This is a genomic window from Afipia sp. P52-10 (genome assembly GCF_000516555.1).
GTDB lineage: Bacteria > Pseudomonadota > Alphaproteobacteria > Rhizobiales > Xanthobacteraceae > P52-10.
The window spans coordinates 1-114,417 of the sequence record NZ_AZSJ01000001.1 but is presented as its reverse complement, the minus strand read 5'-3'; the positions used below and the strand labels follow the sequence as shown (position 1 = coordinate 114,417).

Genomic DNA, 114,417 nt, shown 5'->3' with positions numbered 1-114,417 from the left:
AGACGCGTCGAAAGTGTGGACCTTGCAGGGCAGCACGACGAGGTCGGCGCGCAACGCCGCCTGGACTAGGACCTCGCCATAGTAACCGGGCGTGTCGATGACGACGACGTCGTAGCCGGCGAGCCGCTCGACAGCCTGGGCCAACGCCGCCTCGTCAGGTGCGCGGACGAGGTCGACGCCCTGAGGGCTCAGCCCGCGCGCGACGGACGACGCGTGCCACTGGTAGGAGGACCCCTGCGGGTCGGCGTCGACGATCGCGGCGGAGTAGCCGTGTTTGGCGAACTCGCCGGCGAGAATGATCGCGACCGTGGTCTTACCACTGCCGCCCTTTGGGTTAGCCACTGCGAAAACGCTTGGCACGCCCACCTCCTGCTTCTCGTGGAATCGCTCATCTAACATACGATATAATAGATATTCGGCAATACCGCAGTTCGTCACTCCGGAAGTGCGTGACTGCGGTGTTGCGGTGGTCACGCGTTGCGGTGCTCGGGCAATGCGTCATTGCGGTATTTCGGCAATGTGTGAAGGCGGCAATGCGCGGATACAACAGCACGCTTTTATGGCATTCCGGTATTGGCGGCGTCGTTCATTGAGGTATTGCCGCATTAGTGGACTTCGTCATTGCTGACTTGCGGTGAGATTATCCGGAAGATCCGTGTCGGGAGATGGGCTGGCTTCCCTGGTCGTGAACGCCCTTCTTTGGGAGAGGTCTGACAGTCGATTTATTAGATGTTAGTTGACAAGATACCGGTTTGTGGGCCAAACCCGGGGACGACTGCTGAACGCAGTCGGACAGCGCTGACGCGCAATAGCGGCAGAGCCGCGCGAACGGGAAGGAAGGGAGCGCCGATGGTTCGCTCCGCGAGAGAACCGCGACGCAAGCCGAGGCTCCGGACCGAGTTGTCGGATGCCGACGAGGCGCGGCTTCAGGCGGCCGTTGTGCTGTTCGGCGTGCCGAAGGCCGAGGTGGTGCGGCGCCTGATCCGCGCGTCAGTGCAGGCGGGGCCAGCACTGTCGGCGGAGAATACACGCGCCGTCGTCGAGCTCGCCCAGCAGGTCCGGATGGTCGGCCGCAACCTCTCGCAGGTCCTGCGCGCCATCCACCGCGGCCAAGCGGTGCGCATCGAGGACACCGAGCCGGTGTGGCGCGGCCTGCACGAGGTGGTTGCCGCCATCAACGACGAATTGACCGAGATGACCGTGGCCTACGGTTCGAAACTGCGCCGGCAGGCCGGGCTTCCGCTGCCATCCGAGATCCCGACCGAGGAGGCGTGATGAACCGCGCAGCCCAGATCGCCTGGTGGGTCGCGCAGGTCGAGGCCGCACGGACAGCTGTCACCGCGGCCGCCGAGTCACGGCGCCGACCCCGAGCCTTTGGCGGCCTTGACGACGAGCCGAGACGGCGGGCGGCGCGGGTTGCGCCGCTTCCCAAAGTGCCACCTGCAGACCAGGTCATCCGCGGGCATACAATCACCGGCGGTCGCGACGAAGAGCGCTCGCGGTCGTTGCCACCGTCGTCGGCTGGGGGAGGTGGCGGTGGACCGCCCCCGGTTCGTCCTGCCGCGCGGGCGCCGATCCCCGGCGGCGCGGGCGGGGCAGGGCCGGGCGCCGTCGGCCGCGCGCGCCAGCTCGCCGCGGGCTACCAGCCTGCGGTCATCAAGGTGCTGTCCTGGGCGCACGGGACCGTCCGGGCCACCAAGACGGGGCAGTACGTGCAGCGCGAGGACGTGCCGCTCGAAACCCACGACGGCCGCATGTTGACGGACCGCGAGGCGGTCGCCGACGAGATCAAGGCGTGGTCGGTCAACTTCTCGAAGCGGGCCGAGAGCCAGGACGTCTCCGCAGTCCGCCTGATGCTGCGCGGCGTGAAGGATACTGAAGAGGGCCGCGAAACCTACGAGAAGGCGATCGCTGCCGGCTTCGCCGGGCACCGCTACGCGTACCGGCTCGACACGACGTCATCCGGCGACCTCGAGGCGCGCCTCGTCATCGCCTTGGCAGGGCCGGCGAAGGAGCGGTTCCGCGTCCGCGAGGAGCGGGTCGGAGACCACGAAAAGCAGTTCACGCGGAAGCGCTTCGACATGGCCTCGGAGGGAAAGATCGCGGATCGCATCCATGCCGCGACCGGGATTGGTACCCAGGCAATCGGCGTGTCGCCCGGAATGACCAACCACGGCCGCAACGGCGTGACCTATCGACTCAACAAGCTGGTCGAGCACGGCGCAGTGGTCGACGACAAGGGCAAGGCCATCGCCAACGTCGCCGACACACGGGTCGCGGCGCGCGAGTGGGGGCCGTCCCTTCGCTCGCAGTCGGTGCGCGACACGATGCACCTCATGCTGTCAGCGAAAGCGGGCACCAATGTCGAGGCCTTGAGACGGGCCGCGCGCTCCTTCCTGCAGGACCGCTTCGGTGACCACAAATTCATGTTCGGCATCCACGTCGATAAGGAGGCGGCCGGCCACATCCACGTCCACGCCGTGATCGCCGCGAAAGGCGAGTCCGGCCAGAAACTGCACCCGGGGCCCGAAACGTTCCGCGAATGGCGCACGGCATACGCCCAGCACGCCCAGGCGGAGGGGCTGCGCATCGTAGCAACCTCGGCGCGGGAGCGCGCGTCGTCGCAGAGCTACGGCCCGAAGGACAAGGCCATAGTCGAGACGGCGGAGCGGCCGCGAACCGCTCGCGAAGCAAGGGATCGCGCCTATGCCGCCGATCCGGCTAACCGGCGGTTGATCGACAATGCCCGGCAGCGGATCGCGACTGCGCGTGCAAATCCGATCAGCTTGCCGAAGTCGCCGCCGGCTCGCAAAGTTGTGAATGAAAGCGTGTTGGCCTGGCGAACGGTAGCGGCCGAACAGCCGGCCAATCCGATCGCCAAGGACATGCTCGAGCGTCTGTTGATGGCGCAGGCCATCGGGGGGATACTTCAAGCAATCGGACGTCGTGTCGAGCAGATCACAAAGGAAGATAGCGGCATGGCCATTTCATCTGAACAGATGGCGAAGGACCTTCGCGTGATGAACGAGGCGGTCTCGCGAACGAGCGACCTTCTCGTGGGAGAGACCAAGCAGCAGTTCCGCGAGACGTCTGCTCGCTATCTCGAAACTCTGGCCAACCGCATCGACCTTCAACGAGTCCAGGAGCGCGGCGTCGAACGACTCAGTCGCGGCGAGGTCGAGTCCATCGTGGGAACGAATGCAGACCGGCTTATCGAGCGAGCCCAAGAAATCCGCCTTAAGGAAGAACGCGAGGCCGCATCCGCGGAACAAATCGCTGCTCGCGCGGTCAATGCCGAGCGGAGACAAGAGGCCGGTGTTGCGTTGGATGCGACATCGCAGCGTGAGCTGCGAGCCGAACGAAGCATTGTGGCCGGATCGCAGCAGGCCGCGNCAAGAGAGGCGCGGGAGGCTGCCGCCGCCGCCGAGGCTGCGCGAGCGATTGCGGAACATCCCGGTCAGCCGATTCCCGCGGCGCTTGTGCAAACGGATGCGCTTGCGAAGCTCCGCGCGGAGCAAGAACAAGTTATCCGGGAGATCGAAGCGAGCGAGCGGGCGACGGCACAATCAACGAAAGGTCAGCGTCTAGTCTAGAGAGACGCCTTGTTTTTGAATATTCTTGCGGCGGCATTCTGGCTTCTTGGCGCTAAGCGGAATTAGAGTGGATAATCAGGTGCCAATGGCGTCGTCGCACGCGGACCGTCGGTCGCGCTGAGGTGGCGTTAGGGACGACGATCATTCCCTATCTTCCCTTAACGTGAGGCCTGTGGCATCCTAGTGCCTATGAGGGTTGGCATCTGGCTCCGCAGGTTGCTCCCGATCCTAGCGGTTTTGGGGCTCATTGCCGGACCGTTCGCTGTATCGGCGAGCGGTGCTGTCGTGCAGGCTGCCTCCGCCATGTCGATGTCCGACATGGCGGAGGACATGTCCTGTTGTCCGGTTGAGAAGCCAAACCTGCCAGATTGCCCGAAATCGTGCCCGTTGATGGCGCTTTGCATGGCCAAGTGCTCCTCGGTGTCGTCGACATTTTCGAGCCTCGTCGTCTTTTGGGATCAAACAGATACGCTCCTCCCGGCCAACGCCGTGTTCGGCGACGCGCTTGTGATAGAACCCCCAGCTCGACCTCCGCGAATCTAGAACATCGCCGGCGGCGTTAGCGCGCCGGATCGTGTCGCCCTAGCAAGGCTCGGGCGGCCGAGAGCGCGTGGCCCTAAGCCACGCCATGCCGGGCCATGTGCACGGTACGTCGATGCATCTAGGACTTTCAAACGATGACCACTTCTAAGAAGAGCGCCGCCTCGGGCGCGCTCGCAGTCGCACTCTGCGTGGCAGGCCTCTCGACGGCGCAAGCAGAGGTCACGGACTACGAATTCCAGCTCCTTCAGACCGACGTCAAGCAGGGCAACGCGGCCATCGTCGATGTCCGCCTCGTCGACAAGCGAACCGGTTCATCAGTCGCCGACGCCGTCATCTTTGCAACCCGGATCGACATGGCGCCAGACGGCATGGAAACGATGACAGCGCCGATCGAGGTTCTCCCCTCGACGGAGCCGGGAGTCTATCGTTTCAAGGCCAACCTGGTGATGGCCGGCGGATGGCGCCTTTCGCTCGGAGCGAAGATACAAGGTGAAACCGGCACGCTCGAAAGCAAGCTGGTCCTGAAGGCGACGCCGTGAGACGGATCTCTCTGCGGGTCCTCGCCCTCGCCGCTGTTCTGGCGGCGGGGATCGGAGGTTATTGGGCTGGCGTCCGGGGCTTACCCGTGGCCGGCCTCCGCGAATGGCTTGGTCGCGAGGGAACCCCTGTAACGGCTCAGCCCGAGGCCACGGGGGCGATCATCTATTATCAGGATCCTGACGGCAGGCCGGCTTATTCGACGACGCCGCGCCAGACCCGAGACGGCCGGGCTTTTCGCGCCGTTCGTGCCAGCGAGGATGTGAGCTTCGAGGAAAGGCCGCCGGCGACGGCCGATGCCACCCCGCGGCGCATTCTCTACTACCGCAATCCGATGGGGCTGCCTGACACCTCGCCGACGCCGAAAAAGGATTCGATGGGGATGGATTACATCCCCGTTTACGAGGGGGAAGATGATGGTAGCCCCGTCGTGCGGGTGCCGCTTGGCAAGCTGCAGCGGACTGGTGTGCGATCCGAGTTGGCGACGCGGCGTCCTGTGGGCAGATCAATGCGCGTACCTGGAATGGTTCAGCTCGACGAACGGCGCATTTCCGTGGTCGCAACCCGGAGCGATGCCTTCATCAACGAGGTCGCGAGCGTCACGACCGGGGATCGCGTGAAGAAAGGCCAGGTACTCCTCAGGCTCTATTCGCCAGACATTGCCGCCGCCGGCGCCCAGTTCCTCAGCGATCTTAATATCGGCGGTCGCGACAGTGCTGCCGGCGGTGCCCGACAGCGCCTGGAAAATCTGGGTGTACCGCCAGAGGCGATCGCGGAGATCGAGAGGACACGCAAGGTGCCGCTCTCGATGACGTGGCGCGCGCCGCGCGATGGCGTCGTGCTCGAACGCAATGTCGTCGACGGCATGAAGGCAGCGCCGGGCGACGTGCTATTCCGTCTCGCGGACATTTCGACCATCTGGGTACTGGCCGATGTGCCGGAGTTCGATCTTGAGGCCGTTCGGCTCGGTGCGCCCGTGGCGATCCACGTCCGAAGCCTACCGGGGCGCACCTTCGAAGGACGCGCTTCGCTGATTTATCCGCAGGTCGGTGAGGCGACCAGGGCAACGAGAGTGCGGATCGAGATCGCCAATCCCGGGGATGTTCTGCTCCCAAATATGTATGCGGAAGTGGAGATCGGCGCAGGCGATGCGGCGCCGGTGTTGGCGGTCCCCGAGAGTGCGGTGATCGATAGCGGCACGCGGCAGTTCGTTATCATTGATCGTGGAGAAGGGCAGTTCGAGCCGCGAAACGTGAAAATCGGCGCGCGGGGCGCGGGCTTCACCGAAATTCGCGAAGGGATTGCGGAGGGCGACCGTGTCGTGGTCGCTGCAAATTTCCTGATCGACGCCGAGAGCAATCTGAAGGCGGCGCTCCGCGGCCNGACTCCGCCGGAGCCACAACCATGATGATCTCTCGCTTCATCGACTGGTCGGCCCGCAATCTTGTGCTCGTCTTCGTCGGCACCATCTTCGCGGTCGCCGCCGGGCTCTACGCGCTTAATACCAACGGCCCTCACGTGTGACCGGTATGAGCCCAATTGCGCATTCCGATTGATGTGATGGTTTCGGGATTGGCGATGAGCCTTCGCCATGCGTCGCAGGCGGCTTCGATGATGTCTTGGTAGGTGTCGAAGACGCGGTTCGACAGGTAGTTGGCGCGCAGGAACTGCCAGACCTGCTCGACCGGATTGAGTTCCGGGGAGCGCGACGGCAGCAGGATCGGCGTGATGTTCTTCGGCCAGCGCAGTTTGTCGGTCGTGTGCCAGCCGGCGCGGTCGAGCAACAGGACGGCGTGGGCGCCCCTGGCGACGTGGAGGGCAATCTCGTCGATGTGGAGTTGCATCGCCTCGGTATCGGCGAAGGGCAAGGCCAGGCCGGCACCGACGCCGCGCGTCGGGCAGATCGCCCCGAACAGATAGGCGCTCTCGTAGCGCTGGTCGGCGGGCTGGATCGGCCGTGTGCCGCGCCGAGCCCATTGACGAACCAGACCGTTCTTCTGGCCGATGCGCGCCTCGTCCTGGAACCAGACCTCCATGGGCTTTCGACGAGCTATCGGGCCGACATGGGCATCGAGCGTGCGGGCGAAGTTTTTTTGAACGCCTCGATGGTCCGGCCATCCTGCATCGGATGACGCGGCCGCGCGCTGATATGGGAGAAGCCGAGCGCCTTGAGCAGCTTGCCGATGCTGCGCTCGTGATACGCGATCCCGAACCGTTCGCCGACGATGCGCTGAAGGTCCACGCGACGCCAGCGAACGACGCCATCGACCGCGCGGTCGGGTCCCGTCTCGACGATCTCCGACAGCTCCTCGAGTTGCGCCTGGGACAGCCGACGGGGGTTTCCCGGGCGGCGGTTGTCCTTCAAGCCGGCCGGGCCTTGCGCGTTGAAGCGATGCACCCAGTCGCGAAGTGTCTGGCGGTCCATGCCGCCAATCTTCGCCGCGTCCGCCCGGCTCATCCCCTCCAGGACCGCCGCGATCGACAATAGGCGACGGCTTTGGCTCGCGTCCTTCACCCGAGCCGCAAGACGGCGAAGCTCAGCAGCAGTATGGCTCGGCTTGATCTCCACGACCTTCGGCATGCTGCGCGTCCTCCACGCACCTTGAATCACGCCAAATGCATCACGAGAACCCCCATCGAGTCACATCAGCAGGCCGGTGGTATAAGACGCTCCCGCTCGACGCTATACCCGACCTCTCCGACGTGCAGGTGATCATCTATACGGATTATCCGGGCCAGGCGCCGCAGGTGGTCGAAGACCAAGTCACCTATCCGCTCACCACCTCGATGCTGACGGTACCAAGATCGAAGGTAGTGCGCGGTTTCTCCTTCTTCGGCGTCTCGTTCGTCTACGTCATCTTCGAAGACGGCACCGATCCCTATTGGGCGCGTTCGCGCGTGCTCGAATATCTCAACGCTGCCGGGCAGCGATTACCGACAGGGGTCACGCCGACCTTGGGGCCGGATGCAACTGGCGTTGGCTGGGTGTACCAATACGCGGTCGTCGCCAAGGAAATGACTCTTGCCGAGTTGCGCTCGCTGCAGGATTGGGTGATCCGCTTCGGCGCATCCAAGGCCGAGGGCGTTGCGGAGGTCGCCAGTGTTGGCGGGTTCGTGAAGCAATATTCGATCGTGGTTGATCCGAACCGGCTGCGGGCACTGGGTATTTCGCTCAATCGAGTGCGCGAGGCGGTCAAGGCCAGCAACGCCGATGTTGGCGGCCGCACCGTCGAGCTATCCGAATTCGAGTTCATGGTGCGCGGTCGCGGCTATATCCGAAGTGTCGCGGACATTGAGAACGTTGTGCTGAAGACCGACGGGGGCGTGTCGCTACGGGTCAAAGATGTTGCGCGTGTCGAAATCGGGCCGGACGAACGCCGCGGCATCACCGAACTCAACGGCGACGGTGAGGTCGCAAGCGGAATCGTGCTGCAACGGTTTGGTGCCAACGCGCTCACGGTGATCGAGAACGTCAAGGTGCGGCTGGCTGAGATTGCGACTAGCTTGCCCAAGGGCGCCGAGATTGTCCCAGTCTACGATAGGTCTGAACTGATCGACCGGGCGATCGAGACGCTGAAAGGGACGCTGATCGAGGAGAGCGTGATCGTTGCGCTAGTCTGCGTGGTGTTCCTGCTGCATCTGCGGAGCGCGCTCGTCGCCATCCTGATGCTCCCGGTCGGTATCCTGATCGCCTTTGCGGGGATGAGGTCGATAGGCCTCGGCTCGAACATTATGAGCTTAGGCGGCATCGCGATCGCCGTAGGCGCCATGATCGACGCCGCCATCGTAATGATCGAGAACGCGCACAAGCATTTGGAACGTGCGCCACCGGCCAAGCCGCGCACCGAGATCCTCATTGAGGCGGCCAGTCAGGTCGGCCCGGCGCTTTTCTTCAGCCTGCTCGTCATTACCGTCTCTTTCCTGCCAATTTTTACGCTGGAGTCGCAGGAGGGTCGGATGTTCGGCCCGCTCGCCTTCACCAAGACCTTCTCAATGGCGGCCGCCGCGTTGCTGTCGGTGACGTTGGTGCCGGCGCTCATGGTGGTCTTCGTGCGCGGCCGGATCATCCCGGAGCATCGGAACCCGATCAACCGCTTCTTGATTTGGGCCTACCGTCCAGTCATTCGTGGCGTCTTGAGGGCCAAGACGCTCACCCTCTTCGTCGCGCTCATTGCTCTCGGGGTGACAGTGTGGCCGGCGCGACAGATCGGCTCAGAGTTCATGCCGAATCTCGACGAGGGCACGTTGATGTACATGCCAACCACCTTGCCCAGCATTTCCGTGACCAAGGCGGCCGAGCTGCTCCAGATGCAGGACCGCATCATCAAGAGCTTCCCGGAGGTGGCTTCCGTCTATGGCAAGGCGGGACGTGCCCTCACAGCGACCGATCCGGCGCCGACCGAGATGTTCGAGACCATCATCAATCTGAAGCCGAAGAGCGACTGGCGCCCGGGCGTTACCATCGACAGCCTGAGGGCCGAGATGGACAAGGCATTGCAGTTCCCGGGGGTCTCCAATGCCTGGACTATGCCGATCCGTGCCCGCATTGACATGCTTGCCACCGGCATCCGCACGCCCGTCGGTGTGAAGGTCTTTGGCACCGATCTCGGTCAGATGGAGCAGAGCGCTCGCGAAGTCGAGCGGGTGCTGCGCAGTGTATCAGGCACATCGAGCGCCTATGCCGAGCGGGTGATCGGCGGCTATTATCTCGACATTGTGCCAGATCGTGACGCGCTCGGCCGTTATGGCTTGTCGATCGGGGACATCCAGAGCGTGATCGCGAGTGCGTTGGGCGCCGAGACGGTGACGACCACCGTCGAGGGGCGCGAGCGCTATGCCGTTACCATCCGCTATCCACGGGATTTCAGGAGCGACCCCCAGTCTATCGCGCGCGATGTGCAGGTGTCGTTGCCAACCGGCGGAATGGTGCCCCTCGGCGAGATCGCCAAGGTCAAGCTCACCCGCGGCGCGACGTCGATCCATACCGAGAACGGCCAACTTGCAGTCTACGTCTTCGTCGACATCGTCGGCCGCGATCTTGGCGGCTATGTCGCCGAGGCACAGCAGGCGGTCTCGAAAGAGATCAGACTCCCTGCCGGCACCTACCTTTCGTGGAGCGGCCAGTTTGAATATCTGCAACGCGCCGAAGCACGATTGAAGATTGTCGTCCCACTCACGCTGCTCGTCATATTCCTGTTGCTCTATCTCAACTTCCGGGCGCTGACGGAAACGGTCATCGTCATGCTGTCGCTGCCGTTCGCGCTCGTCGGTGGCATCTGGTTGATGTGGTGGCTCGGGTTCAATATGTCGGTGGCGGTGGCGGTCGGCTTTATCGCGCTTGCCGGCGTTGCCGCCGAGACTGGCGTCATAATGCTGATTTATCTGGAGCAGGCCATGGCGGACCTGCGGGCGACTCGGGACGCAGAGGGACGGCCCTTTACCCGCGATGACGTCTACGAGGCGATAATGCTGGGTGCCGTGGAGCGGGTACGGCCGAAGATGATGACGGTGATCGCGATTACGGCTGGCCTCGTCCCGATCTTGTGGAGCAACGGCACCGGCTCGGAGGTGATGCAGCGCATTGCTGTGCCGATGATCGGCGGCATGGTCTCCTCGACCGTCCTGACGCTGGTTGTGATCCCCGCTGTCTACGCACTGGTGAAATGCTGGCGGTTGCCGCGAACCAGCGAGCCGCCGCATGAGCACAGAACCGGCCATCGGAACCTGGATCCGACCAATGTCGAAAAAAGCTCAGCAATATCAACAAATTAGTTCCATAATTAAGGTTATGCGACAGGCGGGTTGCGCTAGCCAGGCGGGGTCGAAGCAGTGCTGCTACGTGTCGAATGTTCATGCCACGTTCTTTTCCCACATAGCCTCTTGCCAAGGGGGCTCCCGACTGTATGCTCGGACCGGCCATGCTCAGACGATTCCGCTCCTTTGTGATTCTTCTCGCGACGCTCGCCGTCTTGATGACGAACGCGACGTGGGCAATCACTACGTCCGCGATGGCTCATTCTCCGCTCAATGCGCATTCGCATTCATCTACCACGGCGGAGCATGCTGCGGGCCAGCATTCTTCCCACGAATCTAAGATGCGTTACCAAGCGGTGGTGGATTGCTCTAGCGCCTCCACATCGACTTGTGAGGGTGGGCATCAGTCGAAGGACCCAGCTCAATCCTGCTGCGGCACAATGGCTTGCCACGCCGCCATTGCGACAACGACATCCATGGTCACAGTGGTCGCTTTCGCGAGGATGATCAAGCCCTTCCCCTTAGAATACGGCCTCAAGCAGCAGCAGCTCGGTCGCCTCGATCGTCCTCCGAGAGCCGTCGGCGCATAAGTCGTCGGTAGGAGATTTGGCGATCTGAACCTTTGACGGACATTGTCCGTCTTAACGTCCCGTTCCCGGATATCAGCCGACGACCTTCGAAGCCGCGTACGCCGCCGCTTGCGAAGGATGCCGTCCCCACGCCGAGCATGCGTAACGCTCTCGGTCGACCTGGCTGATCTTCGAGGACCATAACCGTAATGAGATTTATCGTTGTAGTGGCGACGTCTGTCGCCCTTTCCGGCTGCGCAGAATTCCCTGTGCTTCAAGCGGGGGCCGATCCGGCTGATCCAGCCGCTCGAGTGCCCCCTACTCGGTATGTGCCCGTTTCGGCGGGAACCATCGACTATCGGCCCGTTGAGCCGAAATCCTGGATCGAGCAAAACCAGCGTGTCGCTCCCCGCATGGGGGGCAACAAATGAGCCCGGCCAACGCAATCTTCGCAATCTTTCGTGCACGCTCGTCTGCCAAGAAGCTTTCCCTCGTGGGCTCGTTTACGTTGGCCCTAGGCGGGTGTGCGACGTTTTCGCCTGATGGGGGAATGCAGCCCGTGGCCCAGCAAGTTGGTGCCACTATCGGCAAAGACACCATCAAGATCACGTCGCCGGCGGAGGCCAGTTATGCGCAGTCCCGCATCAAGGCACTTCTTGCCAAGCCGCTAACGCCCGATTCTGCCGTGCAGATTGCACTGTTGAACAATCGGGGATTGCAGGCGGAATACAACGCTCTCGGTCTTTCGGAAGTCGCGTTCGTTGAGGCGAGCTTGCCGCCCAATCCGACTGTCGCGGTCGGCCGCTCAGTCATCGACGGCACGCTCGACGTCGAACGGCGCATTATTGCCAACCTTCTGTCTCTTCTGACCCAGCCAACCCGGCGTGCCATCGGCGAGCTTCAGTTCGAGGCTGCAAGGTACCGCGCAATCGATGGCACCTTCAGAACGGCGGTAAACGCTCGTAAGGCCTACTACGCCGCTGTTGCCGCGCGTCAGAAGGCAAACTTCCTGGACCAGGCGCGTACAAGCGCTGATGCTGCCGCCGATCTCACGCGCCGCCTTGGCGAAACGGGAGCGGCGAAAAAGCTCGATCAGGCGCGCGCGGCCGCATTCTATGCGGAGGTTGCTAACGAACTGGCAGCAGCTCGGCTCGAGGTAGGAACGACCCGCGAGGCGCTGACGCGTAGCCTGGGGATCTGGGGCAGCGACCTCAGTTATAAGCTTCCGAGCGACTTGCCGCGTCTGCCACAGCGCTTGCCCACTCAACAGGCCGTCGAGGTCCAGGCGATCCGCAAGCGCGTCGACCTCATCGCATCTCGACTGGATCTCGATGCTCTCGCCACGTCTCTGCGCCTGGAACAGGCGACACGCTACATCTCGGCCTTCGAACTGGCCGGGATCTCGCAGTTCGAGCGCAGCAAGGTCGATGGCATTGTCGAAAAGTCGAGAGCCGCAGGCCACTCGCTCGATCTCGCAATCGAGATCCCGGTCTTCGATTTCGGTGAGACCACGCGGCGCCGTGCGGTCGAAACCTATTCGATGGCAGTCAATCGCTTCGCGGAGCAGGCGGTCAACATTCGCTCGGAAGCGCGGGGCGCATATCTAACCTATCGTGCTGCCTACGAGATTGCGCTCGCATATCGCAATAAGATTGTGCCGTTGCGCCGCACGGTGAACGAACAGTCATTGCTCGAATACAATGGCATGCTCATCGATCTCTTCGTGCTGCTCACAACCTTCCGCGAAGGTATCGACAGCAACGTCGCGGCTATTGATGCACAGCGAGACTATTTCACGGCCCGGGTCGATTTCGATGCAGCCATTCAAGGTGGCGGTTCGGGGCCAGGCGCGGCGACTCGTGTCGCCGACGGACAATAATCGGAGCCCAAAAAATGACTGTTTCACGTCGAAATTTCTTAAGCGCCGCTGGCGGCATCACGCTCGTCAGCGCGGGCGCGGTCTCTGGCCGCACGGCTTTCGCTTCGGTGCCGGAGGCGCCGACCATGAAGAGCCCTCTCATGCAGCCTCCCTTGGTGCCGCAAACGGGGCCGGACTACAATCCTGTGGTAACGCTTAACGGCTGGACGCTGCCGTGGCGCATGAACGGCGACTGGAAAGAATTCCATCTAGTCGCAGAGCCGGTCGTGCGTGAATTCTCGCCCGGCATGGTTGGGCACCTTTGGGGCTACAACGGCCAATCCCCCGGCCCGACTATCGAAGCGGTCGAGGGCGACAAGGTCCGGATCTTTGTCACCAACAAGCTGCCGGAGCACACCACGATCCATTGGCATGGCCAGCTGTTGCCCAATGGAATGGACGGCGTCGGCGGTCTTGTGCAGCCCCACATTCCCGTCGGGAAGACATTCGTCTACGAGTTTCAGCTGCAGAAGAGCGGTACGTTCATGTACCACCCGCATTCCGACGAGATGGTCCAGATGGCCATGGGGATGATGGGGTTCTTTGTCGTGCATCCGAGGGACCCAGCGTTTCGCCGGGTGGATCGGGACTTCGTCTTTCTCATGGCGTCTTACGATATCGAGCCCGGCACCTACGTGCCGCGCGTCGCCGAGATGACTGACTTCAACATGTGGACCTGGAACACCCGTGTGTTCCCAGGCATCGATCACATTGTGGCCGGCAAGGGAGACAAGGTGCGGATCCGCTTTGGCAATCTCACCATGACCAATCATCCCATTCACATGCACGGCTACGATTTCAAGGTGTCCTGCACCGACGGTGGTTGGGTCCCGGAGGCGGCCGCGTGGCCCGAGGTCACCGTCGATTGCGCAGTCGGTCAAATGCGCGCCTTTGACTTCGTGGCGGATAAACCTGGCGATTGGGCAATCCACTGCCACAAATCCCATCACACGATGAACGCGATGGGGCACGAACTCAGCACCTTCATTGGCGTGGATAAGCGCGAGATTGCCAAGAAGGTCAGAAAACTCGTTCCGGATTACATGCCTATGGGCACAGCGGGCATGGCCGACATGGGCGAAATGGAAATGCCGCTTCCTGACAACACCCTGCCGATGATGACCGGATGGGGTCAGTTTGGCTCTATCGAGATGGGGGGCATGTTCTCCGTCGTGAAGGTGCGCGAGGGCCTCGCCGCCCATGACTACAAGGATCCGGGATGGTTCAAGCACCCGGAAGGAACGGTGTCCTTCGAGTGGAAGGGCGAACCGAAGAAGGCGGAGCGCGCCCCCGCGTCGACGCCCGAAAGTAAAGCTGCCGCGTTCAACGTCGTAAAGCCCGGCAGAAAATCGTCCCACGGCAACCACTGAGTAGGAGCTTTCATGAAGACCCAGATAATCATTGCAGGGTTTGCAGCGCTGTTTCTCTCGACAAGCGCATTCGCGGACCCAGGCCATTCTCATGGCGACGATCGCGCCTATGGCGAGCCCGGAAACCCGAAACAGTCCGCCCGCATCGTTCAAGTCACCATGCGGGAGTCTGACGGAAAGATGGAGTTCATACCAAACCGAATTAATATTCGGCGGGGGGAGCAGGTCAAATTCCAGCTCCGTAACAACGGTGAGACAGATCACGAGCTCGTAATCGGCACCCTTGAGGAGAATCTCAAGCACGGGATCGAGATGCAGAAAAATCCCGATATGGAGCATGACGATCCGAACGCGAAAAGACTCGCCCCCAAGAAGACCGGGGAGATCCTTTGGAAGTTTACCAAGGCGGGAGAATTCGACTTCTCCTGCCTGATCCCGGGCCACCGGGAGTCCGGGATGTTCGGGACGATCATCGTCAATTAAGCGAACCAAAAACAGGAGATAATCTCATGCGCAAACTCTTACTCGGCCTTGCGGCCGCATCCCTTTCGACTGCGGTTTACGCGCAAGCTGTGCCCACCGACGGTCAAGTCACCAAGATCGACGCTCCGCAAAATAAGCTGACGCTGAAGCACGGTCCGATCAAGAACCTCGATATGGACGGCATGACCATGGTCTTCAACGTTGCAGATCCGGCGATGCTTAAGACAATTAAAGTCGGCGACAAGGTTAAGTTTGAAGCGGACCGTGTCAACGGTCGGCTCACGGTGACGAAGATCGAAAAGGCGAAATAGCGCCGTTTGACGCAGGGGGGCACAGTCGTGTCTCCCTGCATTGCTAGCGACGTAGGAAAACTACAGGAAGTGTCGCGAACTGCGGGTTATGTCATCGGCAACGCAAGCGATGCTTACGCCATCGTCACGGCACTGAGTTCAAACACCAGAATCAAGGAGAGTTCCCAACCAATAGGGATCCCTTTCTTAAATGGGCGAGGCCCGAATGAGCGACCGCTTTGAAAGAACCTTGTGCTTCATCGACGCCATTGAAAAAGCTCAATCCACAGAAGAGGCGGAACGCTGCCTGCTAGCGTTCGCCGCAGGATTGGGCTTCACGTCCATCTTCGGCGGGATCGTTCCTTTGAGGCCGATACCGCTGGCCGAGCTACCGTCCCGCATCATATTTCAGGCGCTTCCGAACCAATGGGCAGCGCGGTACAACGCCAGTGGCTACGTATTCCGCGATCCGGTGGTCACACATTTGCTTCACCAACGCACGCCCTTCACCTGGAAAGAGGCCTACGTGGCGTCACCTCAACCCGATGACGTCTACCTTATTGGCGGCGAAGCCTCGGAGTTTGGGCTGAAAGACGGCTACGTTGTTCCGATCTATACCCTCGAAGGGAGCCTGGCAGCAGTCTCGTTCGGCGGTCCGACTACCGTCACCGACGTGGCGGAATTGGCCTCACTGCATTTTGCAGCGAGCTACGCAGTCGGAAGTCATCTTCATCGGAAAGCTACCCGCAAACGCCTTACGCAGGCTCTCACTCCCCGCGAATACGACTGCCTGCTGTGGGCTGGTGAGGGAAAGACCGACTGGGAAATCTCAATGATCTTGGGAATCTCCCGATCGACCGTATTGAAACACGTCGCATCCGCGCGCCAGAAGCTCGGAGCCGTCAACAAGGCGCATGCCATAGCCACGGCTCTGCGTATCAAGCTCCTCGGGTAGCATGGGGCCACGCTAGCCGCGCGGCCGGCTCGCTTGCGAGATCGAGGGCACGGACGGGAGATAGCAAGTGCGGCGGCGTCACCTTTCGCTTTCTCCAAATGATCGATTGAGCGAACGAAGAGTGTCGAACGCTTCTTGCACCTCCGACCCCGGCGCCGCCCTTAATACATCAATCATAGAAACGAAGTCCTCGCTCTGGTCGGCCGCCGCCGCCGCCAATATCTCACGAACGTCACAGTTCTCGCCCACCGGCGCGGGCGGCTGCGCGCCAAGAGATAGTTCTTTGCGCTTTGGCTCTGCCGGATGGGTTGGAGCGCGGCGCGGTGTCAAAAGCAACGCCGGCTCGCCATCTGGCGGCGTCGCCTTTGCCTTGGAGGCCGGCTTCGATGGTGTCCGCCGCGACTTCGGCTTTGGCTTTAGCGTGCGCGCCGGCTCTACGGATGCGGGCTCACCATTGTCTTGGGCGGGTTCCGGAGCCGGATTGATTGCCCCCTGCAACGCCTCGTCGTGCCAAGCCGGCAATCGCGGCAACTCCGGCGGAGAGCCCTTGGCGCGTTCGAAGTATCGTCTATACGGCTTATCCAGATAGTGTCGGATCTTTGTGAGTTCGAAGGACGGTGAGTTCTTGACCATCAAGATCGAGAGGCGCGGGGACATTTCCCGCAATTCGAGAGGACTGCGTAGCGGCCGCGGCGTGTAATGCGGCGCCCAGACCCGGGGCGCAAAGATGCCCTGCCCCGGCCGCTGGATCGGCGTCTTATACACCTGTGTAGTCTCCCCCAGCATCTCCGACACGAACTCGGAAGTATCGAGATCGTTGATCTGGATGAACAGCTTGATCTGAGAGCCGGACACCGTGGTGATACGCGTGTTCCTGCCATAGAGCTCGTCCAACTGCGCGAGGTCCTGCATCACGATCGCCATCCGGAAGCCGTACCCGGCGCTGATCGTGATCTTTGAGATCAGCGAATCCATCCGGCCGACGTGGTAGAATTCGTCGAGCATCAGGAGAACCTGATACGGCTCGTCCTCCCCAGGGATCTTGACCATCAAGAGATCGTGGATCTGCTGGAACAAGATGCGAATGAGCGGCCGGAAGATTGAAAGCTCGGCGATCGTGCATCCGATGAAGATGGTCATCGGCGTGCGCCGCAGCTCCCGGATGTCGAAGTCCGAGGTTTCCGTCGCGGCCGAGATGAGACCGTTGTTCCAAAGGCTCATCGCCATGTTGACGTTGAAGACCGCGCTGTTGCGCGTCTCCGGCTCGAGCGCGATGTACTGGTTGAAGCTGTCGACCACCCAGGTCGGCAGGTGCTGCCGCTCGGTGCGGACGATCGCCCGCAACACCGTCGAGATGTCCTTGCCGGTGGTCGTCATCCGGGCCACCGTGCGCATATGCTGAGCGCCCTCGACGAGCGGCGAGGAGAGCACATAGCCGATCAGCGCGGAAAGCAGCAGCCGCCCGGCACCAGCCCAGGTATCGTCGGCTTTTTCCGGAATGACGAAGGAGGCAACGACAAGACAGTCGGTCGCCATGCGCTCGTCCCGGCGCACGAAATCAAGCGGATTGTAGCGATGTGTGTCGTTCGAGCCGGGCGAGAACATGAAGACCTTGTTGCCCATCGCCATGCGATGGTTGGCGAGGGCCTCGAAGTTCTCGCGCTTGGGATCGAAGAAGACCGCCGAGCCTTGCCACAAATAGCCGTTGGGCAGAACAAAGCCCGTTCCTTTTCCGGACCGCGATGGTCCGACCACGAGGATATGCGCAGGTTCGTCGGACCGGATGGTGGCGCCACTGAGCAATCCGAGCACGATGCCCCGCTTGGCGGTCAGGCCCTGCCTTGCGGCTTCCATCAGATGGCCGAAGCGAGCGGCACCATAGGGCATTTGTCTGCGATTGATGAAAGCGAAGAGTGCCCCCGCAAGACCTAGTGCGAGCACCGCGGCGGCGGCATAGCCGGCTCGGATAAACGCCTCGGTCCGCGTCGGAGGATAGAGCAGCCTGTCGTAGAAGTGACGCCAGGCCACCAGAAAGAAATCAGCCGAACGGTCGGCATTCTGCATCGCGAACAAGGCCCACCTGCTTGCGCCCTCGCTTGGAAACCGCTGTGGCGCCCAGCGGAGCGCGACCACGACCTCGTACGCCAGGCTCCACAACAACAAGAATGCCAGAAGGACGAGGAGCCCGACGCCGATCCGGAATGCGATGATGCGGCTCATCCGTCACCCCCCGTCGCCTGTTCACGCCGCCAGTCTGCCATCCGCGCGAAATAGATCTCCGATGTGCCCCGCCAGCCGCCAACCTTGGTCTGCTGAACGACGATTGGAAGGACTGATTTGATGTAGGCAATGATCTCGTCGCGGCGCAGACCAAGGCCTGCCTGCATGACCATCAGCGCCAGCTGTTCAAAGGCGCCGGCCGAGCTGTCGGCATGGACCGTCGTGATGCTGCCGGGATGTCCCGTGTTGATCGCTCTCAGAAACGAATAGGCCTCGGCGCCGCGGATCTCGCCGAGGAAAATGCGGTCCGGACGCAGGCGCATCGAGGCCTGCAGGAGCGTTTCGACCGTAACCCGCGCTTCGCCCTGGTCCCCCTTCGAGGCCACCAATGGAAGATAGTTCTTCTGGATCGGATTGACCTCGCGCGTGTCCTCGATCGTGATGATGCGCTCGTCCGCCGGTACTTCCTTAAGGATCGCGTTCAGAAACGTTGTCTTTCCGGAGCTTGTCCCTCCCGAAAGGAGGATCGAATATCGACTGACAACGGCCAGCTTTATGAAGTCCTCGATGCGACTGGCGTCGAGATGTTCGCACAAGCGGCGATCGACGTCGGACAAGGCCCCCTCTTCCGCCATCGCGACCTTGTCGAAGGATCCCATGCGGCGATAGTCGTCGAGCCGCATCTCCTTGATGACCTGCTTGCGGATGGCAAAGGCGCCTCCCGAGGTCGTGGCGGGTGGAATAACGCCCTGAAAGCGCTCGCCAGTCGGTAATGCTGCGGACAGGAGCGGATGCTCTTCATTGATGCTTTGCCCGGAATGACCCGCGACACGCTCGGCCAGGTGGCGGATCGCGTGCTCGGTCAACGCCGGCACGTCGTAACGCTCCATCGCCGACTGTCCGAACCGTTCGATCCAGACTTCGCCCGGCCCGTTGGCACAGATCTCTACGACCTGGTCGTCCTCGAGCCAAGGCCGGATCGGCTCCAGTGCACGATCAATGAAGACCGTCAGGCTTCGCGCCACTACGCTCACGCTTCAGCTCCCTGAGGGCTTCCCTGACCGGATCCGGATACAGCGCCGAGAAATCGAGATCGCGCCGCACGAACACGATGATGCGCGTGCCCTGGTCGAGGTAGATGGTCGGTGGAATGTTGATGGAGTTGCGCAGGGCCTCCTGGGCAATGTTGGTCAAGGTCTGAGAGATGTTCTGCGCGGCGATCTGACGGGCCTGCAACGAAAGCTGGTTCTGGTTCACACCAGTTTGGGTTTGCGTCACCACGCCCGTCACGGGATCGGGGGTGGTGATGACCGTGCCGTNGCCATAGCCGTCGGTGTTTTGCCCATAGGCGCTGAGGAACTGGGCTCCGCCGCCGACCAGCGACAACACGATCGCCGAGCCGAAGCGCTCGAGATAGTGATTGTCGACGAAACCAGCGTTGCCGGCCCGGCCGAGCTCGTCCGCGCCATTCGAGCCGAGTTGGACCGAGACGCCATCGGACCGCAGCATCCGGGTCCATACGATGAAGACGCGGGTCTGGCCCTGGGCGATGCCGGAGCGATACTCGCCGATTAAGCGGCTGCCGGAGGGGATAAGCACCCGCCGGCCGTCGAACGACCAGACGTTCTCGGTCACCACGGCGCGCACCATGCCGGGTAGGTCGCTTTGTACGGCCGTTTCCAGAACCCCGCGGATCAGTGTGCCTTGGGCCACGAGCGCGTCAATGCGGTTGTTCTTTGTGGCGCGGGCCACCTCGACGCCCGCAGCAGAGACGGAGGCAAGAAAACGCCGATTGGGATCGTCCTCGTTGCCTGCCGCGCCACGGGGCCCCTCCTCGCCGTTGGCAGCGGCGGCNGCCGAGGCGTTGTCTGCGATGACCTGCGGCGCTCGCAGCCGCTCCCAACGCCGCCGTTCCTCCTCCTGACGTTGCCGCTCGAGCTCCGCGAGCCGCCTCGCCTCGTCGTCGTTGGGCGGCGCCGCCGCAAGGGGCGGTTCCGGCGCCGGCGGGGGAGGCAAGGCGAGCGGCGGTGCGACTGGAGGTGCGGGTGGTGTGGCTTCGGGGGGCGCCGACGGCACGACGATCGTGCCTTGGTCGGTTTGCGGGCGGGGCGTCGAAAGCGACGGCGCGGGAAACTGCGTGGTGGTGAATTCTTCTTTGTCCGGCGTCGTCAACGTGGGGGTCCGGCGGGCCAGCGATCCGTAGATGAGCCAGGCAGCGATCACCACCGCGCCCAGCGGGATAACAATCTTCAAGAAACCGCCGAGAGCGGTGCGCCCCCTGGCGACAGAACTGGCGGCGGCCGCCTCGAGCTCCAGTGATCGATATTCGTCGGCCGTCGGCATGCGCGCTCAACCTCCCGAAGCGATGGCCGCGCCGACGCGTTGCGGCGCATAAGGCTCGAGGCCTGTCGGCTCACGCACATTGGTCAGGCGGCGGTTGAAGATGCAGGTCGATTCCTTGCCGTTGCGCAGGGTCCATTGCGGGGAAACCTTGTCGACAACGACATACGGTCCCTCGGTTCGGAAATTGACGAGGCTTTCATTGCGATCAGCATCGACGATGTAGATCGCCGGCGTTTCACCTTCGAACCGAAACCAGGTCTTTGTCCCGTCGTCGAAGACGGCGACCGGCTTGTTGGTTGATGATCCCTTATAGCCGTAGTTGCTGTTGGCATTCGCGATGTTCAGCGCTTTTAGATTCGGATTGGCCGCGCGCTCCTTGGCTTCGGCGAGGAGGCGGGCATTGACCTCGTCGTCGGGAAAACGGAAGCGCACGGCGTAGATCTGACTCGAGGGTGGGCGCGTGTTCGAACGCAGCAGGAAGGAGTAGACCCGCTTGTCGGTGACGACGTTGAGATTGGATTGGGCGTTCTTCTCCACAGGCTTGATGAAGATGATGTCGCCTTTTCGATTCGGCTCGACACGCCAGGCAATGGAATCGCCGAGCGCCAGCGTCNCGACCTTTTCGTCAGGCTGAAGCTGAATCATCGTCGACGTGCCATAAGTCGCGTCAATCGCGGTGACATTGTCGCGGCTGTAGACGACATCGCGCACGCGCGGGTCCAGCCGGCCCGGGCGTGGCGTCGATTCTGCGAACGCCACGCCCGCTGACAGCAACAGCGTGAGAAGGGCGGAAGCGTACGGCCGCATCATGGCTGCTGTCCTGCACTGCGCGGAGTCGGCGCCGATTCCTGGTCACGCCGATATTCCAGCACCTGGAAGCCGAGCGGATTGTCGAAGCGCCATTCGTTGCGCATTGGCACAGACGTATAACGAAAGCGCACCAGCGAAACCCAATGTCTGGTCACGATGTTGGTCGCGGACTTCTCGTCGGTCGAGAAGCGGACCAGCGCGGTGCGGTTGTTCGGGAAGGTCACCGACTTGATGGTGACGCTGACCTCGGTGTTGGTCCCATAGATCTTCACCGGGTTGTTGGGATTAGCCGGCGAGTAGATCTCCGTGAGCTCGCGGGCAGCGTCTCCGGCTGCGAGAAGCTGGGCGAGATCGAAATTGTCTTTCAGTGCCTTCGGATCGTAGGTCTCGCGTGCCTTGATGTAGCGGACGACATTGAACATCGTCACCGCCTCGTCCTGCGTCAGGGGTCCCTCCGCCGTCGGCCGCTTGACCTCGACGAACCCCGTGGTTTTGTCGACGACGACCATGTAGGGCTCGTAGGTCTTGAGCGGCACGAGGAGCGCCAGGACAGCCAGCGCGGTGACGGCGACTACAGTCATCACCGTGGCGACGATCCAGGCGAGGGCGCGCGAATTGCGATTGCGCCGGGCGATATCTTGCTCCCAGGTCGCGCCGTCGGCGTAGTAGCGCGGATCCACGCGGTCGGGCTCCGCGGCGGTCTCCGTCATGGCCGCCCTCCCCCGCTCTGCGCCGGCGGTGCGCCGGAGTTGCGGAGCTGGTCAGCAAGCCGACGAAACTCTGCGGATTGCGACCAGCGCGCAGAGCGGAGGCCGACACGCGCTCTCTGCCGGGAGGCCAATTCTTCGCGCCGTGATAGCGAGGCAGGGTTGAACGGGTTGCGAAGGGCGAGGCGCGCACGGTTGGCGGCCGCTCCCATCCGGTAACCCGAAGCGGTGGCCAGCACCGCGCCCAACCGGGGTGCGAAGATCGGAACGCCGCCAGCGATCGCAGCCGCCATGTTGTTGATCTGGCTCAGCAGCAGGATGCCGATGATGGCGAGCAGCACCACCGGGCCGATCGTCGCCCAGGTCGCCGACTTGCTGTTGGCAACGCCATTCAGCGTGTCGATCGATTGCTGGATCAGCGAGACATAGAAGGCGAGAAAGGCATAGACCAGCACCTGCACGAGGAAATACTGCACGAGCGAGCTCATCCAACCGCTGAAGAAACGCGACGTGACTCCGAACAGGAGCAGGATAATGAACAACGGTGCCAGCGCGAGCAGCAGCCACATGAACATCTTCGACAGAACGATCAAGAAGATGGCAAAACCGATCAAGATCGCCATGACCACATAGAACACGGCGGCGAAGATGTAGGGGCCCCAATTGGTGATGCCGGCATTCTGCAGAAATGCCTCCGTCGCGCTATTGGTAGTGTCCCACATATTCTGCAACGCCGACTGAACCGCGTTGACCGAGGTCAGATTCGCCGAAGTACCGGTGTTGTTGGCGGACGTGACCGCGCTGAGGAGCGCGTTGCCGATGGCCGAGGGGCCGTCATTCAAGACCGTATAGACGAAGGTCTGGAATTCGCCCCAGCGCGTCGCCAGGACATAAATCATCACCGCGCGAAACAGCCGGAAGGCGTGATCCGACGGGCCGCCACTGGCTGTGCCCTGCCAGATTCCAACACCCCAGAAGATCACGTATAGCGTCAGAAGCAGGCCGGCGACGCCGGTCGTCCCACCCGATGTCGCCGCGTTCGCGAGGGCCTGATAGGCCGTCGAAACGTAATTCTGGCCCAGCTGATCGACCGATTGCAGCAGCGAGGTGATATTGAAGTTGTTGGCCATCGGACTCCTCAGATCGGCCGCATCGGGCCGCAGGAATCGACGGCATGAATCGCGGCGCGAGCGGATGGCGCTGGGGGAAGTTGCGCATAGGCGAGTGGCGCGCCTCCCTCATCGGGCGAGCACGGCGCTTTCAAGGGCTTGTAAGCGCAGCCGCCGACCGCGAGCGCAAGCAGGAGACTGGTCGTGAGAGGGAGGATAATTCTCACCGCGTTGGCGCCTTGGGTTGGGTGAACGTCATGGCCCGTGACGCCGCTTCCGCGGCGCCGTCCTGCTTTGGCGTCGTCTCGGCCGCGCTCGTCGCGGCCGGCGTTGGTGCCTTCAGCGCGAAGCGCCCGATGGCAATGCCGGCGGCAAGGGCGACAACGGCTATCGCGATGACAATGGTCTTCGTCATCAGGGCCCCCAAATGTTGTGTTGCGCCATCCCGGAGCTTTCACGAGACGCCTCAGAGGCGAGACGCCCCTTACCTTACTGGGTGAACTTCATGGCGCGCGCCGCAGCCGACTCCGCCGCGATGCGATCGAGATTGGCCTGGTTCGCCGCGGCTGCTGCGTTGTTCGCAACACCGTTCAGCTCATTGATCGTCAAACCTGTTTGAACCTGGACCTGGGTGTTCTGATCGATGCTGCCTTTCAGATCCTGCGCCTGGCCGATCTGCTGGCCTCCCTGCTTGAAAGCGCTCGAACGCTGCTGCACCGCGCTCTGTGTCGAATTGATAAGGCCGGAGAGGGTAGCGGCGACGTTCACCGAACTCTTGTAAGCCGTGTCCACGGGATGGCTCTGCCCGCTGGTGAGACCGGTGATCGTCTGTACGAGCTGCAGGCCATTGATCAGCGTCGACACGATGTTCTGCGAATTCGAGCCCATGCCGGCGAAGGACAGCGCCCCGCCCGAGATCACCGATCCGAGGGAGGGCGCCTGCGCCATGGAGAAGCCGCCGCCGAGGGCCATTTGTGCGAGGGTTCCTTGCGCCTGGGACGAGCGATCGCCCGTCACCGCTTGCAGCGTCTTCTGGGTGAACTGCATGATCTGCTGATCGGCGGTCAGGATTTTCTGGGTGCTGGTTGCGATCTCCTGGGCCTTTTGCAGGTTGGCGTTGTCGATGACCGGGACTTGCGCCCACGCTGGCGACAATTGGGCGGTCACGATGACGGCGACGAGGGCAAGGATGGTGCGCATGAAAATCCTCCCTAGCGGGTGTCGTTGTTGATCGCGGCCAGCGCCGCGGCGACGTCGGCGACAGTCAAGCCCCCGGCCGACGCGCCGTTCGCCGGCGTGCTTTGCGCCTGTGCGAGGTAAAAGATGACGTTGCCCTCAGTGTCGACGTAGCGGGCGCTGACGCATCCAGGGTCGGGGTTCGTGCCTGGTGGCGTGGTCGAGCATCCCGTCGGCGTCCGGCAAGGGTCAGTCGGCGAGCCGGTCCCGATCATGCCCACGGGACAGACCGGACCGGAGGCGGGCCGTCCCCCCGTCGCCGCCCGCATGCCCCCGGCCGCCCGGCTCATGTCGCTCGTTCTGGCGAGGTTGAGCGCGTTCAGGGCGGTGACCCAAAGGTTCGTCGAATCAATGACGCCATTCCAGGCAAGGTTGTTCTGCAGCCGCGCCGCGCTGTTCATGTCCATCGCCGCCATCACGGTCGAGCCCGTGCCGACCTGCTGGCCCGCGACCTGAAACCCAGACTGCGCGGCGCCAAGCGTCGAGCGACTGGCATCGAGACCGGCAATCACATTGCCGCTCGACTGAAACAATGTCTGGCTGTTCAGCGCGCCGCCTTGCGCCCCAGGATCGGGAGCGGCGGGCATGTCCGGCGCATAGGAGCGAATGGCCTGGCTGCCGGCGCCCGCCTGCGGCTTCACGGTCGGATCGGTGACGTTGGCCTTCTTGCCCGTGGTCACCGCGCATTTGACGCCGCTATTGGCGTCCTTGCGCTGCGTCGTCACCGGTACGAGTTTGACCGTCGTGCTGGCTGTCAACGAATGTTGGCTAAGCTGTGCTGCGTCGTCGACCGGGATGGCCGCGTGCGCCTGGGTGGCCAAAGCCGCCGCGGCCGCCGCGAGAATGATCAGGATGGTCTTCATGAAGGGTCTCTCCCCAGGAAGATCGGCAGCCACACCGCTGGATCGTCGCCAACGCGCGCCCGCAGCGCGTCGAGCTCGGCCACGGTCTCGGTACGACCGGACAGCACCTTGATGAGGTCGGGCATGCTCGACAGGTTCAGCCGGGCCACGACGCTGTCCCGGCCGTGCTTGATCAGGAAGGACCGGCTTTCGGGCACGGTGCTGCGAATCCAGTCGACCTCGCGGCCCGAAAGGCGGAAAGCCTGACGATAGCTCTCGTCATCGGCTTTGGGATTCGGAAAGAAGATGTTCGTGCTGGTCTGCTCGATCAGCGTGTTGGACGCGCGTGAGCGGACGATATCGGCCGCAGATTGCGTGCCGAAGCCGATGATGCCGTTCTGCTTGCGGATCGTCTTCAGTTTATCGCGGATGAAGAAGGCAAAGACCTCGTCGTCGAGCAACCGCCAGCCTTCATCAAGAAAGATCATCACCGGATCGCCCGTGAGCAACTCCTCGGTGCGGTGGAAGATGTACATGAGCGCGGCGGTTCGGATGACAGGATCATCGAGAACCCGCGTCATGTCGAAACCGAAGATGCTCGAAATCGAGAACTGATCCTCATCATTGTTGAACAGCCATCCCCGCTGATCCGGACGCATCCAACTTTCCAAGCGTGCGAGGAGATCCCCCTCCCCCGCCCGGATGCGACCGCGCAGCAAGGTCGAAAAAGCCTTCAGCGTCCGCCCGTCCGGCCCGGCTGAAAGCGCTGCTCCGATTGCGTTTCGGATCACCTGCTCCTCGGACGCGCTGAGATCACCGCCCTTGGCCGGGCGCAGCATGAAAGCAAACAGTTGATACAGAAACTCACGGTTCGCAGCCGAGTCGGGCAACGACAGCGGATTGAATCCGGTGGGTTCGCCGGGGACGAGCGCTTCATACTGGCCACCGAGGGCGCGAATGAAGATCTCGGCGCCACGATCCTTGTCGACGAAGACGAGCTTGGGGCGTGGCTCGATGCGTTGCGTCTGCGCCGCGATGAACGACAGGAACACGGTCTTGCCCGACCCGGTCGGCCCAACCACGGTGAAATTGCCGATGTCACGGACGTGATGATTGTAATAGTACGCCGTCTGCGACGTGGTCTCGAAGACCGAGATTGCGGGCCCCCAGTGGTTGCCGTCGGGCCGCCCGCTCGGATAGTTGTGCAGCGAGGCGAAGCCGGCGAAGTTTTTCGACGAGATCACAGCCTTGCGGGCGATATAGGCGAAATTGCCCGGCAGCTGCGACCAGAACGCCGGCTCGCAGTTTAGGTCCTCGCGCACCCAGATCACCGACCGATCGGTCAGCGCGGCGCCGACCGCCGTCACCGCCGCGCCCACCTCGGCGAGATCGCGGCCGAGGCACATCACCGTCATATGGTGCTCGCCATAGATGGCCTCGGACGCCAGCAATTCGTCCCGGGCCTCGTCAAGGTGCTCGGCGACGATCGAACCGGCCTCGTCGGACATATCGACTTGCCGCGACACGCGGTCGATCTGTTTGGCGGCGACCGGTCGATCGACGATGGCGAAGGTCTGGGTGGCTATGAATTCGTGCGGAACCCGCAGGAGATTGTCGAACGAACCGGGACCGCTTTGCGCCGGATATTCCCGGATCGAGATCATCGCGCCGAACCGCGTGTCGTCACGGCTGGCGCCGCGGACCTCGATGGCGTTGCGGCCGAAGAAGAGGCGCTTCGTGGAGAGCGCGTCGGCGAGGTCCATCCGGGGCAGGTGCATCGGCCGCGGCAGGCCGCCGTTCAGGATCTGCACGAGGAATTCCAGCGGCTCGGAGAACCAGATGCCGCCCCGCCGCACGACGCCCAGTTGGCGCGCGCCGTAGGCGGACAGGTTCTCGCGAACGGCGGTCGCCGCGTCTCGCAACTCGTTGAGGGCGGTCTGAATGGCCACCGACTCGCCCGCCTCATCCTTGCGGCCGAGCGCCTTCGTCATCACGACGTCGAAGGTCCCGGCCTGGCCTTGGAGCGGACGGCGCACTATCGTGAGATAGATGTCGTTCACGAACATCCGGCGCTTCGACAGCGAGGCGTCGTAACGCTCGTCGATCTCGCGGCACAACGCATTGTCAAAGGTCGACGCGATCCGGGGTTGCACCTCGCGCCGGACGATGTGCGCCGCGAGCGCGAAGCGCGAGTTGGCGAGCGTGCGGACGATATCGTTGCGGCCGAGCAGACGGGCGTTGACCTCGCTCATGTCGGATGTCTCGAACGAATAGCCGTCGAGCTTCAGCACCGTGAGAACCAGGCCGTCACGCGTTTTCAGGATATGGTCGTCGACGTGCCGGGTATAGGGAACGTGCGACGCAACCGGCCGCTCGCGGCGGGAGTCGGCGCCGAAGGTCAGCTCGTCGAGAAGGGCGCGAGTGACCATGATCGCCTCACGGAGCGTAGCTATCAGCGCCCCAGAAGGAGCGTGCGCGTGGCGGGCATTTTGTCGAGCGGACGAACAGGATCTCGAAGATCCGATCGTCGCGGAGGGTCATCACATAGCCGAACAGATGCAGCGGGATCGCGACCAGCAGCATGAAGAGATTGTGGGTGACTAGGAAGCACACGCTCGAGACCACCCCGTTGAACATGAAATACATGTACGGCACGCCCATCAGCGTCGGCGCTCGGGTGAGCGCCTTGACCAGCGGCGTGATGAGGGGATCGTCGAGCTCGGCTTCCGTCATTGGCCGACCGCCGACTGGAAGAATTGGACGATCTGCGCCGAGCCGAACACCAGGACGATGCCGAAAATGACGCTGCCGGCGATGCCCCAGGTCAGACGACCGGACCAGGCGAACAATCCGCAGGCGATGACGGCAAGCGTCGCCAGCGCGGTGGCGATCGGGCCTGTCAAAGCCTGAACCAACTGCGTCAGCGTCGATTGCACCGGCTGCAGCGTGCCGCCGGACTGTGCAGCGGCGCCAACGGCGCTGAGCGCAAGCAAGCTGAGAGCGAGCGGAGCGCGCGAGATCCAGCGTATCATCAAGTTCTCCCTGTCAATCGACGTGCATGACGAAGCCATCATTCCACTGCCTTCCCGCGCGTTGGCGCCCCGCGTCGGCCCTAGGAGCCATCTCGACGACATCCGGCTGTGCTGACGCGCGCGGGTCGCCGCCAGGAGTCGGCCAGCTGTTGAAGTCGTTGATGACCTGGGCGACGAAGCGCACCGTCTCAGGATAGGGAGGAACGCCGCGACTCTTGGCGACGGCTTCTTCGCCGGCGTTGTAAGCGGCGAGAACAAAGAACAAATTCTTGTATTTGTCCTGGAGGCTGCGCAGGAAGCGAATGCCGCCACGCACGTTATCGGCGGGATCGCAGAGGTCGACTTTGAACCGATCCGCGGTCTGTGGAAGCAACTGCATCAGGCCGAAGGCGCCCTTTTCCGACAGCGCGATCGAGTTGTAGCGGCTTTCGTTTTTCGCCACCGATTGGACGAAGTCGGGCGAGAACTTCTCTTCCGTCGCGATGCGCGCCACCAGAGCTCGCGCTTCGTCTGGCGCCATCGCCTGTGCGTTAGCACATGCGGTGTGCCCAGGCGCGGCGGCATCGAGGCGGAAACGCGAGGGGTCGAGCGGAAGGACCCGGCCGGACGCATCGACGGTCGCGACCCGCGGCAAGGTCGCGGCATCCTGGGCGTTCGCCCCAGCGCAAGCCACCGCCATCCCCAATGCGATTACCGCGATTCGTCTCGCCATGCCTCCAGGCCCTCACTTTTCAATAGACAATATATTAGATGTTGTTACGTTGGCAACCGGTTAGTGAGCCACGTCCCCAGCTCCGATCCGGAGGGTTGGATGAACCGCTGCTTCGCCCTGCTCGCCCTTGTCGGCCTCGTTCCTGCGGTCGCCCCACCCGCCGTAGCGCAGGACGCCTCGTTCGGCTGCAAGGTGCTGCTCTGTGCGGCGGCCAGCAATCCGAGCTGGTCCGGCATTCCCTATTGCGTCCCGGTCATGCAGGAATTGTTTCGGCGGCTGGCACGCGGCGGCGGTTGGCCGTCCTGTTCTGAAGGGCACGCCAGCAACCCCGGCTATGAGCCCTACGAACCCTGTCCCTCCGGCCTGACGCCCGTCGCGGGATCGGCGGGCAGCGAAACCCCGCCGTCGCCCAACGGAGAGCTGTGCGCAGATCTCTCCAAGCCCGAGCGCACCTGCTCTGGAAGCGATGGCGGCTGTACCACCACATATCCGACGACGCCGCGCCAGCACCGGAAGGAGCCGTATTACGTCGACATCAGCTCGGCCAATGGCGTGCAGCGGTTCTACTTCTCGCTGCAGGGCTACTAGCATGGGCGGGGCATCGCTGTTCGCCGGGATTTTGGCCCTGCCACTCACCGCAACAGTGGTGACGGCTCAACCCGCGTCGTCCTGGTTTCCAGTTCCAGCGGACGCCATCTATCTGACAGGCGACAGCTGGTCGGACGGCGATCGGACCTACCGCCTTTATGGCGTCCAGGCCTGCCTGCGTGGCACGAGCTTCACGAATGGGCATGGCCTCAAGCGTGACTGCGGTGAGGCCTCGCTTGCCATGCTGGTCGCGCTGGTGCGCGATCTGAGACCGCAGTGCTATGATGCGGCCGAGTCGCCGCAACTGCGAACCGTTTTCGTGTTCTGCCTGGCCAGCCCGAACAAAGGGGCTGCAGCGGGTTCGCGCATCGATCTCGGCACCGCTTTGATCTCGACCGGATTTGCGTTCTCGGCATTGAAGCCGGACGGACAACCGGTCCATGCGCCGTACTTCGTGGCCCAACTCGTCGCGCAGCGATCCAAGGTTGGATTGTGGGCTTTTGCCGATGTTCCCGATCCGAACGCGATCATCCTGCGCGCCCTAAGGCAGCCCCTGGCCGCGCCCGGGACCGGGAGGTCCGACGGGAAAGAAGCGACGCCATAGGCATCAACATCCAGCACGAGGAGCGAGCATGCGAACCACAAATCTTTTCATCGTCCGCGGTTTTGTGGGACAGGCGCCGAAGGCGTTCAACAAGGCCGCCAAGGTCAATGTCGCGACCGATCGCGCTTGGACCGATACCAAGGGCGAACGACACGAAGAGACCGACTGGGTGACCGTCACCGTCCTCAATGAAAAGGCTGCGGCCTGGGTCATCGCCAACGTTGCGAAGGGCGATCCCGTCTATGCCGAATGTCGGATCGCCGACGGCTCCTATAAGAAGGACGGCGAGACGGTCTATACCACCGACATCATCGCCAACGTCTTCCACAAGCTCGACCTCGGTGCACGCGACGATGCGGCGGCATGACGGCTTGCTGCTCACGATCGCGCTCCTGGCAGTCGCTATAATGACCGCGGCTGATGCGCAGCCAGCCGATCGGAAGGACGGCGTCTATGCGCCGCAGGCGCCGCTTCAATCGCGGCCATTGCGGGTCGAAGTCATCGACGGTGTGCGTTTCCGCGATATTGAGACAGACGAAGTCTACCGACTCTACGGCATTGATACCTGCGCGCCCGGCCAAACCGCACGCCTGGGCAGACAGCCCTGGCCGTGCGGGACGATGGCTATCTCGTGGCTCGTTACGGCGACGCTGAATGCCTGGCTCGCCTGCAACACATTGCGGAAGGAGGCATCAGAACACCTGGTGCGTTGCGCCACGGCTGGCCATCCCGACATCGCCGCCGACATGCTCCGGGCCGGTGTTGCCGTGGCGCTTCCCGGCACGGAGCAGGATCCGCCCGTCCGGGTATACATCCGAGCCGAGCAGGATGCGCGGAAAGCCTTTCGCGGGCTTTGGTCGAGCACGTTCCAGATGCCGTGGGAGTGGCGTGCCAACCATCCGACGGCGCTGCCACTCGCACGCTCCGAGGCAACGCCATGAGCCGCGCCGCCGTTCTCATCATCCCCGTTCTGCTGCTGTCCTCCTGCGCTGCGCCGCAGCCATGGCCGGTCTCAGACTATGGGCCCCCCGCGCGTGAGACGCTCTACACGCCCGCCGTCGTCAAGCCCGGCCGTCTCGAATATGCTCCCGACCGTTCGACATTTGCGCCGATTTTGACCGAACGCTTTCCCTACCCGACCCAGCCGGAGGCCAATGCGGCTTATCAGAGGCTCCACGCTGGCGATGCCGCCGACGGCACCCCCTCGTCGGTATGGCTGTTCGGGTGCAAGCCAGGTGCGCTGGACGCGCAAACCGCCCGTGTGACCCGCTACCGCGGTCCCGTCGTTCACTGCGCTACGGATTTTCTGGACACCAGCGGTCGCCGTCTGCGCCGCGAGGCCGTGAATTTCTATTACCACGGCGACGTATGGAACATGCAGCCAATCGACCCGCCGCGCAGCGCGGTGCCCTGGCGCAACCGCGAGCGCTCGCCCACAGATTTCTGGAAGTGGTGGCCGGGGCGCGATCGCTACGAATAGCAGGCAGCACGATGCAGGCGGCAAACCGGTTGAGTCATTATATTAGATGTTATACGCAGCGCGTGTCGCCGGCTATTCGACCCGCTGCCGCTGTATTCCTGACGATGGAGCTCGCCGGGATGATGAACACTCCAACTTGGGCGCAAACGGTGACGCCGGACCCAGGGACGTGGCGGCCAATGGCCTATGCTGATCTACAGCGGCCCTCACGCGCGACCGCTACCTACACTGATATCTGGAAGGATGCGATCGAACGCAACAATGATGGCTATCGGCAACGCGGCGATCATCGCTTCGCGGGCGGTAACGCGCCCGTCACCGAAGCTCATTTCGTCATCTGGAGCCGCGGTCGTTCCGTTGTCCTAAGTATCCTCAACACGGCGATTGGATGCACGATCAAGACCGCGGTGCCGCAGGCGCGCGCGACGGTGAAGCTCTGCCCCATACGGATCGCGATTTACGAAGGGATTCAAGTCCACACGCTGGACGGCGGTTACGCTTGCTTTCTTGAGCTCGAGCCCGGCGCATCGCCCGATCCTACGGTGTCCGCCGCCTATGCGTCATATGACGTGCCGAAACGAACGCTGAAGACGGGCATGATCGTCAACCATAAGGCTGTCGATGGCTGCTCGCTGGATGTGCCGCTGGGCCGGCGCAATGCTGATTGAGGAGACACAAGGATGCGCTCTCACATGATTTGTCTGCTCGCCGTGGCGGGGCTGCTCGCCGCGGGGGCAGCGGCCGCGGCCGAAGTGGCTTTCACCTATAAGACCTCCTACCGGAACGTGAGCCAGGATCCCGACAAGATCTGGACCGGCGATGCGCTGGCAGCCGGCTCTTCCGGCACCGTGACCATTCACGAATATGAACTGCGCACCCCGCGCGGCGACTACTTGATCTCGCAGATATGGAACGACGACTGCGCGTCGGCGACCTGCCCCACGCGCCTCGTGCGCGTGGCACCGCACCAGCCGCCGGCCATCCTAGTCGACGACATGATGCATCAGATCGTCCCTCCCGATGATCCGCGCTTCGCCGGGCTGTCGAACTCGGGCCCGCAGGCCGCGTTTGCCGAGCATCCCTTTCTCCTTAGCGACGACGGCAAGACGCTGGTCAACGGAGACTTCAAGTTCGAGATCGGGTCGGTGAAGCCATGAGCCGCCCTCGCGCTGTCCAATCGGCTGTCTTCAACGCAGGCGTCGTACTTTGCCTGTCGGCGACGCTGGCGCTCGCGGGAGAATCCGCCGCGAGCCTGACCTCGGCCGGCATTCCGGCGAACTGCGCGAATTTTGCGGCCAAGGTCTCGAGCAGCGAGGGGAATTTCGGTTCTATCAACCAGGCGGGTTGCCTTGGGGCGTTCCAGTTCTGTCCGGGCACCTTCGAACGTTATTACAACGGCAATGCTCAAAGCTTTCTCAACGACCCCTCCGCGCAGGTCGCGGCCTGGACCCGATATCAGCAGGATGAGTGGTCAAAGGCGCAGAGCAACGGCATGACCTCGCTGATCGGGCAGCAGGTATGCTACGGCGGTCGCTGCGCCACGGTCGACCAGTCTGCGATCCTCATGGCCTGCCAGTTCGGCTGCGGCCCCCGCGGAAAGCTTGCAAACTATGCCGCGGGCGGCGACTGCAACGCCCGGAACGTCAAGGACGGCAATGGCGTCAGCGTCTGCAGTTATTTGATCCGTGGCGCCGGCTATGATGCCTCCTGTTTCACGGGAGACCAGTCGGCGGTTTGCCAACAAAGCCCGACTGGGCCGGGCGATTTCCCGACCTCCACCGGCATAGCCGCCAACCCGCCGACACCGTCGACAGCTTCAATCATCGTCAGCCCCACCGACGTCTAGATTGCCTGATGATCAATTCATCTCGGACGGATCGCGGATAATGAAGGGCGAGAAGAAATTAAGCTGATCTTCCGTCGACGTGCACAGATCGCCACCCCGATAATGGGCGTGAACCAGCGCCCAGAAGACGACTTCGTCGGATCTCCCGGCGAATAGCGCCTTCTGAAGCGTGCGCCCGATCAAAGTTACGGCGCGTAGATGATCGTAACGGGCATGCAGCTCGTGAGCAACGATCTTGGTATCGGCAGTTCGTATCACAAGCACTCCTCCATTTTATCTTCATCGCGTCACGCAGCCGACGGCCAGCACGCAGTTGGTAGAACCGGATCGGTGCACCCGCGTGCCGCTTGAATCGTCGTCAACGTTTCGCGATTGAATGACATGCGCAGCGCCACGACCTCGTCTCGGCCGACCCGTTTGGGAAACCCGAGCGGTCTCACAAAAAAGCGGAGCTGCATGGCGATCACCATAAGGCGCCAGTCGATCGCGACGGTGACGGTGTCGACCCGGTTCGCCGCCCCCCATTCGACGACGCCCTGCGCGAGCTCGAGGAAAGGACTATCGCCGCGCGGCCGCATTTCGCGGTGGCCTTGCGCCACACAAAAGCGCGTCCACTCGAAGATACGCGGGCCGCGGGGCGGTGCGCGCCGGCAAAGGTCCGTCAGCACGTTCGTCAGCAGGTGCGGACGGGTGGTCGGCAGCAGGCGCTGATAACCCACAATCTCTTCGCCGCGCAGGCAGATATGATGAACAGCATATGCGTCGTCGAACTGGTCACGCTCGCAACCATCGGGTTGACGCAGCTCCTACCAGCCCTTCTCCTCGACGAAGACGCCGTGACGGAATCGGTGGGCGCGGTTCATCAGGGCGGGGTGCCGACTGACGTCCGAACCGGGGATGACCATGAGCATGTTGAACTCCTCGGCAATGAGAACAAGGCCGAGTTGCGCATGCTATCTGCCCACATTGTATGGGTACAAAGCTCCATTGAAATCGCGATTGGAAGCTCGTGCGGGACGACCCAAGGTCAAAAGCGGGCGATATTTCGGAAGCAATGGCACAGATTATCTCGCCGCGTATGCAATGCCGTAGGCAGGAACGCGAGCGAGCTCAGGAACAGATCTTGATCTGGGTTAAAGACCTGGCGCCTTCTCCTGTCAGTCTGACCTGCGCGCCTCGCGCATCTTCGAGTCAAGGAATGTGAAGCATGGCGTCAAACAGCCACCAAGACGACATGCCAGCGTCCCGCGGTGTCGAGGATCATGAAGCTGCAAAGCCTCACGACCGCGCCGTGCAGAGCGCTCTGGTCGAAGCCCAAAAGCAAATCCTTCAGTTCCTCCAGCGGCGCCTCGGCGATCGCGACGCGGCAGACGAGGTCTTGCAGCGCTTCTCACTGCGGGCACTCGAACGCGCATCTCAGCTCCACGATGTTCGAATGGTGCGCGGCTGGTTGGGCCGCATCCTCGCGACAACGATCGTCGACTACCAACGAGAGACGGCACGCCGCCGCCGCCGCGAAATCGTAGTCGATCAGGCTGAGGTCGAGAACCACCCCGTCGATGAGGAGCTCGACGCGGCGATCTGCAACTGTCTTTATCGCCTATTGCCGACGCTGAAAGCAGAATACGCCGACATCATCTGGCGCGCCGATATTCTCGGAGAACCGAGGAACCGTTTGGCGGAGAGTTTGGGGACGTCGTTGAACAATCTGACCGTGCGATTGCATCGCGGCCGACAGGCGTTGCGCAAACGTCTCGAAGAGATGTGCCGGACGTGTCCGGTGCATGGCTTCTTGGATTGCCATTGCGAAAAAGGCGAACAAACGCAAGCGTTCGCCGATGCCAAGGCCAAGACCACCCCATAACCCGGGGCGCTCGCCGATACTTCATGGCTGCACCCATACCGACCGCCGGCTGTGTGTCTGATCTGGCGCGATCAGGATCGCTCACGCACCGGTTCCAATTGAGAGCCAAGTAGGTCGCCTGCGACCTAAATCGTCGTTCTCAAGCGGGCCATCGAGGGACGAAACGCTCGCGTCATGAGGAACGAGACCCTTGTCGCGGCCATTCTCCCAGCGCGACGATCCAGAGGCCGAGCAGATTGGCCAGCGGCACGAATGCAAGAACCGACCAGAATGGTGAGTATCCAATCCGAGCGAGAATGCGCCCAATTGGGTAAAGCACCAAGGCTGCAAACACAACGAACGCGACCCAGTGCCAAGATGACCAGTAGCCGAGCATCATATACGAGTGGTCCATTATCGGAGCGTCCTTGGGGTGGTAACCTGCACGTTCATGGGCTGTCGGGTTACTCTGTTTTCGAGGGCGACCCACATGACGTGATCACGACGCGATCTGGCCGTTCGTCAGCGCCGCTTTGTCATAGGGAAATACGACATTCGGGTCGGGGAGGTCGCGCGCACGATCCTTTCCGCCGAATTCGAAACGCGTCAGAAGATCACGGATGACGTTAAGGCGGGCCTCCGATTTGTCGTCTGCGCGGACCATAGTCCACGGCGCGAAGGGCGTATGCGTTCTGGCCAGCATTTCATTGCGGGCTGTACTATAATCATCCCAGTGCTTTGTCGCAGCGTCGTCGATGGGACTGAGCTTCCACTGCTTCAGTGGGTCATCTCGTCGCTCTTTCAGCCGACGTTTCTGTTCACTCCGCGAGATATCCAAATAGTATTTGACAATGGTGACGCCGCAATGGGCGAGCAACTGCTCGAAGAGTGGTGCTGTCGTTAGGAATTCTTCATAGTCCTCGTCGCTGCAGAAGCCCATAACCCGCTCGACCCCGGCACGGTTGTACCAGCTGCGATTGAACAGCACGATCTCTCCGCCGGCAGGCAGGTTCGGAACCCAACGTTGAAAATACCAGGATCTCTGATCTCTGTCAGACGGCTTGCCCAAGGCGACAACACGCGTGTCGCGTGGGCTGAGATGCTCGACGATCCGCTTTATCGTTCCGTCCTTGCCGGAGGCGTCTCGTCCCTCAAAGAGCAGCAGAACCTTCTTGCCGGATTTAATGACATGCTTTTGGAGCCGCGACAGGTCAACCTGGAGCTCGCGAAGTGCTTTGCTCGCGGCGTCGCGCTTGTCCTTCTTACCCATTTACGAATCCTGCCATCTAGTCTGTCATGCATTCCGCCGTTGCAGGCGCTCAATTAGGCCTGGAAGGGATTTCAGGCCAAAGGTTCATTCCGGAAAGCGGTCTCCGCCAAACGGGTGACGGAATCGAGATCGTACAGGCGCGCATACGGCGCGCTGTCCGCGTTACGCGGCTAGGCAATATCAACCCCCGCCGCAGCAGCTCGATCTTTTCGGTTGAACGCGCGCGGTGGAGGCTGAGCCACCCTGATCACCAGCGGATCCTGCCGTTGCCGCAGGTTGGGCGTCGCCTTCGTGAGACGCGCATGTGTCGCGGGCATGGGCTGTCCCACCTTCCGATCTCCTGTGGTCTCCGCAACGAGAGGCGGAAGTCGACGCGGCATGCGCGGGGGATTTGGTCTCGTCGACAGATTTCATCGCGATGGCTCCTGCTCCAAAGGCATGATGATAGAGGCGTTGCTGCTGCTTGCGCTTCGTGCGCATTCGCTTCACCATCCATGAAGCTAGCCATGTCAAGATGCGGCATCTTTAATCTCGATTAAGCATCAACGACCCTAGGCCCTTTAGTTGGTGCGCTCGGCCAAGTGGCTTCGATGGCTTCGTTGCTTTGCGTATTTGCGGGTTCCGGTGCGCGGCGTAGTTGCCTGGAGCCTGGTGAGGAGACCGATCATCAGCCTGACCGCCACGACCATGGTCCGAAGTGGACGGCTGCGGCCGGCGACGCACGCTCTGCAACTTCGGCTGGAGGCCATTGCTCAACTCAGTCGAACCTACGTCCACGGTCGGCGCTCGAGCCAGCCCATCGCCGTTTCGGGGTCCACGCCGGCGACCTCGATAAGTCGATCTGGGTTCAGTATTCGCAATCGACGATAGTGGAATTGAACGATACCCTCCTTGCGCATCGCGCTGAGCACGCGGTTGACGTGGACGAACGTGAGCCCCGTTGCATCACCGATCTGTTCCTGCGTCAGCGGGAGCGTCATCTCCTCTATATGATTGCCCGGCCATTGTGCGCGGTAGCGCGTGAACAGCTCGAGGAGCAGGTGCGCAACCCGCTCGCGGGCCGACCGCCGTCCGATGCTCGTCAGATGATCGAAGGCGAGGCTGCAATCGCGTGCCAGCGACCGCACCAGCCGCTGGCAGATCTCCGGTTCTGTGCGGGTATGGGCGGTCAGGACAGGGACAGGAATGACGGCTACGGTCACCTCCGTTAAGGCCTGCGCGCCGATCGTCGCGGGCCCTCGTCTTGACGGCAGAATCCCCAGGATCGCGCCCGGCAGCGCGAACTGAACGATCTGCCGTCGACCATCCTCCAACAGCGTATAAACAGCTACCCAGCCATCGAGCAGATTGAAAACCGATTTGCCTGTCCACCCTAGGCTGAACAGGTCGCGGCCGGCTTCGATTTTGCGATCGCCCGTGTGGTAGCCGGGAAGCAGACGATGTTGCTCGGTCGGCAAAGCTCCACCGGCCGACGCGCCTGCCGGCGCGCCGTCCTGCGCCTCCTGGCGCCCGCGACGCCGTATCAACTCATCGCCCCGCGCGCAGCTTCGGCGGCTCGCGTCAGCCAACGACAATTCACGTAACACCAGTCCATTCCGCTCGCGCTCGACGGTTCCCCAATCGTCGCGGCGGAGCGACCGGGCTGTCTTTTCTGTTAAAGACGCTCGATCCAAGCTCACATTACACCTCCCGGGCGCGAAGCCCGTTGCGGCAGCTGCTCACGCAGCCCAACAAATTCTTTGGCAGAAATGTCGCTGATGACCGTTGGCCCGTGCCAAGTCACTCAGTCGGGCGTAGCCGAACTCAGCCATGTCCCCAACGAAGCAGCGGGGTACAGGATGGCCAGGAAGCCCTAGAGGTCGCAAAAGCGCGGGACGGGAGGATCGCTTCCGAGTAAGACGAGCCGCGCAAGATCCTCGCGCGAGGGCAGCAGCGCAGAGGACTCCAGCCGAATGGTCAGGACATCTTGATCCTGTGGTGGCATCGGCAGATAACACATGGCGCACATGCTCTTGCAGCAGCGCACATCATGGAACAGGCAATCACTCTTCTGCGGCGCGGAAACGAGTACCGCCGATACGCTGGCGTCGCTCTGCGGCCTGACTTGGCCGGCATGACCCGCATGAGCCTGCGCCGATGCCCCTTGCGCAAGCAAGGACAGCGTGCAGAACATCAGCAAGGCCAGGATCCTGAGCATTCGCTCGCCCCTATAGGCTTTCCGTTGGCGGCCGCGCCGCAACCGCGCGCGCAGGATGAACCTTATCCCTCTTGCGCTGTTGAAAGAAGCCGACGGCTAATCTCCATCACATTCCAGGAAAACGCGTCTTGATTCAGATCAATCACGCGAACCTATCGGCCACGGAACGGCCCTTCCCTTGAAATCCCGTGCCCTTTCATGGCGTTGGTCGCTGTTCGATCGATGTTTGATCGAGATTAAAGTGCAAATGCCCCGGCCATGATCTCTAAATGCTCTAGGACGTGTCCTGCGGATCGGAAATGCCCACGATAGACCCGACACCGGCAGAACGAACGCGATGGGTCGCGCTGCTCGTCTCGCGCAGCCGGCAGAGAACCCTCCTGTGCCCGTTCTTCGCCAAATGCGATGGCCTGCTCCTGATCGACCCGCTCTCGCCGGCTCGAGAATTTCGACCGAATCGTGAGCGAACCAGCGAATCCACCTGTGAGCTCATCCTCTCAAGCGGAGCCACCAAGCTCGTCTGCGGGTTTATCGGCAGCGCCGAGCGGGAGCGCCTCGCCGCGTCCGGCATCGACATCCGCGTTGGTTCGTGCGCGCGATCGGTGGCAAGCCTGGTGCGCGAATTCAGTGCCTTGCCATCGGTCTCTTCGGTTCGGGGGGATGATGCCTCGCCGGCCGCCGCACCTTCTCGTGGCGCGAGGGGGCTTCGATACGCAACGACGAGCACAGCCTTGAAACCGCGCCGGTCCCGACGGACCGACAGACATTAGGTCGGCCGCCGCCTGCGGCTTCCGCGCGCCGGCGTCGCCGCTTTAACCGAGATTAAAGACTGGCTCGCTGGAGGCGCTCAAACGTTCGCAGGTGAGCAGACGCGCGATTTGCCAAACCGCTCACGGCAGCGGCCCTTCGTTTCCTCGGGAAGGACTATGCCCATCGTCATTTGGCAAGGTCACTAACCCGGCGAGGCCGTGATGCAACCACACACCGACCACCTGAACCAAGAGCCACAGCGGCCGAGCCGCTTCAGCGCGGCGAACATTGCACTCTACGGCTTTCTGGCGATCGCCGCATTCTACCTGATCACGGAACATAGCGCGCATCTTCTGGGCTGGCTGCCCTTTCTTCTCATCCTTGCATGCCCGCTCCTGCATGTGTTCATGCACGGCAAACACGGCGGGCATGGCGGTGACCAAAATACCCCGACGTCGCCACCTGGCCAATCCCCGCACCAGCATTGATGATCCCAGCGGAGCGCCCCGATGCACGACAGTATTCCAGCCTACGGTCTCTGGTCCCTCGTTGTTCTGAACTCGATCGTCTTCATTTTCTTCGCGTTCAGCTTCTTCAAGCCGGCGACGCCGCGGGACTGGCGCTCCTTTGGCGCCTTCAGCGCCTTCATCATCGCGCTCTTCACCGAGATGTACGGCTTTCCCCTGACGATCTATCTGCTCTCCGGCTGGCTGCAGTCGCGCTATCCCGGCGTCGACTGGTTCTCGCATGACGCCGGCCACCTGCTCGAAGAGCTGTTCGGCTGGCGCGCTAATCCCCACTTCGGTCCCTTCCATATCCTGAGCTTCGTCTTTATCGGCGGCGGCTTCATCCTGATCTCCGCCGGATGGAAGCCGCTGTATCAGGCGCAACGGCAGCACAAGCTGGCAACGACAGGCATCTACGCGCGGATCCGGCATCCGCAATATGTCGGCTTCGTCCTGGTTATGTTCGGCTTTCTGCTGCAGTGGCCGACGCTGCTGACGCTCGCGATGTTCCCTGTCCTGGTCTTCATGTATTGGCGACTTTCCAAGCACGAAGAACGCGAATCTCTCGCCGAATTTGGCGACGCCTATGCGCGCTATATGCGAGAAGTTCCGGCGTTCATTCCGCGTCTCTCGGCGCAGCGCGCCGATGCGAGAGGATGAGCGCAATTGTCGAACCGATAATCGACTCAACCATTTATGACTTCAGCGCTGCGTCTGTTCAATCCACGTTAAAGTCTGCTGCCCGTCCACGCGCATTCTAGTCCGGGTTTGCGTCAAATCGACTGAGAAAGCGCGGCCATGGATGCCCTTGTTTTCAAATCTCTTCGTCGTCTTATCAAAACCGGAAGTCTCACGATAACGACAGCCAATGGTATCGCCCGAACATTCGGTGACGGCTGCGGCTTCGCGGTTGCGATACGGTTCAGATCTGCCACGGCGCAGCGACGGGTCCTGCTCGATCCGGAACTGCACCTTGGCGAGGCCTTCGTCGACGGCGACCTCCTTGTCGAGCAGGGCACCATCACGCAGCTGCTCGAGTTGCTCTTGTCCCAGGATCGCACCGGCGCCCCGCCGATCGCGACAAAAATGCTGTCCGGCCTGCGCTTCGCCCTTCGGCGGCTGGCGCAAAAAAACGACCGCAAGCGATCCAGGCGAAACGTCGCCCATCACTATGACCTCAGCGGGAAGCTTTACAAAATCTTTCTCGACAGCGACATGCAATATAGTTGCGCCTACTTCGAAAACGCAGACATGTCCCTGGAAGAGGCGCAGCAGGCCAAGAAGCGCCATATCGCAGCAAAGCTGCGAGCCCGTCACAATGCGCGCATTCTTGACATTGGCTGCGGCTGGGGAGGTTTGGCACTCTACCTCGCTGACACGTTCAACGCCCGCGTCACCGGAATCACCCTCTCGGCCGAGCAGCTCGAATTCGCCAAGGCCCGCGCCGCTGCTGCTCTAGATCCGGGACGTCTCGACTTTCGGTCGCAGGACTACAGGGACGTGACCGAACGCTTCGATCGCATCGTCTCCGTGGGCATGTTCGAACATGTCGGCGTGAACAACTATGACGCCTTCTTCCGAAAATGCCGCGATTTGCTGGATGAGGATGGCGTGCTTCTGCTTCACTCGATCGGCCGCTCTGATGCGCCGGGCTACACCAACCCCTGGATCGCGAAGTATATCTTTCCAGGTGGATACATCCCGGCGCTTTCCGAGGTGCTGCCGGCGATCGAGCGGGCGGGCCTCGTCGTCACCGACATTGAAATCCTCCGCCTGCATTATGCGGAAACGCTCAGACACTGGCGCGAGCGATTTCTCGCCCGCCGCACTGAAGTGGTCGACCTGTTTGATGAGCGCTTCGCCCGCTTGTGGGAGTATTATCTCGGCGTCTCCGAACTCGCCTTTCGCTATCAAGGCATGATGGTGTTCCAGATACAGATCGCCAGACGGCAGAACGCCGTACCGCTCACCCGCAACTATATTCAGCAGGAAGAACACCGCTTGCAGGGCGTCATGATCGACCAGCCGGAATGCGAACGGATAGAGGAGGCCGCCTTCGCGGCGGTCAGCTGAAAAGCCGTGCCGCCGCAATGAGCTGGTCGCGTGCGCTCGCCAATCAGAGGGTCATTCTTGCGCCGACCGGCCGCTCATAATCCGAGCCAGTCGCACAACCCGCGCGGAATGCGACGGCTGAGGAGGAAAGCTGCGGTGATCGAGAAAACAGTGATGGCGCCGAAATGCCACAGCAGGACCATCGCTCCCGTGTCCAGGCTGTGAAACAGGTTCAACATGGTTGCGGGCAGGGAAAAGGCCGACAGAGCGGCAATCGCGATGATCGGTCCTCGCCACACAATGAGGCCGACCCGGCTGACGCCAACGAGGGCGAAGAAACCGGCACGCCGACTGCCCCGATGATCAGCGGGCATTGCGGGCTGGTCTCGAAGGCCCAGGCACGCCAACCCTCACGGAAGAGGTCGACGGCAATGCTTGCTGACTCCGAGACGAGCCATAGCCCGCAAGCAACCAGCGGAACCAGAAGCCAGAGCACGATCGGCCTGGGGTGCCCAGTATGAGCACCGTTACGAGACCTGTGACAAAGATCATCGCGGAGGTCGCGATAGAGGCGACGAACATCGCATCCGCCAATCGGGAGGCGAGATCGGCACGAAAAGGCTGCGCAAGTGCGAGCGGGGGCAAGACGATCGCGAGAACGGCAGCCATCGAGAGCCGATGGGTGCGGATCCGCCTTTCGATTTGCCAAGGCCGTAGGTCGGCGACAAGCCTTTCGATCAACCGTTCCGTTCGAAGTCGGTGCCATGTCATGGTCAGCCTCCAGACGAGGGCCTACCCATATCTTTCGTAATCAAGCAGCACTTTGTTACTAACGCGCTCTTGAGATCTCAGTCCGGACGAATCCGAATGGCGGCGGCGATCGCGCGCTGGCGTCGCTTGTGCCCGGTCTATTGAACGTGAGCGCTTGAGAAGGTCACCGACACTGGGCGCGAACGTGCCGGAACGATAACCGTGACGGCGATTTCATACCGATCGTTGCCCGGAAGGGTGATAAATCCCCCGTAGGTGACGGTGTTCTCTATCCTCATGGGATCGAGCTCTACGGTTTGTTGGCCGACATGACCAAGGCCGCCGATCGTCGCGGATATCGCCATCATGCTGCTCGGCCATTGGGTCGAGATGCGCTCGGTGATGGGTGCGTCGCGCGCATTGGAGGAGCTAGTCCGGCTGTTGCCTGACCACGCCACACGCATCGATCCCGACGGCACGACGCACGATGTATCGATCACGGATTTGAAGCCGGGTGACCGCGTCATCGTCCGCCCGGGCGCCAAGGTGCCGGTTGACGGAGAAATCGTCGAGGGATCGTCAGGCTTCAACGAAGCCATGCTGACGGGCGAATCGCGTCCCGTCACCAAGACGGTCGGTGCAACGGCGATCGGCGGGGCGATCAACGGCGCCAACGCCGTGACCATCAAAGTGACCAAGACAGGTGACGCGACCTATCTCGCCCAGGTCATCGATCTGGTGAAAAAAGCCCAGGCGACGCGTTCGCGGACACAGGATATCGCCAACAGGGCGGCCGCCTGGCTGACCTACATTGCCCTGGTCGTCGGCTTCGGAACGCTGTTCGTCTGGTGGCTTTGGCTCGGCGCGCCGCTTGAGTTCGCACTGGAACGCATGGTCACCGTGATGGTCGTGGCTTGCCCGCATGCCCTTGGGCTTGCCGTGCCGCTGGTGGTCGCCGTCAGCACATCGCTGAGCGCCAGCAACGGCCTACTCATCCGCGACCGCGCCGCGTTCGAGCGGGCACGCAATCTCGACGCTGTCGTGCTGGACAAGACCGGCACGCTGACGGAAGGCCGCTTCGGGGTTAGCGACATTGTCCTACTTGCTGATGGGGACGAGAACACGGAACTCACATTTGCCGCGGCAGCGGAAAATCAATCGGAACACCCTATCGCTCACGGCATCGTCGCCGAGGCCAAGCGCAGGAACCTGACCATTCCCAAGGCCAGCGAGGTGAGCAACATCACAGGCGAAGGCATTGTCGCGAAAGTCGATGGCCAAGACATCCGTATCGTCAGCCCCGGCCATCTCGCCCGGCAGGGCAAGCCCGTCACGCACGACAAGCTCAAGCAACTCGAAGCTCAGGGCAAGACGGTGGTAGCGCTGCTGAGGGATGGCGCACCGCGGGCACTCTTCGCACTCGCCGACATCGTCCGGCCGGAATCCAAGGACGCGATCTCCGAGCTGACGCGGCTTGGCATCAAGCCGGTTATGTTGACGGGCGATGCGAAGGGCGTCGCCGAGAGCGTCTCGAAGGAACTTGGCATCGCGGAGTATTTCGCAGAGGTGCTGCCCGACCAGAAGTCCGACAAGATCAAGGAACTGCAGGCCCGCGGGCTCTCGGTTGCGATGGTCGGTGATGGCGTCAATGATGCGCCAGCGCTGGTTCAGGCGGACCTCGGCGTCGCCATCGGTGCCGGCACGGATGTTGCGGTCGAGTCCGCGGATGTCGTGCTCGTGAAGAGCGATCCGCGCGACGTCGCGGCCATTCTGGGACTGTCCCGCGCCACCTACCGCAAGATGGTGCAGAACCTCATCTGGGCGACGGGTTACAACACCGTGGCGATTCCGATGGCCGCCGGGATTACCTTCGGCACCGGCTTCCTGATGACGCCGGCCGTCGCTGCGGTCTTCATGTCCGCCAGCACCATCATTGTCGCCATCAATGCGCAGTTCCTGCGCTTTTACCGCAGGCAAGGATAATGGGCTTCTGCAAACCGGCCATCCGAAAAGGATGGCCGGGGCTGTTAATCCTCCATCGGACGCAACCGAAAGGGGACAGACCAAGGTCTGGGTCCTGAGAAGCTGGCGCGAAGAACCGGCGGCGCTGCGGCGCCCGACCGTGAACCCTAATGGTCCGTCGAGGACAAGATGCTCAGCGCGGCGTGAGATCAGGAGCGCGTGCGGCACGCGCCATGTGTGAGGAGTTTCCGATGCCAGTCACTATCCCTGCGGAACGCCAGCAAGGCGCGCCACTGGCCCAATCCGGGACGGCGGCTCTTCCTGCATTGCTCTCCCCGCGCGCCGACATGCGCGATCCGGCGCCGTCCAGCCAAGCTGCGAGCACGCTGTTCGACCCCGCCGGGATATGGGCTTATCCGATCGACGCCTGGCAGCGCTCGGTCCTGTTTTGGGACGTGCTGAGAAAGCGGGCCAACACCATGCTGGAGCACGAGGAAGCCGGCATGCCGCCGGTGCTCACCTTCCAGTACGAAATGCTGCTGGATGCGAGGCGATTCGAACGCCCAGCGAATTATGCGCTCCTCCGGATCACGACCGCCGACACCGAGCACGCGGACGCATGCGTCGACGATTCCAAGCCCCCTGTCATCATCATGGATCCGCGCGCCGGACACGGGCCGGGCATCGGCGGCTTCAAGCGCGAATCCGAAATCGGCATGGCTCTGCACGAAGGGTTTCCGGTCTACTTCGTCAGCTTCTTTCCGGCGCCGAGCCCGCATCAAAGGCTCATCGATGTCCTCCATGCGATGCACCACTTTGTCGACGAGGTGATCGCGCGACATCCCGGCAAGAAGCCCGTGCTGTACGGAAATTGCCAGGCTGGGTGGGCCGCCATGCTGGTCGCTATTCATTGCCGAGCGCCAGTCGGCCCGATCGTCCTCAACGGCTCGCCCCTCTCCTATTGGGCAGGCGAGTCCGGGGCGAATCCCATGCGGCTCGCCGGCGGCCTGCTCGGCGGGAGCTGGCTCACGCACTTCGTTGGCGATCTTGGGGATGGCCGCTTTGACGGCGCCTGGCTCGTCCAGAACTTTGAAACACTCAAACCCGAGGCGGCGATCTGGGACAAATACGCAAGTCTCTACCTAGACGTCGATCATGAAGAGAAGCGGTTCCTCGAATTCGAGCGCTGGTGGAACGCGTGGTATAGCTTCAGCCGACAAGAGATGGTCGAGATCGTCGATCATCTCTTTATTGGCAACGAGCTTGAGCAGGGCACGCTTGAGCTCGGTGACGCGGTGAGGATCGATCTGCGTAGTCTGAAGAGCCCGCTGGTGATCTTTGCCTCCTACGGCGACAACATCACGCCGCCCCATCAGGCTCTGGCCTGGCTTAAGGCCGTCTACAAGACCACAGATGCTTTGAAGGAGGCAGGCCAGAGAATTGTCTTCATGACCGATCCCCGCGTGGGGCATCTAGGTATCTTCGTTTCAGCGTCGGTCGCGCGTTTGGAACACCGCGCCATCCTGGAGAGCCTCGATGACGTCGTGAACCTTCCGCCCGGCCTCTACGAGATGAAGATCTCCAACCCGACCAACGATCCTGACTGTCGCAAACCGCAATACAGCGTTTCCTTCGAAGAGCGGCGCGTCGAAGACTTGGCCTTCGACAATCCGCGGAAAGCCTTTGAACGCGTGCGACAATTGTCGCAGGCGAACGAGACGCTCTACAGCAACTTCGTCAGCCCGTGGGTTCAGGCCATGACCACGCCGTGGTCGGCCGAGGTGCTGCGATGGCTTCATCCGATGCGGACCAGCCGTTATATGCTCTCCGAAAAGTTTTCACCGTGGATGCATGTGATCGCAAGGCTTGCCGACGAAGTTCGCGCGAAGCGGCTTCCCGCGGCCATGGACAATCCCATGCGTGCTGCGGAGCGTACCTTGAGCGAACAGATGCAAGCAGCCATCGAGATGGCCCGCGAGACGCGGGACAGCGCACAGGAGCGGGCTTTTCGTGGGCTCTACGACTACTAGGTCTTGGGTCCGGCAGTTCGATAAATCGGATCGATGTTGAATCGATGTGGCTCTGATGTCCCGCCTTTGCAGGTATGCTCATCGGACACGTCCTTTCGTAGGGTCGGGACCACCGCCAGCAAAGGGCGGCATTCCACAACAGCCTGGCCAGGACGACGCGCGACGGCTCTCGCGTCAGCGAAGCGGACTCGCTATGGCTCTGATTGCTTTGAGGTCTGACCCGAAGCGGGCGATCGCGTCTTTGTTCCTCTCAAGCTCGCCATAGGAGAGGTAGGCGAAATCCAGATCGGCGATCCGGCTGAACGCCGGCCGGCGGAGCTGGGCACGGACGTCTGCCTCACGCGCGTCCGGCGCGACCAGGAACAGACCTGCGGTCGCGTGCAGGTCGCCGCCCGACAATGCCAAGTCAAGCATGCGGACGATTCCCGAGTAGATCGATGTCGAGTGTTCGACCTCGAAGGCGGCCGCGACGCCTCCGCCTTTGGAGAGCCACAGCACGTCGATCAGCCGGATCGAGTCCGCGCCAGGCGAAGTTGCGATGGCATCGGGTAACCGCTCTAGGCACCCTTGGCCTAAGGGAACGCCCTGATGAAGCCGGCCGCGATCGTTGGCGGCGATCCACACGTCATGGCCAAGCGCAAGACCGAGATCGCGCAACCATGCCTGAATCTCCGCATGGGTGCGATCGGTCTCGCCCTGCGCTGCCACCGCCTTGTCGAGGCGGCTTGCCTCAGCGCGCGCCTGCTCCAGCTGGCCCAGCCAGTCGCGGGCGGCAGAGCCCTCTTGATCGAGCGGCGGGGCGGGGTAACGCCCCGAGCCGACGTCGAACAAGAATCCGCCGATCGCGCCTAGGTCATTGGATAGAAGGTCGCGGTAGCAGTCGTTGAGATCGAGGATACCGGCGCGCATCGCCAGGAAGTGGTCCCATGAACCGAGCTTTACCTTGGCGCCGCTCACGGCGTTGTAGCCGTTGACGATGGCAGTGTTGAACGGCGGGATCAGGGTCGGATGCAGGAAGTAGAGAAGATTGGCGGCGGCAGGTCCCAATCCCTTGATCTTGCGCTGATCGATCGCCCGGATGTGACCTATGACCTCCTCGGCGGTGTCGCAACATGAGCAGTTGTCGAGCAATCGTCCGAACGCGCGTTGGTTTTCTGGACTTTCGTAGATGTCGGGGATGCGCAGCTTCGGCTTCCACAGCCAGGCATGGTCCGCACCTTTGAATATCTGGCGTTGCTCGGCGATCGAATGAACTACCGTTTCGAGCGACGAACCTCGATAGGCGACGCCGAAACGACCTGCTTCGATTTCGGCGACCACCACCTGCAGACCGCGCCGTATCGAGCGGAAGTTCTTCAGTCGCTCGTCCCACAAGAACCACGAGCGGTAGGTTGCGCCTGGGTCATCGCGCCAGCGTCGGATCAGCTCGCGCAACAGGTCGGCGTGAGGTACGGGAACAGACGATAACAAGGCTTCGGACATGGTGTCGGACGCTCTTCCCCGGTCAGGCTAGCGCCAGACATCGATTCTTGTACCTAGCATGGCTGATCGTCGTCTGGAGCACGAACAAACGACGATGTCGGCTAAAAGCTTGATGCGGATTAAAGACTTCGTTGAATCCCAAGTCTAGCTCGAAGCTTCGGTCGCTCGTCAAGCCCTTGGCGCCCCGCTGGTCNGCTCGCGCGCGACGTCTCGTCGAAGGGCGTGGATGAAATGGTGTCGAACGCTTTGCAGCTCAATTGGCTGTTCGCCCACCTAGAAATTGCAAGAGCCGCGTCAGGCGCAGAGCGCGACCGGTGTTCTCATACAAGATCGGCTCTGTGCCATGGCTGCAACTGAACCGGAGAGCCTCGGTTGGCGCGGGCTTTCGGCGGTGCTGGTGGCAATGTTCGCGATCACGGTCGGCTATGGCGTCGCTCTGCCGATCTTGCCTTTCCTGATCGAGCAGATCGCCGGCGCGAGCACGCCACAGGCCTTGTCATGGCATACGGGGCTACTGACGGGCGCGTACATCATCGCGATCTTCATCGGCGCTCCGATCTGGGGACGGATTTCCGATCGGTGCGGGCGCAAGCCGATCATCCTGGTCGGCCTTCTGGGTTTCGCGGTGACCACCGGATTCTTTGCCGTCACGGAAAGTCTCCCGCTTCTCTATCTCGGCCGCTTTCTCGGCGGCTTATTCGCCGCCGCTATCACACCTGTCGCCTATGCGCTCATCGGCGACTATGCGCCGTCGAAAGAATGGCGCGCCCATCGCTTCGCGCTGATCAATATAGCGGGCACCGCCGGCTTCTTCATCGGGCCTCTGCTCGGTGGGCTGGCGATGCGTGTCGCTGGCAGAGTCTGGATTTTCTCACCCGATCGCTCTCTTGCGATGCCGCTGCTCTCGGCGACAGGGCTGGCCGTGATCGCAGCCGTGTCGGTGGTGATCCTGCTTCCCTCGGGCTCGCGCCGCGACAACGTCGATGTGACGCCCGACACCGCGCAGATCGAACGGCCCGCCATGCTGCGGCTCCTCGCGATCGCGCTGGTGACGGCCCTCGCAATTGGCGTCTTCGAAGTCGGACTGGCGCTGCGCGGCAAGGACCTTGGTCTCGACGCTGCGCATATCGGCATCATGTTTGCCGAGTGCAGCCTGGTGATGGCGGTCGTGCAAGCCTTGGTATTCTCGCCTCTCATCAAGCCAGAGTTCACGCGCTGGTTCATTGCGCCTGGTTTGGCGACGCTTGCCATCGGGCTGGTCGTCGTTTCGGTCGTTAACACGTCTGTTTTGATGTCGGTTGCAGTCGCACTGGTGGCAGCGAGCGCCGGCCTGCTGTCGCCGGTCGCCACCTACTGGTCTTCCTTTGGCATTCCGACAAGCCAGGGCGCACAGCTCGGTCGCATGACTGCCGCTGCCAGTCTCGGCCAGGCCCTGGGATCGGTCGCAGGCGGCGCGCTGTTCAATTTGCCGGTCCTGCCCGATGCGAGCTTTCTCCTCGCTGCATTGCTCATCCTGGCCACACTGTTGGCCTGCATACGTCTGCCCCGCCTTCTCATGCCGGAACCGACAGCAAGTCGCTAGCTGCCGTCGAGTCCCATGCGGACAAGCCTCGACCCGCGCGTCGCACCCTCGAGGCCGATCGTCACGACGGGCGCGCGAGCATAGCTTTGAAGCGGTAAAGAGCAACCGACACGAACCCCGCGCCGAGCCCTGCCATGACCAGAAGATCGCGCCAGACGACATCACCGCCAGCACCCCGGTAAAGTACCGCTTGAGCGAAGCGCACGAAATGCGTGGACGGCGAAAGGTCCATAATCAGCTGCAGGGCGCGCGGCATGCTCTCGAACGGCGTGAAGGAGCCGGACAGCAGGAACATGAGCACGAAGACCGGGATGGAGAGCAGCGCGAATTGCGGCATGGAGTTCGCGACGGTGGCGAGGAGGATGCCGAGCGACGTCACAGCGAAGAGATAGATGGCCGTTCCGGCAAGAAACAGCTCGATCGAGCCGACGATCTGTGTGCGCAGGACAACCTCGACCACGACGTGAAGCGAGAACGCGGCTGCCAGCAATATGACCAGCCCGTTTGCCCAGATCTTGCCGGCGATGATCTCACTGGCGCTCACCGGCATAACCAGAAGATGCTCGATTGTGCCATGCTCCCGTTCCCGCATCACCGCGGCGCCGACCAGAATGATGGCGAGGATGGTGACATTGTTGATGACGCCCATGCTGGCCGTGAAGCTGATGGCTTCGAGGTTCGGGTTGAACATCGCGCGGATCACCGGCTTGACCGGGGCGAGCGTCTCGACGGGGGCCTGCTTGAGGAAGCGTGTTGTCTCCTGCGCGACGATCTCCTGGATATAGGCGGTGCCGACGCCGGCCTGTGAGATGCTGGTGGCATCGACATTGACCTGAACGGTCGGGTTGCGTCCGGCGAGAAAATCGGCTTCCAGACCATGCGGAATGTCGAGAACGAACGTGAAAGCGCCCTTGTCCATCAAGCCGTCGAGGCTCGAGCGGTCGATCTCGACCGCCGGCCGAAAATAGGGAGGCCGCAGCGCGTCCTTGATCCGGCCCGAGAGGGTCGAGCGATCGCCGTCGATGACGGCCACCTTGGCGTCATTGACGTCGGTTCGCATCGCTGTCGCTTCGGAATAGACAGCGAAGGTGAAGACGTAGCCGATGAGCACCACCATCACGACATCGCGCGACAGACTGGCGAATTCCTTGACGCCGAGACGGAAGGCGTTTTCGATCCAGCGCCGCATCGCTACGCCCCCTGCTTGCGGATCAAGAGCCGCGCCAGCAGCAGGAATCCAAGCGCGAACGCCGCCAGCACCAGAAGCTCGCGGGCGAACGCTGGCGTGTCGAGGCCCTTGGCGAACACGCCGAGGCTGATGGTCTGGAACCAAAGCGGCGGGAAGGAGAGGCCCATGATGCGGCCCGGCCCCTCGAGCGAGGAGGCCGGGATCAGGAAGCCCGAATAATGCGCTGCGGTCATCGCCGTCAGGATCGCGGTGCCGAATATCGCCGCTACTTGCGTGGAGACGAAAGCCGAGACCAGAAGCCCGAAGGCCGTGGCGGCGAAAACATAGACGAGGGCTGCCAGCGACAGCGCCAGCAGCGAGCCCTTCGGCACGACGCCGAGCACGCCGCCGGCGAAGACCAGCAAACTGAGATAGCTCAGGACGCCGGTCGCGACATAAGGGAGCTGCTTGCCCAGCAGATACTCGCCGACCGTCGCCGGCGACGCGTAGACATTCGCGATCGACCCCATCTCCTTCTCCCGCACGACGCCGAGGGCCGTGAGCATCGCCGGGAAGATGATCAGCAGCAGCATGATCGATCCCGGCGTGATCGCGAAGACGGAGCGGAAGTCCTGATTGTAACGAAAGCGCGGCTCGACCCGCAGCGTCTCGGCCGGCAGTCCGTTGGCGCTTCGGGCGGCCCGCGCGAGCTCGCCGGCATAGGTCTGAAGCGTGCCAAGAATGTAGGCGCGCGCCGTCTCGGCGGGGAAGGTGTTGCCGCCGTCGAGCCAGAAGCCGACTTCAGGTCGATGGCCTTGCAACAGGTCGCGGCCGAAGCCGGGCGGGATATCGACCGCGAATTTGAGCTCGCCGGCGCGCAGGCGTCGGTCGATCTCGACATCCTCGTTCAGGCGTGCCTGCTCGACGAAGTAGCGCGAATTCGAGAATTGGTCGAGGAAAGCCCGGCTTTCCAGCGAATGGTCGCGGTCGAGCACCGCGTAGCGCAGACCTTCGATGTCGAAGGAAATCCCGTAGCCGAAGGCAGCCATGAGCAGGAGCGGACCAATCAGCGCGAAGGCCAGCCGGATACGATCCCGGCTCAGCTCGAGCGCCTCGCGGCGCGCGAACGTCCATATCCTCCTCACGGAGGCGAGCCTCGGCTTCGGCGTCGCTTGGGCATCGTCGTTCCGCATCACTGAGCCGGGCTCGACCGCGCTGCGCGTATCATCCGCAGGCGGCTCCGCGGCGCCGACCGCCGCCGCATCCTCCAGATAGGCGACGAAGGCATCCTCGAGGCTCGCGGCCCCCCGCGTGGCCTGGAGCTCGCGTGGTGCGCCGACCGCCAGCACGCGGCCCGCATGCATGAGAGAGACGCGGTCGCAACGCTCGGCCTCGTTCATGAAATGCGTCGAGATGAAGATCGTCACCCCGTCGCGGCGCGACATCTCGAGCAGCAGGCTCCAGAAGCGGTCACGCGCCGCCGGATCGACGCCCGAGGTGGGCTCGTCCAGGATCAGGACATCGGGACGATGCAGGCATGCCGCCGCCAGCTGGAGGCGCTGGCGCATGCCCAACGGCAAGGCGTCCGGAAGCGTCTCGGCGACATCACCGAGTTCGAACCGCGACAAGGCCTCCTCGACCCGCTCACCCAGCCCCTTGCCGCCGATGCCGCACAGCCGCCCGTGCAGTTCGAGATTGCCGCGCACCGTCAGTTCTTCGTAAAGCGAAAACGATTGGGAGACGTAGCCGATCCGCGTCCTGGTCGAGATGTCGCGCGCATCGACCGGCTTGCCCAGGAGCTCGGCACGTCCTTCGGTCGCCGGAAGCAGCCCCGTCAGCATCTTCATCGTCGTCGTCTTGCCGCAGCCATTGGAGCCGAGGAAGCCGAAGATCTCGCCGCGCTCGATGCGAAAGCTCACATGATCGACCGCCGTGAAATCGCCAAAGCGCATCGTCAGGCCCTCGGCCACGATGGCAGGCGGTCCGCCGTCCGCTTCGAGACGTGGCATGGACGGCGCCACCCGCGCCCCGCGCCGCTCCGGGCGCTGCAGCTCGATATAGGCCTGCTCGAGCGTAGCCGCGCCGGTGCGCGCAAGCAGCTCCGGCTGGCTCCCGTCAGCGATGATCGCGCCATCGTCGATCGCCACGATGCGATCGAAGGCCCCGGCCTCCTCCATATAAGCCGTCGCCACGATCACCGTCATGGTCGGCCGCTCGGCCTGGATGCGCCCGATCAGCGTCCAGAACTGGCGGCGCGACAACGGGTCGATGCCGGTCGTCGGTTCGTCCAGGATGAGGAGATCGGGATCATGGACGAGCGCGCAGCACAGCCCGAGCTTCTGCTTCATCCCGCCGGAGAGTTTTCCCGCTGGCCGATCGGCAAAGGGAAACAACCCGGTGACCCGCATGAGCTCGTCGATGCGCCCACGCCGGCGATCGTCCGGCTGGCTGTAAAGCCGGGCAAAGAAGTCGATGTTCTCGTAGACCGACAAGGTCGGATAAAGATTGCGTCCGAGCCCTTGCGGCATATAGGCGATGCGGGGCGCGGCCTCGCTGCGGTGCGCCGCCGAGGCCATGTCGCCCCCCAGCACGCTGACCGAACCGCGCTGAATGCGGCGAACCCCCGCGATCAAGCCGAGCAATGTCGACTTGCCGACGCCGTCAGGACCGACAATGGCGAGCTTGCAGCCAGGCGGGATGGTCAGAGCCAAATCGCGAAGTGCCACCACCTTCCCATAGGCATGCTGGACACCCGACAGGCTGACGGCGGCGGGGTCAGCCTCCATCGGGCAACCTCGGCGCAAGCTCGGCCGGCCAATTCGCATCTCCCGTCACCGGGACATAAGCGTTGCCGGTCATCCCCGCCTTCACATAGCCGCGCTCGGAGGCGACCAGCGCCGGGTCGATATGCAGCTTGACGCGATACATCAGCTTCTCGCGTTCGTTCGCCGTCTCGACGAATTTTGGCGTGAACTGCGCGTCGGCGGAGACGAAGGACACGGTCGCCGGCAGGACGTAGCCGCCCGGACCATCCAGCACGAGACGCGCCTGTGAGCCCACCGCCACGCGACCGGCGGAGGCCGTCGGAAGATAGATCGTCATATGCGCATCCGAGAGATCGAACACCGTCAGCACCCGACCTCCGGCGCCGACAACCTCGCCAGTTCGCGCCAGACGATACTCGACGCGGCCAGACACCGGCGCCCTCAACGTCATGTCGGCGATGGCCGCCTCGATCTGATTGACCTGCGCCTCGGCGACTTCGACCGAGGCCTTCGCATCCTCGACCGCGGCCTTCGCGGTCTGCAATGAGGCCCGCGAGATGTCGCGTTGCGCCGTCCGGCGATCAAGCTCAGCCTGTGTCGACGTGTTGGTTCGCATGAGTTCAACCACACGCTGGAGCTCGACCTGCGCGAGATTGAGCTCGGCCTCACGCAGCGCGACGCTCGCTTGTGCGCTGGCGACGCTCTGATGGCTGCGGTGCACAGCTGCTCGGGCCGCCGTCAGTTGCGCCTGGATCTCGCTCGTGTCCAGCCGCGCGAGCACCTCACCCTTGCTGACATTGGCGCCCTCGTCGACCAGCACTTCCGCCAGGCGCCCGGCATATTTGCTGGTGATGTCGACCCGCTCGACCTCAATCCTGCCGTTCACCCGCGCCAGGCCCGCCGGCACGCGGTTCTGCGTTCCAAGCCAATAGACATAGGATCCGGCTGCCGCGGTCGCGACCAACACGGCGATGACGACAATGGGCGATCTGCGCACTTTATGGTCCCTTGAACAGCGAGCGCCCGCCAAGCAGGCCGATCCGGCGGTGTTTGATCCCCATCACTCGACCAGAGCCAGGCCCGGCCGTCCCGGCGCTTCGCGCTCGAGACCGGTGGTCAGCTTGGCAAGGTCATCGGGGCCCAGCGTTTCGCGCGCAAGAAGTTCGCGCGCGCTGCTATCCAGCACCGAACGGTTGCGCTCGAGGATCGAGCGGGCCTTCTGGAAGGCGCGGTCGATCAGGTCTTTCACCATGTGGTCGATGGCCTCGGCCGTCTCATCGCTGTAGGTGCGCGGCCGCCAGACCGGGGTCTGGCCGACGAGGAAGCTGCCCGTCTCCGGCTCATAAGCGACCTGTCCGAGCTCCTTCGACATGCCGAACCGGACCACCATGTTGCGCGCGATGTCCGTCGCCTTGACGAGATCGTCCGCCGCGCCTGTCGAAATCTCGTCGAACACCAGGCTTTCGGCGGCCCGACCGCCAAGCAGCACCGCCATGCGATCCTGCAACTCGGACTGACTCATGAGAAAACGATCTTCGGTCGGCCGCTGCAGCGTGTAACCGAGCGCCGCGATGCCGCGCGGGATGATCGAAACCTTCTGTACGACGTCGGTCTGCGGCAGCGCCATGGCGACGAGCGCATGGCCCATTTCGTGATGCGCCACGATCTGGCGCTCGCGCGGAATGAGAATCCGGCTTTTCTTTTCCAGGCCAGCGACGATGCGTTCCACGGCCTGCGTGAAATCGTCGAGCACGGTGGCGCTCGCGCCGCGGCGGGTGGCGACCAGCGCGGCCTCGTTGACGAGATTGGCGAGATCAGCGCCAGTGAAGCCTGGTGTGAGCGCGGCAACCGCCGCGACGTCGAGTTCGGGGGCCACGCTGATCTTTTTCAAGTGCACGTTGAGGATGTCGATGCGGCCTTGACGGTCGGGGCGGTCGACCAGGACCTGTCGATCGAAGCGGCCGGCCCGCAGCAGCGCCGGATCGAGAATTTCGGGCCGGTTCGTCGCCGCCAGCACGACGATGCCGACACTCGGATCGAAGCCGTCCATCTCGGCGAGCAGCTGGTTGAGCGTCTGCTCCTTCTCGTCATGTCCGCCGCCGGGCATATCGACGCCGCGGGCGCGGCCGAGCGCGTCGAGTTCGTCGATAAACACGATCGCCGGGGCCTGCTCGCGCGCCTGCTGGAACAGGTCGCGCACGCGCGAAGCGCCGACGCCGACGAACATCTCGACGAATTCGGAGCCCGTGATCGAGAAGAAGCGGACGCCCGATTCGCCGGCGACGGCGCGCGCCAGCAGCGTCTTGCCCGTCCCCGGCGGTCCAACGAGAAGCAAGCCCTTGGGGATGCGCGCGCCGAGGCGGCCATAGGTCGCCGGGTCCTTGAGGAAGCCCACGACTTCGGCCAGCTCCTGCTTGGCTTCATCGACGCCCGCCACATCGGCGAACGTCACCTTCACGGACTTCTCGGCATAGACCTTGGCACGGCTGCGGCCGATGCTCATCAGGCCGCCATGCTGCCCGGCCATCATCGGGCGCAACAGGAACATCCAGATCAGCACGAACATCGCCGCCGGCATCAGCCACGACAGCAGGTTTTCGAAGAGGCCCGGCGCCGGTTGTCCCGAGAAGGAAATGTTGCGCTTGGTCAGCACGTCGGCGATCTGCGGATCGACGCGAACCGTGGAGAAATGCTGCGGTGCGTCCTTCTCGAGCGGCGGCTTGTACGCGCCGGTGATCTCCGTCGGTCCGACCACCAGGTCGGTGACGCCATCCTTTTCGATCAGGCCCTGGAATTCGCTGTACGGGATGACCTTGATGTGGCCCTGGCCGACAAGCAGGTCCCGGATCAGCAGAACGGCGAAGAAGACCGCGACAAAGTACAGGATGTCGAACTTGAAGACCCGCTTGGCGGGCGCTTTATTGTCACTCTCCATCGACCGCATTCCCGTACTTCTTTGCCGCGCGACGGGCCAATGCGGTTGATACCATCAGCCAGGCACGGCATCGTTCGACGCATCTGTGAGCGTCAGGGCCCACGGAAGTTCGCTGCTGAAGGCGAACCGGGCCCCGCTCGGCCCTGAAAATGCGCGCCCGGGACGGCCGAAACTTTAACTCAGATCAAGATTGCGTCCCGAAAGTCGCTGACCATCAAGCGATATGCACGCCCTCGCGCACCAGCGGAAATGCCGCTCAGACGCGTCGGCGGGGCCGGCACACAACGGCGAGAACTTAATCTCGATTAAAGAATCGGGCGGCCGCGCGGGCTTTATCGGGAGCCTGTCTTCGCCTTTGCGCAAGAAATCATGAAGCCGCGCCCGCGTTCTGATGCAGGCCGAGACGAGACGACGAAAGACGAAGAATGGCCCCTGCCCCCGCCCAGAAGACGTCCGCCCACGTCATCATTGCTCTCCCCGGCAACGAGGCTTTTGCGCAAGCGCTTGTGAACGCCGGCGCCGGCGAGCTAGGCGCAATCGAAACGCGCAACTTTCCCGATGGCGAAACCTATCTGCGCCTCGCCACGGAGGTGGCGGGGAAGGCGGTCCTGCTGGTTTCGACGCTGGCGCGTCCCGACGACGGCTTCCTCCGGCTCGTCTTTCTTGCTGACGCGGCGCGATCGCTCGGCGCGGCCACGGTCACGTTGGTCGCTCCCTATCTTGCCTATATGCGGCAGGATCGCCGCTTCCGGCCGGGCGAGGCCATCACCTCGCGAACCTTCGCACGCCTGATTTCGTCCAGCTTCGATCGGCTCGTCACCGTCGATCCGCATCTGCACCGCTATCCCGCGCTTTCGGCGCTCTATGAGATCCCGGCGCTGACGCTTCATGCCGCACCACTCCTGGCCGATTGGATCGCCGCGTCGGTCGCCAAGCCGCTCATCATCGGTCCGGACGAGGAAAGCGAGCAGTGGGTCTCCGCGATTGCGGCACGGATCGGGGCGCCGCATGCCGTGCTACGCAAGATCCGGCATGGCGACCGCGACGTCGAGATCGCGTTGCCGGACCTTTCGCAATGGAACGGATTGCAGCCGGTTCTGGTCGACGACATCGCTTCGTCCGGCAACACCCTCATCGAAGCGGCAAGCAAGCTGCCCCCGCTCGGATTTGCCCGCCCCGACGTCGCCGTCGTGCACGGCATTTTCGCCGGCGACTCGTATGAGCGGCTGGCGCCGCTTTGCGGCAGGATCGTCTCCTCCGATTCCGTCAGCCACCCGACCAACGCGATCGGGCTCTCGCGGCTGATCGCCGACGCGCTTGCGGCCGCCGATGCGCCCGATCCCGAATTCATTCGTCACCGCCGCCCACCCGAGCCGGTCGATGACGTCGAACGCGCCGGCATCGATTCCTTCCCTGCAAGCGACCCTCCGCCCTGGACCGGCGGGGTCGCGTAAGTCGGCCAACATCCAGAAAACAAATCCACCCAGGAAAGGCAGCAGCGCATGGCCGCGACGACGTCCCCAGCCTTCGAACACTGGCGCGCCGGTTACGGCCCGATCAGGCACAGCGACGAGACGGTCGCGCGCATTCGCGCGCTCGCGCAATCGCCCAAGCTGAACCCGGACGCGCTTTACCGCCTGCTCGCCGCCGCCGACCGGCTGACCGCTGCTGCGATGTGGACGGTCGTCCACATGACCTATGCCAAGCGCGTCGACCTCTCCGGCGCGCCGCTACCGGCCGAAGCCTTCAAGGCGGCCCCGGAAGGGCATACCGGTGGATCGCTGAACATGGTGCCCGCCTTTGTCGGTTACCTCACCGCGAACGCGCTCTCGGCCACCACCCGCTCCTGGGTGATGGGACAGGGCCATTGCGTCGCCGCGATCGAGGCGATCAATGCGCTGACCGGCGATGTCTCCGATGCGCAGAAGGGACGATACGACCGCAGCGAGAAGGGCCTGTCCCAGCTTGCCGCCGATTTCTATTCCTACGCCATCGATGCCGGCGGCCGCCCGGCGGTGCCGATCGGTAGCCATGCCGGACCGAACACGGCCGGAGCGATCTCCGAGGGCGGCTATCTCGGCTTCGCCGAGGTCCAGTATGTCCATGCGCCGCTGCCGGGAGAGAGCCTGGTCGCCTTTCTGAGCGATGGCGCCTTCGAGGAGCAGCGCGGCTCTGACTGGACGGCGCGCTGGTGGCGCGCGGAGGATAGCGGCCTCGTGGTGCCGATCATGATCCTGAATGGGCGACGCATCGAGGAGCGAGCGCAGATCGCGCAGCAGGGCGGCGCTGAGTGGCTCGCCGAACATCTCAGGCTCAACGGCTTCGATCCCTTCGGCATCGACGGCAAAGACCCGGCGGCCTTCGTCTGGGCGATCCTGACAGCCGAGGAACGCCTCGGCCGGTTTATCGCCGAGCCAGGCCGTGCCTATCCCGCCCCCATTCCCTATGTCATTGCCGAGACGGTGAAGGGCTTCGGCTTTCCGGGCGCCGGAACAAACGCGGCGCACAACCTGCCACTGACCGCAAACCCCTCGCGCGACGCCGCTGCCCGCAAGGCCTTCAACGACGCGGCGCGAGCCCTGTTTGTAACGCCTGACGACATCGAGGATGCGGTCGCCGCGATCGCCGTCCATGGACAACAGAACCGGCCAGCGGAGAGCAGCCACCCGCTCGCGGTCCGCCATCCGTCGGCGCCGGACCTGCCTGCGCCCGGTTGGACCGAGATCGGCGCGCCGGCCGATTGCGCCATGCATGCGCTCGACCGCTGGTTCGTGCGTCTCGTCGACGCCAATCCCGCCCTGCGGGTGCGCGTCGGCAATCCCGATGAGCTGAGCTCCAATCATATGGGGGCGACCCTCGAGCGGCTGCGCCATCGCGTCAACGCGCCGGAGACCGGCGTCGCCGAAGCTCGCGACGGCAGCGTGATCACGGCGCTGAACGAGGAGGCAGTCGCCGCCGCGGCGCTTGCGAACAAAGGCGGTCTCAACCTCATCGTCAGCTACGAAGCCTTTGCGATGAAGATGCTCGGCGGCCTGCGGCAGGAGATCGTGTTCGCCCGCCGCCAGCGTGAGGACGGCAAGGAGCCGGGCTGGATTTCGGTGCCGCTGGTCGTCACCTCGCACACCTGGGAGAACTCGAAGAACGAGCAATCACACCAGGACCCGACGCTCGGCGAGGCGCTTCTCGGCGAGATGTCCGATACGGCGCGCGTGCTGTTTCCCGTCGACGCCAACAGCGCCGTCGCCACCATGGCCTCGGTCTTCGGCGGTCGCGGACAGGTCGCCGGTGTGATCGTCTCCAAGCGTGACATGCCACATCGTTTCGATGGTGAGGCCGCGACCCGCTTCGTCGCCGATGGCGCCGCCACGATCGAAGGGCAGACCGAGGATGCGCAATTGCAGATCGTCGCGATCGGCGCCTACCAGCTCGAAGAGGCGCTCAAGGCCGCGCGTCGTCTGAAAGAGCACGGACGGCGGGTTCTGGTGACGGCGATCAACGAACCGGGCCGCCTCCGCATCCCGCGCGACCCGATCGAGGCGCGCTTCGTGGCGACGGACGACGCGCTGAACCGCCTCTTCCCTGTCGGCGTTCCGCGGCTGATCGTATCGCACACGCGGCCCGAACCGATGCTCGGCCTCTTGCGACGGCTCGACGGCGGGCCGAAGCAAACCGCGGCCCGCGGCTATATCAGCCGTGGCGGCACGCTTGACGTCGCCGGCATGCTGTTCGCCAACCGCTGCTCATGGGCGCATCTGATCGAAGCGGCTGCTCCCCTGGCCGGTTGGTCGCGTGAGGACTTTCTGACGAATGTCGAGCGCAACGCCATCGATGGGAAAGGTTCACCCGCCGATCTGTCCACCCCCACGCATTGAAGGACGACATGCTGACACTCACTTCCCTCGGCGGCGCAGGCACCGTCACCGGTTCGAAACATCTCCTTGCCAACGGCGACAAGCGCATCCTGATCGACTGCGGTCTGTTTCAGGGCCTCAAGAACTTGCGCGAGCTGAACTGGGAGCCGCTGCCGATCGCGCCGGCGAGCATTGACGCCGTCATCCTGACGCACGCTCATCTCGACCATTCGGGCTATCTTCCGAAACTGGTGCGTGACGGCTTTCGCGGGAGGATCTACGCGACGTCCGCGACGCGCGATGTGTCGGAGCTCATCCTGAAGGACAGCGGACACCTTCAGGAGAAGGACGCCGAATACGCCAACCGCAAGGGCTTCTCGAAGCATAAGCCGGCGCTCGCGCTGTACGGCATCCATGATGCCGAGCGCAGCCTCGAGTTCTTTTCGACCGTGCCCTTCGACAAGCCGGTCAAGCTGCCTTTCGGCGCGACGCTCACCTTCCGCCATGCCGGCCACATCCTGGGTGCTGCGACCGCCGAGGTCGAATGGGGTGGGCGGCGCATCGCCTTCTCCGGCGATCTCGGCCGCTATGACGATCCGGTTCTGCCCGATCCGGTCCCGGTGCCGGAGGCGGATTACGTTCTGATCGAGTCGACCTATGGCAACCGTGTTCACGATCCCGCCGATCCGACCGAAGCGCTCGGCGCTGTCGTCGAACGGACGATCGCGCGCGGCGGGACGGTCGTCGTTCCCGCCTTCGCCGTCGGACGCGCCCAGTCGCTGCTCTACCATCTGTGGAAGCTCAAGACGGCCGGGCGCCTGTCGAAGGTGCCGATCTATCTCGACAGTCCGATGGCGATCGACGCTACTGACCTTCTCCATGCCCATCGTGAGGATCATCGTCTGTCGCCAGGGCAATGCAAGGAAGTCTGCGCGATCGCCACTTACACGCGCGACGTCGACGGCTCGAAGGGCATCACGGCGAGCCCCTACCCCAAGGTGGTGATCTCGGCGAGCGGCATGGCGACCGGCGGGCGCGTCCTTCATCACCTGAAGGCCTTCGCTCCCGACGCCCGCAATACGATCCTGTTTTCGGGTTTCCAGGCGGCCGGCACGCGCGGCCGGGCCATGCTGCAAGGTGCGCAGGAGACCAAGATCCATGGCGAGTGGATTCCGGTCCGCGCCGCGGTCGAGGAGCTGTCGATGCTCTCGGCGCATGCCGATTCCAACGAGCTCATGCGATGGCTCTCGGGCTTCCGGCGGCCGCCGTCTCGTGTCTTCATCGTGCACGGCGAGGACGCGGGCTCCGAAGCCCTGCGCGTCCGCATCGACCGCGAGCTCAAATGGAACGCCGTCGTTCCCCGGCAGAACCAGAAGTTCGATCTATGACGCCTGCCGACAGCACGATTCCCGCCCAACCGACGCTGCGGGTCCGCCGCATCCGCCTGCACACGCAGCACCAGGCTGTGGTCGTCATGCGAACCGACTGCCACGTCTGCCGATCGGAAGGCTTGGCGGCCCGCTCGCAGGTGCTGGTCTCGAACGGCAAGGGTCAAGTCCAGGCGACCTTGTTTCAGGTCGACGGCGACGACCTCATCGCCATCGACGAGGTCGGCCTCTCCGAGACCGCGTGGGAACGGCTCGGCCTCAGCGACGGTGATGTGGTCCGTGTCAGCCATGCGCCCGCGATCGACTCGCTCGCCAGCGTGCGTCAGCGCATCTATGGCAATCGGCTGGACGCACGCGCCTTTGCCGACATCCTGCGGGACGTGGTTGCCGGACGCTATACGGAGGTCCACCTTGCGGCCTTTCTGACCGCCAGCGCCGCTCTCCCCCTCGACGAGACCGAAACCGCCGATCTGACCGGCGCCATGGTGGATGTCGGCGAACGGATGCGATGGGACGCACCGATCGTCGTCGACAAGCATTGCGTCGGCGGCCTTCCTGGCAATCGGACCACGCCGATCGTGGTCGCGATCGTTGCCGCGAACGGCCTGGTCATGCCCAAGACCTCCTCGCGCGCCATCACCTCCCCGGCCGGCACCGCCGACACGATGGAAACGCTGGCGCCGGTGGAGCTCGACATCGCTACGCTGAGGCGCGTCGTGGAGAGCGAAGGCGGCTGCGTCGCCTGGGGCGGCGCCGTGCATCTGAGCCCCGCCGACGATATCTTCGTGCGTGTCGAGCGCGAGCTCGACATCGACACCGAAGGCCAGCTCGTCGCCTCCGTGCTGTCCAAGAAGATTGCCGCGGGTTCGACCCATGTCGTGATCGACATTCCTGTCGGACCCACTGCCAAGGTGCGCGGCGAGGACGCCGCCAGCCGCCTGGCGGAGCGCCTGAGCTTAGTCGCGGCCCGCTTCAACCTCGCGACGACCTGCGTCCAGACCGATGGCTCTCAGCCTGTCGGGCGCGGCATCGGCCCCGCGCTGGAGGCGCTTGACGTGCTTGCCGTGCTGAACAACGCAGCCGAGGCGCCCGACGATTTGCGCCGTCGCGCCGCCGCTCTGGCTGGAGCCGCGCTCGAGATCGGCGGCAAGGCCGCGAAGGGACAAGGCACCGACCTCGCGCTTGCAACGCTAGCCAGCGGCCGGGCCTGGTCGAAATTCGAGGCGATCTGCCAGGCCCAGGGCGGCCTTCGTGTGCCGCCGAAGGCGTCGTACATCCATCCCCTGACGGCTGCCCGTGCCGGTCGTGTCGTCCATATCAACAACCGCAAGCTCTCTCGGCTCGCCAAGCTCGCGGGTGCGCCGGAAGCGAAGGCGGCTGGCGTTCACATGGAGGTCAGGCTCGGCGACGAGATCGATCGCGGCCAGCCGCTCCTCCATGTCCACGCCGAGACGACCGGTGAGCTCGCCTACGCGCTCGATTATGCCGCGCGCGCCGGCGACATCGTCGAGGTCGAGGCTTGAGATGGCGTTGGCCAGGGTCGATGCGTCGAGCACATCGACCGGACGGATTCCCTCTCGCGCATCGGCTCATGCATTGGACGGTGCTGCTTCTATGCCTCGTCCAGGTGCCGACCGCCTGGGCGATCCAGCGCACCCACATGGCGCACCTGTTTATGAAGCCGCGTCCCATCGACCTGTTTCTGCATCAGGTGCATGCTTGGAGCGGCTGGGCGATTCTCTTCCTCGTGCTGGCGCAACTTGTGCTGCGCTTCGCCTACGGTCGGCCAGCGCCCGTGCCGGGCTTGTCCCCTTTCGAGCGCATGAGTGCCGCCGCCATGCATGCGGCGCTCTATGCAGTCCTGGTCGCGCTGCCCGTCACCGGCACGATCGCCATGTATCTGACGTTCCGGATCGCGCCGGTTCACAGCCTGCTCAGCTGGACGCTGCTCGCTCTCGTCCTGCTTCACGCCGGCGCCGCGCTTTGGCACCATTTCTGGCGTCGCGACCAGGTCTTGTGGCGCATGATCCGAAAAGCGCGATGACGCTCGCCTCGCGCCAGAGCCGCCCGCCTTCGGGAGGTTGGCGATGGAATCGCTGATTGCAAAGCTCGGCCTTGCCCTTGCCATCGGCCTGCTGGTTGGCCTCGAGCGCGGGTGGCGCGAGCGCGACGCGCCGGACGGAACGCGCACGGCCGGTATCCGCACCTATGCGATCACAGGCTTGCTAGGCGGACTGTTCGCGACAATGGCCCGCAGCCTCGAAGCGCCTTCGGTGCTCGTTGCGGGCCTCTTCGCCTTCACGGCTGTCTTTGCCTGGTACAAGAGCCGCGAAGCCATGCATGATGCCGACTTCAGCGTAACAGGGGTCGTCGCTGGGCTCGGCGTGTTTGTCCTCGGCGCCCTGGCGGTCGTGGGCGACCACCGTGCTGCTGCCGCTGGGGGCACCGCGCTGGCCGTTCTTCTCGCCAGTCGCGATCTCCTCCATGGTTTGCTCAGACGCATCTCATGGCTCGAGCTGCGCGCCGCGCTGGTGCTCGCTGTCATGACAGCGATCGTCCTGCCTCTGCTTCCCGCAGAGCCGATCGATCCCTGGGGCGGCTTCAACCCCCGCCAGGTGTGGCTGTTTACGGTGCTCACCGCCGCGATCTCCTTCCTCGGCTACATCGCCGTGCGAATCCTTGGCACCACAAGGGGCGTGCTCGTCGGCGGACTGGCGGGCGCGGTCGTCTCGTCTACGGCTGTCACCCTTGCATTGGCACGCGCGGCGGCGGCGGGGGAAAATCCCTGGCCACTTGCCGGTGCCGCGACACTCGCTTCCGCTGTCTCGGTCCTGCGCGTCGCCGGCATCGTGGCCATCGTCGCACCCGCGGTACTCGGCGTCGCCGGCCTTGCTATTCTCGCAGCCGTCACCGGCTTGGCGATATGCGGCGGCGTCTTCCTCACCCGCGGTCACCTTGCGGCGACCGGCGACAGTGCGCCGCGCAACCCCTTCGAGCTCGCACCGCTTCTCGCTTTCGCGGCGCTGTTCGCCGTCGTATCGACCATTAGCGCTGCTGCGTCGGGATATGCCGCGGGAACGGTTGCGACGTCGGCAGTCTCGGGGACCTTCGACGTCGACGTTGCGGTTCTGAGCGCGCTGCGGCTTCTTGGATCGACAGCTGATCAGGAGACCGTCGGGCACGCTGTCCTGATCGCGCTTGCAACCAATGCCGCCGGCCGCCTCCTCGTTGCCGGTGCGACCGGTCCCATCCGCTTTTGGCTTCCTCTCGCGATTGCCACTGCGCTGGCGGGCGCGGCCGGCTTCGCAGCCTTCATGGTGCTGCCGCACTTCGGTTGGCCCGGAGCGACGCCAGTTCTGCGGTGACAGAGGTGGCCGAAGATCTCAGCACGCCCATCGATGGCGACTGCATAAGCAAATGCCCCGACAGATTGATCCCGATCAATCATGATTGAAGCGTGCTAAGATATTCTCCTAGAAACGGGTCCTCAAGGCAGATGGGTTTACTGGCCAGTGTCGTCGGTTGCATGAGAACGGCGCTGGTCGCCGTGCTCATGCTCGCCTTGCTCGGTATGTCGGTCGCTAGCGCACACGCCATGCCCTGCCCGAACACGGGGCATTTGGTCGAGCACGTCCTGGGCAACGAGAGCGCGGGCAATCCAGTCGGCATCCATTCGCAGACCAGCGCCATCGACAAACTGATCCGAACGCATGCCGACCGCTGTTGCACATCGGTTTGCAGCCTTTGCAACGCGGCCGCAACCACGGGACCGGACGAGAGGCCGCGGCCGATGCTGGTCAGGCATCGACTCGATCGCGGCGACCCGATCGCCGGCATCTTTGTCGGTCAGCCGCACAAACCTCCTCGACGCTGATCCATTCGCCCCCCGATGCTCCGGGTTTTGGCGCGCACCTTCACGGTGCTCAATCAGCACACCTGGCCTATTCAGGCACGATGAGGATTTACGATCATGAACAGACGCAGTTTTCTCAACACCATGATGAGCGGCGCGGCCGCTCTCGGGACTGGCGCCCTTGCTCGTCCCGCGATTGGCTGGGCGCAGGCCCAGGCCGGCCGCTCACCCACCAAGCTCGCAGCCGCGAGCCGCACCATCGAGGTCAATGGCCGCGCCGCACGCGTCTTCGGCCTCATGCAACCCAATGGCACGCATGGCCTGACATTGGATGCGGAGGCACTTTTCGACGTCGAGCTTACGAACGAGATCGGTCAACCGACGCTCATTCACTGGCACGGGCTGACGCCGCCGTGGCAGGCGGACGGCGTGCCGGACAATCCCTCGCCATTGCTCAAACCGGCAACCAGTCATCGCTACACGTTCCCCGTCGGCGATGGCGGGACGCACTGGATGCACGCCCACACGCTGCAGGAGCAGAATCTGCTCGCAGCCCCGCTCATCGTCCGCCGGGCCGCCGATCTGGCGCGCGACGAGCAGGAGGTCGTCATCCTCCTGCACGATTTCTCTTTCACGCCCGTCGAAGAACTGCTCGCGCGGTTGCAGCAAGGCCAAGGCCATGACGTGGCGAAGAAATCAGGCGATATGGCCGGCATGTCGATGATGAGCCACTCCGGGATGGGGCACGGCGACATGGGCAAGATGTCGATGGGGGCAATGCCTGGCATGCAGATGGCCGGAATGGACCTCAACGACATCGACTACGATGCCTATCTCGCCAATGAGCGGACGCTCGACGACCCCGAAATCGTGCGTGTGGAAAAGGGCGGTCGCGTTCGCCTTCGCATCATCAACGGCGCAACCGCGACGGGCTTTACGATCGATACCGGCGCGCTCAAGGGAACACTTCTCGCGGTCGACGGCCAGGATGTCGAACCGATCATGGGTTCGACCTTCCCGGTCAGCATGGGGCAACGCCTCGACATCTCTCTCTCGCTGCCGACGGGCGAAGGCGCGTATCCCGTCCTTGCGCTGCGCGAGGGCGCTGCCGAACGAACGGGCGTGATCATGGCTACGCCCGGATCCACCGTAAAGCGCGTCGCCACGGCCGGTGACCAGGCCGGTCCGATCGTCGGGGCCGATCTCGAGCAGCGACTGCGCGCGCGCCATCCTCTGGAGGTGAAGCCCGCGGACCGCAGTTTCACGCTAACGCTGACCGGACAGATGCAGGGCTATGCGTGGGCGATCGATGGCGGCGGCGCGCTGCGTGCACGCCGCCGGCAACGTATCGAGATCACCATGCGCAACGCATCGATGATGTCGCATCCGATGCACCTGCACGGCCATCATTTCCAGGTCACCGCCATCAACGGCGCGAAGCTGGCCGGCGCGGTTCGCGATACCGTGCTGATCCCCCCGGGAGCCTCGATGACGATCGTCTTCGACGCCAACAACCCCGGGACGTGGCCACTGCATTGCCATCATCTCTATCATATGGCGACTGGCATGATGGCCTACGTCACCTATGAGGACCTCGGCTGAGCCGCGAGAAGCCCGATGCCGGCGTCGTCGTCGGCATCGGGCAATCGAAAGGTGGAGGCCAACCTTCGCACTCCCAAACACAGAGCGAGTTCAAGTTGACGAAGCTTATGGCTGAGAAGGCATCAAGCAGCCTCTGAAATAGGACTGCTCTTGAATTGGCGACGATAGCTCGCGGGTGAAATCGAGAAAGCTCGCGTGAAGTGCTGGCGCAAGGAAACCGTCGAACCGAACCCGGCCAAATCGGCCACCTGCTCAATCGAGCAAGAACTGGTTTCCAGCAATCGCTGTGCTGCCGCGAGGCGATGGTTCAACAGCCGCTGCGTGAACGTTGTCCCGGTCTTCTTCTTGAAGTGCCGGGTGAAGCTGCGCAGGCTCATGCCTGCTTGGTCGGCTAGCCTCTCAAGCGATAGTGGCTCATTCAGATGCCCGATAGCCCAGTTGACCGTGGCGTGGAGTTGGTCCGCGTCCGCCCTCGCCGGTAGGGGCTTTCGATATACTGCGCCTGACCGCCGTGCCGATGTCGGACGACTACGAGACGCCGCGCGATCCGGTTGGCGATCTCCGCGCCATAATCCTTGCGCACGATGTGCAGGCAGCAATCGATGGCGGCCGCCGTCCCTGCCGAGGTAAGGATATCGCCCTCATCGATGTAGAGCGCGTTCTGCTTCAAGGCGACCTGCGGATAGCGTTGCTCGAACTCGTCAGCCCACGCCCAATGCGTCGACGCCGCACGCCCGTCGAGCAATCCGGCCTCGGCCAGCACGAACGTTCCCAGGCACAGGCCGACGATCCGCGTGCCGCGCGCATGGGCCGCTTTCAGCGCCTTCGACGGTCGTTCTCGCGGATCGCGCCAGGCAGGATCACGGTGTCCGCTTCATCGAGGAGGCTCAGGTCGTGGTCCGAGCACGAACAGGAGCGCCGGTCGGAAGATGTGAAGTCTGGACGCCGTACCGCCACCGGTCACGCCGGCACCACCAGCAACATAGGACAGGTAGCCGGGCACGAGGGGCAGGACGGAGGGAGAAAGGAAAGAGATAGCGCCGCCGGCGGCGGCTGTTGCCAGACCGAGCAGAGATATATCCAGCGCCGCCATCCTCAGCGCTTTCCGTCGCTGGACACTTGCTGCGCGGAGAGCGGCGATCGGGATGGAAAAAACGATCCCGCCAAGAGAAGCGCGACGCCACTGCTAATCGCAACGTCCGCCATGTTAAAGGCAGGCCAATGCCAATTGGCCACATGAAAATCGAGAAAGTCGGTCACCGCGCCTTGATGCACGCGGTCAATGATGTTGCCGGCGGCACCGCCGGCGATCAAACCGAGAGCCGTGGCCTCAAAAGTCCTGTGGGTTCGCATTGCCCAAACGAGAAGTCCGACCGTGATCGCCACTTTGATCCCGGCCAGCACCAGCGGACGCTCAAGAAAAAAATCTTGGAACATGCCGAAGCTGACGCCAGTGTTGAAGCCGAGCGACAGGTTGAAAAAGGGCATAACCTCGATAGTGCGCGGCGGGACCATCACGGTATTGAGAATCAACCACTTTGTAGCGACGTCGAACAGAAGCGCGGTGGCAAATCCACCACCAACCCATATCGCGTGATCTCTACGAGAGCTTCCGGTCAAGACAATTCCTCATTTATTGGAGTTCAGGTCGGCATTTCTCTGCCGACAGCGGCTGCCCAAACAGAACGCGACCACTGTTGATTCAATGCGCAGGTGCGGGGCGAGCCGCAGCGGAATGCTCAGGCTCATTTGCTTGAACCTTTGCGCCGCCGGTTGGACCACCTTCCGTCTGGCGCTGTCCACGATTGAGGAGGCGTAACCCGTTGAGGACGACCAGCAGAGACGCGCCGACATCGGCGGCGATCGCTCCCCAAAGCGACGCGAGACCGACTATGGTTAGCACGGTGAACAACAGCTTCACCGCGATCGAGAAGGTGATATTCTGCCGAATAATGGTGAGCGTGGCTCGTGAATGACGCACTAGCCAGGGCAACCTCGAAAGATCATCTGACATCAGCGCAACATCGGCGGTTTCGATCGCGGCATCGCTACCCATCGCTCCCATGGCAATGCCAAGATTGGCGCGGCCCATGGCAGGGGCGTCGTTGACCCCGTCGCCAACCATCGCGACTGCTCCGTAGCGCCGGACCAGGTCTTCGACGGCGGCGACCTTGTCGCCGGGCAGAAGTTCCGCGCAAACCTCGTCGATGCCTGTCTCCTTGGCGATCGCCTCGGCGGTGGCCCTATTGTCGCCCGTCAGCATCACGACCTTTTCGACGCCAGCGCGATGGAGCGCTGTTACGATGTCCTTGGCTTCAGCCCTCACAGCGTCAGCAACGGCTATCAGTCCCCAGACCTCCCGGCTATCGCCAACCGCGACAATGGTACGACCAGCCCCAGAGAGATAATCGGCGCGTTCCAAAATTGCCGTAGAGCTGATCGCGCGTTCATCAAGGTAGCGACGTGACCCAAGCCAGACTTCGCGACCGGCGACGCGGCCGATCATGCCGCGCCCCGTGATGGCCTGGACCGCCTCGGCCGGTTGCGCGGCGATCCCACCTTCAGTTGCCCTTGCTAGAATGGCGCGCGCTAGCGGGTGTTCGCTGCGGGCCTCAAGGGCCGCAGCCAGCCGAAGAAGGTCCCCTTCGCTGCGATTGCCGAGCGCCAAGATCTCCACGACCCGCGGACGCCCTTCGGTGAGCGTTCCAGTCTTGTCCATGGCGATTGCCTTCAGGCGAGCCGGCGTTTCGAGATGGACACCACCTTTCACCAGAACGCCCTGTTTAGCCGCTCCAGCGAGAGCGGCTACGATCGTCACCGGCGTCGAGATCACAAGGGCGCACGGGCAAGCGATCACCAAAAGCACGAGGGCGCGATAGAACCAAACCTCCCAGCCACCTCCGAGTAACGGCGGTGGCACCAGAAAGACGGTGATCGCAAGTGCCATCACGACCGGGGTATAGATCCGGGCGAACTTCTCGACCCACTGCTCGCTGGGTGCGCGCCGGCCCTGCGCGGAGCCGACCATGCGGATGATCTGCGCGAGCGTAGTGTCGTTCGCAACCTTGGTGGTCACGACATTGAGAGCGCCTTCACCGTTAATGGTGCCGGCGAAGACCTCGTCCCCCTCGGACTTGAAGACGGGGACGCTTTCGCCGGTGATCGGAGCCTGGTTGACCTCGCTCTCGCCAGCGGCCACCCGACCATCGAGAGGAACCTTGTCGCCGGGCCGAATGATGATGTGAGAGCCAACACGGACTTCGGCGGCCGGAATGTCACGCTCGGTCCCGTCTTCGAGCCTGATGCACGCCGTCGGCGGCGCGAGTTCCATGAGAGCCGCGACCGCTCGCCGCGCCCGGCCGAGGCTCCAAGCTTCAAGCGCCAGAGCCAACGCGAAAAAGAACGAGACGGCCGCCGCTTCGAACCAAGCGCCGATGCCGATCGCGCCCGCGACGGCAATCACCATTAGGAGGTTCATGTCAGGGCGCAGTCTTCGCGCCGCGAGCCATGCCTTGGGAGCGACGTAGCGCGCGGCACACAGCACAGCGAGCGAATAGAGGATAATGCTCGGTAGCGGCGTCGCGCCTAGAGCGTGTTCGCCGGCCTCGAAGGCAGCGATAATCCCGCCTCCAAGCCAGGCATGCACCGCAAAGCCGAGCGCAGCGAAAACGCCGCTCACGGCCGTCAGCCATGACTGAATACGCCGTCGGTGTTCGTCTGCCTGTGCGACTTCACTGGTCGCGCCTTCGCTCCAGGGCTCTGCGCGTAGACCTGCACGAGAGACGGCTTTCCCGATGCGAGCTTCCAACGCGGCGTCGGACGCAATGTCAATCGACATGCGACCATTGAGGAGATCGAAGGAGAGCTTGTCTTCGCCGACGAGCGGACCGACTTCGCGCTTTAGCGCGGCGATCTCATCGGCACAATCCATACCGTGAATTCGATAGACGATGCCAAGCTCATTGGTTGGGAGCGGCGGGTTGAGGGTTTTTTGCACCTCGGCCGAGCAACTGCACGCGGAGCCTGCGGCGTCGCAGGTTGAAGGCTCAACAACGGATGACGACGACCACGGCTCAGCGCGCATCCCCGTTCGCGTGACAGCCTGCTTGATCTGCTGGAGTGTTGCTCGGCTCTGGGGGGCAACGGTCATAGCGCCCTGTGCAGTGTCGAAGGCAAGTTTGTCCTCGCCGACGAGCGGTCCCAGCTCCCTGGTTAGAGCAGCCACTTCGTTCTTGCAGTCGAGGCCGTGCACGCGCAGAAGCATAGCTTCATCGGAACCATCTTGGACGAGAGAGCCGGACATTCCGGTCTTCGAGACGCCGCGCAAGAGTTCGTCGATCGAGGCACGCTGACGAGACGCGACCGTCATCAACCCCTTTGTCGTGTCGAAGGCAAGCCCGTCCTCGCCACCCACCAGTGGACCGATTTCGCGCTTGAGGATCGCGACCTCGTTCTTACAATCGAGCCCTTCGACCTTGAACAGCCACGCGGATTCCGTCGGATTGCCGGGCTGCAATAAAAGCTTGGCTTGCATCCCGGTGGAGGCGACCGCCTGTTCGATTGCACCGAAAGCCGAAGTGCTCTGCCCCAGGATCTCCATGACGCCGCCCTTGGTGTCGAATGACAACTTGTCCTCGCCACCCACGACCGGACCTACCGCGGCACGAAGCACCCGAACTTCGTTCTGACAATCCAAGCCGTCGACCTTGAAGCGTAACAGGCTTGACGTGCTCCTTGTCCCGGTATCTTCAGTCATCTTGAACTCCGGAATTGTCTAATTGCCTTGAGCGTCGCTCGAATCCTGAGCGTACCCAACGTTCTGCGGCCGACACAAAATCAAGGAGCCCGAGCCAAGTTCCTATCGGCTGTCGTTGGGATCACCTCGACAAGATGGACATCACCACCCATATGCACCCTGTAGCAACTATAGGGTCAAGGGCATGGAAGGCGATTTTCTGACGATCGGCGAGTTGGGGCGCAGAACCAACACCAAGGTCGAGACCGTCCGCTACTACGAGCGGATCGGGCTGCTCGCCACACCGAGGCGGACAGCCGGCAACTATCGCGCCTACGGAGCGGAGCACCTGAATCGCCTCAGCTTCATCCGACGTTCGCGAGATCTTGGATTTTCGATCGATCAGGTCCGCGCACTGCTCGATTTGGCCGACCAGCGCGAACGCTCTTGCGACGCGGTCGATGCCATCGCCAAAGAGCATCGGACCGAAGTCGATCGAAAGATCGCCGATTTGCGCGCATTGCGTCGCGAACTCGACAGTATGATCGATCAATGCCGCTGCGGCACCGTTGCCGATTGTCGGATAATCGAAGCACTATCGCCCCAAACCCAACAGGGACCAAGGTAATTGGGCCTTTTCTCCTCCCCGATGCCGCTGGCCCTAAAGAATGCTGGTGGTCATCCGATCTGCCCGCGTTCCTGACCGCCGCTGAATCGCAGGTGAGGACCTTGGGGGCGACGCGCGACAGAAATGGGGGCCAGTTCAGGATGGGGGCGGTTATCGGCGGGACCACCTACGCGCCTTCGCGCAGCGCGTAGAGGTCGCGGATGCCGAAGTTCGCATCATGGGATCGAAGTCAGAGCTGTTACGAACGCTCGTGGCCGCTTCGAGAGGGAGATCGGCGGCATTCGGCGTACTTAGTACTGTACTGAAGTGGCGCGCCAAATTCCGCCGATTGCCCTCCACAGTGCGATATAACCGCCGAGACTACGCCCGCGCAAAGGGCGGAGAACAGCCGGTGTATAAAAAAGCGTAGAAACGGCGGTGTTTGGCGGCAAAAATGTTCGAATCATTTGAGGTCGAATGTTCGATTTCTGAGCTTGGGCTCACTTCGCCGGAGTGAAGGCACTTGGCATCGTGACGAATGGGGTGATTTTGCCGCTACTTGCAATTATCCTGCTGATGCGCGCGATCAAGGTGTGGCGGCGCACATAAATCTACACTCGAATGGGGTACGTGTTGCGAGAGTTTCTCGAAAGGCATCAGGTCTGGATTTATTTCGCCAGCGTCATTATCGGCGCTGCCTTTGCTTGGGCGGTTGCGGGGACAGAACAGCTTGAGGCGTTCGTCAACCCTGCCCTCGCATTGATGCTCTTCGTCACCTTCCTGCAGGTTCCGCTTCGCGACATTGGAAAGGCCTTCAGAGAGGTTCGATTCCTGACAGCGCTGCTCGCGGCGAACTTCGTCGTCATACCCTTCCTCGTGTTCCTCCTGTTCCAGTTTGCCCCTACCGATCCTCTGGTCCGGCTCGGCATGGTGATGGTGCTGCTGACACCCTGCATCGACTACGTTGTTACCTTCTCCCAGCTCGGGCGGGCGGACGCGCGGCTTCTACTGGCTTCCACCCCGCTGCTGCTCGTCGCTCAAATGGCGCTGCTGCCGCTCTACTTCGCAGCCTTCTTGGGGAGCGACGCTTCCGGTCTGGTCAGCATCGGCCCCTTCCTGCACGCATTCATCTGGTTGATAGCCATCCCGCTCGCTCTCGCGGCGCAGGTGCAGTTCTGGGCTTCCCGCAGCAGTGTCGGAAGCCGAACCTCAGACGCATTCGGGCTGCTGCCTGTCCCCTCGACGGCGCTGGTGCTCTTCCTTGTCGTCGCCGCAACGGCGCCGCTCCTGGGGAGCGCCGTTGGAAGCGCGCTGGCAGTTCTGCCTCTCTATGCCGCCTTCGCGGTCGTTGCCCCGATGCTCGGATGGTTTACGGCGCGCGCCTTCCGGCTCGGTGCAGCGGCATCGCGATCGATCGCGTTTTCGAGCGCCACACGCAATTCGCTGGTCGTCCTGCCGCTGGCGCTTGCGGTGCCGGGAGCCGTTCCCGTGCTCCCGGCCGTCATCGTCACGCAGACACTGGTTGAGCTGCTTTCAGAGCTGGTCTACGTCCGCCTCATGCCACTGGTCGGACGTTCGTTCGAGACGGCCGAACAAACTGCCTGAGTGCTTAGCACCGACAGCCGCGTCTATCTTCGGCAAGATCTTCCAGAATGACGCACTCGGCAGCCGGGCCGCCGGCGCATTGGATATCGCAGCGCTCGACGAACTCTTCGAGACTGTGCTCCAGTTCCTTCATCTCGGCGATCTTGTCCCGGACGCTCTGAAGATGACCGCTGGCGAGATCGCGCGCCTCAAAGCAGTTCCGGTCATGGCTGGTCGAGAGCATGACGAGATCACGAACCTGCTCGACCGGAAAACCGAAATCCCGGCAGCGGCGGATGAAGGTTAGCAGCTTGGCATCTGAAGCCGCGTAGGTCCGCCTGCCGCCATCCGTGCGGGCGGCCTTCGGGATAAGGCCGATCTCCTCATAAAAGCGGATGGTCGGGACCGAGCATCCCGTGCGCTCGGCCAACTCGCCAATGCTCAAGCTTTGAGCCTTCACCTTTTCGTGTCGCATTGCCTCTTGCTCCTCAAGTTACTTGAGGAAGTAGGGTTTGGTCATCGAGCAATCAAGATCGGAGAACCGACCATGAGACCAATGACTGCTGCACTCGCACTCGGGGGCGCCTGTGCGGCCTGTTGCGCCCTCCCGCTTGTTGCCGGCCTCAGCATGTTCGCCGCCGCGGGTGGCGTAGCCTATGCGGGCGGCGCAGCCGGGATCGCCATAGCCGCTGGCGCGGGGGCGCTGGCCTGGTACACGTTGCGGCAACGCCAGGCTCCGAAGCGCCAGACAACTGACCGGCCGGCGTCCGCCTGTGGATGCACGCCATCTCCCGCTAGAAGAGACGAGGCTATCGAGACGGCAATCGCCTGCACGCTCCAGGCGGACGACTTCAGGGGCCGTACTGCTTGGATCAGGGGCATCGCTGAGCGGCATCTACGGAAATCCATGCGCTCGCCGTTGACGCTCTATCTCGTCTATGGACCGGAAGCGGCTGACGACGTTCGCGAGATGGTTCGCAAGGAGAGTGAATGTTGCGCCTTCCTGCGCTTCGATCTCTCGGTCGCCAATGACGAGGTTCATCTGCTGATCACAGCGCCGGAGGCTGCGAGAGAAGCCGCCGATACGCTGTTTGACCACTTCGCGCCAGACCTTGCGCCCCAGAATGCCGCTGCCTGAGCGAAAGGAGTCCTATCATGATGAATCGCCGAACGATCCTCACAGCCGCAGCCATTCTCGCTCTGCCGCTTCCGGCCCGCTCTGCCGAGCTGACGCCCTTCAACGCTGGAGCCTTCGAAAAAGCACGGGCTGAAGGCAGGCCGATCCTCGTCCATGTCACCGCGCCGTGGTGCGGAACCTGCCAAGCTCAGAAACGTATACTTCCCGATCTTCTCGCATCGCCGGAATTGTCGAGGATTCTATGGCTGGAGGTCGATTTCGACTCCCAATCCGACATCCGCCAGAAATTCGATGCCCGGCACCAGAGCACTATGATCGTGTTCAGTGGTGGCAAGGAAGTCGCACGGGCCGTCGGCGAGACGCGCCCGGATGCGCTTCGGGGTCTGCTCGCCAGGGCGCTGTGATGACGACTACGCTGGCGTTCCTCGCAGGCGTATTGTCGATCCTCTCGCCATGCGTCCTTCCCCTCGTGCCGATCGTACTCGGGGCGGCCGTTTCCGAGCACAGGTTTGGTCCGGCCGCGCTGGCGGTAGGTCTCGCGATTTCATTCGTCGCTATCGGCATGTTCGTGGCGACGGTCGGCTTTGCCATCGGCCTCGATGGGGCGTTCTTCCGAATGGTCGGCGGTGCCCTACTAACGAGCTTGGGACTGGTGCTTCTTGTTCCAAGGTTTCAGGTCGTGTTCGCGACAGCGGCAGGCCCGGTATCGGACTGGACGGAACGCCGGTTCGGCGGCTTCTCCCAAAAGGGACTATCGGGACAGTTCGGGCTTGGCCTTCTGCTGGGCGCTGTCTGGTCGCCTTGCGTCGGCCCGACACTTGGCGCGGCATCAGTCCTCGCGGCACAAGGCGAAGACCTCGGGCATGTGGCGCTCACCATGGGGACGTTCGGGCTAGGCGCCGCATTGCCGCTGCTCGCGCTGGGCCTCCTGTCCCGGGAAGCCATCCTGCGGTGGCGCGGCCGCATGCTGTCTGCTGGCTCCGGCATGAAAGCTGCCCTCGGTGCGATGCTGCTGGCCGCTGGAGTGCTCGTGCTGACCGGCCTCGACAAGGTGCTTGAAGCAGCCATGATCCGGTCGGCGCCATCCTGGCTGATTGATCTGACGACCAGATTCTAGACGTGAAGAGCAGTTGGCGAGCTAGTATGTATCAGAAAGGAGGGCATTAGAGGGCGCGCCAAGCGGCGAACACCTCACACCTCAGCAGATTTGCACGGCTCTTTGCTTCTGCATTACTCCGAACAGCACAATCACCAGTCCGACATTCACAAGCGCGACGGCGAAGAGAACAGCTAACGCGCCGTTCGCTCCCATCCTCTCGATCAATATCGCGCCGATAGAAGGCGACGCGGCCTGCATGATCAGGCTCGGCATCGCGATCCGGCCCATGATCGCCGGGTAGCGGCGCTCGCCAAACACCGCGAGTGGTAGCGTGCCTCGGGCAATCGACTCGATGCCAATGCCGGCTCCATAGAAAATCAGCGCAGCGGCTATGATTGGGAAGCCCACCCATAGGAGCCCGACGCCGGTGGCGACAAACATTGTCGATGCCAGCTTCGTCCATATGGGATGATGAAACCGGCTGATCGCCATCTCGATGGCGCGGGCACCAACCTGAGAAGGGCCAACGATGGCTCCAAGCGCAACGGCGGCGCCAAGAGCGATGTCACGGGCCTGAAGGATCGTCAGCATATGGACGGACAGCAGGGCGGAGATCATCGAACTGATGGTGATCACGAGCGCGATGAGGATGAACAGCAGCCTCGACCAAGTTGGAACCGGATCGGCGGATGCGCTGTCGCTCGCCGGATGCGCGCTATGATCGGGGCTTCGCTTCTGCTCCTTCGGCAACGCGAAGACGTAGAGCGGCAACAGAACCAGCAAGTGGATGGCCGCGTAGATCAGGCAGGCATTCCGCCAGCCGAACTGCGAGACGAGCATGGCCGACAGAGGCCAGCAAACCGTGCTCGCGAAGCCGCCGAACAGGGTCAAGGTCGTGATCGCCGTGCGGCCGCGCTGGCCATAGATACGGCCAAGCGTCGCAAAGGCCGCATCATAAAGGCCAGCTCCCATACCGATGCCAAGCACAAGCCAGGAAAGAACGTAGACGGGCAGGTTCGGAGAAAGAGCGAGGCCGATCAGGCCGAACGCGAGGAAGGCGGCGCTCGTCGCGAGCACAAGCCGGCCGCCCAGGCGCTGGATGCTGTCACCGACGCGCGGCGAGACAAGGCCGGCCATGAGCAGCCCGAGGGAAAGGCCGCCAACCACCCAGGCCAGAGGCCAACCTGTATCGTCCGCAATAGGCTTCGCGAGTACGGCCAGCAGATAGTAGGACGAGCCCCAGGCGAGGATCTGAGTGACGCCTAGGACCGGGATTATCGATCGGAGGCGCGGTAGATCCTCCATCGACGTGGGCTGGGTAGCAGCGCTGACGGTCACGCGGCGACCCCGCAACCACATCCCTTTTTGCCCTGGTCCTTTGCGACCGCATCGGCCACGCAGCAGGCATCGGCTCTCGCTGGCGCAGGACCTCCGCAGCATCCCGCTCCGCCGCTGTCCGCCACCGAGAAGGTTGTGGTGCAGACCCCGGTCTCGGGGAGCACGAGGTGGACGTTGTCTGCGGCCGTCATATCGCCGGCGAGCGCGGCCACGACGGAGCGGACCTGCTCATAGCCCGTCAGGAGAAGGAATGTCGGCGCGCGCCCGTAGCTCTTGATGCCGACAGTGTAGAAACCCGGTTCGAGATGGGCGAGCTCGCGGTGACCATGCGGTGGGACAGAGCCGCAGGAATGTTCGTTGGGATCGATGAGTAGCCCCAGCGCTTTGGTGCTCTCCAGCCACGGATCAAGGTCGAGACGGAGTTCGCGCGTCAGCGATAGGTCGGGCCGCTGGCCCGTTGCGGCGATGATCCGGTCGACCGGTCCGATGGTGCGCGGACCCTCGGCCGTCTCGCCGTCCACCATGATCCGGCCATCCTCCTGACGGAGCGCGAGGATCGCGAAGCCGGCGACTAGCGGAGTGCGTGCGCTCTCGACCAGGCTACGCGTCTCGGCCCCGAGTTCACCGCGTGCTGGCAACTGGTCGGCATCGCCGCCGCTGAAGATGCGCGCGAGGTTGGTGCCGCGCGTTGCCCAGATTGCGGCTGTGTCCGGCTCGGTCTTCGCCAACCTGTCGAGATCGAGCAAGGCATTGGCGGCCGAATGGCCCGCCCCGACCACCAGTGTCGTGCGGCCCGCATAGACATCTCGATGCCGGCCGAGGACATCGGGAATGCCGTAAGCGATACGCTCGGCGAATTCCATCTCGCCTTCGGCCGGAAGGCCGCTTGAGCCAAGCGGGTTCGGCGTAGCCCATGTTCCGGAGGCATCGATCACCGCCTGAACGAGATCGCGGCGCGTGCCCGCAGCCGTCTTGACCGACAGGACGAACGGACGCTCCGCCCGGCCACGGCTGACGACCTTGTCGAGGCCGAGGCGGGAAACCGCTGTGACGCGCGCGCCCGTCTCGATAATGCCAGAAAGCTCGGGTGTTGCGGCAAGCGGCTCGAGATATTCCCGAACGATCTCCCCCCCGGTCGGGAAGACGTCAGCCGATGGCATCGCCCATCCTTGGCGTTCGAGCAACGCGGCGGAGGCGCCATCCACGCAATAGCGCCACGGCGTAAAGACCCGGACATGGCCCCAGTCGCGCATGCTGGTGCCAACGTCAGCACCGGCTTCATAGAGCTTTACCGGAAGGTTCCGGGAAACGAGATGGGCCGCGGCTGCGAGACCGACGGGACCGCCACCGATCACGGCTATTGGGAGAGATTCAAAGCGCTGAGCTGGCATATTCCATCCTTCCAGGATTATCGAAATATTAGGCAAAAAAGAGAGGCCGTCAGGCGGCAGCCTCCTCTTCATCCGTGGCGCAAGCCGCGTCGGCGCAGCATTCATCCACCAAAAATCCAACCAGGCTGCTCATGGCTGGGTAGTTGGCTCTGCAGATCAACGTGGTCGCTTGCCGTTCCTGCGTCACCAACTCNGTCGCGATCAGCCGCTGGAGATGATGCGACAGTGTTGAGGCGGGAATGCCGAGCTTCTCCTGCAAACGTCCGACAGGGAGACCGCCGTCGCCTGCGCGGACCAGGGATCGATAGACCTGAAGCCGGGTGGCGTTGCCGAGCGCCTCAAGCTGCTTTGCTGCTTCTTCGATAATCATGGAAATAGACTATGCCTCCCCCAGCGGGCCGTCAACAGCTATTTCCATGATTATCGAAATTAGTGGCCGCCCTTGCCTTCTTCCGCCAAACGCGCCGCCACGCGCCCGTTCTCGTACCAGCCTTTGGAGCGGTTCACGATCCAGACGACAGAGAGCATGACCGGCACTTCGATCAACACGCCGACCACGGTGGCGAGCGCCGCGCCCGACTGGAAGCCGAACAGGCTGATCGCGGCGGCTACCGCCAGCTCGAAGAAGTTGGACGCGCCGATCAGCGCCGAGGGACCGGCGACACAATGCTGTTCGCCGGTGAGGCGGTTGAGCAGATAGGCGAGCCCCGAGTTGAAATAGACCTGGATCAGGATCGGCACGGCGAGCAGCGCAATGACGAGTGGCTGCGCCAGGATTTGCTCTCCCTGAAAGCCAAACAACAGGACGAGCGTTGCAAGCAGTGCCACCAGCGAAAGCGGCTGAAGCCGGTCAAGAAACCGCTTCAGGGCCTGATCACCACCGGTCGCCAGCAGCCGACGCCGGAGAAGCTGCGCAGCGATCACCGGCACGACGATGTAGAGCGCAACCGATAGGACAAGTGTATCCCACGGCACGGTGATCGCCGAGAGGCCGAGCAGCAGGCCGACGATCGGCGCGAACGCGAACACCATGATCGTGTCGTTGAGTGCGACCTGTGACAGCGTGAAATGCGGCTCGCCTTTCGTCAGGTTCGACCAGACGAAGACCATCGCCGTGCAGGGCGCAGCCGCGAGAATGATCAGGCCGGCGATGTAGCTGTCGATCTGGCCGGCCGGCAGGTAAGGGCGGAACAGATAGTCGATGAACAGCCAGCCGAGTGCGGCCATCGAGAACGGCTTCACGGCCCAGTTGACGAAGAGCGTGACGCCGATACCGCGCCAGTGCTCCTTGACCTGGCCGAGCGCGGCGAAGTCGATCTTGACCAGCATCGGCACGATCATGAGCCAGATCAGCGCCGCGACCGGCAGGTTGACCTTGGCGAGCTCGGCCGCGCCGATCGCATGGAACACGCCGGGCATGAAGTGGCCAAGCGCGACACCAGCCACGATGCAGAGTGCGACCCAGAGGGTCAGATAGCGTTCGAAGGTGGACATCTTGCTTCCCTATGCCGTCGCGATGCGGCGGCCGTGCTCGTCCACCACCCGTTCGCCGTCTTCCTTGATGAACTCGCCGTGCTGGGGCGGGAGGAGATCGAGCACTTCCTCTGACGGCCGGCAAAGCCGCACACCCTTCGGGCTGACGGCGATCGGCCGGTTGATCAGGATCGGATGCGCCAGCATCGCGTCGAGAAGCTGATCATCTGTCTTGCTCGGATCGCCGAGGCCGAGCTCGGCGTATGGCGTGCCCTTCTCGCGCAGCAGCGCCCGGACGGTGATGCCCATGCGCCCGATGAGTTGCTCAAGCATCGCCCGGCTCGGCGGCGTCTTGAGGTATTCGACGACATGGGGCTCGATGCCCGCGTTGCGGATCATCGCCAGCGTATTGCGCGAGGTGCCGCAGTCGGGGTTGTGGTAGATGATAACGTCCATGGCCGGCCTCACGCTGCGCTCGGCCGCGGCGATGTGGCCCCCTCGATGCGGCCGATCTCGCGAAGCTTCGTGCCAAGGGACGCCTTGTCGAGACTTTCCATCGGCAGTGCTGCGAAGACGGAGACGCGATTCCGCAGATAGCGGAAGGCCGCCACGAACGCCTTTTCCTTCTCGATATCGGGTCCTTCGACCGCGGCCGGGTCTTCGATCCCCCAGTGCGCTGTCATCGGTTGCCCCGGCCATACCGGGCAGGCTTCCCCGGCAGCGTTGTCGCAAACGGTGAAGACGAAATCCATGACGGGCGCGTCGGGCTTGGCGAACTCCTCCCAACTCTTCGACCGGAAGCCCTCAGCCGGATAGTCGAAGCTTTGCAGCACCTTCAACGCGAACGGGTTGATGGCACCCTTCGGCTGGCTGCCGGCCGAGAAGACACGGAAGCGGCCGGCGCCATCCTTGGCAAGAATACTCTCGGCTAGGATCGATCGAGCCGAATTCCCGGTGCAGAGAAAAAGCACATTGTAGATGCGATCAGTCATGGGCGGCCTCCGTGGCGGCGATCTTTTGTGGTGGGCAGCATGGAGAAAGGTCGGCGATCAGGGGCGCGCAGATCTCCGGCCGACCGCCGCAGCAATCCTTGACCAGAAAGCCAGCGATCGCGCGGACAGCGTCCAGCTTCGCCCGATAGATGATCGATCGGCTCTGGCGCTCGGCCTCGATCAATCCGGCGCGGGTCAAGATCGCCAGGTGCGTCGACATCGTGTTGTGCGGCACGTCCATCTGTCGAGCAACCTCACCCGCGGGCAGTCCGTCAGGCTCGTGCTCCATCAGCAGCCGAAACACGTCGAGACGTGTTGGCTGGGCGAGTGCCGCGAAGGCAAGAATAGCTTGTTCTGATTCCATATGTCGAGACTAATCGACATAACTGGTTGAGGCAATCCCCTTTCTCCTCCGCCTCACGCGGCTTCACCAAACAACGTCTCAATCAGCGGACATTCCGGTAGCGTGCCGTCGGCGCACTGAGCCACCACATCTTTCAGCACGCGCTCCATCCGTCTGAGATCGGCGATCTTCGCCCGGACGTCATCGAGATGTGCGGCGGCAACGGCGCGTGCCTCGGCGCAAGGCTGATCGCGCTCGTCGACAAGGCGAAGCAGTTCGCGAACTTCATCTAGCGAGAAGCCGAGTTCACGCGCCCGCAGCACGAAGCGAAGGCGCCGCTCGTGCGTGGTGTCATAGCTGCGATAGCCGGCTGCCGTGCGCGGCGGCTCGGGCAGAAGGCCGACCTTCTCGTAATAACGCACTGTCTCCAGATTGCTGCCCGTCCGCCGGGCGAGCTCCGCCCGCTGCAGGCCCTTCACCTGGGCGTGATCGCGCATCGCAAAAACCCTCTTGACTCTGTAGTGACTACAGACTGCATCCTACGCCTCAATAGGGATTTCGACAAGGGAAGCGAGGTCAGACATGGTTGCATCGCGATCGGGAACTGCGGATTCGGTATCCGCTGCATCTGGTCTCTCGCCGTCCGAGAAAAGCGAAGCGGGGCGACAGCGCCTGGTCGCCGTCGGTGGGATTCTCGGCGCGCTGGCCGCCTCCTCATGCTGCATCATTCCACTCATCCTGTTCAGCCTCGGCATCGGCGGCGCGTGGATCGGCAACCTCACGGCTCTGGCGCCTTACAAGCCGCTCTTCGTCGCCGGAACTGCGGTGGTTCTCGGGTACGGCTACTATCTCGTCTATTGGAAGCCCAAGCGGGCTTGTGCCGTTGACGCTGCCTGCGCGCGCGCCATTCCGAACCGCCTCGTTCAAATCGCACTATGGATCGCAACACTGCTCGTCATCGCCGCTTTCGCTTTCGACTATGTCGCTCCGCTGCTGCTTCGCGCCTGAGATGAAGAGGAGATTTGCCATGAAGAAGAGTTTGACCGCCTTTGCCCTGATCGGCTCGGTGATGGTGGCCCCAGCCGCTTGGGCTGGAGAGCGCACTGTCACCTTCGCGGTCGACAACATGACCTGCGCTTCCTGCCCCTACATCGTGAAGAACTCAATGACCGCGGTCCCAGGCGTCGCGAGGGTGGCTGTGTCGTTGCAAGCTCGAACGGCAACCGTGACTTTCGATGACGCCAAGACAACCCCGGACGCTATCGCGGCCGCGAGCGCGAATGCCGGCTACCCCGCACATCCAAGACCGCAGGGTAGCTGAGATGACAGACCGGACTGCGACCTGGGCGGGCATGGCCGGCGCGATCCTCGCTGCACTCTGCTGTGCAGCACCGTTCCTTGTTGCGAGCCTCTCCCTGGCAGGAGTGGCCACATGGCTGACGGGTGCAGGCCCAGTCGCTCTTGCCCTAACAGTCATAGGAGACGGCCTGATCGCATGGGCGGTCCACCATCGTCGGGCAGAAGAAGCGAGCTGCGAGACAAACACCCGCAACGGAAGTGTGAAGCTATGAACGACTGCTGTGCATCATCCACTAGGGACAAGGCTTCGCCATCTGCATCCGCGGCACTGCCGAGCTTTGCCGTGCGGCCGGGCGTGACGTTTCCCGATTGGTCAGTTGTCACCTCGTCTGCAGTCCGCGACGCTTTGCAGGCCATGGTCGGTTCCGACCATGTTCTCGACCGGTGGAATGGCTACGATCCTGCCACGGACCGCATTCGCGTCGCACTGCTGCAGCTCTATGCCGAGGACGGAGGGGCCCCGGCAATCAGCACCCTCGCTGGGCGCGCCGGGTTGAGCGAGAACACCATCCTGTCGCTGCTCGAAGACCTCCGCCAGCGTGACCTCGTCGTTCTCGATCACGGCAACATCGTTGGCGCCTATCCCTTCACTGAGCGGGACACGGGCCACCGCGTCACGTTGGACGGGCGTGCTCTCAACGCCATGTGCGCGGTTGACGCGCTTGGCATTGGCGCCATGCTCGATCGCGACGTCGTCGTCGACTCGCGCTGCCGTCATTGCAATACGCCGATCCGGATCAGCACGCGCGATCGAGGGCACGCGCTGGCCCATGTCGAGCCGGCGACAGCCGTCATGTGGCAAAGCGTCCGCTATGAAGGCGCATGCGCAGCTAACTCCTTGTGCGCGNCGACCGCCTTCTTCTGCACCGACGACCATCTCTCTGCCTGGCGCAACGGACGCCCCGCTGACGAGCCTGGTTTTCGTCTATCCATCGAAGAAGGACTGGAGGCAGGCCGCGCTTTGTTCGGGCCAAGTCTTGCTGGTCTCGACGTGGTATCGAAGGACACGGCAGTCGCCAGCCGTCCCCTCCGCGCCGACGGCCGCAACGGAGGGGCATACGACCTTGCCGTGATTGGCGCCGGCTCCGCCGGCTTTTCCGCTGCGATCACGGCCGCCGATCAAGGCGCTCAGGTCGCGCTGATCGGCAGCGGCACTATCGGCGGCACCTGCGTCAATGTCGGCTGCGTGCCGTCAAAGACCCTGATCCGCGCCGCCGAGACGCTGCACAACGCCCGCGTAGCNGCGCGCTTTGCCGGCATCACGGCCGAAGCTGGACTGACCGACTGGCGCAGGACTATTCGGCAGAAGGACACGCTGGTTTCTGAGTTGCGCCGGGCCAAGTACGTTGACCTGCTCCCCGCCTATAACGGCATAGCCTACTACGACGGGCCGGCGCGCCTCATCGACAGCGGCGTCGAGGTGAATGGCACGCGCATTCCCGCCGGGAAGATCATTATCGCCACCGGTGCACGGCCGGCAGTCCCCGCCATCCCTGGCATCGAGGCCGTGCCGTACCTAACCAGCACGACTGCACTCGACCTGGAGGAACTGCCGCGCTCGCTGCTCGTCATCGGTGGCGGCTATATCGGCGCCGAGCTCGCGCAAATGTTTGCCCGCGCTGGCACGAAGGTTACGCTTGTCTGCCGGTCGCGGCTGCTCCCGCAGGCTGAGCCCGAGATCAGCACCGCGCTGACGGGATATTTCGAGGATGAAGGCATCACCGTCGTCTCAGGCATTGCCTATCGTGCGGTCAAAAAGACCGACGACGGCGTTTCGCTGACAGTCACGCGGGACGGTCAGGATGTAGCGATCGACGCCGATCAGGTGCTGGCCACCACCGGACGAACGACCAATATCGAAGGCCTCGGGCTCCCGGAGCACGGCATCGCCGTCTCGGTGGAGGGCAGCATCGTCGTCGATGACCGAATGCGCACGACCAAAGCCGACGTCTATGCCGTCGGCGATGTCACCGGCCGCGACCAGTTTGTCTACATGGCCGCTTATGGCGCCAAGCTCGCCGCCAAGAACGCCCTCAACGGCGACAGCCTGCGCTACGATAATAGCGCGATGCCGGCCATCGTCTTCACCGATCCACAGGTGGCGAGCGTCGGATTGACCGAGGCTGCGGCGCGCGCTGCCGGACATGCGGTTCGCGTCTCAGTGATTGGTCTCGACCAGGTGCCGCGTGCGCTCGCCGCCCGCGACACCCGTGGCCTCATCAAGCTCGTGGCGGATGCCGGCAATGGTCGCTTGCTCGGCGCCCACATCCTCGCGCCGGAAGGGGCCGACAGCATCCAGACCGCGACACTCGCGATCCGCCAAGGCCTGACCATCGACGATCTAGCCGACACAATCTTTCCATACCTCACCACTGTAGAAGGGCTGAAGCTCGCCGCACTGGCGTTTGACAAGGATGTCGCCAAGCTATCGTGCTGCGCCGGATGAACGGCCGGAAGGGCCAGGGCAGCACTCCGGCACGCAGGCGACAGGAAGCGCGCCTAGAACCTTGCCCGCGCACTCAATTACCAAACAAAGGGCATTTAGGAGGGAATTAGAGGGCTATAGCGTAAACATAGTTCTCATCATCACCCGGTGCAGAGCGCCAAATACCGCCGATTGCCGCACAAATTGATCTCGTTTCCATTTAATTATCAAATAGATAGAGATTTTACGCGTGATTGGAGGCGTCGTTCACGTACGCCCCACCATTCGGTACGGCCCCTGTGAGGATAGGTATCGCCCCAGGGCCGCGGGGCTGAGTCAACTATCTTGATCTCCGGCACATCAAAGGCATCGGAGAACGGGCGAGGAGCTGGGCGGCTGGGACGCAAAGCGGGAACCAGATGAGAATTATGTCCACGCTATAGCCTTCCAAAGGGGCCGGCATTCGGGTTCGCGGTAAGCCTCCGGTGAGGGCCGCACCTTCACTCGTGGGTGGGAGGATCAGGCCGCCTGAGGAAGCGTGACGACTGCGGCTGGGCGCCAGTTCCAGGGCAAGAGCTCGTCGATCTGCTGCGCGGGATGGTTGGCGATGCGGGCCAGCACATCGGCGAGCCAAGCCTGGGGATCGACGTCGTTCAGCTTCGCGGTGGTGATCAGGGTCGCGACGGCGGCAGCGCGTTCGGCGCCCCTGTCGGACCCGGCGAACAGCCAAGCCTTGCGTCCGAGAGCAAAACCGCGAAGCGCGCGTTCGGCCGCGTTGTTCGTCAGGCAGACCCGCCCGTCGTCGAGGAAGCGGATGAAGGCCGGCCAGCGCCGGAGCAGGTAATCGATCGGCTCGGCGACGGCCGCGGAGCGCGACAGCCGCGAGCGCTGGTCGCGCAACCAGGCTTCGAGGTCGGCGACGAGCGGCGCGCTCTCGCGCCTGCGACCCTCGAGGCGCTCGGCGGCCGAGAGCCCGTGGAGGCCGCGCTCGATCGCGAACAGGGCGTCGATGCGCCTGACCGCCTCCAGAGCGATCGGCGAGATCACGGCCGCATTCTTCATGCGCCGGGCGCTGCGGGCGATGTCGGCCAGCTCGAAGAACTTGCGCCGGGCGTGCGCCCAACAGAAGGCCGGCGTCACCGTCCCGGCGGGGCGAGCATCGTAGAGCCCGTTGTAACCGCCATAGGCGTCGGCCTGCAGGATGCCGCCGAACCCGATGAGGTGGCGCTCGGGATGCTGGCCCGCCCGGTCGCGCGAGGCGTAGAAGAGCGCCGCCGGCGGGTCCGGGCCGCCGAACGGGCGGTCATCGCGCACGTAGGTCCAGATCCGGCCGGTGGTGGTCCTACCTTTGGCCAGGATCGGCACTGTGGTGTCGTCGCCATGCAGTCGCTCGGCCGCCAGCACGTGCGCCTCGATCAGCCGGTGAAGCGGCCGCAGAGCGGCCGTGCAGGCGCCGACCTGGTCGGCCAGCGTCGAGACGCTGAGCGCGATCCCCTCGCGGGCGAAGCGCTCGCTCTGGCGGTTCAAGGGAAGATGCTGGGCGAACTTGTCGAACAGGATCGTGGCCAGGAGCTGCGGGCCGGCGAAGCCTCGCGGGACCACGTGGAAGGGTGCCGGTGGCTGCGTGATCCGCTCGCACTCGCGACAGGCGAAGCGCTCCCGTATCGTCTGGATCACCTTCCAGCGGCGCGGCACCACCTCCAGCGTCTCGGTCACGTCCTCGCCGAGCTTCGACAGCTTCGCCGATCCGCAGCACGGGCAGGCGGACGGTGCCGCGATCACGACGCGCTCGCGCGGCAGATGCTCCGGGAGAGGGCGACGCGACGGCCGCCTTGGCTGCCGAACGGTTCGGGACGCCTGCGCGGCGGCTGCCTGGGCAGCGGCCTCGTCCTCGCTCGCGGCCGCCTCCAGCTCCTCCAGCTCGAGCTCCATCTGGTCGAGGAGCCGCGCCTGACGTTCCGAGCGGCTGCCGTAGAGCGCGCGCCGCAGCTTCTCGATGGCGAGCTTCAGGTGCGCGATCAGCGCCTCGGTGCTGGTCAGGTCGGCCTTCGCACCGGTTGCGTCAGCCTCGGCCGCGATCCGGGCCGCGCGCTCGACCAGGATCATCGCGTGCGCGGCAGCGAGATCGGCAGGAAGCGATTCGGCGATCACGCGATCGATGGAATCACGTCCGCGCCAGCCCGCAAGGCCGATCGTCAGCCGACCGAGGTCGGACGCCAGGTTGCCTGGGGATGACGCCAGTCGATGCCCGACAGCAGGTAGCCGAGCTGGGCAGTCGATATCGTTACCGCCCCGTCGGCTGGAACCGGCCACAGGAAGCGGCCCCGCTCCAGCTTCTTCGTGAACAGGCACGCGCCCTGGCCGTCGTGCCAAATCACCTTCAAAAGATCGCCGCGGCGCCCGCGGAAGCAGAACAGATGACCGCCGAGAGGGTCCTGCCGGAGCACCTCCTGCACCTGTAGCGACAGGCTGGCGAACCCCTTGCGCATGTCCGTGTGGCCCGTCGCGAGCCAGACCCGGACGCCCGTCGGGACCGGGATCATCGCCGCTCCAGCACATCGAGCACCCGAGCCAGCGCCGCCGCGTCCACGTCGGCGCCGACGGTCAGCCGCCGCCCGGAACCGAGGTCGATCTCGATCGACCCGGTCGCCTTGCGGCGCCGTCTCCGAGCTGGAGACGGCTTCGCCGCGGCTGGCTCGGCCGTGACCTGGACAGGGAGGAAGACAGGATGCGGCTCGGAAGCTCGCACTCGGGCCAGACGACGCCATGCGAACAGCAGGCTCGGCGCCAGATCATGACGTCGGGCGACCTCGGACACGGAGGCACCCGGAGCAAGCGTCTCAGCAACAAGTCGGGCCTTCTCGTCCAAAGACCAGCGCCGTCGCCGTTCCAATCCCAGGATATCTGCACGCATCCGCTACCGACCTTAAGGCGAGACTTAAGGTCATATGCAGATCACCTCATCCCCGGTCCGCAAGGCGGCCTTCGCCGGATGGGTACGGTTCGCGAATAGTCGATCACAATGTACCCGACAGTTTGAGCTTGACCTTCCAATCGCTGGAAGCCGCACATTGTTGTCTTGCCACTACGATGTGGCTGTTGGCATACCCGAAGGGAGGTGTGCAATTACAATGAAGAACGACTCTTCGCTTGAAGAAAGGGTTGCCATCGCTTTCAAGCAAGCCTTGCGCGAGCAGCGCTTTGCCGTTGCCGAATTGATGCTTCAGGCGCTTGAACACATGAACTCGGAATGTCGATGTAAGGCCATTTTGGACGATGCCTTGCTTACGATCGACACTCCGCGACAGGAGGTGAGACCGGCAAAGCGGCGTATCCATTGAGCAACATCGGGAAGATGTCGATGTAGAGGCCACTACGGCCTCCTTAGCCGTGATGATGCTCGGCGCCTCCGCCGCAGCCGCTCGACAGATTCCAGACGTCGACCAATTGTTCGCCGGTGAAGCGATGCTCGCGGATCAGGAACTTGGCCAATCCGCCATAGACCCGCCAGCGCCAGCACTGGCAGCAGCAGGGTCCCTTCTCATCGGAATTGTCCATCGCATACTGATAGGCTCGCTGCTCATCTGGCGAGAGAGCCAAATCGTAAACGCTCATGGCCCTCTGTGCAGCGCCGGCGGCGATGTCATAGGGATCGGACGGAATTTCCGGGATTGCGGCATATTTCTTGAGCGCCTCGATCTGTTCGCCATAGCGGTGCCGGTCCATCGGGGCGCAGCACGAGCCCTGAAGTCGAGCAGTGACTGGCATCTTGGCAATCGACTCGGTGAATACCGCCGAGCAAGTGCTGTTGCCGTGCTTGCTCAAAAACTCGAAGCGCTCATCGAGTGTCGGAGACGTAGCGGCCTCCGCCGAGATGGGGATTGCCCATTGGAGCGTGAACAAGCCTACCGCGAAGGAGAACTCCCGGCGAGAGAGCCCTCGTTGCCATTTCTCCTTTCTTCGCATGTTGCATCCTCCTCATCTCAGCCAATGCGAGCGAGCATCGGGACATTCTCCAGCAGCCAGAACGAAAACGTCGACATCGTTCCCGTGAGTATCGCGACGCCCATGGCAACCATCACGCCACCAGCGCCTACCTGCAGGGCTCGCCCCAGGCGACGCATCGTCTTCAGCCGCTTCGCTAGGCCTCCCGCGAAAGCGGCCGATGCCAGGAATGGCACGCCAAGCCCGATCGAGTAGACGGTCAGCAGGACGATGCCGGTCGATGCCGTAGACGACAGGGCGCTCACTGTCAGGATCGCGCCAAGCACCGGTCCAATGCACGGGGTCCAGCCAAAGCCGAAGGCGAGGCCGAGAAGGAAGGCGCCGAACGGCCGCCCTCCGCGGATTCTGCCATGAAACCGGAGGTCCCGTTCGAGCCAGGGCAGCGGGACGAGCCCGGTCATGAAGATCCCGAACAGGATGATGATAATCCCACCGACGAGCCCAGCCTCGTAGCGATAGGAGAGAAGCAGCCGGCTGAAGGCGGTCGCGGTCGCGCCAAGCGCCACGAAGACGATTGAAAAGCCGAGCACGAAACATGTGCTGAGCAGCAGGGCCGAGAGCCGATCCGCGCCAGCGCGATTGCGTTGGTCGAGAGTGTGGCCGGAAATATACGACACGTAGCCCGGCACGAGCGGCAGCACGCATGGCGACAGGAACGAGATCACGCCCGCAGAGAAGGCACTAACGAGGCTGATGTTGGAGATCGCTGACACCGTCTCACCCCTGCCACCGCGGCGAAGATCGCCGCTTCACATCACTTTCCGGCGAGCTCAATCCGCTCGCATGCGTTCGATGCCATCAGAAGAGCCCTTTGAGCTTCTCCCATAGTCCCGGTTGCTGGTGCCCATGCGGCCTTTGCGCGCGATTGGTGAGCGCATTGACGAAGATCACCAGATTGACCGGTTCGAACTTCAAGCCATGAAAGCGAGCCCGCAGCCGCCCATCCTGGTCGATGACATGGGTGACGATGCCGTGCATCTGCATGCCGTCGTCGCCTTGCGTGAACTTGAGCCCATAGGCCTCTGCGATCTTGCGAGTGCTGTCCTCGGGCTGATCAGGCGTCGCTGTTAGAAACACCCAGTTTACAGGGTCGAGGCCGTGAGCCTTGCCGTAGTCGCGCAGGACCTCGCCTGTGTCGCGCTTCGGATCGGTCGTGATGGTGACGAACTCGACCATCGCCTTCATCGGCGTCTGGTTGATCATCACCTGGAGCTCGGCGATCCGCTCGGCGTGGAGCGGACAGACATCAGGACAGTTCGTGTAAATGAAATTCAGCACGACGACCTTGCCGCGCAGGCCGGCGAGGCTGACGACGCGGCCATCGGCATCCTGCAACGAGAAGCTGGGCGCCTCGCTGTCGACTGGCTGGAAATACTTGTCCTTGTCGCGCAGATCCTGGTCGACCTCTTCGAGGGAATGCGCCAGGACCGGCGCAATGATCGTCGTCACGAGCGCGAACGCGAGCGCCACAGACTTCAGGAGCTCCATGGCATCACCTCGAAGAACTATCTGCTCCCGGCAAACAGCACGACCCGCGAGCGCTGGCCGAGCCATCGGGCACAGCCGCATCGCTGGCTCCGGTCGGCGATGCCTTGGCCGCGGGCGAACTGCTCGCCCGGTTCATGCACAGGCCGAGCGCACACATGGCGAGACACGGAAGCGCGCTCAGCAGCAGAGGAGCAGCGCCGATCGCAACGAGCCAGCTCCAATTGAACGCTACGCCGAGCGTGAGCGCCAGGATCGCGAGCAGGAGCAGGCCACGCCGACCTTGTAGCCAGCGCCGCAATCGTCGTGGGCTTTCCCGGGGCTCGGCACGGGTCGGCAGGTCAGTCGCATTGATGTCAGTCATAGCGGTTGGTCCTTCTGGTGTGGGGGTGACAGGTGTCCCTCTTTTCGAGCGATGATTGATTTGAGGAATGCGACCATGTCCGGTGCATCCCATTCGGCAGGGCCGATCAGTCGGCCGAGTTCCTGACCCTGACGGTCGATCAGCAGCGTTGTTGGCAGGCCGGCGGTTGCCAAAGCGAAGCCAGCCTTGCCGGAGCTGTCGATGTGAATGCTGAGATGCTGGATGCCGATGTCGGTGTAGAACTTCTTCACGACCTCGGCCCCGCCGCGGTCGATCGACAAAGCGACGACTTCAAAATCCGACCCGCCGAGCGTTGCCTGCAGCCGGTCGAGCGTCGGCATCTCCTTTCGGCACGGCAGGCACCAGGTTGCCCAGATGTTGAGGAGGGCCACCTTGCCGCGGAAATCCGCGAGGGTCTGCGGCTTGCCCTCACCATCGGTAAACTGGAGCTCGGGTACAGGCGCCGGCGTCTCACGCAGCACGAAATTCTGCGGCGGATCGGCAAGTGCCGGTCCGACTGCGACAGTAAGTGTGGCGAGAGTGAAGGCGAGCCATCTCATGACGGACCTCCTTTTGCCTGTCGGCGCAGCCGCTCAATGAGCGGCAGGACGGTCTCCTCCAGCGCCTGGTCGGTGATCGGGCCGATCTGTCTATGCGCGATGCGCCTATCCGCGTCGATCACGTAGGTCTCGGGCACGCCGTAGACACCCCAGTCGATCGCCACCCGGCCGTCGCGGTCGGCCCCGGTACGCGTGTACGGGTCGCCGAGACTGTCGAGCCAGTGGGCTGCGTCCCCGGGCCGATCCTTGTAGTTCAGCCCGTGGATCGGCACCGTCTTGTCTCGGGCAAGGCGCAAGAACAGCGGATGCTCGGCCCGGCAGGCGACGCACCAGGACGCGAAGACGTTGACGAGCGAGACCTCACCATCGAGGTCACCGCTCGACAGGCCGAGCGTGCGGCCCTGGACTGGCGGCAGGTCGAAGATCGGAACGGGCTTCCCGATCAAGGCCGAGGGAAGCTGGCTCGGATCGCTCCCGAGCCGCGCAGCGAATACGGTCGCAAGCCCTCCAAAACCGATGGCCGGCGCGGCCAAAAACAAGCGTCGTCGCGTGACCGCGCCGGCCGGCCTTTTAGTCACCTCCGGGGGGTGTGTGGTTGCGATCTCAGTCATCGCAGGAACTTCCCGGACTGGTCATTCCGTCGCGTAGACGGTTGGAGGCATGCCGTCCTTCGTGAGGGCGTAGATCACGAATTTCTCGGTCTTGGTGCCAGCCATGCCGGGCGAACCCATCGGCATGCCTGGCAGGGTAATGCCGGCAATCGCGGGCTTCTCCGCGAGCAGCCTGTGAACGACATTGACCGGCACGTGGCCGTCGATCACGTAGCCGTCGACGAACATCGTGTGGCAGCCTTGGAACGCCTCCGGGACCCCGGCCTTGCGGCTGATCTCGGCCAGATCATTGGTCGGCTTGACCTCCACCTGGAAACCGTTCTGCCGCAGGTAGCCGGCATAGCCCTCGCAGCAACTGCATAGAGGGCTCTTGTAGAGCGTCGCGCGAATGCCGGTGTCTGCCATCGCCGGGATCGGCAGCAGCAGAATGGCGGCGCTCCCGAGCAGAAAAGTTCGTCTTTGCATCGATGATCTCCTTCATCAGGTTCGAGTTCAGGCCACGCGCAGCACGGTCATCAGGCCGGCCACCTGGTGGTCCATCACATGGCAGTGCAGCATCCAGTCGCCGGGATTGTCGGCGACGAAGGCAACTTTGACCGTATCCTTGGGCGCCATCAGGACGGTGTCCTGCCACTGCCGATAAGGCACCGGCGCGCCGTTGCGACCGAGCACCAGCATGCTGTGGCCGTGCAGATGCATCGGGTGCCACCAGGCGGTCTCGTTGCGTAGGTTCAGCACGATGCTGCGTCCGCGCTGGAACGTCAGGACGGGCTCCATGCCGGCATGACCGTCGCCGGTCATCGACATGCCGTTGATGGCCCAGGCGGCTCCGCCGCCCATGCCCATCATTCCGCCCATCATGCTACCGCCCATCATCCCGCCCATTCCGGTCATGCCGCCGCCACCCATCATGCCGCCCTGAAGCGTCAACTCGTGGCGCTCCGCATCGGCAAGGTCGAGCTCCGGCAGGGGATTGCGTGGCAGACTGAGCGTGTCGAGCGGATGCGACCTGATGGGTGGCTTCTCGTCATAGGCGAGTTCGGTCACCCGGTAAGCCAGGCCGTCGTAGAAGTCGTCGACCACGCGATAGCGGCGCCCCGGCTCACCTTGCAGGTCGAGCGCGACGTCGATACGCATGGCGGGGCCGAGCAGAATCCGGCTCCCTTCGGGCTCATGCGGTTCGCAAGGCTGGCCGTCGACTGCCACGATCACCGGCCGGTGCCCCTCGAAGCGCAGTGCCATGATGCGGGCGAGCGAGCCGTTGACGAGGCGCAGGCGGACACGTTCGCCGGCACGCACCGGCTCCTCCTTCGACACGCTGCCGTTGAGCGTGACGGTGTTGCCGACCCGGCCGGACATCGCCGCTTCCATGCGGTTGCCGAAGCCGGCGGCGATCTCACCCTGCGCGTTCAGCCGCCAGTCGGCCAGGAGCCAGAGAAGGTCGCGATCGACGGCGATGGGCTCACGCTCCTCGATAATGACGGCTCCCGCAAGTCCGCGGCCGAGCTGCTCGAGGCTGTTGGCGTGCGGGTGATACCAGAACGTCCCTGCATCCGGCGGCGTGAACTCATAGGCGAAGCTCTCGCCCGGCTTGATAGGAGGCTGGGTCAGGCCGGGGACGCCATCCATGGGGTTTGGTAATCTGATGCCGTGCCAATGGACCGTGGTCTCCTGGTCGAGACGGTTCTCGATGGTGAGGCGTACTGGCTCGCCTTGGCGCAGGCGAACGAGCGGGCCGGGCACCATGCCGTCGTAAGTCCAGACATCCGTTTCCGGATGACCAGTTCCGGCAAGGCGTGCGCGGGCTGGACTTGCTACGATGCGGCGCTCGACAGGTGTGGCGGCCCAGGCCGGCCGCTGCCGCCAAGCCATCGTCAAGAAGAGGCCGCCACCCGCCTGGAGCAGGGTCCGGCGCGAGAGAGGGTAATTGGATTGCGTAGTCACATGCGATCCTTCCGATCATCGTTGATGACGGAACGCGTCGGCGTTCAGCGAGCTATCGCGTGAAAAAGGCGCAGACACGTTCGCTCGACCGGCTCGGTCGCTTCTCGCGACGGCCGGGGTGTCAGCCTATGTCGGTGGTTCGCGGTGGGTAAGGATCGGGCGGCGCTCGCCTTCCATGAAGAAAGGCGTCGCGCGCCGGATAGGAGTCCGCTTTTTGAGCTGCCGGCATGGATGCTCCCTCCGGGAGCATCGCGAGAATGGGAACGGCGCAGACTACACCGCACACCATCGCCTTCATGCCATCATCGCCGCCGCCATTCGGACAGCCAGGGCAACCGTCATGTGCCGAGCCGGTCATGTCGGAGGCCATCGCCATTTGCGCCGACATGCCGCTCGCCTGAACCGCAGAGAGGCTCATCCCCACGGTGACGAAGACCGCGAGGAACATAGCGACAAGCTTTCGAGCCGACCAGCGTTCCATGGCAACTCGAAGGATGACGCCAAAATGCGCCAAAAACAAGCCGTCACCGATGCTTGCGACCTTCGGCCGCCCGCGAAGTAACGCGAAAATATTCGGCCCCCTCGCGTTGGTCATCGGAAAAACAGATACTTGATGAGCGCGGCGATCACGAGAGCAATCAGGATGATCCCGACGATCCCCGCGAGGCCCATGCCCCACATCATTCCGCTGCCCATCATGTCGTTCATCATGGCAACCTCCTTTCATTCGGCGGCTTCCTTGAGAGGAGGCAACCTGAACTCTGCCTCGATCAACTCCGCAGAGGACGTTGACGGCAACCGCCATCCCTTGATCAGGCCGTAGATGGCGGGGATCACCACCAGGGTCAGGAGGGTCGACGAGATCATGCCGCCGATCATCGGCACAGCGATGCGCTGCATCACCTCAGACCCGGCCCCTGTGCTCCATAGGATCGGAACGAGACCGGCCATGATGGCGACAACCGTCATCATCTTCGGTCGAACCCGCTCCACCGCACCCAGCATGATCGCCTCATGGAGATCAGCGCGGGTGAATCTGCGCTTCTGCTTGGCGCGTTCCTCCTTCAGTTCGACCATCGCTTGCTCAAGGTAGATGAGCATAACCACGCCGGTTTCGGCAGCGACGCCTGCGAGCGCGATGAAGCCGACGGCGACCGCGACCGACATGTTGAAGCCGAGCCACCACATCAGCCAGACCCCGCCGACCAGCGCGAACGGCAAGGACAGCATGACAATGAGGGTCTCGGTCAGCGCCTTGAAGTTCAGATAGAGCAGCAGGAAGATGATGAGTAGCGTGACCGGCACGACGATCTTCATGCGTGCCTCGGCGCGTTGCAGATATTCAAACTGGCCGCTCCACCCAACGGTGTAGCCGGGCGGCAGCGTCACCCGCTCAGCAACGGCCCTTTGGGCATCAGCGACATAGCCGCCGAGATCACGGCCGCTGATGTCGACGAAGATGTAGGTTGCAAGCTGGCCGTTTTCCGTGCGGATCGACGTGGCGCCACGCGTGAGCTCGACCTTGGCCACTTCGCCGAGTGGCACCGCCCCGCCGCCAGGCAGCGGCACCTGCACATCCGTCTCGATCGCCCTGGGGTTCGAGCGCAGATCCCGCGGATAACGAATATTGACCCCGTAGCGCTCTCGCCCTTCGACCGTCGTCGTCACCGTCTCGCCACCGAGCGCGGTCGCGATGACGTCCTGGACATCGCCGACGGCAAGTCCGTAGCGGCCGAGCGCTTCGCGATCCGGAACGATATCGAGGTAATAGCCGCCGATCACGCGCTCGGCATAGGCGCTGGATGTCCCCGGTACGTTCTTCAGCGTCGCTTCGATCTGGCGTGCGATCTTCTCCATTTCGGTCAGATCAGTACCGAACACCTTGACGCCAACGGGGGTGCGGATGCCGGTCGACAGCATGTCGATGCGGGCGCGGATCGGCATCGTCCAGGCGTTCGACACGCCGGGGAACTGCAGCGCCTTGTCCATCTCCGCCTTGAGGCTGTCGATGGTCATGCCTGGCCGCCACTGCTCCTTGGGCTTCAGATTGATGATCGTCTCGAACATTTCGGTCGGAGCCGGATCCGTGGCTGTCGCCGCGCGCCCGGCCTTGCCATAGACAGAATCGACTTCGGGGAAGGACTTGATGATGCGATCCTGCATCTGCAGGAGCTCCGCTGCCTTGGTCACCGAGAGCCCCGGCAACGTTGTCGGCATGTACATCAACGTGCCTTCATTGAGGTTCGGCATGAACTCGGAGCCGAGCTGGCGGGCCGGCCAGACGGAAACGCCAAGAACGACGAGCGCCAGCAGGATGGTCAGCATCTTGGCCTTGAGCACGCCCCGGATCACCGGGCGGTAGATCCAGATCAGGAAGCGGTTGATCGGGTTCTTGTGTTCCGGAATGATCCGTCCGCGCACGAAGATCACCATCAGCGCTGGCACCAGCGTCACCGACAGGAGCGCCGCGGCCGCCATGGCGAAGGTCTTGGTGAAGGCGAGCGGACCGAACAGACGGCCTTCCTGCGATTCCAACGTGAAAATCGGCAGGAAGGAAACGGTGATGATCAACAGGCTGAAAAACAGCGCCGGCCCGACCTCGCTTGCCGCATCGATCAGGGTCTGCACCCGCGATTTGCCCGGTTCGGCTCGTTCGAGATGTTTGTGCGCATTCTCGATCATCACGATCGCCGCGTCGATCATGGCGCCGACGGCAATCGCGATGCCGCCAAGGCTCATGATGTTGGAGCCGAGCCCGATCGCTCTCATGGCCGCGAAGGCGATCAGGATCCCGACCGGCAGCATCAGGATGGCGACGAGAGCGCTGCGGAGATGTAGCAGGAAGACGACACACACAAGGGCGACGATAATGCTTTCCTCGACCAGCGTGCCCTTGAGCGTTTCGATCGCCGCCTCGATCAGATGCGAACGATCGTAAACCGGCACGATCTCAGCGCCCTTCGGCAGGCTGCCGGCGATGTCGGCGAGACGCTGCTTCACATTATCGATCACGGTGAGCGCATTGGCGCCGAAGCGCTGCAGCACGATTCCGCTCGCGACTTCGCCCTCGCCATTGAGCTCAGTGATGCCGCGCCTTTCGTCGGGGCCGATCTCGACGCGAGCCACGTCTCGCAACCGCAGCGGCACGCCCTGGGCACTCTTGAGGACGATGTTCTCGATATCGGCTTGCGACTTGATGTAGCCGCGGCCGCGCACCATGAACTCGAACTCGGAGAGCTCAAGCGTGCGGCCGCCGACGTCGCGATTGCTGGCCCGTACCGCGTCGCGGACCATCGCAAGCGAAATGCCCTGGGCACGCAGCCGGAGCGGATCGACAACTATATTGTACTGCTTCACAAAACCGCCGACACTCGCGACCTCTGCGACCCCCTCGGCCTTGGAAGCGCCGTAACGCACGACCCAATCCTGCAGCGAGCGCAGTTCGGCGAGGGTCATCTCCTTCGCAACGACGGCATATTGATAGACCCAGCCGACGCCGGTCGCATCCGGCCCAAGCCCCGGCGTCACGCCCTGTGGCAGGCGTTGCGCCGCTGCGTTGAGATATTCAAGAACACGGCTCCTTGCCCAATAGGGATCGGTGCCGTCCTCGAAGATCACATAAACGAAGGAGACTCCGAAGAAGGAAAAGCCTCGAACGACCTTGGACTTCGGAACGGTCAACATCGCCGTCGTCAATGGGTAGGTGACCTGGTCCTCGACCACCTGCGGCGCCTGGCCGGGATAGTCGGTGTAGACGATGACCTGCACGTCGGAGAGATCGGGAATGGCGTCGAGCGGCAGCGTCTTCAGGGCATAGAGGCCAGCCGCGACCGCAAAGGCTGTGCCGACGAAGATCAGGATGAGGTTGCGTGCGGACCACGCGATCAGCCGGGCGATCATGGTGTCGCCTCCGCGCTCGTCATGCCGTTCATCGCGGCCTTGAGGTTGCTCTCCGCATCGATCAGGAAGTTAGCTGCAACAACGATCTTGTCGCCGGCCGTGATCCCGGAGCGGATTTCGGTGAACCCGCCGCCTTGTTGGCCAACCTGAACCTGCCGCGGCTCGAAGCGGCCGTCGCCCTTGTACACGATGACGACCTGCCGGCTTCCGGTGTCAATTACAGCATTGTCGGGAACGGCCACGACTTGTCCCCCGCTGCCGCTGGCGATCTCGACATCGGCATACATATCCGGCAGCATCATGCCGTCAGGATTCGGGATTTCGATGCGCACCTTCGTCGTGCGCGTATCCGTCGCGACTTGCGGGTAGATCAGGGCGACACGGCCAGTAAAGGTTTGGCCAGGCTGGCTGCGCAGTCGGATGGTAGCGGCTGCCCCCACCTTGACCGCGCCGAGCTGGTACTCGGGCACGTCCGCCACAACCCAGACGGTCGAAATGTCGGCAAGCCGAAAGAGAATATCGCCGGGCGCGGCCTTCATCCCCTCCACGGCGTTGCGCTGAAGCACGATGCCGTCGCGAGGCGCCCGCCAAGTCATCGAAAGCGGCACCTTGCGTGTCCGTTCGATCTCGGCGATTGCTTCGGGCGAGACGCCGAAATTCTCAAGTCTTCGGCGGGCGCCACCGAGCCCTCCGTCCCTCCCGCCACTGTTTAGGTCGGTGAGGAATTGGGCACCAGCGGCAGCGATCTCGGGCGAATAGAGCTGAAGAAGGGCTTGGCCCTTGGCGATGCGATCGCCGGTCGTCACGCTCGCGACCGTGTTGATGAAAGCGTCCGAGCGTGTTGCAACGACGGTCACGCGCCGCTCGTCGAGCTGCACCGTTCCCGGCACGCGCACCGGATTGACGATCGCTCTTTCGGCGGCCGCCTCCGTCCTCACGCCCGTCCGCTGCAGCTTGCCTGGGGCGACCTTGACCGAAGAGCTATCCTCGTCCTCGCCCTCGTAAACGGGGATGTAGTCCATCCCCATCGAATCCTTCTTGGGTGTCGGCGAGGTGTCCGGCAAACCCATCGGGTTGCGGTAGTACAGCACGCGCTTCGCGCCACCATTGGCGGGGGCGGCTGCTACATCCTTGTTCGCCGACTTGTCCTCGAAGCTCACGTCCTCGTCGGCATGGACCGCGAGGAAGTCCCGGCCGTCGGCGGTCTTCTTCGGCACGGCGGAATAGAAGGGCTGCCCGTCCGGATCGCGGTAATAGATGACAGGTCCCGATTGTGCGGGACCGGCGCTCGCCTGCAGAATTCCGGCACTCTCAAGCCAAGGGACGGCGCGAAGCCATGAAAGGTCAGGCAGCGCGAGATCGCGATGCCCGGCCCAATAGCCTCCGGCCCCCGCCGCCAGAACGGCGGCGAGGGTGAGGCCAATTCGGCCCGCCCGGCTCATGGCACAGCCTTGAACACGAGTTTGTTTTCGAGCGTGCCGGTCTCGCCCTGCACCTTGGCGCCGAGCGACAGGCGCCAACCGCCCGCCATAGAGATCTGCGCCTGGAACCGGTAGACGCCCGGCTCGGGCGACGGCAGCACTTCGATCGGCGCCGCCATCATCTCCATCCCATCGGGTGCCATATCGACCCGCTGAGCGAAGATCACCGCATCTGGCACGGCTTTGCCCGAGCGCTTGTCGACCAGGCGCACGGCGATCACGGCCGCATTGCCTTGCTTGATCTCAGGCTGGACGAGCTGGAACTCGTAGTCCTGAATCCCCGCCCACGCGTTGGAGGAAAAGGCCGCAAGACCGATCAGCACCGCCGTTGCGGTGCGCTTCATTGCAAAAAACTTCATTGTTCAATTCCCGAGTTTCATCATTGATCCGCGCAGGCGCGCGGCTGGGCTCGTGGCAACAGGCCACGGCGCTTCGCCACACGGCAGTCGGCCGCACGGCGCCAGACGGCTCAAAACGAGCCGGCGATGAACTCAGGTTCTGGGAGGTCGTGGAGGGGGTGGTTCGGCCAGGAGATCGCGTGCGGCGTCATCCCAAGGTGTGAGCACGGTCACGGGCACGAAAATGGCCCGATGGGATGCGCTGACCGCTGGCGCGTTCGGGAAACATTTGGCCACGCACAAAGTCGCCAACGGACACGACTTCTGGCAATCCGGCAGCGATTGCTTCTGCTGCGGACAGCAAGGCATGTCCTCCGCCATTCCGGCCATGTCCTCCATCGCCGTCATGGGCTCGGCAGTCATCATCGCCGCGGCCGATGGAGCTGCCATCGGCGCGGTCAGAAGGCTCAGGACCGCCAGGATCGAGAGCAGACGGGGGAGCAAGGACCAGAACTTCACGCACGCAACCTCTCACATTGCGCGGCGCAAGAAAAGATGGCGAGGATCACATCAATGTCAGCCAGGACTGATTGTCGCAAGCAAAGCAAACGATCACACGAATCAATTGAGGAGTGAGTGCTGCCGAGATCTCGACCGAGAAGTCCGTCCATTATAGGTCCGCGGCAATCGCGCCTCATTGATACCCACCTGGGCAATACCGCATGTGACGAAAGAATACGTCTTGCTTCGGAATTAATTTGTTCTTTCAATATGTTCCGTCCGCCTCTCAGCCCGGATTTTAGAGGGCTATAGCGTAGACAAAGTTGTCATCGTTACCCGGTGCGGTGCACCCGACAGGATTCGAACCTGTGCGAGCGGCGCGGCTTGCACGCCTCGCCCTGTTCCAGATCGGCGAGGATCGGGCAGTCGGGACGATTGTCTCCCGAGCAGCAGGACGCCAGATGCTCCAGCGTCGCCGCCATCTCTTCCATCTCCTGGATGCGCCGGCGCAGATCGGCGATGCGCGCCAGCGCGATACGCTTTACATCCGCGCTTTGCCGGCTGCGATCCCGCCAGAGCTGCAACAGCTCCTCGATCTCCGCCATCGATAAGCCGAGGTCGCGCGAACGCCGTACGAAACGCAACATGTGCACATCGGTCGTGGAGTAATCGCGGTAACCGGCCGCCGACCGGCCCGCCTTCGGGATCAAGCCGCTTTGCTCATAGTACCGGATCATCTTGGCGCTGACGCCAGAAGCACACGCCGCCTCGCCAATGTTCACGCTGCGCTCCTTTCCAGCGCCGTAGATGCGCCAGCCAATGCTGTGACCCCCTGATTCGAAGCGTCGTGGGCGCCCGGTGCAAGCCGCGGACGGAAGCGCCGAAGCCGAAGCGCGTTGCCGAGCACGAACACGCTCGAGAGCGCCATCGCGCCCGCGGCCAGCACCGGCGACAGCAGGATGCCGAATGCCGGATAAAGCACGCCGGCGGCGACCGGAATGAGCACGACGTTGTAAGCGAAAGCCCAGAACAGGTTCTGCCGGATGTTGCCGATGGTCGCCTTCGACAGCGCGAACGCATCGGCGACACCCTTGATGCTGCCCGACATCAAAACCACGTCGGCCGCCTCGATCGCGATGTCGGTGCCCGTGCCGACCGCAAGGCCGACATCCGCTTCCGCCAGCGCGGGCGCGTCGTTGATGCCATCGCCGACGAAGGCGAGCCGGCCATAGGCTTGCTTGAGGCGCCGGACCGCTTCGACCTTCCCTTCCGGCGGCACCTCGGCGACGACCTCGTCGATGCCGAGTTGACGCGCAATGGCGCCGGCGGTGCGGGCGTTGTCGCCGGTGATCATGGCGACCTTCAGCCCCAAACCGTGCAACGCCGCGACCGCATCGGGGCTTGTCGCCTTGATGGGGTCGGCGACCGCGATGATGGCGGCAAGTTTGCCATCGATCGCCGCATAGAGCGGCGACTTGCCCTCGTCGGCGAGGCCGCTCGCGGTCGCCGCAAGCCGCGCCACGTCGAGGCCAAGCGAGCGCATGTAGCGATCGGCGCCGATCTCCACGCGCGCACCGCCCGCATCCGCGGTGACGCCGAAGCCGGTGATCGACTCGAACCGGCTGATCTCCGGCAGGCGCAGGCCCTCCTGCGCTGCCGCATCCACGATCGCCCGCGCGATCGGGTGCTCGGACTTCGCCTCTACGGCGGCGACCCGCGCGAGGACCGCGCCGCGCTCGAATCCCTCGGCCACGTCGAGATCGGTGAGGACCGGCCGGCCTTCCGTCACGGTGCCGGTCTTGTCGATCGCCACCACCTTGGCATCCTTCAGCAATTGCAGCGCCTCGCCCTTGCGGAACAGCACGCCCATCTCGGCGCCGCGTCCGGTGCCGACCATAATCGAGGTCGGCGTGGCGAGGCCCATCGCACAGGGACAGGCGATGATGAGGACGGCGACCGCATTGACGACGGCGAAGGTGAGCGCAGGGTCCGGCCCGAAGATCAGCCAGACCGCGAATGTCGCGGCCGCCACGGCCATGACCGCCGGGACGAACCACATCGTCACCCGATCAACCAGGGCCTGGATCGGGAGCTTCGATCCCTGCGCCTCCTCGACCATGCGAATGATCTGCGCGAGCACCGTCGCATCACCGATCGCGGTTGCCCGGACGCTGAGCGCGCCCTTCTGGTTCACCGTGCCCCCGACGACGGTGCTCCCGGCCGCCTTGGCCACCGGGATCGGCTCGCCTGTGATCATCGATTCATCAATGTAGCTCCCGCCCTCGAGCACGTCGCCGTCGATCGGCACGCGCTCGCCGGGCCGGACCTCGACCACGTCGCCCGCCACCACCTTGCTAATGTCGAGATCCACGAGACTGTCGCCGCGCCGGACATGCGCGATCCTCGGCTGCAAGCCGACCAGGCGCTTGATCGCTTCCGACGTCCGCCCCTTGGCGCGGGCTTCGAGGAAGCGGCCGAGCAGGATCAAGGTGACGATCACCGCCGCGGCCTCGTAATAGACGTTGACCGTGCCGGGCGGCAGAATCTGCGACGCAAAGGTCGCGACGAGCGAATAGAGATAGGCCGCCAGCGTGCCGACGGCGACGAGCGAGCTCATGTCCGGCGCGAACCGCGCCAGGGCCGGCAAGCCCTTCGTGTAGAACCGTCGCCCCGGCACGAACAGGACCAGGGTCGTCAGCACGAACTGGAGATACCAGTTCGTCTGCATGCCGATGGTTTGCATGATCAACTCATGGATCGCCGGCACGAGATGCGAACCCATCTCCAGCACGACGATCGGCGCGCTCAGCAGCGCCGCTACGGTGAGATCGCGCTTCAGCCCGGCGGTCTCCGCCTCCTTGCGCGCGACCGCCGCTGCATCCGGCGATCCGGCAGCGACGACGCGGGCGTCGTAGCCGGCATCCTCGATGGCCTTGACGAGCAGGGCCGTGTCGACCGATCCTTCGATCGTCGCACGCTCGGTGGCAAGGTTCACCCGCGCGGCCGCGACACCAGGGACCGCCGCCAGCGCCCGCTCGACCCGCGCCACGCAGGAGGCGCAGGTCATGCCTTCGATGGCGATTTCTGTTCGTGTCGATGGCACGGCATAGCCGGCATCTTCGACCGCGGCGACCAACGCCCCATAGGCGATCGGCGCTTCGGCCGTGACCTCGGCCCTCTCGGTTGCAAGGTTGACGCTGGCGCTTTCGACGCCAGGCACGGCCTTGAGCGCTTTCTCCACACGTCCCACGCAGGACGCGCAGCTCATGCCCTCGATCGGCAAGATCACTGCGTTTCTGCCGGCAGAGACGTCCCTGACTGGCGCGTTCATGGCCCTATCCTTCCGCAATTGATGCGAATGCTTAGCGGAAAGATGGGGCTTCCAACCGTGGGAAGGTCAAGGCCAAAAAAAGATGTGGCCACCTCTTGACCTTCCCACGCTGGAAACCGCCATCTGAATGGGCATGAGAGACAAAAGGAGATCCTCATGCAGTTCCACATCAAGAATATGACCTGCGGCGGCTGCGCCCGCAGCGTGACCAAGGCGATCCAGAGCGTGGACGCCCAGGCCAAGGTCACCATCGATCCGAACACCCGCAAGGTCGATGTCGCCTCGCAGCGCCCGCGAGCCGACTTCGAGGCGGCGTTGCAGCGCGCCGGTTATCCGGCGGCCGCCGCCGCGTGACGCCGCGTGACGCCGCCCAGCGCGGCCCGGCTTGCCGCCGGGCCGCGCTGCTCCCTGGATTTTCAGAGCCCGGCCGGTTGAAGCTGGGTCGCGCCGCGCCCCGGACAGTGTCGGGCAGCCCGCTTCTCGAAACATTCGTCCCTTCAGAGCGTTCACTTGCCGCACGGCAATTACGGCTGGCACAATAGAGAACCAGGAAGAGGACCCGTCCGATGGACGAGACGGCTCATCACCAAGGACACATCCACTCGGGAACGCGCGCATACTGGTTGCTCGGCCTCAATCTGTTATTGAGCCTGATCGTCATGTACCTTGTGATGTACACGATGATCGACGGATGGCCGGACTATCGTAACAACATCAACATGCTCTACATGGCCCTGACCATGTGGGCCCCGATGGGGATATTGATGCTCGCCACCATGGCGGGCATGTATCAGGACGCCCGCACAAATATTATCCTTTATGTCGTGTTCGCGTTAGTAACGCTCGGCTCGTTCTGGGCCACGCGCAGCCAGGCGCTGGTCGGCGACCGCCAATTCATCCAATCGATGGTTCCCCACCATTCCGGCGCAATCCTGATGTGCCGCGAGGCCAAACTGCAGGACCCGGAACTGGTCAAGCTCTGCCAGGAGATCTCGCAGGGGCAGCGCCGTGAAATCGAACAGATGAACGCGATCGCCGCGCGCCTGCGCTAAAATGCGCGCGCCTGCCGGTGACTGTTAATAGTCAATCAGCCCTCGTCATCATCATTGCGCTCGCTCGATGCGGTGCAGCCCGCGCGCGTGCAGGTGACGACGAGGCGCCGGTCTCCTCGGCCTTTGCAGTCAACCTTGAAGACGGAAATCGCGTCCGATTTGTACGTCTCCTCGATGTTTGCGACCGGACATCGCGCGGCCAGCAGCGTTGCGCTCAACTGCGCATCGCTCGCAGCTGCCGCGTCGATCATCGCCGCCGATAGGAGGGTGGTTGCAACGTAGGACATAATCTTCTTCATGGCTTGTCTTCAAGAAAGGCCGGCTTGTCCTGCAGTGACCCACTGGCGGATGCAGGCATGACGTCTCACCCGCCGCACGCCCACGACGGAAGCCGTGAGCATCGAAACGTGAGACAACAAGACCGGACGATGTGTGAAAGCGTTGCGCACCACTTTCAGTGGCGCGCGATGCAAAGCTATGTGCGGACGTGCGCGGCGCCACGCGGTGGGCGTTCAAACTCCAGCGGCCCGAGGCCGGCGCCATCTTCATCAGGCGCGCGCAGGCGTGCTTTCACATCCCGGAGCAACAGGACGGCCTGGTTTGACAGGAGCGCAGCCCACAGACTGCAAGTCGCGCTGGCGCACTCATGAACGTGAACCGCCTGTTTGAAGTGCCCGAGCCCCGCGTTGTCGTCCGTCGCGATCAAATGGACCGCCGGGTGCGCGAACGATCGAGCCGTGACCTCGATCTGCACCGGCGCCAGCGCAAACATTCCGATCCATCCGACAAGAAGCCAGCTCAGCAGCCAGCGTCCCCCAACAGTCGGTCGCACGATGCCAAGCGACACCATTCCAGCCTCGATCGATTCGCAACATCATCGAGTATTGCGACGGCTATGTCGGGAGTGGGGCAAGCCCGCGACANGGCACCGCGCCACGGCCGCCTTATCTGGCTCTTACCGTGGCTGCTGGCGCACGCGGATGTCGCCCTTACGCCTTATCGGATGGCGAACGCACGCGATGGCCGGCTGGGCAGGATGGCGCGGAAAGCCCTATGTCCCGACCTTCAGGGACATAGCCAAGCTCATCGCAGAGATTCCGAAAAGCGACCCGCCGACGTTCCTTTTCAAGCTCGGCGCTGTCGCAGCGCCGTTGGTGATCCTTGTCGGTAAGACCTTCCGGCCGACAGATAGGGCATGAGGCCATATGCACGACCTTCTCCCACGCTGCCAAGGCCTCGACATAGGCGCGATGAGCCGCGACCGTCTGCGACTCGAGGGACGATACGTGCTCTCCGTCCTGAACCACCCGATGCTCCCCACTGGGATCGTGTCTGCGGTACGCCCCCGCAAACGAACCCTCTCTGACTCTTGGTGATCGGGGAGTTCGAAACCGTGCTAGACGGCCCTGTGGCCTTTAGTTCGGGAAGAACCTGTTGCATACGCCACAGGCTCCCCGACCATAAGGTCAAGGAGTTTGATGCCGTAACGGCCGGCACCAACCGCTAGCAGGGGTTTCGACGCCCCAGGGCAGCGCGTACTGCCCCATACGACTCATAACCGCTCGTTCGCGCCGCTTCTAGATGGTTTGCGTAAAGCTTCGCTTGCGATCACAGGATTGGGCGTCTCCCTTCCGGGCCGGGCTGGCGGCTGCGCGGAAGCCCCGCAGGTGGGTCTTCCCCCATTCGGGCAGCCATCCCTGACGCACATCGCGTGAATGAATTCGAAGGAGGCTCCCCCTTAAGCGCCACGCCCGTGACATCTGCCTCGTCGCTCAGAAGGTCCCGCCGCAGCTTCGCCCAACTCATCGACGCCCAATCTTGCCGCCGGCGAAGCTCGAAAAGAGGATGTCAGGCTCGCCCAACAGCACGATCCATGGCCCCGGCTCGCTGAGCCGGGGTGATGCCGCTTGCGCGATGCCCGATGCAAGGGAGGCTGCGCCGCGGCCGGGATCCCATTTTGAGACGGCTTGTCAACGCGCCCTTGCATCCGGCACGCTTCGCGGCGGGCGGATGGCATTGCCGTCGCCATAGGGCAACGGAGGGTCAGCGACAGAAAGGACCAGGCGGGAAGCGCGCCAGGTGAAGGATCATGGAGAAAAGCGAAATCGAAGAGTTGCGAGCCAAGGTGGGTTGTGCCGCGCTGCTCCAGCAGGGTGGTTGGAAGGTCGATTTGAAAGAAAGCACGCGGCGCGCCGTCAAATACCGTCGCGATGCCCAGATCATCATCGTCATTCACAACGATCGCGGCTGGTTCGATCCCTTATCGACCGCGAAAGGTGACGTGTTTGATTTGGCCGGGCATCTGGGCGCGCAAAGCTTTCCGCAAGCCTGCGAACGGGTCGCGGCGCTTGTCGGTTTTGTGCCGAGCCCGCCTGCATGGCAGCGTGAGGTTCGGTCCACGCCGGTCGCGGCGGTAGCCGCTCGCTGGCGCCGGCGGGCCATCCCACGGCTCGGCTCCGAGGCTTGGCGCTACCTCACCGAGGTGCGCGGCATACCCGACACGATTGTGATCGCCGCCGTCGGACAGGGCGCACTCCGCGAGGGCCCGCGCGGCAGCATGTGGGCGGCTCATGGCAACGACGATGGCGCTCTGCTTGGCTGGGAAGAGCGTGGCCCCGAGTGGCGTGGTTTCGCGACCGGCGGTGCGAAGGAACTGTTCCGGCTGGGTCCCTCGGCAGCGCCAAGGATCTGTATCACCGAGGCGGCGATCGACGCCATGAGCCTCGCGGCGATCCAGGTTCTGCGACCAGACACGCTCTATGTCAGCACCGGCGGNGGCTGGTCGCCGGCCAGCGAGGAAGCCATTCGCCGTCTGGCCAGTAGGCGGAATACCCGTCTTGTCGGCGCGACCGATAACAATCGGCAGGGCGAGATTTATGCGGAGCGCATCCGGCAGATCGCTGACGAGACCGGCGCCTCCTACGCGCGAGCGCGCCCGCGCGCCGGCGATTGGAACGAAGATCTGCTCGTGCTTCTCGGCCGACTTGCACAAGAGCCCCTCGCGGCGGCCGGGTGATCATCCGAGCTTGCGAACCGCCGGGGGGAAATCAGCCGGGTACGGTTTGCGCGGATAAGAGGTGAAGGCGAGAGCCGAGGGCCGGACAGGCAATGAGTGAGCGCTGCCGCATGCCCGGCCGGCGCGTCAAGGGAGGCTGCGCCCGCTGCGCGGCCCTTGACCCGCCGGACCGGAGAAGCGGCCGCCCCGAAGGTGTCTTCAACACCCGAAGGGAAGGACGGCTCCCATGCCCATCTACACGATCGAGACCACCTACCACCTGCCGGTCTACCGCCACCGCTCCTACGAGGCGCCGAGCCTTGCCGAGGCCTGCCGCCTCGCCATCAAGGACGATGATTGGGAGGCGGAAACGCGCGACTATGAATCCGCCGGCGAAACCTATGTCACGGGCGCCTGGGACGGCCGCGACTGCGCCTGTAGCGGCCCAGCGCTGCCCGTGCCGTCGCATTTCGACGAGACCGTGCAGCGCAAGGCGGATCATTTCGAGATCCTGCTCGGCCTGGTCAAGGTTCTGGGCGGCGCGGGCGATGCGGAGCAGAGCACCTATTGGGTCGAGCGCGCTGCATCGGCCGTCGCCAAGGCGGAAGCGATTCTTGCCGGTGCGCGCGATCCTGCTCCGGACGCCCCGATGCCGCGGCCGCACATCCTGCTGTCGTTCGACGAGAGCGAGGTGCGCGCGACGATCGGCGACATCATCGCCGGCGACCAGACCTTCGCAACGGTCGCAGCCGATGCGATCGGCGACGACGACATCCATGCCGCCAGCGCCGCTGTCGCCGCGGCCGCCGATTTTTCGGAAGAACGCGGTTCGGCTGTGTTCAGGGCCGCGCTCGCCGCGATTCGGTCGGTGGAGCAGCGTGCGATGGAAGGGAGGGAAGAGGGGGAACGGAAAAAGGAGGAATGACATGCCGCATGCCCGGCCGGCGCGTCAAGGGAGGCTTCGCCCGCTCCGCGGCCCTTGACCCGCCGGACCGGAGAGGCGGCCGCCCGAAGGTGTTTGCAACACCTAAAGGAAGGGCCAGACCATGGGCATGGAGGAGCGGCTGCGCGCAATCCTGCGCGCGCTCAAGATCACGGAAATCGAATACTCGCTCAGCGGCGGCGGAGATTCCGGAGAAGCCACGCTCGAACGCGTGACGTTCGCGGACAACAGCACGACGAGCGAACTGCCGGACATCCCCGTGCTGTTCGCCAACACCGGACAGATCGGGCGGCTTCCCGAGCTCCTGGAGAACATCGTCGTTGAGGCCCCGGAGGGCGACTGGGTCAATAACGAAGGCGGCCACGGCAACGTCTTCGTGCGTCCGTTCGAGGACGACGATGGCCTCTTTATCGAATGCGACATGATCTATGGGGACGAAGACGACGATGAGGAGGATTTCGACGACGAGGAATTTCTCGACGAACCCGACGATAATGACGACCGCGAGGCAATCCCCTTGGTCGTCAACGATGGCGAGGTCGCGCCATGAGCGAGCAGACCTGGACCCGCCTCAAGGCCGATGCAATCACAACGCTGAGCCACGCCTCGCCGGCGCTTGCGATGCGACCAGCCGATCTCGCCGCCCTTTCTGCGATCGTCGCGCTCGCGCGTGTGAAACTGTCCATCCGCGCGACTGCCGGCTCACTGCGACCACGCTTGGTCGCGACGCCGCGGCCCAAAGATGACGCCCATGCGATCGAGCTTCTTGGTCTGATCGCCAGGGTGGCCGAGGACCACCTCACCCGGCCGGATCCGGATTCGAGTCCCGCCTTCGGCGCCTGGATCGAGCAGCACGGCTTTCCCGAGCTGACTATCGCCCTCCTAAACTCCGCCGGCGGCGTCGGTCAGCTAAACGAGGTCGCGGCGATTGTCTCCGACGTCACCGGCAGTCTCGCCGCGCGCTCGGCGAAGCTGTCTCTCGCCCACATGAACAAGATCGCAGCGCGCGACTTGCAACTTCCAATGCGGGCCCGGAACCGCCTCTCGGGTGTCTCGATATGGTTGCTTGCACCGGAAACGAGCNGCCGACCGCGGCGCGCCGATGCGCTGAAAAGGCGTGTTCAGGCGATGAGCCACTACGGGGCCTTGTCGCACACGCTCTGTGAAACGTCTATCAGCGAGGCGATCGATCAGGGACAACCGCTGGCGCCCCTGCTGATGAAGCGTCACAGCCTCAAAACCGCAGAGTTGCGGGCGCTGCGTGGCGCGCGGTCCCTCGCACGTTCGATCGACGGGCCGTCGGATTTCCACGACGCGGTACAAGAGCTCAAGGCCCATGAGATCCCGCCGCACGAATGGCCCGGTGGCGGCCTGCCCGACCGACCCGAGGACTGGGAGCATTCGGTTTGGACGCGCGGTGAGCGGCACAATTTCGTGCGGCCTGACTATCTCGGCGATAACCCCCAGGCCATCAAGGACGCCATCGACGCCCTGTGCGCCGACCTTCTGCGCCCGCTCGTGGCGGAGCGTATCCGTGTCGGCGCGGTTGCATGCGACTATCATGTCTCGAACTTCGCGCGCGCGATCGAGCTCGACCGAAGCGATGCCGGCAGCGAGACGCGCCGGCGTCTGCTTGCCGCGTTACGACATGCCATCGTCGGTCCACGCCGACCCAAGGCGTTCCACGAAGCCGTCGGGTTGTGGCATCGGCGCGTGGCGTCCCTCTCGGCGCTCCGCCATGAGCGTCACGCCGACCGTCCCGGCTGGCCGGCGCTCTGCGCTCCTTGGCGATCGGTATGCGGTCGCTTCGATATCGTCGTGCTCGCGTCCGCTGCCGACCTCGTTGAAGAGGGACGGGCGCTCGATCATTGCGTCGGCGGTTACTACGACATCTGCCGCCGCGGCGACACGCAAATCCTTTCGCTTCGCGAAGAAGGACAGCCCGTGGCGACAGTCGAGCTTGTCCTCGCGCGCGACTTCCATCCTCTGACCCTTCAGGTTGGGCAGTTCAAGGCGCGCCGCAACACATCGCCCGCTCCGCATTTGCACGAGCCGCTTCGCGCCTTTCTGCGGGAGATTCGTAGCGGCGCCCACGCCGTCGACGCGGCGCGGATCGCACGCTACCGCAAGCATATGCGCGATCGATGGGATGGGTCNTGGCGCGCCGATGCGCTGACGCTCGCCCATGCCCGCGAGGTCTTCCACTTCTACCTTCCGCTGCTGCCCCGCGGGATGCCGGATGATTTCGACGCCTGGAGCGACGCATCCGGCCTGAAGGCAGCGATCGACGCGACCCTCGCCGACTTGGCTGTCAGCCCGCGTAACGGCTGAGGCCGCTCCATCTTCATCCTTCTCAAATCCAAGGAGAGCAATCATGCATCCCTACGACCACGCGCGCTCGTCCGCGCGCCGCTATGGCGGCATCTGTCAGGACTACAACCCTCTTCACGCCTGGTTCGACGCCACGAAATCGATCCTGTGTCGATTCACGCACCGCGCATTGCGCCATCATATCGAGGGTGCACGCGAAGCGGTGGCAGTCTTCGGCGACGATATTCTAAACAGCGATGGCGTAAAGATCTCCACCATGTCGCTCGGGCTTCAGCATCTTGAGGAAGATGCGCCGCGCGTCGTGAAAGCGAGCGAGTGGCTTGTCGGCTTCGCGGCGCCCGACTGGTTGCCGGCGACGACTCCGACCGCGCACGAACTCGCTGCGGCGAGTGTCATGCGCTTTGGCGGCGCCGCCCAGGACTTCCTGCCGCTCCATTCCTGGTTTCTGGTGACGTCGCGCTGGGCGAGCGGCACGGACCATCTCCTATTCAGGCATCACGCTTTCGGCGTATTCGAGGCCGAGGCCCGCTTCGGCGCGGTCCTTCCATTGACGGGCGGAACTTGTGTTCCGACCCGTGTGGCGGCGGAACGCCACGTACAGGAGGTCCTTGGCCGCGTGCCGCCAGCGACCGAATTCCTTAAACGCATCGCAGGCCAACGGTGGATGCTGCAGGCGACATCCGCGCGCCGGCTCGGCCTCGATTCTCCCATCGCACCCGAAGTCACGGAGGTCGCTCGTGAGCACGCTTGAAGTTCGCCGTTTCGTGGTGATTTCGACAGGTCACGTCACGAAGGCCACGGCGAAGCGCCTCGACGCGATGTCGCCCCAGCATTGGCCATGCGCCGGCGGTCCTTACGGACCCTATGGCTGGTTCGTCTATGCCCATGACGAAAACGCCGGAGAAGGAGATGACGCCATTCCCGATGACCTCTTCGCGGTCATGAGCTGGGCTCGCGGGGAAGGCTTCGACTACGTGCTGCTCGACCATGATGGCGACATGATCGACGCCCTCGCCAGCTTTGATTGGTGAGCGGGTGGTCCCAACCGGCGTGATGAGAAAGGAGGGAAGCAAAGAGAGCGAGGAAAACCTGGCTGCCGCATGCCCGGCCGGCGCGTCAAGGGAGGCTTCGCCCGCTGCGCGGCCCTTGACCCGCCGGACCGGAGAGGCGGCCGCGAAGGAGGGGTCAGAAGGGCTGAAGAGGATGGCGAACCGGAAAGGTGAGCCGCGCTTCGGCCCGACGAGGCTGAAAGGAGCCACCATGACCCCCTCTTCGATCCGCAAGGTCTATCAAGGCGCCGCCGACCGCCGGCAGATGTTCCGTATGTTCGATCGGCACAAGGAGCGACCGAACCGCGCGGATGACGACGCGACCGCGCTATACGCGGGCGAGTGGTTCGAGATCGGCGCAGCCGAGCATGACTATATGTTCGAGATCCTGCCGCCGTTGTGGATGCGCGGCGATATGTTCGCCATGCGCGAGTTCCTCACCGGCAGCGTTACGAGTGTCTTCTTCGAGCTAAGGATCGACGGCAGCGTCCGCTATTTCCACGGCTATTGCGACCTTGGCGACCGGCAGTCGCCCGAGTGGATGCGCGCCGCGATCGTCGAGCGCGAGTCGCGGCCGGTCCGCGCCATGACGCGCGAGGAGCGCCTCGAGCACATCTGGTCGAGCACGCACGATCCCTATCGTGGCTATGCCGACTGGCGCTTCCCCGCCGCAGAGCGCGGCCAGCGCATCGTGATCGTCTACGGCCAGGATCGGAGCCATGATTTCAGGCTGCTCGATCGCCTGACCGATGCTGATATCGCGGTGAAGCTGCCGGTGCATCTGCGCTACCTGCCCGACGCGATCGCGGCTTAGGTGCCGACATGTTCACCTTCTCCGTGACGGCGATCCACGCCGTGATCACGCGCGGGCGCATCGACGCCCTCATGAACGGCGGCTTCCGCAAGCCCCACTACGGCCTCGCGCCCGGCAAGAACGAGAAGCCCGGCGTCTGGCTGGTCGGCGACGAAGGCGTCTACATCATGTCCAACGGAAAGCTCGCCGAAGGGCAACGCTCCCTCGTCGTCTATGCCGAGGAGTGCGATCCGAAGACCAACCCCGACTACTGGCACTACAAACGCCAGTATTTCGGCGGCGATGACGGCATCGATTTTCTCGACGCCGAAATGCTCGTGCGGCTGATCGGGGCAATGCCCTTAGCCACGCACCTCACGATCACGATGACCGACGACAGCATGTCGATCACGCCGATCCACCGCTGACCGCTCGGGCCACGCGGCCCGTTCCCGCAACCTCTCGCGACCATCGCACCAGCCGGAATCCCCCGGCGGGGTCGATGGCGCGCGCCTTCAACACAGGAGACCTTACGATGGCGCATGACGATCCCTTCACGCTCGACCTTTTCGGCAACACCGCTCTCTCGTCGGGCCTCGGCCTCGGCGTAACCGCCTTCGGCGGTGCGTTCGCGAACGACGACGACGATGAGCCCGATCCCTCGACGCCCGCCCCGGCGCTTCCGGTCGCGGCCGCCGCGCGTCCCGCCGTCCCCACCCGCCC

General features: G+C 63.5%; 109 protein-coding genes and 3 pseudogenes (1 of these 112 only partly in view). 52 read left to right on the top strand and 60 right to left on the bottom strand.

The window, feature by feature from the left end; translation table 11 throughout:
• Positions 1-360, bottom strand: the 5' portion of a protein-coding gene (locus X566_RS00570) for a ParA family protein (RefSeq protein ID WP_034462741.1). Its footprint begins 339 nt before the window's first position; the window shows 360 of its 699 coding nt (coding positions 1-360); its start codon is at positions 358-360; the stop codon falls past the left edge of the window.
• 489 nt (positions 361-849) lie between these two features.
• On the opposite strand from X566_RS00570, the gene X566_RS00565 reads away from it, so the two are divergent.
• From X566_RS00565 to X566_RS00545, 4 genes are all read left to right on the top strand, one after another.
• Positions 850-1,275 carry a hypothetical protein gene (locus X566_RS00565; protein ID WP_034462697.1) on the top strand — a complete coding sequence of 142 codons (426 nt, stop codon included), beginning with the start codon at positions 850-852 and terminating at the stop codon, positions 1,273-1,275.
• A complete protein-coding gene (locus tag X566_RS00560) occupies positions 1,275-3,593 on the top strand; it encodes a relaxase/mobilization nuclease domain-containing protein (protein WP_034462696.1) in 2,319 nt (772 codons plus the stop codon). The genes X566_RS00565 and X566_RS00560 overlap by 1 nt, the downstream gene beginning before the upstream one ends.
• Positions 3,594-4,270: 677 nt before the next feature.
• Complete coding sequence (locus X566_RS00550) at positions 4,271-4,675, top strand: FixH family protein (RefSeq protein ID WP_034462694.1); 405 nt, start codon at positions 4,271-4,273, stop codon at positions 4,673-4,675.
• Complete coding sequence (locus X566_RS00545; protein WP_034462693.1) at positions 4,672-6,081, top strand: efflux RND transporter periplasmic adaptor subunit; 1,410 nt, start codon at positions 4,672-4,674, stop codon at positions 6,079-6,081. Before X566_RS00550 ends, X566_RS00545 begins: the two co-directional genes overlap by 4 nt.
• Positions 6,082-6,187: 106 nt before the next feature.
• Here the strand turns inward: X566_RS00545 and X566_RS24210 are convergent, their stop codons facing one another.
• A complete protein-coding gene (locus X566_RS24210) occupies positions 6,188-6,925 on the bottom strand; it encodes an IS630 family transposase (RefSeq protein ID WP_244434630.1) in 738 nt (245 codons plus the stop codon).
• A pseudogene (locus tag X566_RS25235) lies at positions 6,820-7,131 on the bottom strand (helix-turn-helix domain-containing protein); the annotation flags it as partial. The pseudogene X566_RS25235 and the gene X566_RS24210, both read right to left, overlap by 106 nt.
• A 206-nt stretch (positions 7,132-7,337) precedes the next feature.
• Here X566_RS25235 and X566_RS00530 point away from each other — a divergent pair.
• From X566_RS00530 to X566_RS00505, 6 genes and pseudogenes are all read left to right on the top strand, one after another.
• Positions 7,338-10,445 (top strand): annotated as a pseudogene (locus X566_RS00530) (efflux RND transporter permease subunit); the annotation flags it as partial.
• Between the two features lie 1,101 nt (positions 10,446-11,546).
• Positions 11,547-12,875, top strand: coding sequence for a TolC family protein (locus X566_RS00525; RefSeq protein WP_244434625.1), 1,329 nt, complete (start codon positions 11,547-11,549; stop codon positions 12,873-12,875).
• A gap of 14 nt (positions 12,876-12,889) precedes the next feature.
• Complete coding sequence (locus X566_RS00520) at positions 12,890-14,284, top strand: multicopper oxidase family protein (protein WP_034462690.1); 1,395 nt, start codon at positions 12,890-12,892, stop codon at positions 14,282-14,284.
• A gap of 12 nt (positions 14,285-14,296) precedes the next feature.
• Positions 14,297-14,767 carry a plastocyanin/azurin family copper-binding protein gene (locus X566_RS00515; RefSeq protein ID WP_034462689.1) on the top strand — a complete coding sequence of 157 codons (471 nt, stop codon included), beginning with the start codon at positions 14,297-14,299 and terminating at the stop codon, positions 14,765-14,767.
• Positions 14,768-14,793: 26 nt separating this feature from the next.
• The gene (locus X566_RS00510) at positions 14,794-15,078 is read left to right on the top strand and encodes a copper-binding protein (protein ID WP_034462688.1); all 285 of its coding nucleotides are present in this window, start codon (positions 14,794-14,796) and stop codon (positions 15,076-15,078) included.
• Between the two features lie 205 nt (positions 15,079-15,283).
• Positions 15,284-16,012, top strand: coding sequence for a LuxR family transcriptional regulator (locus tag X566_RS00505; RefSeq protein WP_034462738.1), 729 nt, complete (start codon positions 15,284-15,286; stop codon positions 16,010-16,012).
• A gap of 78 nt (positions 16,013-16,090) precedes the next feature.
• Here X566_RS00505 and X566_RS00500 read toward each other — a convergent pair whose 3' ends face one another.
• The 13 genes from X566_RS00500 to X566_RS00440 form a co-directional block, all read right to left on the bottom strand.
• The gene (locus tag X566_RS00500; RefSeq protein WP_034462687.1) at positions 16,091-18,232 is read right to left on the bottom strand and encodes a type IV secretory system conjugative DNA transfer family protein; all 2,142 of its coding nucleotides are present in this window, start codon (positions 18,230-18,232) and stop codon (positions 16,091-16,093) included.
• Positions 18,229-19,266 carry a P-type DNA transfer ATPase VirB11 gene (virB11, locus tag X566_RS00495; RefSeq protein ID WP_034462686.1) on the bottom strand — a complete coding sequence of 346 codons (1,038 nt, stop codon included), beginning with the start codon at positions 19,264-19,266 and terminating at the stop codon, positions 18,229-18,231. The genes X566_RS00500 and virB11 overlap by 4 nt, the downstream gene beginning before the upstream one ends.
• Positions 19,229-20,575, bottom strand: a complete 1,347-nt coding sequence (virB10, locus tag X566_RS00490) for a type IV secretion system protein VirB10 (protein ID WP_034462685.1) — start codon at positions 20,573-20,575, stop codon at positions 19,229-19,231. Before virB10 ends, virB11 begins: the two co-directional genes overlap by 38 nt.
• A 6-nt stretch (positions 20,576-20,581) precedes the next feature.
• Positions 20,582-21,385, bottom strand: coding sequence for a P-type conjugative transfer protein VirB9 (gene virB9 / locus X566_RS00485; protein WP_152539754.1), 804 nt, complete (start codon positions 21,383-21,385; stop codon positions 20,582-20,584).
• The gene (locus X566_RS00480) at positions 21,382-22,095 is read right to left on the bottom strand and encodes a virB8 family protein (RefSeq protein WP_034462684.1); all 714 of its coding nucleotides are present in this window, start codon (positions 22,093-22,095) and stop codon (positions 21,382-21,384) included. The genes virB9 and X566_RS00480 overlap by 4 nt, the downstream gene beginning before the upstream one ends.
• Complete coding sequence (locus X566_RS00475; RefSeq protein ID WP_034462683.1) at positions 22,092-23,222, bottom strand: type IV secretion system protein; 1,131 nt, start codon at positions 23,220-23,222, stop codon at positions 22,092-22,094. The genes X566_RS00480 and X566_RS00475 overlap by 4 nt, the downstream gene beginning before the upstream one ends.
• 202 nt (positions 23,223-23,424) lie before the next feature.
• The gene (locus X566_RS00470) at positions 23,425-23,616 is read right to left on the bottom strand and encodes a hypothetical protein (protein ID WP_034462682.1); all 192 of its coding nucleotides are present in this window, start codon (positions 23,614-23,616) and stop codon (positions 23,425-23,427) included.
• Positions 23,617-23,690: 74 nt separating this feature from the next.
• Positions 23,691-24,401: a type IV secretion system protein gene (locus X566_RS00465; RefSeq protein WP_034462681.1), complete on the bottom strand. Its 711-nt coding sequence runs from the start codon at positions 24,399-24,401 to the stop codon at positions 23,691-23,693.
• 11 nt (positions 24,402-24,412) lie between these two features.
• Complete coding sequence (locus X566_RS00460) at positions 24,413-25,300, bottom strand: hypothetical protein (protein ID WP_034462680.1); 888 nt, start codon at positions 25,298-25,300, stop codon at positions 24,413-24,415.
• A complete protein-coding gene (locus X566_RS00455) occupies positions 25,297-27,708 on the bottom strand; it encodes a VirB4 family type IV secretion system protein (protein ID WP_034462679.1) in 2,412 nt (803 codons plus the stop codon). Before X566_RS00455 ends, X566_RS00460 begins: the two co-directional genes overlap by 4 nt.
• Before the next feature lie 7 nt (positions 27,709-27,715).
• Positions 27,716-28,012 carry a type IV secretion system protein VirB3 gene (locus tag X566_RS00450; protein WP_034462678.1) on the bottom strand — a complete coding sequence of 99 codons (297 nt, stop codon included), beginning with the start codon at positions 28,010-28,012 and terminating at the stop codon, positions 27,716-27,718.
• Positions 28,009-28,311: a TrbC/VirB2 family protein gene (locus X566_RS00445; RefSeq protein ID WP_034462677.1), complete on the bottom strand. Its 303-nt coding sequence runs from the start codon at positions 28,309-28,311 to the stop codon at positions 28,009-28,011. The genes X566_RS00450 and X566_RS00445 overlap by 4 nt, the downstream gene beginning before the upstream one ends.
• Before the next feature lie 13 nt (positions 28,312-28,324).
• A complete protein-coding gene (locus X566_RS00440) occupies positions 28,325-28,831 on the bottom strand; it encodes a lytic transglycosylase domain-containing protein (RefSeq protein WP_244434624.1) in 507 nt (168 codons plus the stop codon).
• Positions 28,832-29,122: 291 nt separating this feature from the next.
• Here X566_RS00440 and X566_RS00435 point away from each other — a divergent pair, with 291 nt between their 5' ends.
• From X566_RS00435 to X566_RS00400, 8 genes are all read left to right on the top strand, one after another.
• Positions 29,123-29,611 carry a hypothetical protein gene (locus X566_RS00435; protein WP_034462675.1) on the top strand — a complete coding sequence of 163 codons (489 nt, stop codon included), beginning with the start codon at positions 29,123-29,125 and terminating at the stop codon, positions 29,609-29,611.
• Between the two features lie 241 nt (positions 29,612-29,852).
• Positions 29,853-30,215, top strand: a complete 363-nt coding sequence (locus X566_RS25545; protein ID WP_409337800.1) for a hypothetical protein — start codon at positions 29,853-29,855, stop codon at positions 30,213-30,215.
• Between the two features lie 28 nt (positions 30,216-30,243).
• Entirely contained in the window at positions 30,244-30,582 is a 339-nt protein-coding gene (locus X566_RS00425) for a single-stranded DNA-binding protein (RefSeq protein ID WP_034462673.1), read from the top strand.
• Positions 30,583-30,586: 4 nt separating this feature from the next.
• Entirely contained in the window at positions 30,587-31,156 is a 570-nt protein-coding gene (locus tag X566_RS00420; protein WP_244434623.1) for a nuclease, read from the top strand.
• Positions 31,153-31,695 (top strand): hypothetical protein, encoded by a 543-nt coding sequence (locus X566_RS00415; RefSeq protein WP_034462671.1) that lies wholly within the window; start codon positions 31,153-31,155, stop codon positions 31,693-31,695. Before X566_RS00420 ends, X566_RS00415 begins: the two co-directional genes overlap by 4 nt.
• 11 nt (positions 31,696-31,706) lie before the next feature.
• Positions 31,707-32,363, top strand: coding sequence for a hypothetical protein (locus X566_RS00410; protein WP_034462670.1), 657 nt, complete (start codon positions 31,707-31,709; stop codon positions 32,361-32,363).
• A 24-nt stretch (positions 32,364-32,387) separates the two neighbouring features.
• The gene (locus tag X566_RS00405) at positions 32,388-32,852 is read left to right on the top strand and encodes a hypothetical protein (protein ID WP_244434622.1); all 465 of its coding nucleotides are present in this window, start codon (positions 32,388-32,390) and stop codon (positions 32,850-32,852) included.
• Positions 32,849-33,541: a hypothetical protein gene (locus X566_RS00400; RefSeq protein WP_034462668.1), complete on the top strand. Its 693-nt coding sequence runs from the start codon at positions 32,849-32,851 to the stop codon at positions 33,539-33,541. The genes X566_RS00405 and X566_RS00400 overlap by 4 nt, the downstream gene beginning before the upstream one ends.
• A gap of 12 nt (positions 33,542-33,553) precedes the next feature.
• Here the strand turns inward: X566_RS00400 and X566_RS00395 are convergent, their stop codons facing one another.
• Both X566_RS00395 and X566_RS00390 read right to left on the bottom strand, forming a co-directional pair.
• Positions 33,554-33,799 (bottom strand): hypothetical protein, encoded by a 246-nt coding sequence (locus X566_RS00395; RefSeq protein WP_034462736.1) that lies wholly within the window; start codon positions 33,797-33,799, stop codon positions 33,554-33,556.
• Positions 33,800-33,828: 29 nt separating this feature from the next.
• Positions 33,829-34,344: an acyl-homoserine-lactone synthase gene (locus tag X566_RS00390; RefSeq protein ID WP_275451007.1), complete on the bottom strand. Its 516-nt coding sequence runs from the start codon at positions 34,342-34,344 to the stop codon at positions 33,829-33,831.
• A 404-nt stretch (positions 34,345-34,748) separates the two neighbouring features.
• Between X566_RS00390 and X566_RS00385 the strand changes: the two genes are divergently transcribed.
• On the top strand, positions 34,749-35,405 hold the full coding sequence (locus tag X566_RS00385) for an RNA polymerase sigma factor (RefSeq protein WP_081739991.1): 657 nt from the start codon (positions 34,749-34,751) through the stop codon (positions 35,403-35,405).
• A 478-nt stretch (positions 35,406-35,883) separates the two neighbouring features.
• Here X566_RS00385 and ppk2 read toward each other — a convergent pair whose 3' ends face one another.
• The 3 genes from ppk2 to X566_RS00370 all read right to left on the bottom strand — a co-directional run bounded on the left by ppk2 (position 35,884) and on the right by X566_RS00370 (position 38,851).
• Complete coding sequence (gene ppk2, locus X566_RS00380; RefSeq protein WP_034462666.1) at positions 35,884-36,654, bottom strand: polyphosphate kinase 2; 771 nt, start codon at positions 36,652-36,654, stop codon at positions 35,884-35,886.
• A gap of 767 nt (positions 36,655-37,421) precedes the next feature.
• A complete protein-coding gene (locus X566_RS00375; protein WP_244434621.1) occupies positions 37,422-38,240 on the bottom strand; it encodes a Crp/Fnr family transcriptional regulator in 819 nt (272 codons plus the stop codon).
• Between the two features lie 266 nt (positions 38,241-38,506).
• A complete protein-coding gene (locus X566_RS00370; RefSeq protein WP_034462665.1) occupies positions 38,507-38,851 on the bottom strand; it encodes a hypothetical protein in 345 nt (114 codons plus the stop codon).
• A gap of 971 nt (positions 38,852-39,822) precedes the next feature.
• On the opposite strand from X566_RS00370, the gene X566_RS00365 reads away from it, so the two are divergent.
• From X566_RS00365 to X566_RS00355, 3 genes are all read left to right on the top strand, one after another.
• Positions 39,823-40,089 (top strand): DUF2933 domain-containing protein, encoded by a 267-nt coding sequence (locus X566_RS00365; RefSeq protein WP_034462664.1) that lies wholly within the window; start codon positions 39,823-39,825, stop codon positions 40,087-40,089.
• Positions 40,090-40,110: 21 nt separating this feature from the next.
• Positions 40,111-40,767, top strand: a complete 657-nt coding sequence (locus X566_RS00360; protein ID WP_034462663.1) for an isoprenylcysteine carboxylmethyltransferase family protein — start codon at positions 40,111-40,113, stop codon at positions 40,765-40,767.
• Positions 40,768-40,905: 138 nt separating this feature from the next.
• The gene (locus X566_RS00355; RefSeq protein ID WP_034462662.1) at positions 40,906-42,180 is read left to right on the top strand and encodes a cyclopropane-fatty-acyl-phospholipid synthase family protein; all 1,275 of its coding nucleotides are present in this window, start codon (positions 40,906-40,908) and stop codon (positions 42,178-42,180) included.
• Between the two features lie 74 nt (positions 42,181-42,254).
• On the opposite strand, the gene X566_RS00350 is transcribed toward X566_RS00355, so the two are convergent.
• Together X566_RS00350 and X566_RS25540 are read right to left on the bottom strand one after the other, a co-directional pair.
• Positions 42,255-42,533 carry a DUF1109 family protein gene (locus X566_RS00350; protein WP_034462661.1) on the bottom strand — a complete coding sequence of 93 codons (279 nt, stop codon included), beginning with the start codon at positions 42,531-42,533 and terminating at the stop codon, positions 42,255-42,257.
• The gene (locus X566_RS25540; protein ID WP_152539753.1) at positions 42,523-42,930 is read right to left on the bottom strand and encodes an NrsF family protein; all 408 of its coding nucleotides are present in this window, start codon (positions 42,928-42,930) and stop codon (positions 42,523-42,525) included. Before X566_RS25540 ends, X566_RS00350 begins: the two co-directional genes overlap by 11 nt.
• A gap of 345 nt (positions 42,931-43,275) precedes the next feature.
• On the opposite strand from X566_RS25540, the gene X566_RS00340 reads away from it, so the two are divergent.
• Both X566_RS00340 and X566_RS00335 read left to right on the top strand, forming a co-directional pair.
• Positions 43,276-44,892, top strand: coding sequence for a heavy metal translocating P-type ATPase (locus X566_RS00340; protein WP_244434620.1), 1,617 nt, complete (start codon positions 43,276-43,278; stop codon positions 44,890-44,892).
• Between the two features lie 230 nt (positions 44,893-45,122).
• Positions 45,123-46,901, top strand: coding sequence for a DUF3141 domain-containing protein (locus tag X566_RS00335; RefSeq protein ID WP_173402555.1), 1,779 nt, complete (start codon positions 45,123-45,125; stop codon positions 46,899-46,901).
• A 174-nt stretch (positions 46,902-47,075) separates the two neighbouring features.
• On the opposite strand, the gene X566_RS00330 is transcribed toward X566_RS00335, so the two are convergent.
• The gene (locus X566_RS00330; RefSeq protein WP_051443750.1) at positions 47,076-48,383 is read right to left on the bottom strand and encodes a hypothetical protein; all 1,308 of its coding nucleotides are present in this window, start codon (positions 48,381-48,383) and stop codon (positions 47,076-47,078) included.
• A 343-nt stretch (positions 48,384-48,726) separates the two neighbouring features.
• On the opposite strand from X566_RS00330, the gene X566_RS00325 reads away from it, so the two are divergent.
• Positions 48,727-49,965 carry an MFS transporter gene (locus tag X566_RS00325; protein WP_034462658.1) on the top strand — a complete coding sequence of 413 codons (1,239 nt, stop codon included), beginning with the start codon at positions 48,727-48,729 and terminating at the stop codon, positions 49,963-49,965.
• Positions 49,966-50,026: 61 nt separating this feature from the next.
• Here X566_RS00325 and X566_RS00320 read toward each other — a convergent pair whose 3' ends face one another.
• The 4 genes from X566_RS00320 to ftsH form a co-directional block, all read right to left on the bottom strand.
• Complete coding sequence (locus X566_RS00320; RefSeq protein WP_034462657.1) at positions 50,027-51,154, bottom strand: ABC transporter permease; 1,128 nt, start codon at positions 51,152-51,154, stop codon at positions 50,027-50,029.
• 2 nt (positions 51,155-51,156) lie between these two features.
• On the bottom strand, positions 51,157-53,919 hold the full coding sequence (gene rbbA / locus X566_RS00315) for a ribosome-associated ATPase/putative transporter RbbA (RefSeq protein ID WP_034462656.1): 2,763 nt from the start codon (positions 53,917-53,919) through the stop codon (positions 51,157-51,159).
• Positions 53,909-54,895 carry an HlyD family secretion protein gene (locus tag X566_RS00310; protein ID WP_034462655.1) on the bottom strand — a complete coding sequence of 329 codons (987 nt, stop codon included), beginning with the start codon at positions 54,893-54,895 and terminating at the stop codon, positions 53,909-53,911. The genes rbbA and X566_RS00310 overlap by 11 nt, the downstream gene beginning before the upstream one ends.
• A 63-nt stretch (positions 54,896-54,958) precedes the next feature.
• Entirely contained in the window at positions 54,959-56,833 is a 1,875-nt protein-coding gene (ftsH, locus tag X566_RS00305; RefSeq protein WP_034462732.1) for an ATP-dependent zinc metalloprotease FtsH, read from the bottom strand.
• Positions 56,834-57,258: 425 nt separating this feature from the next.
• Between ftsH and X566_RS00300 the strand changes: the two genes are divergently transcribed.
• The 7 genes from X566_RS00300 to X566_RS00265 all read left to right on the top strand — a co-directional run bounded on the left by X566_RS00300 (position 57,259) and on the right by X566_RS00265 (position 67,527).
• A complete protein-coding gene (locus X566_RS00300) occupies positions 57,259-58,287 on the top strand; it encodes a ribose-phosphate pyrophosphokinase (protein ID WP_051443749.1) in 1,029 nt (342 codons plus the stop codon).
• A 48-nt stretch (positions 58,288-58,335) separates the two neighbouring features.
• Positions 58,336-60,705: a xylulose 5-phosphate 3-epimerase gene (locus X566_RS00295; RefSeq protein ID WP_034462654.1), complete on the top strand. Its 2,370-nt coding sequence runs from the start codon at positions 58,336-58,338 to the stop codon at positions 60,703-60,705.
• A gap of 8 nt (positions 60,706-60,713) precedes the next feature.
• Complete coding sequence (locus X566_RS00290; RefSeq protein WP_034462730.1) at positions 60,714-62,072, top strand: MBL fold metallo-hydrolase RNA specificity domain-containing protein; 1,359 nt, start codon at positions 60,714-60,716, stop codon at positions 62,070-62,072.
• Entirely contained in the window at positions 62,069-63,595 is a 1,527-nt protein-coding gene (locus X566_RS00285) for a thymidine phosphorylase family protein (RefSeq protein ID WP_034462653.1), read from the top strand. Before X566_RS00290 ends, X566_RS00285 begins: the two co-directional genes overlap by 4 nt.
• 20 nt (positions 63,596-63,615) lie before the next feature.
• Positions 63,616-64,116: a cytochrome b gene (locus tag X566_RS00280; RefSeq protein ID WP_034462652.1), complete on the top strand. Its 501-nt coding sequence runs from the start codon at positions 63,616-63,618 to the stop codon at positions 64,114-64,116.
• A gap of 43 nt (positions 64,117-64,159) precedes the next feature.
• Complete coding sequence (locus X566_RS00275) at positions 64,160-65,437, top strand: MgtC/SapB family protein (RefSeq protein WP_034462651.1); 1,278 nt, start codon at positions 64,160-64,162, stop codon at positions 65,435-65,437.
• A gap of 605 nt (positions 65,438-66,042) precedes the next feature.
• Positions 66,043-67,527, top strand: coding sequence for a multicopper oxidase family protein (locus tag X566_RS00265; protein WP_034462649.1), 1,485 nt, complete (start codon positions 66,043-66,045; stop codon positions 67,525-67,527).
• A 122-nt stretch (positions 67,528-67,649) separates the two neighbouring features.
• On the opposite strand, the gene X566_RS25195 is transcribed toward X566_RS00265, so the two are convergent.
• The 5 genes from X566_RS25195 to X566_RS00250 all read right to left on the bottom strand — a co-directional run bounded on the left by X566_RS25195 (position 67,650) and on the right by X566_RS00250 (position 72,283).
• The gene (locus X566_RS25195; RefSeq protein ID WP_051443747.1) at positions 67,650-67,904 is read right to left on the bottom strand and encodes a helix-turn-helix domain-containing protein; all 255 of its coding nucleotides are present in this window, start codon (positions 67,902-67,904) and stop codon (positions 67,650-67,652) included.
• 41 nt (positions 67,905-67,945) lie between these two features.
• Complete coding sequence (locus tag X566_RS25230; protein ID WP_244434628.1) at positions 67,946-68,302, bottom strand: hypothetical protein; 357 nt, start codon at positions 68,300-68,302, stop codon at positions 67,946-67,948.
• 99 nt (positions 68,303-68,401) lie between these two features.
• Positions 68,402-68,620 carry a cytochrome c biogenesis protein CcdA gene (locus tag X566_RS24185; RefSeq protein ID WP_081739988.1) on the bottom strand — a complete coding sequence of 73 codons (219 nt, stop codon included), beginning with the start codon at positions 68,618-68,620 and terminating at the stop codon, positions 68,402-68,404.
• A 2-nt stretch (positions 68,621-68,622) separates the two neighbouring features.
• Positions 68,623-69,147, bottom strand: a complete 525-nt coding sequence (gene lspA / locus X566_RS00255; RefSeq protein WP_343213021.1) for a signal peptidase II — start codon at positions 69,145-69,147, stop codon at positions 68,623-68,625.
• A gap of 82 nt (positions 69,148-69,229) precedes the next feature.
• Positions 69,230-72,283 carry a cation-translocating P-type ATPase gene (locus tag X566_RS00250; protein ID WP_173402554.1) on the bottom strand — a complete coding sequence of 1,018 codons (3,054 nt, stop codon included), beginning with the start codon at positions 72,281-72,283 and terminating at the stop codon, positions 69,230-69,232.
• Between the two features lie 184 nt (positions 72,284-72,467).
• Between X566_RS00250 and X566_RS00245 the strand changes: the two genes are divergently transcribed.
• Both X566_RS00245 and X566_RS00240 read left to right on the top strand, forming a co-directional pair.
• Positions 72,468-72,890, top strand: coding sequence for a helix-turn-helix domain-containing protein (locus X566_RS00245; protein WP_034462648.1), 423 nt, complete (start codon positions 72,468-72,470; stop codon positions 72,888-72,890).
• Between the two features lie 600 nt (positions 72,891-73,490).
• Positions 73,491-74,474 (top strand): arsenic resistance protein, encoded by a 984-nt coding sequence (locus tag X566_RS00240; protein ID WP_034462647.1) that lies wholly within the window; start codon positions 73,491-73,493, stop codon positions 74,472-74,474.
• Between the two features lie 4 nt (positions 74,475-74,478).
• On the opposite strand, the gene X566_RS00235 is transcribed toward X566_RS00240, so the two are convergent.
• Entirely contained in the window at positions 74,479-74,928 is a 450-nt protein-coding gene (locus X566_RS00235; RefSeq protein WP_051443745.1) for a helix-turn-helix domain-containing protein, read from the bottom strand.
• A gap of 432 nt (positions 74,929-75,360) precedes the next feature.
• On the opposite strand from X566_RS00235, the gene X566_RS24540 reads away from it, so the two are divergent.
• Genes X566_RS24540 through X566_RS00220 form a run of 3 tightly spaced genes read left to right on the top strand, consistent with a single transcriptional unit; the run spans position 75,361 to position 76,708 of the window.
• The gene (locus tag X566_RS24540; RefSeq protein ID WP_244434619.1) at positions 75,361-75,591 is read left to right on the top strand and encodes a hypothetical protein; all 231 of its coding nucleotides are present in this window, start codon (positions 75,361-75,363) and stop codon (positions 75,589-75,591) included.
• Positions 75,592-75,608: 17 nt separating this feature from the next.
• Positions 75,609-75,995 carry a thioredoxin family protein gene (locus X566_RS00225; RefSeq protein WP_034462646.1) on the top strand — a complete coding sequence of 129 codons (387 nt, stop codon included), beginning with the start codon at positions 75,609-75,611 and terminating at the stop codon, positions 75,993-75,995.
• Positions 75,995-76,708, top strand: a complete 714-nt coding sequence (locus X566_RS00220; RefSeq protein WP_034462645.1) for a cytochrome c biogenesis CcdA family protein — start codon at positions 75,995-75,997, stop codon at positions 76,706-76,708. The genes X566_RS00225 and X566_RS00220 overlap by 1 nt, the downstream gene beginning before the upstream one ends.
• A gap of 81 nt (positions 76,709-76,789) precedes the next feature.
• Here X566_RS00220 and X566_RS00215 read toward each other — a convergent pair whose 3' ends face one another.
• The 8 genes from X566_RS00215 to X566_RS00180 form a co-directional block, all read right to left on the bottom strand.
• On the bottom strand, positions 76,790-77,995 hold the full coding sequence (locus X566_RS00215) for an MFS transporter (RefSeq protein WP_034462725.1): 1,206 nt from the start codon (positions 77,993-77,995) through the stop codon (positions 76,790-76,792).
• A 29-nt stretch (positions 77,996-78,024) separates the two neighbouring features.
• Positions 78,025-79,419 (bottom strand): FAD-dependent oxidoreductase, encoded by a 1,395-nt coding sequence (locus X566_RS00210; protein WP_034462644.1) that lies wholly within the window; start codon positions 79,417-79,419, stop codon positions 78,025-78,027.
• Positions 79,420-79,468: 49 nt separating this feature from the next.
• Positions 79,469-79,789 carry a helix-turn-helix transcriptional regulator gene (locus X566_RS00205; RefSeq protein ID WP_034462643.1) on the bottom strand — a complete coding sequence of 107 codons (321 nt, stop codon included), beginning with the start codon at positions 79,787-79,789 and terminating at the stop codon, positions 79,469-79,471.
• A 59-nt stretch (positions 79,790-79,848) separates the two neighbouring features.
• Entirely contained in the window at positions 79,849-80,913 is a 1,065-nt protein-coding gene (gene arsB / locus X566_RS00200; protein ID WP_034462642.1) for an ACR3 family arsenite efflux transporter, read from the bottom strand.
• A 9-nt stretch (positions 80,914-80,922) separates the two neighbouring features.
• On the bottom strand, positions 80,923-81,348 hold the full coding sequence (arsC, locus tag X566_RS00195) for an arsenate reductase (glutaredoxin) (protein WP_034462641.1): 426 nt from the start codon (positions 81,346-81,348) through the stop codon (positions 80,923-80,925).
• Positions 81,349-81,356: 8 nt separating this feature from the next.
• A complete protein-coding gene (locus X566_RS00190; RefSeq protein ID WP_034462640.1) occupies positions 81,357-81,884 on the bottom strand; it encodes an arsenate reductase ArsC in 528 nt (175 codons plus the stop codon).
• Complete coding sequence (locus X566_RS00185) at positions 81,877-82,248, bottom strand: helix-turn-helix transcriptional regulator (protein WP_034462639.1); 372 nt, start codon at positions 82,246-82,248, stop codon at positions 81,877-81,879. Before X566_RS00185 ends, X566_RS00190 begins: the two co-directional genes overlap by 8 nt.
• 53 nt (positions 82,249-82,301) lie before the next feature.
• On the bottom strand, positions 82,302-82,724 hold the full coding sequence (locus tag X566_RS00180) for a helix-turn-helix domain-containing protein (RefSeq protein WP_034462638.1): 423 nt from the start codon (positions 82,722-82,724) through the stop codon (positions 82,302-82,304).
• 85 nt (positions 82,725-82,809) lie between these two features.
• Between X566_RS00180 and X566_RS00175 the strand changes: the two genes are divergently transcribed.
• From X566_RS00175 to merBA, 3 genes are all read left to right on the top strand, one after another.
• On the top strand, positions 82,810-83,235 hold the full coding sequence (locus X566_RS00175; protein WP_034462637.1) for a mercuric transporter MerT family protein: 426 nt from the start codon (positions 82,810-82,812) through the stop codon (positions 83,233-83,235).
• A gap of 19 nt (positions 83,236-83,254) precedes the next feature.
• Positions 83,255-83,548 carry a cation transporter gene (locus tag X566_RS00170; protein WP_034462724.1) on the top strand — a complete coding sequence of 98 codons (294 nt, stop codon included), beginning with the start codon at positions 83,255-83,257 and terminating at the stop codon, positions 83,546-83,548.
• Between the two features lie 246 nt (positions 83,549-83,794).
• Positions 83,795-86,032: a bifunctional organomercurial lyase/mercury(II) reductase MerBA gene (merBA, locus tag X566_RS00165; protein ID WP_034462636.1), complete on the top strand. Its 2,238-nt coding sequence runs from the start codon at positions 83,795-83,797 to the stop codon at positions 86,030-86,032.
• A gap of 498 nt (positions 86,033-86,530) precedes the next feature.
• Here merBA and tnpC read toward each other — a convergent pair whose 3' ends face one another.
• The 3 genes from tnpC to tnpA form a co-directional block, all read right to left on the bottom strand.
• On the bottom strand, positions 86,531-88,117 hold the full coding sequence (tnpC, locus tag X566_RS00160; protein ID WP_051443755.1) for an IS66 family transposase: 1,587 nt from the start codon (positions 88,115-88,117) through the stop codon (positions 86,531-86,533).
• An 89-nt stretch (positions 88,118-88,206) separates the two neighbouring features.
• Entirely contained in the window at positions 88,207-88,554 is a 348-nt protein-coding gene (gene tnpB / locus X566_RS00155; RefSeq protein WP_034462634.1) for an IS66 family insertion sequence element accessory protein TnpB, read from the bottom strand.
• A complete protein-coding gene (gene tnpA, locus X566_RS00150; RefSeq protein WP_034462633.1) occupies positions 88,551-88,925 on the bottom strand; it encodes an IS66-like element accessory protein TnpA in 375 nt (124 codons plus the stop codon). Before tnpA ends, tnpB begins: the two co-directional genes overlap by 4 nt.
• A gap of 217 nt (positions 88,926-89,142) precedes the next feature.
• On the opposite strand from tnpA, the gene X566_RS00145 reads away from it, so the two are divergent.
• On the top strand, positions 89,143-89,352 hold the full coding sequence (locus X566_RS00145; RefSeq protein ID WP_034462632.1) for a hypothetical protein: 210 nt from the start codon (positions 89,143-89,145) through the stop codon (positions 89,350-89,352).
• A gap of 43 nt (positions 89,353-89,395) precedes the next feature.
• Here the strand turns inward: X566_RS00145 and X566_RS00140 are convergent, their stop codons facing one another.
• From X566_RS00140 to X566_RS00075, 13 genes are all read right to left on the bottom strand, one after another.
• The gene (locus X566_RS00140; protein WP_034462631.1) at positions 89,396-89,977 is read right to left on the bottom strand and encodes a hypothetical protein; all 582 of its coding nucleotides are present in this window, start codon (positions 89,975-89,977) and stop codon (positions 89,396-89,398) included.
• Positions 89,978-89,994: 17 nt separating this feature from the next.
• Positions 89,995-90,729, bottom strand: coding sequence for a cytochrome c biogenesis CcdA family protein (locus X566_RS00135; RefSeq protein ID WP_051443744.1), 735 nt, complete (start codon positions 90,727-90,729; stop codon positions 89,995-89,997).
• 85 nt (positions 90,730-90,814) lie between these two features.
• Positions 90,815-91,504, bottom strand: coding sequence for an SCO family protein (locus X566_RS00130; protein WP_034462630.1), 690 nt, complete (start codon positions 91,502-91,504; stop codon positions 90,815-90,817).
• A 357-nt stretch (positions 91,505-91,861) separates the two neighbouring features.
• The gene (locus X566_RS00125; RefSeq protein WP_343213020.1) at positions 91,862-92,347 is read right to left on the bottom strand and encodes a TlpA disulfide reductase family protein; all 486 of its coding nucleotides are present in this window, start codon (positions 92,345-92,347) and stop codon (positions 91,862-91,864) included.
• 74 nt (positions 92,348-92,421) lie between these two features.
• Positions 92,422-93,036 carry a DsbE family thiol:disulfide interchange protein gene (locus tag X566_RS00120; RefSeq protein WP_051443743.1) on the bottom strand — a complete coding sequence of 205 codons (615 nt, stop codon included), beginning with the start codon at positions 93,034-93,036 and terminating at the stop codon, positions 92,422-92,424.
• A gap of 21 nt (positions 93,037-93,057) precedes the next feature.
• Positions 93,058-93,501: a DUF411 domain-containing protein gene (locus X566_RS00115; RefSeq protein WP_034462627.1), complete on the bottom strand. Its 444-nt coding sequence runs from the start codon at positions 93,499-93,501 to the stop codon at positions 93,058-93,060.
• 27 nt (positions 93,502-93,528) lie between these two features.
• Positions 93,529-94,908, bottom strand: a complete 1,380-nt coding sequence (locus X566_RS00110) for a multicopper oxidase family protein (RefSeq protein ID WP_409337801.1) — start codon at positions 94,906-94,908, stop codon at positions 93,529-93,531.
• 193 nt (positions 94,909-95,101) lie between these two features.
• Positions 95,102-95,575 carry a hypothetical protein gene (locus tag X566_RS00105; protein WP_244434618.1) on the bottom strand — a complete coding sequence of 158 codons (474 nt, stop codon included), beginning with the start codon at positions 95,573-95,575 and terminating at the stop codon, positions 95,102-95,104.
• Positions 95,576-95,703: 128 nt separating this feature from the next.
• Complete coding sequence (locus tag X566_RS00100; RefSeq protein WP_034462625.1) at positions 95,704-98,880, bottom strand: efflux RND transporter permease subunit; 3,177 nt, start codon at positions 98,878-98,880, stop codon at positions 95,704-95,706.
• The gene (locus tag X566_RS00095; protein WP_034462624.1) at positions 98,877-100,322 is read right to left on the bottom strand and encodes an efflux RND transporter periplasmic adaptor subunit; all 1,446 of its coding nucleotides are present in this window, start codon (positions 100,320-100,322) and stop codon (positions 98,877-98,879) included. Before X566_RS00095 ends, X566_RS00100 begins: the two co-directional genes overlap by 4 nt.
• A complete protein-coding gene (locus X566_RS00090) occupies positions 100,319-100,720 on the bottom strand; it encodes a FixH family protein (RefSeq protein WP_034462623.1) in 402 nt (133 codons plus the stop codon). The genes X566_RS00095 and X566_RS00090 overlap by 4 nt, the downstream gene beginning before the upstream one ends.
• An 812-nt stretch (positions 100,721-101,532) precedes the next feature.
• Positions 101,533-101,982, bottom strand: a complete 450-nt coding sequence (gene cueR / locus X566_RS00080; RefSeq protein ID WP_051443742.1) for a Cu(I)-responsive transcriptional regulator — start codon at positions 101,980-101,982, stop codon at positions 101,533-101,535.
• Complete coding sequence (locus tag X566_RS00075; protein ID WP_034462621.1) at positions 101,979-104,531, bottom strand: heavy metal translocating P-type ATPase; 2,553 nt, start codon at positions 104,529-104,531, stop codon at positions 101,979-101,981. Before X566_RS00075 ends, cueR begins: the two co-directional genes overlap by 4 nt.
• A gap of 156 nt (positions 104,532-104,687) precedes the next feature.
• On the opposite strand from X566_RS00075, the gene X566_RS00070 reads away from it, so the two are divergent.
• Both X566_RS00070 and X566_RS00065 read left to right on the top strand, forming a co-directional pair.
• On the top strand, positions 104,688-104,885 hold the full coding sequence (locus X566_RS00070) for a heavy-metal-associated domain-containing protein (protein WP_034462620.1): 198 nt from the start codon (positions 104,688-104,690) through the stop codon (positions 104,883-104,885).
• A 212-nt stretch (positions 104,886-105,097) separates the two neighbouring features.
• Complete coding sequence (locus X566_RS00065) at positions 105,098-105,583, top strand: DUF305 domain-containing protein (protein WP_081739985.1); 486 nt, start codon at positions 105,098-105,100, stop codon at positions 105,581-105,583.
• Between the two features lie 35 nt (positions 105,584-105,618).
• Here the strand turns inward: X566_RS00065 and X566_RS00060 are convergent, their stop codons facing one another.
• Both X566_RS00060 and X566_RS00055 read right to left on the bottom strand, forming a co-directional pair.
• A complete protein-coding gene (locus tag X566_RS00060) occupies positions 105,619-105,834 on the bottom strand; it encodes a hypothetical protein (RefSeq protein WP_152539752.1) in 216 nt (71 codons plus the stop codon).
• Between the two features lie 224 nt (positions 105,835-106,058).
• Complete coding sequence (locus X566_RS00055) at positions 106,059-106,433, bottom strand: hypothetical protein (RefSeq protein WP_034462618.1); 375 nt, start codon at positions 106,431-106,433, stop codon at positions 106,059-106,061.
• A gap of 1,239 nt (positions 106,434-107,672) precedes the next feature.
• Here X566_RS00055 and X566_RS00045 point away from each other — a divergent pair.
• The 9 genes and pseudogenes from X566_RS00045 to X566_RS00005 form a co-directional block, all read left to right on the top strand.
• Positions 107,673-108,599, top strand: coding sequence for a DUF3991 and toprim domain-containing protein (locus tag X566_RS00045; RefSeq protein WP_034462615.1), 927 nt, complete (start codon positions 107,673-107,675; stop codon positions 108,597-108,599).
• Between the two features lie 226 nt (positions 108,600-108,825).
• Entirely contained in the window at positions 108,826-109,503 is a 678-nt protein-coding gene (locus tag X566_RS00040) for a hypothetical protein (RefSeq protein WP_034462613.1), read from the top strand.
• Between the two features lie 127 nt (positions 109,504-109,630).
• Positions 109,631-110,071, top strand: coding sequence for a hypothetical protein (locus X566_RS24910; RefSeq protein ID WP_034462611.1), 441 nt, complete (start codon positions 109,631-109,633; stop codon positions 110,069-110,071).
• Complete coding sequence (locus X566_RS00030) at positions 110,068-111,852, top strand: PcfJ domain-containing protein (RefSeq protein ID WP_034462609.1); 1,785 nt, start codon at positions 110,068-110,070, stop codon at positions 111,850-111,852. Before X566_RS24910 ends, X566_RS00030 begins: the two co-directional genes overlap by 4 nt.
• Before the next feature lie 43 nt (positions 111,853-111,895).
• A complete protein-coding gene (locus X566_RS00025; RefSeq protein WP_051443741.1) occupies positions 111,896-112,603 on the top strand; it encodes a DUF6915 family protein in 708 nt (235 codons plus the stop codon).
• Positions 112,590-112,883 carry a hypothetical protein gene (locus X566_RS00020; RefSeq protein ID WP_034462607.1) on the top strand — a complete coding sequence of 98 codons (294 nt, stop codon included), beginning with the start codon at positions 112,590-112,592 and terminating at the stop codon, positions 112,881-112,883. Before X566_RS00025 ends, X566_RS00020 begins: the two co-directional genes overlap by 14 nt.
• A gap of 229 nt (positions 112,884-113,112) precedes the next feature.
• The gene (locus tag X566_RS00015; protein ID WP_034462718.1) at positions 113,113-113,715 is read left to right on the top strand and encodes a DUF1419 domain-containing protein; all 603 of its coding nucleotides are present in this window, start codon (positions 113,113-113,115) and stop codon (positions 113,713-113,715) included.
• An 8-nt stretch (positions 113,716-113,723) separates the two neighbouring features.
• Complete coding sequence (locus X566_RS00010; RefSeq protein WP_034462605.1) at positions 113,724-114,122, top strand: DUF3085 domain-containing protein; 399 nt, start codon at positions 113,724-113,726, stop codon at positions 114,120-114,122.
• Positions 114,123-114,229: 107 nt separating this feature from the next.
• Positions 114,230-114,417 (top strand): annotated as a pseudogene (locus X566_RS00005) (class I SAM-dependent methyltransferase); the annotation flags it as partial.

Excerpts from the sequence above, each read along its gene's own strand:
- X566_RS00565 (WP_034462697.1), top strand. The coding sequence starts at position 850 with ATGGTTCGCTCCGCGAGAGAACCGCGACGCAAGCCGAGGCTCCGGACC.
- X566_RS00550 (WP_034462694.1), top strand. The coding sequence starts at position 4,271 with ATGACCACTTCTAAGAAGAGCGCCGCCTCGGGCGCGCTCGCAGTCGCA.
- X566_RS00525 (WP_244434625.1), top strand. The coding sequence starts at position 11,547 with ATGCAGCCCGTGGCCCAGCAAGTTGGTGCCACTATCGGCAAAGACACC.
- X566_RS00520 (WP_034462690.1), top strand. The coding sequence starts at position 12,890 with ATGACTGTTTCACGTCGAAATTTCTTAAGCGCCGCTGGCGGCATCACG.
- X566_RS00515 (WP_034462689.1), top strand. The coding sequence starts at position 14,297 with ATGAAGACCCAGATAATCATTGCAGGGTTTGCAGCGCTGTTTCTCTCG.
- X566_RS00510 (WP_034462688.1), top strand. The coding sequence starts at position 14,794 with ATGCGCAAACTCTTACTCGGCCTTGCGGCCGCATCCCTTTCGACTGCG.
- X566_RS00505 (WP_034462738.1), top strand. The coding sequence starts at position 15,284 with ATGAGCGACCGCTTTGAAAGAACCTTGTGCTTCATCGACGCCATTGAA.
- X566_RS00500 (WP_034462687.1), bottom strand. The coding sequence starts at position 18,232 with ATGAGCCGCATCATCGCATTCCGGATCGGCGTCGGGCTCCTCGTCCTT.
- X566_RS00480 (WP_034462684.1), bottom strand. The coding sequence starts at position 22,095 with ATGACGGAGACCGCCGCGGAGCCCGACCGCGTGGATCCGCGCTACTAC.
- X566_RS00475 (WP_034462683.1), bottom strand. The coding sequence starts at position 23,222 with ATGGCCAACAACTTCAATATCACCTCGCTGCTGCAATCGGTCGATCAG.
- X566_RS00470 (WP_034462682.1), bottom strand. The coding sequence starts at position 23,616 with ATGACGAAGACCATTGTCATCGCGATAGCCGTTGTCGCCCTTGCCGCC.
- X566_RS00465 (WP_034462681.1), bottom strand. The coding sequence starts at position 24,401 with ATGCGCACCATCCTTGCCCTCGTCGCCGTCATCGTGACCGCCCAATTG.
- X566_RS00460 (WP_034462680.1), bottom strand. The coding sequence starts at position 25,300 with ATGAAGACCATCCTGATCATTCTCGCGGCGGCCGCGGCGGCTTTGGCC.
- X566_RS00455 (WP_034462679.1), bottom strand. The coding sequence starts at position 27,708 with ATGGTCACTCGCGCCCTTCTCGACGAGCTGACCTTCGGCGCCGACTCC.
- X566_RS00450 (WP_034462678.1), bottom strand. The coding sequence starts at position 28,012 with ATGACGGAAGCCGAGCTCGACGATCCCCTCATCACGCCGCTGGTCAAG.
- X566_RS00445 (WP_034462677.1), bottom strand. The coding sequence starts at position 28,311 with ATGATACGCTGGATCTCGCGCGCTCCGCTCGCTCTCAGCTTGCTTGCG.
- X566_RS00440 (WP_244434624.1), bottom strand. The coding sequence starts at position 28,831 with ATGGCGCCAGACGAAGCGCGAGCTCTGGTGGCGCGCATCGCGACGGAA.
- X566_RS00435 (WP_034462675.1), top strand. The coding sequence starts at position 29,123 with ATGAACCGCTGCTTCGCCCTGCTCGCCCTTGTCGGCCTCGTTCCTGCG.
- X566_RS25545 (WP_409337800.1), top strand. The coding sequence starts at position 29,853 with ATGCTGGTCGCGCTGGTGCGCGATCTGAGACCGCAGTGCTATGATGCG.
- X566_RS00425 (WP_034462673.1), top strand. The coding sequence starts at position 30,244 with ATGCGAACCACAAATCTTTTCATCGTCCGCGGTTTTGTGGGACAGGCG.
- X566_RS00415 (WP_034462671.1), top strand. The coding sequence starts at position 31,153 with ATGAGCCGCGCCGCCGTTCTCATCATCCCCGTTCTGCTGCTGTCCTCC.
- X566_RS00410 (WP_034462670.1), top strand. The coding sequence starts at position 31,707 with ATGCAGGCGGCAAACCGGTTGAGTCATTATATTAGATGTTATACGCAG.
- X566_RS00405 (WP_244434622.1), top strand. The coding sequence starts at position 32,388 with ATGATTTGTCTGCTCGCCGTGGCGGGGCTGCTCGCCGCGGGGGCAGCG.
- X566_RS00400 (WP_034462668.1), top strand. The coding sequence starts at position 32,849 with ATGAGCCGCCCTCGCGCTGTCCAATCGGCTGTCTTCAACGCAGGCGTC.
- X566_RS00385 (WP_081739991.1), top strand. The coding sequence starts at position 34,749 with ATGGCGTCAAACAGCCACCAAGACGACATGCCAGCGTCCCGCGGTGTC.
- ppk2 (WP_034462666.1), bottom strand. The coding sequence starts at position 36,654 with ATGGGTAAGAAGGACAAGCGCGACGCCGCGAGCAAAGCACTTCGCGAG.
- X566_RS00370 (WP_034462665.1), bottom strand. The coding sequence starts at position 38,851 with ATGCTCAGGATCCTGGCCTTGCTGATGTTCTGCACGCTGTCCTTGCTT.
- X566_RS00365 (WP_034462664.1), top strand. The coding sequence starts at position 39,823 with ATGCAACCACACACCGACCACCTGAACCAAGAGCCACAGCGGCCGAGC.
- X566_RS00360 (WP_034462663.1), top strand. The coding sequence starts at position 40,111 with ATGCACGACAGTATTCCAGCCTACGGTCTCTGGTCCCTCGTTGTTCTG.
- X566_RS00355 (WP_034462662.1), top strand. The coding sequence starts at position 40,906 with ATGGATGCCCTTGTTTTCAAATCTCTTCGTCGTCTTATCAAAACCGGA.
- X566_RS00350 (WP_034462661.1), bottom strand. The coding sequence starts at position 42,533 with ATGCCCGCTGATCATCGGGGCAGTCGGCGTGCCGGTTTCTTCGCCCTC.
- X566_RS25540 (WP_152539753.1), bottom strand. The coding sequence starts at position 42,930 with ATGACATGGCACCGACTTCGAACGGAACGGTTGATCGAAAGGCTTGTC.
- X566_RS00340 (WP_244434620.1), top strand. The coding sequence starts at position 43,276 with ATGCTGCTCGGCCATTGGGTCGAGATGCGCTCGGTGATGGGTGCGTCG.
- X566_RS00335 (WP_173402555.1), top strand. The coding sequence starts at position 45,123 with ATGCCAGTCACTATCCCTGCGGAACGCCAGCAAGGCGCGCCACTGGCC.
- X566_RS00330 (WP_051443750.1), bottom strand. The coding sequence starts at position 48,383 with ATGTCCGAAGCCTTGTTATCGTCTGTTCCCGTACCTCACGCCGACCTG.
- X566_RS00325 (WP_034462658.1), top strand. The coding sequence starts at position 48,727 with ATGGCTGCAACTGAACCGGAGAGCCTCGGTTGGCGCGGGCTTTCGGCG.
- X566_RS00320 (WP_034462657.1), bottom strand. The coding sequence starts at position 51,154 with ATGCGGCGCTGGATCGAAAACGCCTTCCGTCTCGGCGTCAAGGAATTC.
- rbbA (WP_034462656.1), bottom strand. The coding sequence starts at position 53,919 with ATGGAGGCTGACCCCGCCGCCGTCAGCCTGTCGGGTGTCCAGCATGCC.
- ftsH (WP_034462732.1), bottom strand. The coding sequence starts at position 56,833 with ATGGAGAGTGACAATAAAGCGCCCGCCAAGCGGGTCTTCAAGTTCGAC.
- X566_RS00300 (WP_051443749.1), top strand. The coding sequence starts at position 57,259 with ATGGCCCCTGCCCCCGCCCAGAAGACGTCCGCCCACGTCATCATTGCT.
- X566_RS00295 (WP_034462654.1), top strand. The coding sequence starts at position 58,336 with ATGGCCGCGACGACGTCCCCAGCCTTCGAACACTGGCGCGCCGGTTAC.
- X566_RS00290 (WP_034462730.1), top strand. The coding sequence starts at position 60,714 with ATGCTGACACTCACTTCCCTCGGCGGCGCAGGCACCGTCACCGGTTCG.
- X566_RS00285 (WP_034462653.1), top strand. The coding sequence starts at position 62,069 with ATGACGCCTGCCGACAGCACGATTCCCGCCCAACCGACGCTGCGGGTC.
- X566_RS00280 (WP_034462652.1), top strand. The coding sequence starts at position 63,616 with ATGCGTCGAGCACATCGACCGGACGGATTCCCTCTCGCGCATCGGCTC.
- X566_RS00275 (WP_034462651.1), top strand. The coding sequence starts at position 64,160 with ATGGAATCGCTGATTGCAAAGCTCGGCCTTGCCCTTGCCATCGGCCTG.
- X566_RS00265 (WP_034462649.1), top strand. The coding sequence starts at position 66,043 with ATGAACAGACGCAGTTTTCTCAACACCATGATGAGCGGCGCGGCCGCT.
- X566_RS25195 (WP_051443747.1), bottom strand. The coding sequence starts at position 67,904 with ATGAGCCTGCGCAGCTTCACCCGGCACTTCAAGAAGAAGACCGGGACA.
- X566_RS24185 (WP_081739988.1), bottom strand. The coding sequence starts at position 68,620 with ATGGCGGCGCTGGATATATCTCTGCTCGGTCTGGCAACAGCCGCCGCC.
- X566_RS00250 (WP_173402554.1), bottom strand. The coding sequence starts at position 72,283 with ATGACTGAAGATACCGGGACAAGGAGCACGTCAAGCCTGTTACGCTTC.
- X566_RS00245 (WP_034462648.1), top strand. The coding sequence starts at position 72,468 with ATGGAAGGCGATTTTCTGACGATCGGCGAGTTGGGGCGCAGAACCAAC.
- X566_RS00240 (WP_034462647.1), top strand. The coding sequence starts at position 73,491 with ATGGGGTACGTGTTGCGAGAGTTTCTCGAAAGGCATCAGGTCTGGATT.
- X566_RS00235 (WP_051443745.1), bottom strand. The coding sequence starts at position 74,928 with ATGCGACACGAAAAGGTGAAGGCTCAAAGCTTGAGCATTGGCGAGTTG.
- X566_RS24540 (WP_244434619.1), top strand. The coding sequence starts at position 75,361 with ATGCGCTCGCCGTTGACGCTCTATCTCGTCTATGGACCGGAAGCGGCT.
- X566_RS00225 (WP_034462646.1), top strand. The coding sequence starts at position 75,609 with ATGATGAATCGCCGAACGATCCTCACAGCCGCAGCCATTCTCGCTCTG.
- X566_RS00220 (WP_034462645.1), top strand. The coding sequence starts at position 75,995 with ATGACGACTACGCTGGCGTTCCTCGCAGGCGTATTGTCGATCCTCTCG.
- X566_RS00215 (WP_034462725.1), bottom strand. The coding sequence starts at position 77,995 with ATGGAGGATCTACCGCGCCTCCGATCGATAATCCCGGTCCTAGGCGTC.
- X566_RS00210 (WP_034462644.1), bottom strand. The coding sequence starts at position 79,419 with ATGCCAGCTCAGCGCTTTGAATCTCTCCCAATAGCCGTGATCGGTGGC.
- arsB (WP_034462642.1), bottom strand. The coding sequence starts at position 80,913 with ATGTCCACCTTCGAACGCTATCTGACCCTCTGGGTCGCACTCTGCATC.
- arsC (WP_034462641.1), bottom strand. The coding sequence starts at position 81,348 with ATGGACGTTATCATCTACCACAACCCCGACTGCGGCACCTCGCGCAAT.
- X566_RS00190 (WP_034462640.1), bottom strand. The coding sequence starts at position 81,884 with ATGACTGATCGCATCTACAATGTGCTTTTTCTCTGCACCGGGAATTCG.
- X566_RS00185 (WP_034462639.1), bottom strand. The coding sequence starts at position 82,248 with ATGGAATCAGAACAAGCTATTCTTGCCTTCGCGGCACTCGCCCAGCCA.
- X566_RS00180 (WP_034462638.1), bottom strand. The coding sequence starts at position 82,724 with ATGCGCGATCACGCCCAGGTGAAGGGCCTGCAGCGGGCGGAGCTCGCC.
- X566_RS00175 (WP_034462637.1), top strand. The coding sequence starts at position 82,810 with ATGGTTGCATCGCGATCGGGAACTGCGGATTCGGTATCCGCTGCATCT.
- X566_RS00170 (WP_034462724.1), top strand. The coding sequence starts at position 83,255 with ATGAAGAAGAGTTTGACCGCCTTTGCCCTGATCGGCTCGGTGATGGTG.
- tnpC (WP_051443755.1), bottom strand. The coding sequence starts at position 88,117 with ATGATCCTGGTCGAGCGCGCGGCCCGGATCGCGGCCGAGGCTGACGCA.
- tnpB (WP_034462634.1), bottom strand. The coding sequence starts at position 88,554 with ATGATCCCGGTCCCGACGGGCGTCCGGGTCTGGCTCGCGACGGGCCAC.
- tnpA (WP_034462633.1), bottom strand. The coding sequence starts at position 88,925 with ATGCGTGCAGATATCCTGGGATTGGAACGGCGACGGCGCTGGTCTTTG.
- X566_RS00145 (WP_034462632.1), top strand. The coding sequence starts at position 89,143 with ATGAAGAACGACTCTTCGCTTGAAGAAAGGGTTGCCATCGCTTTCAAG.
- X566_RS00140 (WP_034462631.1), bottom strand. The coding sequence starts at position 89,977 with ATGCGAAGAAAGGAGAAATGGCAACGAGGGCTCTCTCGCCGGGAGTTC.
- X566_RS00130 (WP_034462630.1), bottom strand. The coding sequence starts at position 91,504 with ATGGAGCTCCTGAAGTCTGTGGCGCTCGCGTTCGCGCTCGTGACGACG.
- X566_RS00120 (WP_051443743.1), bottom strand. The coding sequence starts at position 93,036 with ATGACTGAGATCGCAACCACACACCCCCCGGAGGTGACTAAAAGGCCG.
- X566_RS00115 (WP_034462627.1), bottom strand. The coding sequence starts at position 93,501 with ATGCAAAGACGAACTTTTCTGCTCGGGAGCGCCGCCATTCTGCTGCTG.
- X566_RS00110 (WP_409337801.1), bottom strand. The coding sequence starts at position 94,908 with ATGGCTTGGCGGCAGCGGCCGGCCTGGGCCGCCACACCTGTCGAGCGC.
- X566_RS00105 (WP_244434618.1), bottom strand. The coding sequence starts at position 95,575 with ATGACCAACGCGAGGGGGCCGAATATTTTCGCGTTACTTCGCGGGCGG.
- X566_RS00100 (WP_034462625.1), bottom strand. The coding sequence starts at position 98,880 with ATGATCGCCCGGCTGATCGCGTGGTCCGCACGCAACCTCATCCTGATC.
- X566_RS00095 (WP_034462624.1), bottom strand. The coding sequence starts at position 100,322 with ATGAGCCGGGCGGGCCGAATTGGCCTCACCCTCGCCGCCGTTCTGGCG.
- X566_RS00090 (WP_034462623.1), bottom strand. The coding sequence starts at position 100,720 with ATGAAGTTTTTTGCAATGAAGCGCACCGCAACGGCGGTGCTGATCGGT.
- X566_RS00075 (WP_034462621.1), bottom strand. The coding sequence starts at position 104,531 with ATGAACGCGCCAGTCAGGGACGTCTCTGCCGGCAGAAACGCAGTGATC.
- X566_RS00070 (WP_034462620.1), top strand. The coding sequence starts at position 104,688 with ATGCAGTTCCACATCAAGAATATGACCTGCGGCGGCTGCGCCCGCAGC.
- X566_RS00065 (WP_081739985.1), top strand. The coding sequence starts at position 105,098 with ATGGACGAGACGGCTCATCACCAAGGACACATCCACTCGGGAACGCGC.
- X566_RS00060 (WP_152539752.1), bottom strand. The coding sequence starts at position 105,834 with ATGATCGACGCGGCAGCTGCGAGCGATGCGCAGTTGAGCGCAACGCTG.
- X566_RS00055 (WP_034462618.1), bottom strand. The coding sequence starts at position 106,433 with ATGGTGTCGCTTGGCATCGTGCGACCGACTGTTGGGGGACGCTGGCTG.
- X566_RS00040 (WP_034462613.1), top strand. The coding sequence starts at position 108,826 with ATGCCCATCTACACGATCGAGACCACCTACCACCTGCCGGTCTACCGC.
- X566_RS24910 (WP_034462611.1), top strand. The coding sequence starts at position 109,631 with ATGGAGGAGCGGCTGCGCGCAATCCTGCGCGCGCTCAAGATCACGGAA.
- X566_RS00025 (WP_051443741.1), top strand. The coding sequence starts at position 111,896 with ATGCATCCCTACGACCACGCGCGCTCGTCCGCGCGCCGCTATGGCGGC.
- X566_RS00015 (WP_034462718.1), top strand. The coding sequence starts at position 113,113 with ATGACCCCCTCTTCGATCCGCAAGGTCTATCAAGGCGCCGCCGACCGC.
- X566_RS00010 (WP_034462605.1), top strand. The coding sequence starts at position 113,724 with ATGTTCACCTTCTCCGTGACGGCGATCCACGCCGTGATCACGCGCGGG.